General features: G+C 37.7%; 97 protein-coding genes, 29 pseudogenes and 1 other annotated feature (2 of these 127 running past the window's edge). Of the genes and pseudogenes, 115 read left to right on the forward strand and 11 right to left on the reverse strand.

Translation table 11 applies throughout. The features are described from left to right. Positions 1-94, forward strand: partial view of a YlbF family regulator gene (locus JCM19034_RS07340; RefSeq protein ID WP_062048520.1) — the 3' portion only. The gene continues 344 nt to the left of window position 1, outside the view; only the last 94 of its 438 coding nucleotides appear in the window; the start codon falls outside the window, past its left edge; it ends in the stop codon at positions 92-94. 81 nt (positions 95-175) lie between these two features. After that, positions 176-454 (forward strand): YlbG family protein, encoded by a 279-nt coding sequence (locus tag JCM19034_RS07345; RefSeq protein WP_062048522.1) that lies wholly within the window; start codon positions 176-178, stop codon positions 452-454. A gap of 297 nt (positions 455-751) precedes the next feature. Here the strand turns inward: JCM19034_RS07345 and JCM19034_RS07350 are convergent, their stop codons facing one another. Continuing rightward, on the reverse strand, positions 752-1141 hold the full coding sequence (locus JCM19034_RS07350) for a hypothetical protein (RefSeq protein WP_062048524.1): 390 nt from the start codon (positions 1139-1141) through the stop codon (positions 752-754). Between the two features lie 366 nt (positions 1142-1507). Between JCM19034_RS07350 and rsmD the strand changes: the two genes are divergently transcribed. Further along, the gene (rsmD, locus tag JCM19034_RS07355) at positions 1508-2065 is read left to right on the forward strand and encodes a 16S rRNA (guanine(966)-N(2))-methyltransferase RsmD (protein WP_062048526.1); all 558 of its coding nucleotides are present in this window, start codon (positions 1508-1510) and stop codon (positions 2063-2065) included. A gap of 20 nt (positions 2066-2085) precedes the next feature. Further along, the gene (gene coaD, locus JCM19034_RS07360) at positions 2086-2571 is read left to right on the forward strand and encodes a pantetheine-phosphate adenylyltransferase (protein WP_062048529.1); all 486 of its coding nucleotides are present in this window, start codon (positions 2086-2088) and stop codon (positions 2569-2571) included. A gap of 69 nt (positions 2572-2640) precedes the next feature. Here coaD and ylbJ read toward each other — a convergent pair whose 3' ends face one another. Further along, complete coding sequence (gene ylbJ / locus JCM19034_RS07365) at positions 2641-3849, reverse strand: sporulation integral membrane protein YlbJ (RefSeq protein ID WP_062048793.1); 1209 nt, start codon at positions 3847-3849, stop codon at positions 2641-2643. Positions 3850-3977: 128 nt separating this feature from the next. Between ylbJ and JCM19034_RS07370 the strand changes: the two genes are divergently transcribed. After that, a complete protein-coding gene (locus tag JCM19034_RS07370; protein ID WP_062048531.1) occupies positions 3978-4766 on the forward strand; it encodes a patatin-like phospholipase family protein in 789 nt (262 codons plus the stop codon). 6 nt (positions 4767-4772) lie between these two features. Beyond that, positions 4773-5813 carry a SepM family pheromone-processing serine protease gene (locus JCM19034_RS07375; protein WP_062048533.1) on the forward strand — a complete coding sequence of 347 codons (1041 nt, stop codon included), beginning with the start codon at positions 4773-4775 and terminating at the stop codon, positions 5811-5813. 69 nt (positions 5814-5882) lie between these two features. Here the strand turns inward: JCM19034_RS07375 and JCM19034_RS07380 are convergent, their stop codons facing one another. Then, positions 5883-7094, reverse strand: a complete 1212-nt coding sequence (locus JCM19034_RS07380) for a nucleotidyltransferase (protein WP_062048535.1) — start codon at positions 7092-7094, stop codon at positions 5883-5885. Between the two features lie 162 nt (positions 7095-7256). On the opposite strand from JCM19034_RS07380, the gene JCM19034_RS23000 reads away from it, so the two are divergent. The 51 genes and pseudogenes from JCM19034_RS23000 (at position 7257) to pyrE (ending at position 55766) form a co-directional block, all read left to right on the forward strand. Then, complete coding sequence (locus JCM19034_RS23000) at positions 7257-7586, forward strand: DUF177 domain-containing protein (RefSeq protein ID WP_231686863.1); 330 nt, start codon at positions 7257-7259, stop codon at positions 7584-7586. Between the two features lie 5 nt (positions 7587-7591). Next, positions 7592-7774: a YceD family protein gene (locus JCM19034_RS23005; protein ID WP_231686864.1), complete on the forward strand. Its 183-nt coding sequence runs from the start codon at positions 7592-7594 to the stop codon at positions 7772-7774. Positions 7775-7848: 74 nt separating this feature from the next. Next, on the forward strand, positions 7849-8022 hold the full coding sequence (gene rpmF / locus JCM19034_RS07390; RefSeq protein WP_062048537.1) for a 50S ribosomal protein L32: 174 nt from the start codon (positions 7849-7851) through the stop codon (positions 8020-8022). A 386-nt stretch (positions 8023-8408) separates the two neighbouring features. Continuing rightward, positions 8409-8969: an RsfA family transcriptional regulator gene (locus tag JCM19034_RS07395; protein WP_062048538.1), complete on the forward strand. Its 561-nt coding sequence runs from the start codon at positions 8409-8411 to the stop codon at positions 8967-8969. A 232-nt stretch (positions 8970-9201) separates the two neighbouring features. Then, complete coding sequence (locus tag JCM19034_RS07400) at positions 9202-10116, forward strand: 2-dehydropantoate 2-reductase (RefSeq protein ID WP_062048540.1); 915 nt, start codon at positions 9202-9204, stop codon at positions 10114-10116. Then, on the forward strand, positions 10116-10481 hold the full coding sequence (locus JCM19034_RS07405) for a DUF3397 domain-containing protein (RefSeq protein ID WP_062048542.1): 366 nt from the start codon (positions 10116-10118) through the stop codon (positions 10479-10481). Before JCM19034_RS07400 ends, JCM19034_RS07405 begins: the two co-directional genes overlap by 1 nt. 95 nt (positions 10482-10576) lie before the next feature. After that, positions 10577-12192 (forward strand): annotated as a pseudogene (bshC, locus tag JCM19034_RS23010) (bacillithiol biosynthesis cysteine-adding enzyme BshC). 156 nt (positions 12193-12348) lie between these two features. After that, positions 12349-12773 (forward strand): annotated as a pseudogene (gene mraZ, locus JCM19034_RS07420) (division/cell wall cluster transcriptional repressor MraZ). A gap of 16 nt (positions 12774-12789) precedes the next feature. Next, entirely contained in the window at positions 12790-12993 is a 204-nt protein-coding gene (mraW, locus tag JCM19034_RS24005) for a 16S rRNA (cytosine(1402)-N(4))-methyltransferase (protein WP_269431673.1), read from the forward strand. 49 nt (positions 12994-13042) lie between these two features. Continuing rightward, positions 13043-13722, forward strand: a pseudogene (gene rsmH / locus JCM19034_RS07425) (16S rRNA (cytosine(1402)-N(4))-methyltransferase RsmH). Between the two features lie 18 nt (positions 13723-13740). Continuing rightward, positions 13741-14091 carry a cell division protein FtsL gene (gene ftsL / locus JCM19034_RS07430; RefSeq protein ID WP_062048548.1) on the forward strand — a complete coding sequence of 117 codons (351 nt, stop codon included), beginning with the start codon at positions 13741-13743 and terminating at the stop codon, positions 14089-14091. Between the two features lie 82 nt (positions 14092-14173). Next, positions 14174-16384, forward strand: a complete 2211-nt coding sequence (locus JCM19034_RS07435) for a penicillin-binding transpeptidase domain-containing protein (protein WP_062048550.1) — start codon at positions 14174-14176, stop codon at positions 16382-16384. 62 nt (positions 16385-16446) lie between these two features. Then, positions 16447-18355: pseudogene (locus JCM19034_RS07440) on the forward strand (stage V sporulation protein D). A gap of 57 nt (positions 18356-18412) precedes the next feature. After that, positions 18413-19873: a UDP-N-acetylmuramoyl-L-alanyl-D-glutamate--2,6-diaminopimelate ligase gene (locus JCM19034_RS07445; RefSeq protein ID WP_062048552.1), complete on the forward strand. Its 1461-nt coding sequence runs from the start codon at positions 18413-18415 to the stop codon at positions 19871-19873. Between the two features lie 93 nt (positions 19874-19966). Beyond that, positions 19967-20944, forward strand: coding sequence for a phospho-N-acetylmuramoyl-pentapeptide-transferase (mraY, locus tag JCM19034_RS07450; RefSeq protein WP_062048795.1), 978 nt, complete (start codon positions 19967-19969; stop codon positions 20942-20944). Continuing rightward, complete coding sequence (gene murD / locus JCM19034_RS07455; RefSeq protein WP_062048554.1) at positions 20944-22302, forward strand: UDP-N-acetylmuramoyl-L-alanine--D-glutamate ligase; 1359 nt, start codon at positions 20944-20946, stop codon at positions 22300-22302. The genes mraY and murD overlap by 1 nt, the downstream gene beginning before the upstream one ends. A 206-nt stretch (positions 22303-22508) precedes the next feature. Further along, positions 22509-23603 (forward strand): annotated as a pseudogene (gene spoVE / locus JCM19034_RS07460) (stage V sporulation protein E). Between the two features lie 212 nt (positions 23604-23815). Beyond that, positions 23816-24913, forward strand: coding sequence for an undecaprenyldiphospho-muramoylpentapeptide beta-N-acetylglucosaminyltransferase (gene murG / locus JCM19034_RS07465; RefSeq protein ID WP_062048556.1), 1098 nt, complete (start codon positions 23816-23818; stop codon positions 24911-24913). 16 nt (positions 24914-24929) lie between these two features. Further along, positions 24930-25841, forward strand: coding sequence for a UDP-N-acetylmuramate dehydrogenase (gene murB, locus JCM19034_RS07470; protein WP_062048557.1), 912 nt, complete (start codon positions 24930-24932; stop codon positions 25839-25841). Between the two features lie 173 nt (positions 25842-26014). After that, entirely contained in the window at positions 26015-26704 is a 690-nt protein-coding gene (locus tag JCM19034_RS07475; RefSeq protein WP_231686865.1) for a cell division protein FtsQ/DivIB, read from the forward strand. Positions 26705-26775: 71 nt separating this feature from the next. After that, on the forward strand, positions 26776-26940 hold the full coding sequence (locus tag JCM19034_RS24720; protein ID WP_370621845.1) for a hypothetical protein: 165 nt from the start codon (positions 26776-26778) through the stop codon (positions 26938-26940). A gap of 107 nt (positions 26941-27047) precedes the next feature. Next, positions 27048-27491 carry a DUF881 domain-containing protein gene (locus JCM19034_RS24725; RefSeq protein WP_370621846.1) on the forward strand — a complete coding sequence of 148 codons (444 nt, stop codon included), beginning with the start codon at positions 27048-27050 and terminating at the stop codon, positions 27489-27491. 5 nt (positions 27492-27496) lie between these two features. Next, positions 27497-28117, forward strand: a complete 621-nt coding sequence (locus JCM19034_RS07485) for a DUF881 domain-containing protein (RefSeq protein ID WP_231686866.1) — start codon at positions 27497-27499, stop codon at positions 28115-28117. Between the two features lie 93 nt (positions 28118-28210). Further along, positions 28211-28570 (forward strand): small basic family protein, encoded by a 360-nt coding sequence (locus tag JCM19034_RS07490; protein ID WP_062048559.1) that lies wholly within the window; start codon positions 28211-28213, stop codon positions 28568-28570. A gap of 125 nt (positions 28571-28695) precedes the next feature. Further along, a pseudogene (ftsA, locus tag JCM19034_RS07495) lies at positions 28696-29986 on the forward strand (cell division protein FtsA). Positions 29987-30025: 39 nt separating this feature from the next. After that, entirely contained in the window at positions 30026-31165 is a 1140-nt protein-coding gene (gene ftsZ, locus JCM19034_RS07500) for a cell division protein FtsZ (protein ID WP_062048561.1), read from the forward strand. A 311-nt stretch (positions 31166-31476) separates the two neighbouring features. Continuing rightward, a pseudogene (spoIIGA, locus tag JCM19034_RS24010) lies at positions 31477-32404 on the forward strand (sigma-E processing peptidase SpoIIGA). A 55-nt stretch (positions 32405-32459) separates the two neighbouring features. Then, positions 32460-33173, forward strand: coding sequence for an RNA polymerase sporulation sigma factor SigE (gene sigE / locus JCM19034_RS07520; RefSeq protein ID WP_062048569.1), 714 nt, complete (start codon positions 32460-32462; stop codon positions 33171-33173). Positions 33174-33409: 236 nt separating this feature from the next. Next, positions 33410-34194 (forward strand): annotated as a pseudogene (sigG, locus tag JCM19034_RS07525) (RNA polymerase sporulation sigma factor SigG). Positions 34195-34376: 182 nt separating this feature from the next. Continuing rightward, complete coding sequence (locus tag JCM19034_RS07530; RefSeq protein ID WP_062048571.1) at positions 34377-34640, forward strand: YlmC/YmxH family sporulation protein; 264 nt, start codon at positions 34377-34379, stop codon at positions 34638-34640. A 90-nt stretch (positions 34641-34730) separates the two neighbouring features. Continuing rightward, a complete protein-coding gene (locus tag JCM19034_RS07535) occupies positions 34731-35387 on the forward strand; it encodes a polyphenol oxidase family protein (RefSeq protein ID WP_062048573.1) in 657 nt (218 codons plus the stop codon). Then, positions 35363-35548 carry a laccase domain-containing protein gene (locus JCM19034_RS24015; RefSeq protein WP_062048575.1) on the forward strand — a complete coding sequence of 62 codons (186 nt, stop codon included), beginning with the start codon at positions 35363-35365 and terminating at the stop codon, positions 35546-35548. Before JCM19034_RS07535 ends, JCM19034_RS24015 begins: the two co-directional genes overlap by 25 nt. A 19-nt stretch (positions 35549-35567) precedes the next feature. Next, positions 35568-36248, forward strand: a complete 681-nt coding sequence (locus tag JCM19034_RS07545) for a YggS family pyridoxal phosphate-dependent enzyme (RefSeq protein ID WP_062048798.1) — start codon at positions 35568-35570, stop codon at positions 36246-36248. Between the two features lie 17 nt (positions 36249-36265). Then, positions 36266-36718, forward strand: coding sequence for a cell division protein SepF (locus tag JCM19034_RS07550; RefSeq protein ID WP_062048576.1), 453 nt, complete (start codon positions 36266-36268; stop codon positions 36716-36718). Positions 36719-36738: 20 nt separating this feature from the next. Then, positions 36739-36990, forward strand: a complete 252-nt coding sequence (locus JCM19034_RS07555; protein ID WP_062048579.1) for a YggT family protein — start codon at positions 36739-36741, stop codon at positions 36988-36990. A 101-nt stretch (positions 36991-37091) separates the two neighbouring features. Next, positions 37092-37864: pseudogene (locus JCM19034_RS07560) on the forward strand (RNA-binding protein). A gap of 75 nt (positions 37865-37939) precedes the next feature. Next, positions 37940-38437, forward strand: coding sequence for a DivIVA domain-containing protein (locus JCM19034_RS07565; RefSeq protein ID WP_062048581.1), 498 nt, complete (start codon positions 37940-37942; stop codon positions 38435-38437). Positions 38438-38498: 61 nt separating this feature from the next. Next, positions 38499-38717 (forward strand) — a binding site (T-box leader). A 119-nt stretch (positions 38718-38836) separates the two neighbouring features. After that, the gene (gene ileS / locus JCM19034_RS07570) at positions 38837-41602 is read left to right on the forward strand and encodes an isoleucine--tRNA ligase (RefSeq protein WP_062048583.1); all 2766 of its coding nucleotides are present in this window, start codon (positions 38837-38839) and stop codon (positions 41600-41602) included. A 157-nt stretch (positions 41603-41759) separates the two neighbouring features. Then, positions 41760-42413: a TraR/DksA C4-type zinc finger protein gene (locus tag JCM19034_RS07575; protein ID WP_062048585.1), complete on the forward strand. Its 654-nt coding sequence runs from the start codon at positions 41760-41762 to the stop codon at positions 42411-42413. Positions 42414-42548: 135 nt separating this feature from the next. After that, positions 42549-43044 (forward strand): annotated as a pseudogene (gene lspA, locus JCM19034_RS07580) (signal peptidase II). Continuing rightward, on the forward strand, positions 43041-43958 hold the full coding sequence (locus JCM19034_RS07585; protein ID WP_370621853.1) for an RluA family pseudouridine synthase: 918 nt from the start codon (positions 43041-43043) through the stop codon (positions 43956-43958). Before lspA ends, JCM19034_RS07585 begins: the two are co-directional and overlap by 4 nt. 233 nt (positions 43959-44191) lie before the next feature. Then, positions 44192-44731: a bifunctional pyr operon transcriptional regulator/uracil phosphoribosyltransferase PyrR gene (pyrR, locus tag JCM19034_RS07590; protein ID WP_062048588.1), complete on the forward strand. Its 540-nt coding sequence runs from the start codon at positions 44192-44194 to the stop codon at positions 44729-44731. A gap of 36 nt (positions 44732-44767) precedes the next feature. Then, a pseudogene (locus JCM19034_RS07595) lies at positions 44768-46065 on the forward strand (solute carrier family 23 protein). A 154-nt stretch (positions 46066-46219) separates the two neighbouring features. After that, complete coding sequence (locus tag JCM19034_RS07600; RefSeq protein ID WP_082393850.1) at positions 46220-47137, forward strand: aspartate carbamoyltransferase catalytic subunit; 918 nt, start codon at positions 46220-46222, stop codon at positions 47135-47137. 11 nt (positions 47138-47148) lie between these two features. Then, positions 47149-48425, forward strand: a pseudogene (locus tag JCM19034_RS07605) (dihydroorotase). Then, positions 48422-49509, forward strand: a pseudogene (locus JCM19034_RS07610) (carbamoyl phosphate synthase small subunit). The pseudogenes JCM19034_RS07605 and JCM19034_RS07610 overlap by 4 nt, the downstream one beginning before the upstream one ends. Before the next feature lie 15 nt (positions 49510-49524). Beyond that, positions 49525-52716: a carbamoyl-phosphate synthase large subunit gene (carB, locus tag JCM19034_RS07615; protein ID WP_062048590.1), complete on the forward strand. Its 3192-nt coding sequence runs from the start codon at positions 49525-49527 to the stop codon at positions 52714-52716. A gap of 20 nt (positions 52717-52736) precedes the next feature. Continuing rightward, positions 52737-53516 (forward strand): annotated as a pseudogene (locus JCM19034_RS07620) (dihydroorotate dehydrogenase electron transfer subunit). Continuing rightward, complete coding sequence (locus tag JCM19034_RS07625) at positions 53513-54427, forward strand: dihydroorotate dehydrogenase (RefSeq protein ID WP_062048593.1); 915 nt, start codon at positions 53513-53515, stop codon at positions 54425-54427. Before JCM19034_RS07620 ends, JCM19034_RS07625 begins: the two are co-directional and overlap by 4 nt. Then, positions 54424-55137, forward strand: coding sequence for an orotidine-5'-phosphate decarboxylase (gene pyrF / locus JCM19034_RS07630; RefSeq protein ID WP_062048595.1), 714 nt, complete (start codon positions 54424-54426; stop codon positions 55135-55137). The genes JCM19034_RS07625 and pyrF overlap by 4 nt, the downstream gene beginning before the upstream one ends. Beyond that, a complete protein-coding gene (gene pyrE, locus JCM19034_RS07635) occupies positions 55134-55766 on the forward strand; it encodes an orotate phosphoribosyltransferase (RefSeq protein WP_156323912.1) in 633 nt (210 codons plus the stop codon). Before pyrF ends, pyrE begins: the two co-directional genes overlap by 4 nt. Before the next feature lie 156 nt (positions 55767-55922). On the opposite strand, the pseudogene JCM19034_RS07640 reads toward pyrE, so the two are convergent. Then, positions 55923-57630, reverse strand: a pseudogene (locus tag JCM19034_RS07640) (NFACT family protein). Positions 57631-58222: 592 nt separating this feature from the next. On the opposite strand from JCM19034_RS07640, the pseudogene JCM19034_RS07645 reads away from it, so the two are divergent. The 13 genes and pseudogenes from JCM19034_RS07645 to spoVM all read left to right on the forward strand — a co-directional run. Continuing rightward, positions 58223-59068, forward strand: a pseudogene (locus JCM19034_RS07645) (YicC/YloC family endoribonuclease); the annotation flags it as partial. An 89-nt stretch (positions 59069-59157) separates the two neighbouring features. Beyond that, positions 59158-59421, forward strand: coding sequence for an extracellular matrix/biofilm regulator RemA (remA, locus tag JCM19034_RS07650; protein ID WP_062048602.1), 264 nt, complete (start codon positions 59158-59160; stop codon positions 59419-59421). 42 nt (positions 59422-59463) lie between these two features. Continuing rightward, a complete protein-coding gene (gene gmk / locus JCM19034_RS07655) occupies positions 59464-60078 on the forward strand; it encodes a guanylate kinase (protein ID WP_062048604.1) in 615 nt (204 codons plus the stop codon). Beyond that, positions 60078-60311, forward strand: a complete 234-nt coding sequence (gene rpoZ, locus JCM19034_RS07660; RefSeq protein ID WP_062048606.1) for a DNA-directed RNA polymerase subunit omega — start codon at positions 60078-60080, stop codon at positions 60309-60311. Before gmk ends, rpoZ begins: the two co-directional genes overlap by 1 nt. 132 nt (positions 60312-60443) lie before the next feature. Further along, positions 60444-61645: pseudogene (gene coaBC, locus JCM19034_RS07665) on the forward strand (bifunctional phosphopantothenoylcysteine decarboxylase/phosphopantothenate--cysteine ligase CoaBC). A gap of 2 nt (positions 61646-61647) precedes the next feature. After that, a pseudogene (gene priA, locus JCM19034_RS07670) lies at positions 61648-64048 on the forward strand (primosomal protein N'). Between the two features lie 36 nt (positions 64049-64084). Further along, on the forward strand, positions 64085-65029 hold the full coding sequence (gene fmt / locus JCM19034_RS07675; RefSeq protein WP_062048608.1) for a methionyl-tRNA formyltransferase: 945 nt from the start codon (positions 64085-64087) through the stop codon (positions 65027-65029). Continuing rightward, the gene (gene rsmB, locus JCM19034_RS07680; RefSeq protein WP_062048610.1) at positions 65022-66371 is read left to right on the forward strand and encodes a 16S rRNA (cytosine(967)-C(5))-methyltransferase RsmB; all 1350 of its coding nucleotides are present in this window, start codon (positions 65022-65024) and stop codon (positions 66369-66371) included. The genes fmt and rsmB overlap by 8 nt, the downstream gene beginning before the upstream one ends. A 46-nt stretch (positions 66372-66417) precedes the next feature. Then, the gene (locus JCM19034_RS07685; protein WP_062048612.1) at positions 66418-67173 is read left to right on the forward strand and encodes a Stp1/IreP family PP2C-type Ser/Thr phosphatase; all 756 of its coding nucleotides are present in this window, start codon (positions 66418-66420) and stop codon (positions 67171-67173) included. Further along, positions 67173-69161, forward strand: a complete 1989-nt coding sequence (pknB, locus tag JCM19034_RS07690; protein ID WP_062048614.1) for a Stk1 family PASTA domain-containing Ser/Thr kinase — start codon at positions 67173-67175, stop codon at positions 69159-69161. Before JCM19034_RS07685 ends, pknB begins: the two co-directional genes overlap by 1 nt. A 106-nt stretch (positions 69162-69267) precedes the next feature. After that, positions 69268-70152, forward strand: coding sequence for a ribosome small subunit-dependent GTPase A (gene rsgA, locus JCM19034_RS07695; protein WP_062048616.1), 885 nt, complete (start codon positions 69268-69270; stop codon positions 70150-70152). Between the two features lie 5 nt (positions 70153-70157). Beyond that, entirely contained in the window at positions 70158-70802 is a 645-nt protein-coding gene (gene rpe, locus JCM19034_RS07700; RefSeq protein WP_062048618.1) for a ribulose-phosphate 3-epimerase, read from the forward strand. Positions 70803-71302: 500 nt separating this feature from the next. Next, complete coding sequence (spoVM, locus tag JCM19034_RS07705; RefSeq protein WP_062048621.1) at positions 71303-71383, forward strand: stage V sporulation protein SpoVM; 81 nt, start codon at positions 71303-71305, stop codon at positions 71381-71383. A 60-nt stretch (positions 71384-71443) separates the two neighbouring features. Here the strand turns inward: spoVM and rpmB are convergent, their stop codons facing one another. Then, a complete protein-coding gene (gene rpmB, locus JCM19034_RS07710; protein ID WP_062048623.1) occupies positions 71444-71632 on the reverse strand; it encodes a 50S ribosomal protein L28 in 189 nt (62 codons plus the stop codon). A 208-nt stretch (positions 71633-71840) separates the two neighbouring features. Between rpmB and JCM19034_RS07715 the strand changes: the two genes are divergently transcribed. From JCM19034_RS07715 to rnc, 10 genes and pseudogenes are all read left to right on the forward strand, one after another. Beyond that, the gene (locus JCM19034_RS07715; protein ID WP_062048625.1) at positions 71841-72203 is read left to right on the forward strand and encodes an Asp23/Gls24 family envelope stress response protein; all 363 of its coding nucleotides are present in this window, start codon (positions 71841-71843) and stop codon (positions 72201-72203) included. A 20-nt stretch (positions 72204-72223) separates the two neighbouring features. Beyond that, positions 72224-73905: pseudogene (locus JCM19034_RS07720) on the forward strand (DAK2 domain-containing protein). 25 nt (positions 73906-73930) lie between these two features. After that, positions 73931-74782: a DegV family protein gene (locus JCM19034_RS07725; RefSeq protein ID WP_062048627.1), complete on the forward strand. Its 852-nt coding sequence runs from the start codon at positions 73931-73933 to the stop codon at positions 74780-74782. Between the two features lie 126 nt (positions 74783-74908). Then, a pseudogene (recG, locus tag JCM19034_RS07730) lies at positions 74909-76945 on the forward strand (ATP-dependent DNA helicase RecG). An 80-nt stretch (positions 76946-77025) separates the two neighbouring features. Continuing rightward, entirely contained in the window at positions 77026-77619 is a 594-nt protein-coding gene (fapR, locus tag JCM19034_RS07735; RefSeq protein WP_062048802.1) for a transcription factor FapR, read from the forward strand. After that, the gene (gene plsX / locus JCM19034_RS07740; RefSeq protein WP_062048628.1) at positions 77603-78610 is read left to right on the forward strand and encodes a phosphate acyltransferase PlsX; all 1008 of its coding nucleotides are present in this window, start codon (positions 77603-77605) and stop codon (positions 78608-78610) included. Before fapR ends, plsX begins: the two co-directional genes overlap by 17 nt. A gap of 1 nt (position 78611) precedes the next feature. Then, positions 78612-79538, forward strand: a complete 927-nt coding sequence (fabD, locus tag JCM19034_RS07745) for an ACP S-malonyltransferase (RefSeq protein ID WP_062048631.1) — start codon at positions 78612-78614, stop codon at positions 79536-79538. Beyond that, on the forward strand, positions 79538-80281 hold the full coding sequence (gene fabG / locus JCM19034_RS07750; RefSeq protein WP_062048633.1) for a 3-oxoacyl-[acyl-carrier-protein] reductase: 744 nt from the start codon (positions 79538-79540) through the stop codon (positions 80279-80281). The genes fabD and fabG overlap by 1 nt, the downstream gene beginning before the upstream one ends. Before the next feature lie 35 nt (positions 80282-80316). Beyond that, positions 80317-80550, forward strand: a complete 234-nt coding sequence (gene acpP, locus JCM19034_RS07755; protein WP_062048635.1) for an acyl carrier protein — start codon at positions 80317-80319, stop codon at positions 80548-80550. A 114-nt stretch (positions 80551-80664) separates the two neighbouring features. Beyond that, positions 80665-81455: pseudogene (gene rnc, locus JCM19034_RS07760) on the forward strand (ribonuclease III). Positions 81456-81510: 55 nt separating this feature from the next. On the opposite strand, the gene JCM19034_RS07765 reads toward rnc, so the two are convergent. After that, positions 81511-81732 (reverse strand): DUF1128 domain-containing protein, encoded by a 222-nt coding sequence (locus tag JCM19034_RS07765; protein ID WP_062048638.1) that lies wholly within the window; start codon positions 81730-81732, stop codon positions 81511-81513. 223 nt (positions 81733-81955) lie between these two features. Between JCM19034_RS07765 and smc the strand changes: the two are divergent. The 13 genes and pseudogenes from smc to JCM19034_RS07830 all read left to right on the forward strand — a co-directional run bounded on the left by smc (position 81956) and on the right by JCM19034_RS07830 (position 92762). Beyond that, positions 81956-85522 (forward strand): annotated as a pseudogene (gene smc, locus JCM19034_RS07770) (chromosome segregation protein SMC). 10 nt (positions 85523-85532) lie between these two features. Continuing rightward, positions 85533-86525, forward strand: coding sequence for a signal recognition particle-docking protein FtsY (gene ftsY / locus JCM19034_RS07775; RefSeq protein WP_062048639.1), 993 nt, complete (start codon positions 85533-85535; stop codon positions 86523-86525). A gap of 110 nt (positions 86526-86635) precedes the next feature. Continuing rightward, positions 86636-86944, forward strand: coding sequence for a putative DNA-binding protein (locus JCM19034_RS07780; RefSeq protein ID WP_370621854.1), 309 nt, complete (start codon positions 86636-86638; stop codon positions 86942-86944). 11 nt (positions 86945-86955) lie between these two features. Further along, positions 86956-88308 (forward strand): annotated as a pseudogene (gene ffh / locus JCM19034_RS07785) (signal recognition particle protein). 85 nt (positions 88309-88393) lie between these two features. Beyond that, a pseudogene (rpsP, locus tag JCM19034_RS07790) lies at positions 88394-88665 on the forward strand (30S ribosomal protein S16). Positions 88666-88686: 21 nt separating this feature from the next. After that, entirely contained in the window at positions 88687-88914 is a 228-nt protein-coding gene (locus JCM19034_RS07795; RefSeq protein ID WP_062048643.1) for a KH domain-containing protein, read from the forward strand. Between the two features lie 265 nt (positions 88915-89179). After that, positions 89180-89701, forward strand: a complete 522-nt coding sequence (gene rimM, locus JCM19034_RS07800; protein WP_062048644.1) for a ribosome maturation factor RimM — start codon at positions 89180-89182, stop codon at positions 89699-89701. After that, positions 89698-90437: pseudogene (trmD, locus tag JCM19034_RS07805) on the forward strand (tRNA (guanosine(37)-N1)-methyltransferase TrmD). Before rimM ends, trmD begins: the two are co-directional and overlap by 4 nt. Positions 90438-90552: 115 nt before the next feature. Continuing rightward, entirely contained in the window at positions 90553-90897 is a 345-nt protein-coding gene (rplS, locus tag JCM19034_RS07810) for a 50S ribosomal protein L19 (protein WP_062048646.1), read from the forward strand. A 120-nt stretch (positions 90898-91017) separates the two neighbouring features. After that, the gene (locus JCM19034_RS07815; protein ID WP_062048649.1) at positions 91018-91221 is read left to right on the forward strand and encodes a hypothetical protein; all 204 of its coding nucleotides are present in this window, start codon (positions 91018-91020) and stop codon (positions 91219-91221) included. Between the two features lie 131 nt (positions 91222-91352). Then, the gene (locus JCM19034_RS07820) at positions 91353-91577 is read left to right on the forward strand and encodes a hypothetical protein (protein WP_156323913.1); all 225 of its coding nucleotides are present in this window, start codon (positions 91353-91355) and stop codon (positions 91575-91577) included. Positions 91578-91602: 25 nt separating this feature from the next. Then, on the forward strand, positions 91603-92457 hold the full coding sequence (locus JCM19034_RS07825; RefSeq protein ID WP_062048653.1) for a LysM peptidoglycan-binding domain-containing protein: 855 nt from the start codon (positions 91603-91605) through the stop codon (positions 92455-92457). A 17-nt stretch (positions 92458-92474) separates the two neighbouring features. Further along, positions 92475-92762, forward strand: a complete 288-nt coding sequence (locus tag JCM19034_RS07830; protein WP_062048655.1) for a peptidoglycan-binding protein — start codon at positions 92475-92477, stop codon at positions 92760-92762. A gap of 322 nt (positions 92763-93084) precedes the next feature. Here the strand turns inward: JCM19034_RS07830 and JCM19034_RS07840 are convergent, their stop codons facing one another. The 4 genes from JCM19034_RS07840 to JCM19034_RS07855 form a co-directional block, all read right to left on the reverse strand. Beyond that, positions 93085-94563, reverse strand: a complete 1479-nt coding sequence (locus JCM19034_RS07840) for a ribonuclease YeeF family protein (RefSeq protein ID WP_062048659.1) — start codon at positions 94561-94563, stop codon at positions 93085-93087. A 21-nt stretch (positions 94564-94584) separates the two neighbouring features. Next, the gene (locus tag JCM19034_RS07845; protein ID WP_062048661.1) at positions 94585-94845 is read right to left on the reverse strand and encodes a DUF5344 family protein; all 261 of its coding nucleotides are present in this window, start codon (positions 94843-94845) and stop codon (positions 94585-94587) included. Between the two features lie 5 nt (positions 94846-94850). Further along, positions 94851-95255, reverse strand: coding sequence for a DUF5082 family protein (locus JCM19034_RS07850; protein ID WP_062048663.1), 405 nt, complete (start codon positions 95253-95255; stop codon positions 94851-94853). 259 nt (positions 95256-95514) lie between these two features. Beyond that, positions 95515-95847, reverse strand: coding sequence for a YolD-like family protein (locus tag JCM19034_RS07855; RefSeq protein ID WP_062048665.1), 333 nt, complete (start codon positions 95845-95847; stop codon positions 95515-95517). Positions 95848-96210: 363 nt separating this feature from the next. Between JCM19034_RS07855 and JCM19034_RS07860 the strand changes: the two genes are divergently transcribed. Next, positions 96211-96426, forward strand: coding sequence for a hypothetical protein (locus JCM19034_RS07860; protein WP_062048668.1), 216 nt, complete (start codon positions 96211-96213; stop codon positions 96424-96426). Between the two features lie 62 nt (positions 96427-96488). On the opposite strand, the gene JCM19034_RS07865 is transcribed toward JCM19034_RS07860, so the two are convergent. After that, positions 96489-96698 carry a helix-turn-helix transcriptional regulator gene (locus tag JCM19034_RS07865; protein WP_062048670.1) on the reverse strand — a complete coding sequence of 70 codons (210 nt, stop codon included), beginning with the start codon at positions 96696-96698 and terminating at the stop codon, positions 96489-96491. Between the two features lie 162 nt (positions 96699-96860). Here JCM19034_RS07865 and JCM19034_RS07870 point away from each other — a divergent pair, with 162 nt between their 5' ends. The 21 genes and pseudogenes from JCM19034_RS07870 to fliF all read left to right on the forward strand — a co-directional run. After that, positions 96861-97142, forward strand: coding sequence for a hypothetical protein (locus tag JCM19034_RS07870; protein ID WP_062048672.1), 282 nt, complete (start codon positions 96861-96863; stop codon positions 97140-97142). A gap of 158 nt (positions 97143-97300) precedes the next feature. Continuing rightward, positions 97301-97384: pseudogene (locus JCM19034_RS20910) on the forward strand (50S ribosomal protein L19); the annotation flags it as partial. A gap of 282 nt (positions 97385-97666) precedes the next feature. Further along, positions 97667-98227, forward strand: a complete 561-nt coding sequence (lepB, locus tag JCM19034_RS07875) for a signal peptidase I (RefSeq protein WP_062048674.1) — start codon at positions 97667-97669, stop codon at positions 98225-98227. An 8-nt stretch (positions 98228-98235) separates the two neighbouring features. Further along, positions 98236-99084, forward strand: a complete 849-nt coding sequence (gene ylqF, locus JCM19034_RS07880; protein WP_062048676.1) for a ribosome biogenesis GTPase YlqF — start codon at positions 98236-98238, stop codon at positions 99082-99084. Positions 99085-99242: 158 nt separating this feature from the next. Next, positions 99243-100013, forward strand: a complete 771-nt coding sequence (locus JCM19034_RS07885; protein WP_062048678.1) for a ribonuclease HII — start codon at positions 99243-99245, stop codon at positions 100011-100013. A gap of 22 nt (positions 100014-100035) precedes the next feature. Next, positions 100036-101667 carry a hypothetical protein gene (locus tag JCM19034_RS07890; protein ID WP_062048680.1) on the forward strand — a complete coding sequence of 544 codons (1632 nt, stop codon included), beginning with the start codon at positions 100036-100038 and terminating at the stop codon, positions 101665-101667. Beyond that, a complete protein-coding gene (locus JCM19034_RS07895) occupies positions 101664-101939 on the forward strand; it encodes an EscU/YscU/HrcU family type III secretion system export apparatus switch protein (RefSeq protein WP_062048682.1) in 276 nt (91 codons plus the stop codon). Before JCM19034_RS07890 ends, JCM19034_RS07895 begins: the two co-directional genes overlap by 4 nt. Positions 101940-102010: 71 nt before the next feature. Next, positions 102011-102187, forward strand: a complete 177-nt coding sequence (locus tag JCM19034_RS07900; protein ID WP_156323914.1) for a hypothetical protein — start codon at positions 102011-102013, stop codon at positions 102185-102187. A gap of 220 nt (positions 102188-102407) precedes the next feature. Further along, positions 102408-103568 carry an ADP-forming succinate--CoA ligase subunit beta gene (gene sucC / locus JCM19034_RS07905; RefSeq protein WP_062048686.1) on the forward strand — a complete coding sequence of 387 codons (1161 nt, stop codon included), beginning with the start codon at positions 102408-102410 and terminating at the stop codon, positions 103566-103568. 18 nt (positions 103569-103586) lie between these two features. Next, complete coding sequence (sucD, locus tag JCM19034_RS07910) at positions 103587-104501, forward strand: succinate--CoA ligase subunit alpha (RefSeq protein ID WP_062048687.1); 915 nt, start codon at positions 103587-103589, stop codon at positions 104499-104501. Positions 104502-104626: 125 nt separating this feature from the next. Next, complete coding sequence (gene dprA, locus JCM19034_RS07915) at positions 104627-105517, forward strand: DNA-processing protein DprA (protein WP_062048689.1); 891 nt, start codon at positions 104627-104629, stop codon at positions 105515-105517. Between the two features lie 137 nt (positions 105518-105654). Then, a complete protein-coding gene (gene topA / locus JCM19034_RS07920) occupies positions 105655-107727 on the forward strand; it encodes a type I DNA topoisomerase (protein WP_062048691.1) in 2073 nt (690 codons plus the stop codon). Between the two features lie 173 nt (positions 107728-107900). Beyond that, positions 107901-109207, forward strand: a pseudogene (gene trmFO / locus JCM19034_RS07925) (FADH(2)-oxidizing methylenetetrahydrofolate--tRNA-(uracil(54)-C(5))-methyltransferase TrmFO). Between the two features lie 168 nt (positions 109208-109375). Continuing rightward, entirely contained in the window at positions 109376-110257 is an 882-nt protein-coding gene (gene xerC / locus JCM19034_RS07930) for a tyrosine recombinase XerC (RefSeq protein WP_370621855.1), read from the forward strand. Between the two features lie 25 nt (positions 110258-110282). Then, positions 110283-110828 carry an ATP-dependent protease subunit HslV gene (gene hslV / locus JCM19034_RS07935; RefSeq protein ID WP_062048701.1) on the forward strand — a complete coding sequence of 182 codons (546 nt, stop codon included), beginning with the start codon at positions 110283-110285 and terminating at the stop codon, positions 110826-110828. A 17-nt stretch (positions 110829-110845) separates the two neighbouring features. Beyond that, on the forward strand, positions 110846-112234 hold the full coding sequence (hslU, locus tag JCM19034_RS07940) for an ATP-dependent protease ATPase subunit HslU (RefSeq protein ID WP_062048703.1): 1389 nt from the start codon (positions 110846-110848) through the stop codon (positions 112232-112234). A gap of 32 nt (positions 112235-112266) precedes the next feature. Then, positions 112267-113046, forward strand: a pseudogene (gene codY, locus JCM19034_RS07945) (GTP-sensing pleiotropic transcriptional regulator CodY). Positions 113047-113428: 382 nt separating this feature from the next. Further along, the gene (flgB, locus tag JCM19034_RS07950) at positions 113429-113833 is read left to right on the forward strand and encodes a flagellar basal body rod protein FlgB (protein WP_062048705.1); all 405 of its coding nucleotides are present in this window, start codon (positions 113429-113431) and stop codon (positions 113831-113833) included. Between the two features lie 2 nt (positions 113834-113835). Next, a complete protein-coding gene (flgC, locus tag JCM19034_RS07955) occupies positions 113836-114294 on the forward strand; it encodes a flagellar basal body rod protein FlgC (RefSeq protein ID WP_197276360.1) in 459 nt (152 codons plus the stop codon). Between the two features lie 14 nt (positions 114295-114308). Next, positions 114309-114608, forward strand: coding sequence for a flagellar hook-basal body complex protein FliE (gene fliE / locus JCM19034_RS07960; protein ID WP_062048707.1), 300 nt, complete (start codon positions 114309-114311; stop codon positions 114606-114608). A gap of 33 nt (positions 114609-114641) precedes the next feature. Further along, positions 114642-115343 (forward strand): annotated as a pseudogene (fliF, locus tag JCM19034_RS07965) (flagellar basal-body MS-ring/collar protein FliF); it runs 884 nt beyond the window's last position.

A 115343-nucleotide genomic window follows, 5' to 3' on the forward strand; every position in this document is an offset into this window, starting at 1 on the left:
CTCAAAAACGATAAAGGTTCCAACAGGCAATCCTTTTTTTGATTCAATGTCGTGTAGTGGTGGATGTGCTTCAGGGAGTTGTGGTTGTAAATAATAACTCTATTGTTGCTTAAGAAAAAGCATGCTAAACTAACAATAGAACGATCAACGTAACATTAAAGGAGAGCCTACTTTTATGCTAGAAAGGAAGCGACAAGGTGTTGCAATTTGGCTAACATCATTAAAATTTGTACGACAGCTTCGGCGATTTGGTCATGTATATTATGTTTCGAAAAAAATGAAATACGCCATTATTTACTGCGATCAAGAAAAGGTTGATGAGATTGTGAAAAAACTACAAAACACTCACTTTGTCCGTGATGTCCAACCTTCTATGCGACCTTTTGTCGATACAGATTTCCAAAATGCAAAGCCAGATAAAGCAAAAGAATACGATTACAAAATGGGTATATAGATGAAAAAAGAGCCAAAATGGGTATTTTGGCTCTTTTTTATGATTCTAGCTAAACTTAACCCTGTTTAGTTTCTTCCAGCTAAAATCCCCCGTAGAAAACTACCTAATTCATAACCAACTGTATACAAGCTCTTACACACTTTTACAAATACTTCTATCATAAATGTCGCTCCGTAGATGATTATATAGACCGTTGCTACTGTTAGTATCAATGTTATCAGTTTTTTAAGATCTTGTATGTTATGTTATTACTCATAAATTTACTTCATCCTTATCCGTTTCTATTGCGAAAACAACCTATTGTAAAGGAGGAATATACCTGTTCATTCGTAAGACACCGATTAAATAGTGAAAATACAATTCCTCTTCTGAAAAACTACTTGATGGCCTAACTTCTAAACGATGAATGGTCGTGTTAAGCTCATCTGCTAGTGAAGTAATAAGCTGATAACGTTCCGTTTCTTTATAGGTTGGACTTACAATCCCTTCTAAACATATGAAAAGCGGCATCATTTTCCCTGGAGTTGCTGGCTGTAAGATAAGAACAATAGAAGACATTGGACGATCGGAAATGATTGTATCTAATTGTAAAAGCATATGTAGACGATTTTTATTCGTTCGTGCTAATTCGATTAACTCATAAATATCATTATAACCTTCCCCTAATTTAATAAATCGTTGAATCATTCTCATTCCTTCTTTCTATAAAATTAGTTTCTCCTTAATCCTAGCGAATAAAAAAATCCTCGCAAGAATAATCTTGCGAGGTGCCTTACACATACATCGGTATGTATCTAAGGCTATGGGAGAGGAGAAACCGGAGGAAGAACTTATGGGGAAACGTAAGCCTTCTCCGCGGTTGTAGCAACACATATGTGAATGCTACTAATTGAAGTATGTCCGCTATATTGTTTTTTCATACATACATTTTACTGTAAATTTCCTATCTATAGAGCAAAAAGGTGCGCAGTGAAAAACGTTAGGTCCTTCTTTTCTTAACGGTTAGAATAGGATAAAATATGTTAAGACATAAAATAGAATATAGGTGGTAATGTGAGAATTATATCAGGTAGAAAAAAAGGTCTATCGTTAAGAGCTGTTCCAGGCTCTTCTACAAGGCCAACTACAGATAAAGTAAAAGAGGCAATCTTTAATATAGTAGGTCCTTTCTTTTCTGGGGGTGTGACGTTAGATTTATATGCTGGAACAGGTGGGCTCGGAATCGAAGCTTTAAGTAGAGGAATGGATGAAGCTGTCTTTGTTGATCAAAATAAGAAAGCGATTGAAATTATAAAAGAAAATTTACACCGCTGTTCCTTGAACGAACAAGCTGAAGTGTATCGTAATGATGCTCATCGTGCGCTTAAAGCATTAATTAAACGTAATCGTTCCTTTGATCTGATTTTTTTAGATCCTCCATATGCGAAGCAGAAGCTTGAATCTGAGCTTAGTATCATTGCGGATTTCCATTTGCTAAACGAGAATGGTATGATCGTTTGTGAATGTGGAGCGAATACACTAATTGAAGGTACTGTTTCAACATTAGAATGTGTAAAAAAAGAAGTGTATGGTGATACGAAAATATTAATTTTCCAATATGAGGAACAATAAAGACAAAAAGGAGTCAAACAATGGCAAATATTGCTGTATGCTCAGGTAGCTTTGATCCAATTACATATGGACACCTTGATATTATTACACGTGGCTCGCATGTGTTTGATGAGGTGATTGTGGCTATCTTACATAATCGTAATAAGGAACCTCTGTTTTCTACTGATGAAAGAGTTGAGTTAATTGAAGAAGCAACTTCTCATATTCCAAATGTAATAGTTGAGACTTTTGATGGTCTTTTAATTGAATACATGAAGAAAAGAAAAGCCAAAACCATTATCCGTGGCTTACGTGCCGTTTCCGACTTCGAATATGAGATGCAAGTCGCTTCGATTAATAAAAAGCTTGGGCCTGAAATAGAAACGTTTTTTATGATGACGAATCACCAATTTTCATATTTAAGCTCAAGTATCGTGAAAGAAGTTGCCAAATATAATGGGGATATATCTGGATTAGTACCAGAATGTGTTGAACGTGCTTTACGGAAGAAATTTAATCATCAATAAAAAGAGTGGAAATCTCCACTCTTTTTTAAAGAAAGAATACACTGCCTACAGTGAATGAATATGAACGTATTATGTTAAGCTGTTCCGTGTTTTTCTTAGTAATATAAGCAAATAAATAGTTAGTGCAAGGAAAGTTATCATAAATCCATATTGGACGAGCAGCTCCCATGCACTATAAAACCACGGCACGGAATACTCATACATAAAAACGGCAATAGCATATGTTTGTCCGTTTTCTGTTAAGTGTTGCTGATAAAGAGGATCCCATAATAAATAGGCAAAACTGGCTGCAAATACGCCGTGAAATAGTCGAGCAATAAAAAAAGGTTTGAAGCGAATATCAGTATCTGCTAATATACTTGCTACTTGTGCTTGAACGGAAAAACCACTAAAAGCTAAAAAGAAACTCGTCACAATGACTTGTTGAAAAAGAGTAGATTGAGATTCACTTGCTAGCTTAGCTCCTAACGTAATTTCAAATAACCCTGAAATAAGTGGGTAACTTAAGGAGCTTGGGATGTGGAAAATCGCAAGTATAACAGAAAAAAGTGCTGCGACTGCACTCGTAATTCCAACGAGACTCAATATCGTATTTAGTACCGAAAATAAAATGATAAATCCACCGATCATTAGTAATGTGCGGATCGAGGATTGTGCTGCATCACCTAATAATTTTCCAAGAGGTCTTCCGTCACGAACACGTTCTTCGTGCATAAGGGTAAATGCTTGCTTCCACGTTTTTGTTTGTCTCTTTTCGGTTGAAGCTTTTTCTTGTTTGTTCCCATGGAATCTCATACATATTCCAACAACGATATTACCTAAATAGTGTGATAATGCTAGCAATAGACCTAGAGTAGCGTCATGAAAAAAACCGACTGCAATTGCACCGAATATAAAAAGTGGGTTAGAAGAGTTTGTAAATGAAACGAGCCTTTCAGCTTCCACTTGTGTTAGTTTTTTTTCTTGTCTAAGTCTTGCGGTCAGTTTAGCCCCTGCGGGATAACCTGATGCTAATCCCATAGCCCATACAAATCCGCCAGTACCAGGAACACGAAATAATGGGCGCATGAGCGGTTCGAGTAGGGCACCAATGAACGAAACAACACCAAATCCGATTAGAAGTTCAGAGACAATAAAAAAAGGCAACAAGGAAGGAAAAACGACATTCCACCACATTTGCATCCCACGAACGGAAGCTTCGAGCACCTCTTTAGGAAAAATCATTAAAGAAGCAGCAAGTAATAAGCTAACTAAAGCGAGTACGATAGACTTTGTCATTGATAATGGCACTATATATCCCCCTTGCAATTAGACGAGTTGTCCTACTCTATAACTATACGTATACGGATGAATATTAGACCATATCATTTCTAAGTAAATAAAAATAGAATTGAAAGAGGGGATGTATGGTGGGAAATCGTCCGAAAATAGGGTTAGCACTAGGTTCTGGTGGCTCTAGAGGACTTGCTCATATTGGGGTTTTAAAAGTATTAGAAGAAGAAAACATCCCGATTGATGTGATGTCAGGAAGTAGCATGGGAGCTCTTATAGGTTGTCTTTACGCCGTTGGCCATTCACCAGAACAAATCCATCGTTTTGCAACTATGTTTAGAAGGAAATATTTTGTTGATTTTATCATTCCGAGAATGGGACTAATTGCGGGAAAAAAAGTAAAAAATCTCATTCGCTTGTTAGCAAAAGGAAAGAAATTAGAAGAGCTAACCCCAAAAATGGTAGTCGTAGCGACAGATATTACTAATGGGGAGCGGGTGTTATTTGAAAAAGGAGACATAGCTTCTATCGTCCGTGCAAGTATCGCTATTCCAGGCATATTTGTACCTGAAGTGATTGAAGGAAGAACGTTGGTAGATGGTGGGGTAATCGACCGTGTTCCAGTATTGGCTCTAAAAGAAAAAGGGGCAGACATTACGATTGCCGTAGATGTATCTTATTTAAAACAAACGGCAAAAATGAAATCGATTTATGATATTATGGTCCAAAGTATGGATATTATGACACGAGAACTAGTTCGAGCCCAAGAAATGGAGAGTACATTTATGATTAGACCGATAGCTAGGCAGGTTAACCCGTTAGCTTTTACGGAAATTGATAATCTCATTAAAAGCGGAGAAGAAGCAGCTAGAGAACAAATTGAGGAAATCAAAAAGACAATAGCTACGTGGAGGGAGTGTTAACTATTGATGAAACCTGAAAAAACAAAGCCCTTTTTAAGTAAAAGGTGGGTGATCCTTATTCTGATCCTACTCGTAATCAATTTTTTCCCACTTCCTTACTACTATTCACAGCCAGGTGATGCTAAAGTTTTAAGTGAAGTGATAGAGGTAGAAAATGGATTTGAAGAGGAAGGGTCCTTTATGCTTACGACCGTGCAAATGGGTAAAGCAAATTTGCTTTTTTATGGATGGTCGTTTTTAAGTCCATATCGTTTGTTGTATCATGAAGATCAAATCCGTCTAGAAGGTGAAAGTGATGAAGAATATCATCATCGTCAACTTATGGCTATGAACAGCTCTCAGGAAACGGCTATGATTGTCGCTTATGAATCAGCAAAAAAGAAAATCGAATACGATTATCATGGCGTGATTGTTACACAAATTATCGAGGATATGCCAGCAGATGGAATTCTTAACGTAGGCGATCGAATACTTAAAGTAAACGATGAGGAAGTGCGAGCGGCTGAAGAATTAATACATATGCTAAGTGAAAAAAATGTGGACGAAACCGTTGAGCTGACCATTAAGCGTGATGAAGAAACGCTATTGCTTGAATTAGGATTTGCCGCTTTTCCCGAAATAATGGGGGCACCAGAAGGACGAGTTGGAATTGGAATTTCAGCTCCTGTAACCGATCGTACGCTTGTTGTCGATCCGAATGTGAAGATTGATACGAGTCAAATTGGCGGACCATCAGCAGGACTCATGTTTTCCTTAGAAATGTATAACCAGTTGACAGAAGAGGACATAACAAAAGGATATCATATAGCAGGAACAGGAACAATTTCAGAAAGTGGTGTTGTAGGTCGTATTGGCGGAGCACATCAAAAAGTATTAGCTGCAGACAAGGCAGGAGCAGAGTATTTTTTTGCTCCATATGAAAAAGGAGCGGAAAATTCAAACTATGAAGAAGCATTAGCTGCAGCAGAAGATATCGGTACCGAGATGGAAATTATTCCGGTTGATTCTTTTCAGGAGGCTTTGGACTTTCTCAATTCGTTACCGTAATAAGTAAAAAATGCCTAAACGGAGAAATCCGCTTAGGCATTTTTACGGTTGTATTTGAAAGAATTCATATTAAGATCTTCTTTGAATAGGAGCACCAAATTCTTGGGCTATTGCCTTTTCTCTTGCATGCTTAGAAAGTGGTTGAGTGTAAATTCGCGAGGCTTTTTTTTCTAGGTCAGAAATTGTCCCTTTAGCATTTGCTCTTTTTGTTAATAACGGGACTTCTCTTTCTTTCCTTGTTTGTTTCAAATAAAGTTGTCCTTGTGCACTGAAACCTAATAATTGAATATAGGAAAGCCCTTCTGAATACGCCTGGTGCATTTCTTCTTTCGTTGTATTCGTTAATATATGGCTAGCGAGACGTTGTAACCTCGTTCTAGTATAACGTTTCGTTTTCATTTGATTCATCCAATCATCAAAAGTGTACGTATGCTGGATCGTTTCTTTTAAACGATATTCAAGTCCTTCTTCACATTCGTAAATTTGCTTTAATTGTTCGTGAGTTGAAGAGATGATTTTATATTGTAAAAATGGAAAATAAAGATTCCATGTATGATATGTTTTATTCAAGTGAAAATAGGATTGAAGGATTTGAGCTGTTGATTGTGGTAGTGTATGTGCGATATCTTCAATTTGCATGCCTTTTTTTATTGATTCACGGATGCTTGTTGCACTTGCAATCCTACCTAAACCAATCGTTTTGTCGTGATAATGAGCTTGTACTCGTTTTGTCGTAGATGCTTTTAGGACGCTATTTTGTTCCATAATTGCTTTAATATAATGGTAGCCTAAAATATTATTAGGTTCAGTTAATGACAATGTGGTTTGTTGATTCACTTGCTGTAAAGCATTTGAAAAAGCACGAGGATAGCTAACTCCTTTTTGTATATATTGCTTGACGTATTTGTCAATTGTCGGTTGATCGCGTTTGATTGCTTCGACTAATTCATAAAAAGGAGCAATGTTTCCTGCTTCACTGCCAAAGTGAATGGAATGTGCCGCAATTTCAGATAAAATTTGTATTGCACCATTGGCAAATTGTTCGGCTTTTTGACAAGAGAAAGCATAAGGTAATTCTATAACGATATCAGCACCATTTGCTAGTGCCATTTCAGTTCGAGCCCATTTAGATACGAATGCGGGCTCCCCTCTTTGTAAAAAGGTTGCACTCATAACGACAATGACAATGTCAGCATTGCTATCTTTTTTAGCTTGTCTTAATTGGTAAAGGTGTCCATTATGAAATGGATTGTACTCTACAATAATTCCAACAGCTCGCATTTTGTTACCCCCTTAATGAATTGAGACATCTGCTTTACTTACCCTTTTTGTCATGCTACAATAAACGTCATGTATAAAACAAGTATTTGTGTGTAAAGAAAAAGATTGACATTCAAATAAGGTAGAGATATACTTAATCTTGTTGTTTTAGAGGTGATCAACATGTTGAAATGGTCTCTGCAGCAACTCCAAGTTGCTAAACATAAACCATTTACATTCGATGAAACGATTGAGCTTTCAAATATAATGAATAGTAATAATGAAATTCGTGATGTTTCTCCAATTAGAGTAAAGGGAGAATTGTTGTATAAAGGTTCACTCTTAACCTTTACGATGCACATTTCTGGGACACTCGTTTTGCCATGTTCGAGAACGTTGGCTGATGTTGAATTTCCAATTAACCTTGATGTGATCCGTCAATTTCATCCGAAGAATGATTACGTGACAGCTGATGTTGATCAAGAAGATATTCATTTTTTGAGGGAGAAATAGTTGATTTGAAACCTGTTATCGAAGAAGCTGTGTTATTAGAAATACCGATTCAAGTGTTTGCTGAGAACGTTTCTAAACCAATTGCACCACCAGAAGGAAAGCATTGGGAATTAGTTACAGAAGAGAAAAAGGAAAATCGCATTGATCCTCGTTTAGCGGATCTTGCCAAGTTTTTTGAAAAAGAGTAGGAAATGGAAGTACCGACAATAGGTCGAACCTTCATTTTTATTATAATTTATAGTTCTATAAGGAGGTGGGAATGATGGCGGTACCTTTTAGAAGAACATCTAAAACTCGTAAAAATAAGCGTCGTACTCACATTAAGTTAGCAGTACCTGGAATGGTTAAATGTCCTGAGTGTGGGGAATTAAAGCTCGCTCACCGTATTTGTAAAGAGTGTGGCACATACAAAGGCCGAGATGTTGTAAGTAAATAATTGTTTTGAAGAAAAGACGAAAAGGATCATCCTTTTTCGTCTTTTTTTGTTTTATACTTCTCATTTGATGATTAGTGTAGTGTTTTATTAAATGAGCATTAATACTTTCATAGAAGTGATTAGAGAGAAACACGAAGTAACTCGTGAAAATGTGGAAAGATTCGAAAGAGGGCACGGTCTCAAGCTCGTTACATTTATGAAAGAACCCCCTTTCATAAGTCAATGTACTATTAAAAAATTACGCTCTGTATATTTGTTAATGAATACAACTTTGGAAAAAAGGTCATAATTTATTAATAGAATTATACATTTTTTATTGTCATGCGTCTTTCTATTCTAGTAGATGCATACGTATAGGATAAATGTGATTAAAGGAGGGTGTCGGTGTGACAGCAATTAGACAAGATGCTTGGACGACGGATGAAGATTTAATTTTAGCGGAGGTTGTTTTAAGGCACATTCGAGAGGGGAGCACTCAATTAGCAGCATTTGAAGAAGTAGGGAAACGACTATCTAGAACTGGTGCTGCTTGTGGGTTTCGCTGGAATTCTACGATTCGTAAAAAGTATGAATCAGCTATACTATTAGCAAAGAAACAACGTTCAAAAGGTAAAAAGTATTTACAGCCTGATCATGAACTAGAAACTGCGAAAGAACTACAACCAGAAGTGAACCAACAGGTAGTTGAAGAAGAAAAAACGTTAGAATCAGATTTGACTTTAGAAAAAGCAGTTACTTTCTTGAATGATTATTTGAAGGAACATCAAAATCATGTGACTTCTTCAGATTACGAAGCGTTACAAGACGAAAATAACCGTTTAAAACAAAGATTAGAAAAAGTTGAACGAGAGAAAAAAATGATGGAAGAAGATTATCGGACGTTACTTTCTATTATGGATCGAGCAAGAAAATTAGGTATAAATGATGAAGCAACAAAAGAAGCATAAATCTCTTTTTACACTTTGGTTCTGTTTGTCGTCCAAAGTGTATTTTTTTGAGAGGTGGTCTAATGCTTTTGAACTGTAAAAGGAACTATGATCATTGAATGAAGATAGAGAGTGGTATAATGAATGTTTATAAATATAGCTTAATTAGGTCTAAAGTACTATTCTTTCGAGTTAGAAAGAATGAGAAAATGTGATTATATTCTAGATAGCATGAGAAGGGAGAAGCAAGTTAGTGAAAGTAGCAGTCATTGGCTCTGGTGCAATTGGGATGCTCATTAGCTATTATTTAAAAAAAAATAGTCAGGATGTAACATTAGTAGTTAGAAGAAATGAGCAATTAAAACAATTACAAGATCAATTCCTTCACATGGTATATTCGGACGGTGAAACAGACAAAGTTAAGGTGAAGACATGTCTATTCAATGATTTTATAGAATCCATTGAGACGTTTGATGTTGTCATTATCACGGTGAAAGCATATGATTGGCCGTTAATCAATAAGGAATTAACTAAAAAGAGATTTTCTATGAAGGCCATTTTATTTTTGCAAAACGGAATGCAACATATACAAGATTTATCTCATTACATACATACGGAAGTTGCTGTCGGTGTTGTTGAACACGGGGCAAAGCGAATAAATGACTACTCTGTAGCTCATACAGGGCTAGGATCAATTAAGTGGGGGTACAATCAGTTAGGAGAGCAAAGTCTAATACGTACTAGCGTTTCCAATATACCCTTGTTACAGTTTGAAGAGGTAGATGATTGGTATAAAGTTATACTTGAAAAAATGGTGGTAAATATATGTATTAACCCTCTTACTGCATTATTTCAAGTTAAAAATGGAGAATTACTAAACAATGATTTCATCCATTCTATAATGAAAAAACTATTTAAAGAGGTTATTGATGTGTTTGAATTATCAAATGAAGATGAGTTGTGGAATTATGTTTGTCGTATATGTAAACGAACAAAACAGAATGTTTCGTCGATGCTTGCAGACATTCAAAATGGACGAAAAACAGAAATTGAAGCGATTGTAGGTAACGTTCTAAAGGTAGGTAAAGAAAAGGGAATGAAAATTGAAAACGTTGAGATGATGTTTCAGGCGATTAAAGCGATTGAATGGCAAAAGGGGGTACGCTAATGCAACTTTTTGCATGGTTCATAGCGACACTTGTCACTTTACCTATCGTAAGCTGGTATTTTTTATATTGGATATATATGAAACGAAAAAAAGATCGTAAAAAAGCCATTCGTTTTGCTTCAGATTGGTCGACGATTTTATTTATCGCTTCGGTACATTTTATCTTAAGCGAAATTTTCGGTCACTCGCTTCTTTTATTACTATTAGCTGTCATTGTAATCATTGCAATCAGTTTTACGTGGTTACACTGGTATGTTTCTGGGGATATTCAAATTCGCAAATTAGTTAGAGGGATTTGGCGTTTTAATTTTTATTGTTTTTTTTATTTTTACATATCTCATTATTTTTCATTGGACTTATCGTAAATATTGTTCGTTTAAATAGTTAGGTCATATTACTTTCTTGCATCGTTATTCTTTGATATAGTGAGTAGGAATGCTAAAAGAAGGGACGCATAAGGATGAATGTAAAGGAATTTGACTTATCAATTAACCCATTTATCGATGATTATTTACGATATAATGAAAAAGCTGTTTCTTTTTTTGATTATTCACTAAAGGATGAACAGGTTTTTAATAAAAGGCTTCAAGATATACAGTCGCGTAGCTATAAACGTAAAGAACTTCTTACTTATTTTCAAGATGTCTACAGTGATATAGAAAACAATCATGTAGCGATGAAGCAAATTGAGAAACTACAAAATGAACAATCAGTTGTTATCGTTGGTGGACAACAAGCTGGTTTGCTAACAGGGCCGTTGTACACGGTCTATAAAGCAATGTCCATTGTAGCTTTAGCAAAGAAACAAGAACAGCAATTAGGTATAGCCGTTATTCCAATTTTTTGGATTGCTGGTGAAGACCATGATTTGGATGAAATACGTTTTGTTTATAAACAACACCATTTGAACTGGAAAAAACATTTATATGATGATGTTTCTACCTATACTTCCGCCTCAAACGTTCCACTTAATCAAGAAATAATGCAGCGTTGGCTTGATGAGGTGTTTGCGACATTACCCGAAACAGCCTATACGTGCACTCTATATAAAAAGGTTTCTAATTATTTGCAACAATCTGATAGCTTTGTTGACTTTTTTAGACTTTTGATGCATTGGCTTTTTGCTGATCAAGGTTTACTTTTACTTGATGCACATGATCCTTTTATTCGTCAGCTAGAAAAAGAATATTTCAAAGATTTAATTTTCCATGTGGAAGCTGTTCAAGAAGCTCAACAATTAGGAGAGCGATTGTTTCAACAATCTGGTTACGGGAAACCAATTGGAACGGAATCACTAAATGCTCACTTATTTTAGAAGTTGATGGTACTAGAAGGCGAATTGATTATGATCATCATCAATTTTTGATTCAAGGTACGAATTATACATATACGAAAAGTGAGCTAATAAAGATCGTTGAAGAGCAACCAGAACGTTTCAGTAATAATGTTGTCACTCGTCCGCTTATGCAAGAATGGCTTTTACCTGTATTGGCATTTATTGGTGGTCCAGGTGAGATTGCTTATTGGGCTACATTAAAGCCTGTTTTTGAACAATTTGACCTTAAGGTACCTCCAGTCATATTGCGTTACCATATGACGTTCGTTCCGACAACTGTTAACAAATGGCTAAATGAAATGAATTATGATATTCTACCTTTTTTAAATGGAGAAATGGAAGCGCTTCGTACTCGTTGGCTTGAAAAAGTCAATCCATATCCTATTGAGGAAATTGTGAATCAGGCAAAAGCTCAAATTCGCGATAGTCATCAGCCAATTCGTGAATTGACGTCAAATATGGATCAGACGTTAGAGCGATTAAGTAAAAAAAATATTGAACTAATTGAATATCAATTAGATTTTATTGAAAAAAAGATGCAAAATTTCGTTCGACAAGCACATGAAGACACATTAAAAAAATTTGCTGAGTCAAGTCAATGGCTTTCGCCATTAAACAAACCTCAGGAACGTATTATACATCCGTTTGTGATCATGAATGTACTTGGAGAAGGCGAATTTAAAAAATGGTTGTCACAAGAACTACCTTTGAGTCGAAATCATAAGCTTGTCTATTTATGATTTTTTTGTAAAAAGAAGCTGTCGAAATATAAAAATGAAATCCTGTCTGAATAAGGCAGGATTTTTTTGTGGAGAAATTTTTTAAATTAGGTGGTACAAAGTGGGGGAATGTGGTACTTTATTGTTAGGAAGTGGAGGGAGTTGTTTCTCGATGTTATGGGGGAATATCATCATAACGTTGATGATAAGGCAGAATGATTGTTCCAGCGAAATTTAGAACAGCTTTAGGAGCAACATTTGTAGTGACACGGGGCCTCGACCGATGTCTATTCGTTTATCCCCAGGACGAGTGGGTAAAACTAGAAGAAAAATTAAAATCCCTTCCTTTTACGAAAAAAGATGCGAGAGCTTTTACTCGTTTTTTCTTTTCAGGTGCTACTGAATGTGAATTAGATAAACAAGGTAGAGTAAATATCGCCTCACCATTACGTGAATACGCCAAATTAGAAAAAGAATGTGTTGTTATTGGTGTTTCTAATCGTGTTGAAGTATGGAGTAAAGCGATTTGGGAAGAATATTTCGCAGAGTCGGAAGAGTCATTTAGCGAGATAGCAGAAAATATTATTGATTTTGACCTGTAAAAATGGAGGTGGAGGTTTGTTTCGTCATATTACCGTTTTAAAAGAGGAAGCTGTTGAGGGATTGCATATTAAGCCGGACGGTATTTATGTTGACTGTACGCTCGGTGGAGCAGGCCATTCCACAAAAATAGTTGAAAAATTAAAAAATGGACATTTATTTGCATTTGATCAAGATGAGGTAGCATTAGCTAATGCTAGTGAAAAGTTAGCGAAGCTTTAAAAACAACGTAACATTAATTAAAAGTAATTTTCGTTTTTTAAAGCAAGAATTGCACAAACGTGGTGTCAAAAAAGTAGATGGGGTATTATTTGACCTTGGAGTTTCAAGCCCACAATTAGATGAAGCGGAACGTGGCTTTAGCTATCACCAGGACGCAATCCTTGATATGAGAATGGATCAAACACAACAGCTTTCGGCTACTGATGTTGTGAATAATTGGCCTTTTGCTAAGCTTGTATCAATTATTTCACGTTATGGTGAGGAGAAATTTGCCAAGCAAATTGCTAGAAAAATCGAAGCAAGACGTGAAGAAAAACCAATTGAACGTACGAGTGAGCTAGTAGACATTATTAAAGAAGCGATTCCTGCTCCGGCAAGACGTAAAGGTGGACATCCAGCAAAAAGAACATTCCAAGCTATCCGAATTGCCGTTAACGATGAACTCGGAGCTTTTGAAGAAGCTCTTGAGGATGCGATAAGCATGCTATCAGTAGGTGGGCGCATTTCGGTTATTACCTTTCATTCACTTGAGGATCGATTATGCAAGGGAATTATGAAAGAAAAAAGCAAAGGGCCAGATTTACCACCAGGCTACCAGTGATTCCAGAAGAGTTTATACCAGAATTAAAGATGATTACAAGGAAACCGATTGTTCCTTCAGAAGAGGAGTTAGAGGAAAACAATCGTGCACGATCTGCTAAATTACGTATTGCCGAGAAACAAAAATAGGATAAGGGGGAACTAATCATGAGTATGGTTGCACGGCAAGTTCAGCACCAAGAGCAAACACAAGTAAAAACGCATAAAAGTATAAAGAGAACACGTACATCCGTTACGCTAGGTGAAAAATTAATTATGGCAATTGTTGCTCTTATAATGTTTGTTATTTTAAGTGTCATTGTACATAATTTTGCCACCCTCTATACGGTAAATCGCGATGTTTATCAATTAGAACGTGATATTGTTATGCAACAAGAAATTAATAATGGACTTCATTTACAAGTTTTGGAGTTAAGTGAGCCTGAGCGAATTTTATCTATTGCTAAAGAATTAGGAATGGTATTAGACGACGATAAAATAAAAGTTGTACAAAACTAGTTCAGTTTGGACTAGTTTTTTCTCGCCGAATTTGATTAATATAACAATAATAATAATGAATGAAGTAAAAGAGGTGAGATAAATGGATTTGAAGCGTGTCGTTACGAATAAGCGTGCTGTTTTCCTATTATTTGTCATACTAATCGTTTTTCTTACATTAACAGGAAGAATTATTTATATACAAGCTGCACAAACAATTAATGGAAATGATTTAATTGAAATTGGTGAGCAAAGGTGGACTCAAGAACAAGTTATTGAAGGGAAAAGGGGGACAATCTTTGATCGGGAAGGCAGTGCACTTGCACAAGAAGTTCCATCATTTACGGTATATGCCGTTTTAAACAAAGACCAACGTTATTATGTCAGGAAACCTGAAGAGACAGCAGCTATCTTATCTCCTTATATTAATATGAGTGAAGAAGAATTAACTCGTTTATTAACGAGTGATCGATTTCAAGTAGAATTGGGTTCCGGAGCAAGAAATCTTACATATGAACGAATGAAGGAAATTGAAGCTCTAGAACTTGAAGGGATTTATTTCCGAGAAGAGCCACGCCGTTTTTATCCGAAGCAAACGTATGCTTCCCATGTCATTGGTTATACAGACAGAGATATGGAAGAAGCTCGAATGGGATTAGAGCAAAGTTTAGATGAATACTTGCAAGCTGAAGATGGAAAGGTAACATTTCAAAAGGATATGAAGTGGATCCGTCTACCGAATGCAAACGAACAAATTATCCCACCAAAACATGGACACGAAATATATACTACTCTTGATACAAATATTCAAACTGCACTTGAACAGGTAATGACACAAGTGGAGGAAGACTATGAACCTGAAAGAATGATCGCAATTGTAGTAGATCCGAAAACCGGAGAAGTGTTAGCGATGAGTAATCGCCCTAGTTTTAATCCAAACGAATATGAAAACATTACAAACTACCTGAATTATGCAATTGCCGATCGGTATGAACCGGGTTCTACAATGAAAATGTTTACAGTAGCCGCAGCAATTGAAGAAGGAGTGTATAATGGTAGCGAGCATTACCAATCAGGACAATACCAAATAGGAACATCGACGATTGGCGATCATAATAACCGTGTAGGTTGGGGGATGATTAGTTTTGATGAAGGTTTTCTCCGTTCATCAAATGTAGCGATGTCACGCTTAACATTGGAGAAGCTCGGTCAAAAGAAATTATATGATTATTTAACACGTTTTGGATTTGATCAACCAACAGGGATTGATTTACCGGGTGAGGTGACAAGTGCGATTGATCGTAACGGACCAGTAGAAGCAGCTTCAACGTCTTTTGGACAAGGCTCAGCAGTGACGCCTATTCAGCAAGTGCAAGCAGCAACAGCAATTGCTAACAATGGGCAAATGATGAAACCATTTGTTGTGTCTAAAATTGTTAACTCACAAAATGGTGAAGTTATTTTTGAAAATATGCCAGAAGTGGCTGGAGAACCTATTTCACAAGATACAGCGGAACATGTAAGAGACTTACTAGAACAAGTAGTAACCTCACCTGTAGGGACAGGGAATGCTTACTACCTTGAAGGGTTTGATGTAATTGGAAAAACAGGGACAGCTCAAATTCCTTCCCCAAATGGTGGTTACATAAATGGACATGGAGAGAATATTTTTTCATTTATCGGAATGGCCCCTAAAGACGAGCCAAAAGTACTTGTTTATGTTGCTGTGGAAAGACCTAAAATAGACCTCTTTCAATCAGGTTCAGAGCCGACAGCTCTCATCTTTAACACGATAATGAAGCATAGTTTACAATATTTAAATATTTCGCCAACGGAGATAGAAATCACCGAGACAGTTAATAATGAGTATGTTGTGACTGATTTCACTACATTAACAGGTAGTGAATTAGAACAAGCCATTGACCAAACTAATCTAGATGTGATGATACTAGGAGATGGAAAAGAGGTTATTGCTCAACATCCTATAGGTGGCAAAAGTGCATTACCAGGTGAACGCTTATTCCTGCTAACGGATGATCAAACGTTTAACGTTCCTGATATGACTGGTTGGTCAAGTAGAGATGTGCGTAAATTAGCTGAATTAACAGAGATGGATATCTCTATATTTGGACACGGTTATGTTGTATCCCAAAGTATTGAACCAGGAACAAAAATCACAATTGGTGATTATATGGTCGTTGATTTAGAAAGAAAATCTGAACAAGATGTATCAGTGGAAGCTGATAATGAAGAAACGGATATAGAAGCAGACGCTGACAATGTAGAAATGGCTATAGAGGAAGAGGACGAGTAATGTTCTAACTCTCCTCGTACAAGCATACGTTAATAGCAGTATGTATTGTAGGAGTGATTTCGGTGAGAGTATCTAACGTTACGGTCCGCAAAAGGCTCATTCTCGTATTAATGTTCGGGTTTATTGCGTTTCTAATTATGATTTTAAGGCTTGGATACGTTCAATTTGCTATGGGCGATTGGTTAACGGAACGGGCTGAAGATTCATGGAGTCGAGATGTTCCATTTGAAGCAAAACGTGGTGAAATACGGGACCGCAATGATGTTGTATTAGCAACAAATGTAAGTGCACCATCGATCATTGTTGTTCCAAGACAAATTCAGGATCCGGTTGATACCGCTGAAAAATTAGCAAATGTATTAGATTTAGATCATAAAGATGTTTATAAAGAAATTACAAAAAGTGTGTCAATGATTCATGTTAACCGTAAAGTATCAAAAGAAAAAGCAAGTGAAGTACGTGATTTACGTTTACCAGGGGTTTATATTGCCGAAGATAGTAAAAGACACTACCCGAATGGATCGTATTTATCTCATGTACTTGGATTTGCTGGTATTGATAATCAAGGATTGACAGGGTTAGAGTTGTATTATGACGACGCCTTAAAAGGGCATAAAGGACATGTATCTTTTTTGCAACTGCAAAAGGAAGTAAAATGCCTAACTTAGCCGATGAATACTCGTCTCCAAAAAATGGATATGATTTACGTCTAACGATTGATAGTCAAATTCAAACGATCGTAGAGCGCGAATTGGACATTGCTGAAGCAACGTATCGACAGATGGGGCGATTGCGATTGCAATGAACCCCAATACGGGAGAAATTTTGGCGATGAGTAGTCGCCCTGACTATAATCCGGAAAATTTCCAAGAGGTTCCATCAGAAATTTATAATCAAAATAAGCCGGTCTGGATGCAATATGAGCCAGGTTCGACTTTTAAAATTATTACATTAGCTGCTGCAATTGAAGAAAATGAAGTCGATTTAAGAAAAGATACCTTTTATGATCCTGGATACATTGAGGTTGCAGGTCGTAACATACGGTGCTGGAAAAAGGGAGGACACGGTGAGCAAACGTTTTTAGAAGTTGTGCAAAATTCATGTAACCCTGGGTTTGTTGAATTAGGTCAACGTCTCGGGACAGATCGCCTCTTTGATTATATTGAAGACTTCGGTTTTGGAAAAAAAACCGGTATTGATTTACAAGGCGAAGGAACAGGAATCTTATTTAATCGTGAACGGGTTGGCCCTCTTGAACAAGCTACAACCTCGTTTGGCCAAGGTGTGGCTGTTACACCGCTTCAACAGGTAACAGCTGTTTCAGCTGCTGTAAATGGGGGCTATGTATATCAACCGTTTATTGCAAAGGAATTTGTAGATCCATTAACAGGTGAAGTCGTAGAACAAAGGACACCGACGATGAAGCGTCAAGTCATTTCGGAGGAGACTTCAGAGGAAGTTAGATATGCATTAGAGCATGTTGTTGCACTTGGTTCTGGAAAAGGTGCATATATTGATGGCTATCGTGTTGGTGGAAAAACCGGGACAGCACAAAAAGCGAAGGATGGCCGCTATTTAGAAAATAATCATATCGTTTCTTTTATTGGTTTTGCACCTGCGGATGACCCACAAATTGTCGTCTATGTCGCAATTGATAATCCGAAAGATACGATTCAATTCGGAGGGGTTGTTGCAGCACCGATCGTAGGTAATATCATCGAAGATAGTTTACTTGCCTTAAATGTTGAAAGACGTGAAGATCAAGTTGAAAAAGAACTAACGTGGAGTGATGTACCTCTTGTAGAAGTGCCTGATTTAGTTGGAAGAACACAGCGAGAATTAAATGAATCATATTATGAATTACAATTGGAAGTTGAAGGTGAAGGGAAGTATGTCCTAGCACAATCCCCTTCCCCTGGGATAAAAGTATCATCTGGGTCAACAATAAGACTTTATATGGGTGACAATTGAGAGCAACCCTTATAAAATGGTAGTTGGTATGTCAGTTGAGAAGGAGATAAAAAGGTAATGAACTTGAAAGAGTTATTAAAGCCAATACGTTTTTACAAGTCAACTATGGCTGACAAAAACCCAATTGTCACGTCATTGGCTATGGATTCACGAGAAGTGGAGCAAGGTACAGTATTTATTTGTATTAAAGGTTATACTGTCGACGGGCATGATTTTGCAGAAAAAGCGGTTGAACAAGGTGCTGTCGCCATTATTGCGGAACGTCCCCTTCCTGTTTCAGTACCGGTTATTGTCGTGAAGGATTCAAGAAGGGTAATGGCTAAAGTAGCATGTCACTTCTATCGTTACCCTACGTCCGATCTTCAATTAATCGGTGTTACTGGGACAAATGGAAAAACAACTGTTACACATTTGCTCGAACGAGTGTTACTCGCCAAACGGAAAAAGACCGGTTTGATCGGTACGATGTATACAAAAATTGGTGAAGAGACAAAAGAAACGAAAAATACAACACCAGAATCGCTGCCTCTGCAGCAAATCTTTCATGAAATGGTTCACAAGAAAGTCGATACAGCAATAATGGAGGTTTCTTCACACGCACTGCATCTTGGACGTGTTCATGGTTGTGATTTTGATATAGCAGTATTTACGAATCTTTCACCTGATCATTTAGATTATCACGGTTCAATGGAAAAGTATTTATATGCCAAAGGTTTGTTATTTTCTCAATTAGGAAGTGCACCAACAGAGAAAGTAGCTGTTATTAATCTTGATGATCCGGCAAGTAAAGAATTGATTCGTTTAACCGCTCAAGATGTCATTACATACGGTATAACTTCCGATGCTGATATTAGGGCAACTAATGTGGTGCTCATGCCAAACGGTACATCATTTACATTACATGCTTTTGAAAAGCAAATCCCTTTTCAATTAAAGCTTATTGGGAAATTTAGTGTTTATAATGTTCTCGCAACCATTGCTGTTGGCATTGCAATGAATATTTCCATTAGTGATATGAAGGAAAGCTTAGAAAAAGTTACAGGAATCGCCGGTCGATTTGAAATGATTGAAGCAGATGTAGATTTCTCTGTGATTGTTGATTACGCTCATACACCAGATAGTTTAGAAAATGTGTTAGAAACTTTAAAAGAATTATCAGAGAAGCGAATAATTGCTGTTGTTGGCTGCGGTGGCGATCGAGATAAGACGAAGCGACCAATTATGGCACAAATTGCAACAAAGTATGCTGATAAAGCGATTTTTACTTCTGATAATCCACGTTCTGAAGATCCAAAAGCAATTCTTTCTGATATGGTTGCTGGTGTGAATGAAGGAGATTATGAAGAAGTGATTGACCGTACAGAGGCAATACAGTATGCTATTGATTGTGCGAAGTCAGGCGATATAGTTCTTATTGCTGGAAAAGGGCATGAAACATATCAAATTATTGGTGATAACACGATCCACTTTGATGATCGTGAAGTAGCTAGAAAAGCTTTACACAATAAAGTGTGGTAGGGTCACTCATGCCAGTGGCCCCTTCAATACAACGATGACTAGCATAAAATATGCAACATACGAATAGAGAAAAGAAAGGGGGCGTGATGAATGATGTTTGAGCAACAAATTTTATTAATTTCCTTAATATTATCATTCTTAATCGCAGTCCTATTATCGCCATTATTTATTCCTTTTTTACGTAGGTTAAAATTTGGTCAGAGTATTCGAGAAGAAGGACCAAAATCACATCAAAAGAAAAGTGGTACGCCGACAATGGGAGGAATCGTCATTGTCATCTCGATTATTGTGACCTCACTTTTTGTATCATTGACCTATTTGTCTTTTAGTCAAGAAATTCTATTGCTTCTTCTAGTCACAGTCGGCTTTGGTGTTGTTGGTTTCTTAGATGATTTTATTAAAGTAGTCTTAAAACGTAATTTAGGGTTAACATCGAAACAGAAGCTAGCTGGTCAATTAGTAATTGCTATTCTATTTTATTTCGGTTTGCATCAAATGAATTTATCGACTGAAATTACGATTCCGGCTACAACTCTATCAATTGATTTAGGTTGGCTCTATTTACCTTTTGTAGTTGTTATGCTCGTCGGTGCATCGAATGCAGTTAATTTAACGGATGGATTAGATGGATTGCTAGCTGGTACTGGAGCAGTGGCCTTTGGAGCATTTGCTGTTCTTGCTTGGTATGCGGATCTAATTGACGTCTCGATTTTTAGTGCGGCAATTGTTGGGGCAGTATTAGGATTTTTAGTTTATAATGCACATCCGGCAAAAGTATTTATGGGCGATACGGGATCGCTCGCACTTGGTGGGGCGATTGCGGCAATAGCCATTTTAACGAAAATGGAAATATTATTAGTTATTATTGGTGGAGTATTTGTTATTGAAACACTTTCAGTAATCATTCAAGTTATTTCTTTTAAAACGAGAGGAAAACGGGTATTTAAAATGAGTCCACTACATCATCATTATGAGCTTTCTGGATGGAGTGAATGGCGTGTTGTCGTTACTTTTTGGTTCGTTGGCATGGTCTTTGCTGTGCTAGGAATTTATTTAGAGGTGTGGTTGTAATGAAAGGAATCGAAAAGTTTAAAGGAAAACGAATACTGGTTTTAGGTTTAGCCAAAAGTGGTGAAGCAGCAGCAAAATTATTACATAAGTTAGGTGCCATTGTTACAATCAATGATGCAAAACCATATCATGAAAATCCGCAAGCGCAGCAATTGGATGAGCTAGGGATAAGAGTCGTATGTGGCCATCATCCAGTCGAATTATTGGATGATTCTTTTCAACTAGTTGTTAAAAATCCAGGTATTCCGTACGAGAATAAAATGATAAAAAAAGCAATAGAACTAGGTATCCCCGTTATAACAGAAATTGAATTAACTTCAATACTTAGTGAAGCTGATATTGTTGCGATCACGGGCTCCAACGGGAAAACGACAACAACAACGTTAATCGGTGAAATGCTAGAAAATAGCTCGAAAAAACCAGTTGTAGCTGGTAATATTGGAACTGTTTCATGTGAAGTTGCAGAAAGTGTTACAAAGGATGATTGTATCGTTTTGGAAGTGTCCAGCTTCCAGTTAATGGGTACCGTTACATTTAAGCCAGCGATTAGTGTTCTGTTAAATATCTTTGATGCTCATTTAGACTATCATGGAACAAAAGAAGCATATATTCAGGCGAAAACAAAAATATTTGCTAATCAAAATGAGCAAGACTGGCTTATCTATAATGATGATGATTCAAACCTAGTAAAAGCGGTTCAGCATTCAAATGCCAAAAAAGTACCTTTTTCAACGAAACGTTATTTGTCTAATGGAGCGAGCATAAAAAATGGGTTCGTTTATTTTAAACAGGAGCCAATTATACATACGGAAGATATCCTTCTTCCGGGAAATCATAATCTTGAAAATGTGCTAGCAGCTATAGCGGTTTCCTTGATAATGGGTGCAAAAAAAGAGCATATACAATTTGTTTTAAAAACTTTTACAGGTGTTCGCCATCGATTACAATTTGTTGATGAAGTGGAAGGCAAGCGGTTTTATAATGACTCTAAAGCAACGAATATTTTAGCGACAGAGAAGGCAATAAATGCTTTTTCTGATCCTATTGTTTTACTTGCCGGTGGTTTAGATCGTGGAAATTCGTTTGATTCACTCATACCCTCACTAGAACGAGTGCACACAATCATTACTTTTGGTGAGACAAGCGCTAAAATTAAGGAAGTTGCACATATTGCGGGTGTAGAGAAGGTTATTGATGCAGAGTGGATGGAGGATGCGGTTTTACTAGCATTTCAGCATGCTAATAAGGGAGATGTTATTTTACTTTCACCTGCATGTGCAAGCTGGGATCAATATAAGACGTTTGAAGAACGTGGAGAAAGGTTCGTTCAAGCAGTTGAAAGCCTGTCTGTGAAATAATGGTGAATATAGCGTCTTAAAAAGGAATTGATGTACTGCCTTTTTTAAGACGTTTTTCTTTGCCCCTTTTTACCATTTAGAAGTAGTAAGGGACTGCCTAACTTCTATTCATACATACATTATTGGCGATAACTTGGACATGTTTTTATCATTTATGCATAAGGTTATATTACGATGAACTTTATGAAAAATGATGAGGTGTTTACATGGAAAAGGGCAAAACAGCACCAGATTACTTGCTAATGCTAACGACGTTTCATTATTACTTATCGGCTTAATTATGGTATACAGTGCAAGTGAAGCTTGGGCTAGTTATCGTTTTGATGATTCTTTCTTTTTTTTAAAACGTCAGCTATTTTTTGCTGGGCTTGGTGTTGCCGCCATGTTGTTTATCATGAGGATTGATTATTGGACATGGCGTACTTGGTCAAAGGTGTTACTTATCATTTGTTTCATTTTACTAGTTATTGTTTTAATACCAGGTGTCGGACTTGTAAGGGGAGGAGCACGTAGCTGGTTAGGTGTAGGAGCCTTTTCAATACAACCCTCTGAGTTTATGAAAATGGCGATGATTGCCTTTCTCGCTAGCTATTTATCGAGAAATCAAAAGAAAATAGTTTCATTTAAAAAGGGTTTATTGCCCTCTCTTTCTCTAGTTATGTTAGCATTTGGAATGATTATGCTACAGCCCGATTTAGGGACAGGTGCGGTGATGGTTGGAACGTGTATCGTTATGATTTTTATCTCTGGAGCAAGAGTTAGTCACTTTATGTGGCTCGGGTTAATTGGTGTTGCTGGTTTTGTTGCGTTAATTGCTTCTGCTCCTTATCGGATTAAACGAATTACGTCATTTCTGGATCCATGGTCTGATCCATTAGGAAGCGGTTTTCAAATCATTCAATCGTTATACGCAATTGGCCCTGGGGGCTTTGGGGCCAAGGTTTAGGAGAGAGTAGACAAAAATACTTCTATTTACCCGAACCACAAACCGATTTTATTTTTGCTATACTAGCTGAGGAACTAGGTTTTATTGGTGGTATGATTGTGATATGTTTGTTCGGTCTCTTATTATGGAGAGGGGTTAGAATTGCCTTAGGTGCTCCTGATTTATTCGGTAGTTTTTAGCTGTCGGAATAATTTCAATGATTGCTATACAAGTAATGATCAATATTAGCGTTGTAACAGGACTGATGCCTGTTACAGGAATTACTCTACCGTTATTAAGTTATGGTGGATCTTCTTTAACATTGATGTTACTGTCAGTCGGTGTCTTACTTAATATAAGTCGACACACTCGGTAATCACTAGATTTTTAGAGGGCCAGCTTACATGTGGATAGCTGTCCTATTTATAAGTAACTCTCTGGATTAATTTAATCGATTAGGTATTTCGCTTTTACCCTGCTTCGTTACACGAACCGAAGAGAAAAAAATAAAATCCTGTTTTTTCAAAATGTATATTCCAAGTTTAGTTCGTGCTAAAATGATGTTAAACAAATTAGTGGAGGAAGATTATGCGAATTGTTGTTAGTGGTGGAGGAACTGGTGGACATATATATCCTGCCTTAGCATTAATTAAGGAAATTATGCAAGTTGACCAACAGGCAGATATTCTTTATGTGGGTACAGAGAAGGGTCTAGAATCTGATATTGTAAGACGCGAAGAGATCCCATTTATATCAATTTCTATAACTGGATTTAAACGATCGATTTCATTTGAAAACATTAAGACTGTCTATCGGTTTCTTGCTGGAACAAAAAAAATGAAATCAATTTTAAAAGAATTTAAGCCTGATGTTGTTATTGGAACGGGAGGATACGTTTGTGGCCCTGTTGTTTATGCTGCTGCAAAATTAAAAATACCAACCGTTGTCCATGAACAAAATAGTATACCAGGACTTACAAACAAGTTCTTAAGCAAATACGTTACTAAAATTGCTGTGTGTTTTGAAGAGGCGAAGCAATTTTTTCCACAAGAAAAGGTTGTACTAACAGGTAACCCAAGAGCTTCTGAAGTAATGAATGTTAATGCAGAAGCAGGAAGGACGTCATTGGGGTTACGTGCAGACCGAAAAACAGTCTTAATAGTTGGAGGAAGTCGTGGGGCAAGGCCGATTAATGAGGCTTTTTTAACGATTATGGGTAAATTGAAACGTAAATCATATCAAATCGTATATGTAACAGGAGCCATTCATTATGATCATGTTATCGAGCAAATGAAAAAGCATGACCATCCTGATAATGTCATTATTAAACCATTTATTCATAATATGCCCGATGTACTAGGAGCTGTTGATTTAATAGTGGGACGTGCCGGAGCAACGACGTTGGCGGAGATTACGGTCTTAGGTCTCCCAAGTATATTAATACCTAGTCCTTATGTTACGAACAACCATCAAGAGAAAAATGCCCAATCGTTAGCTGAAAATGGAGCGGCAGTCTTATTAAAAGAATCCGAAATGTCTGGAGAGAAATTATTATCAGTAATGGACGATATTTTAACGAATGAAGAAAAATGGGCGAAGATGCATCAAGCTTCTAAACAATTAGGTTTGCCAGAGGCAGCGAAAGATTTACACCATGTTTTACAGCAGGTCATGAAAAAGGATTAAAAAGGTGGAAGATAGAATGAATTGGATTGAGGCTCTAAAGGATGAGAATGTAGGGAAAGTATTAATAGATGAACCATTGGCTAACCATACTACTTGGAAGATAGGCGGTCCGGCTGATGTACTTATCATTCCTAATGGTTTGGATAGCTTAGTGAAAACTATGGACATAATTGTAAAGGGGCAAATACCATGGCGAGTGATCGGGAGAGGCTCCAACTTACTTGTAAGTGACCAAGGGATAGAAGGAGCTGTTATCAAACTAGATCGCGGTATTGATGACATGGTGTTCGATGAACAATCTAACACGGTCCGTGTTGGTGGAGGGTACCCCGTTATTAAACTGGCAACATTATTGAGTCGCCAAGGGCTTTCTGGATTGGAGTTTGCCGGTGGAATTCCAGGCTCAGTTGGTGGAGCGGTTTTTATGAACGCAGGTGCTCATGGTAAGGAAATAGCCGATATTTTAGTAGAAGCGACTGTTATGAAAGAAGATGGAACGTTTGCAACATGGTCCAATGAGCAATTTGAATTTGCATACCGAACTTCAAAGCTTCAAAAGGAAAAGGCGATTTGTGTTGAGGCTGTTTTAAAATTAATGAAAGGTAATAGGGAGGATATAGTGAAAGAAATGCAGGCAAATAAGGATTATCGCCGTGAATCACAGCCTTGGAATAATCCTACTTGTGGAAGTGTATTTCGGAACCCACTACCATATTACGCGGGGCAGCTAATTGAAGAAGCTGGTTTAAAAGGATATCAAATAGGTGGTGCACAGATTTCGTTAATGCATGCTAATTTTATAGAAAATGTTAATCATGCTAAAGCACAAGATGTTCTTGATCTTATTAATCATGTAAAAACAGTCATTAGAGAAACGAAGCAGATCGACTTACAGACTGAAGTTGAAATGATAGGCAAGCATGCATAAGTTTATTTTGTGAGACTGTTTCACACGTAGAATTGAGAGCACTGAAGATAGATAACTTTTTTCAGTGCTTTTTCTCATAATACGAATAGAACTAACGATTTTAAAGTGATAGTTATGTTATAATAAATAGATGGAAAACGCTGAATTTGGGATGGTTAGTAGGAGTGTTGAGAATGAATGATAAAAAAGTAGTTACAATAAATGAAAAAATCCCGACATTAAAAGAACAACGAAAACAGCGTGCTAATCGGCGCTTGCTGTTTTTTTTATCTTTCTTTTTTTTACTACTTCTTCTTATCATTTATTTTCAGTCTCCAGCAAGCCACGTTCGTGAAGTAGTAATTCAAGGGAATGTTCACTTAACGAAAGAAGAAGTGTTAAAGCAAAGTGAGCTTACTATTGGGACAAGTATTTGGAATGTAAATATAGAAGATACAATGAATAGACTAAATGAACATATTGAAATCGCATCTTCTTCTGTTGAAAGACGCTGGCCTACAACTATTGAAATAACAATTATAGAAAATGAACGAATCGGTTATTTGCTCCATGATGATCGTTTTTATCCAATATTAGAAAATGGTATGAATTTAACTGAGGTAGATCGATCGCATATACCTGCAGATGCACCGATTTTAATTGGGTTTTCAGAAGGTGATAATTTATCTGAACTTTCAGCAGAGCTAAGACAAGTTCCTCCTGCTTTGTTGGAAAGAATCTCTGAAATTATTTTTTCGCCCACCGATCAAGACTCTCAACGTCTTATTATGTATATGACAGATGGGATTGAAGTCCATACAACGATTAATTCATTTCATGAAAAAGTAACGCCATATTTGGCGATTATTGATGAGATCGACTAATAAAAAGGGAATATTACATTTAAGAATGAGTCCATACTTTGAAGATTGGGAAGCAGAGGAGGGTGAACAAGATGATGAAAGTGAAAGGTAAGCATCTCATCTTATCCTTTGTATTAATTGTTACAGGGTTTATATTAGCATTAAATTACGAAATGGCTAATGAACAAATTAGTATAAATCCAGGATACGAACGTCAATGGGAAAGAGAAGATGAATTAAGGAATCAATTAATTTAGAACAGTCGACAAATCAAACGTTACAAGAGGACCTTAAGAGTTATCAAGCACAACTACGTGAACTAGAGGAGCATGTAACGTCACTTGATGCAGAAGAGGAAGTACGCATGAAGAATTTACTTGAGGATCTAGATCGTCTTCGTAAAGTAGTAGGAGATGTAAAAGTACAAGGACCTGGTATTGAAGTATCATTAGAAGATTCTGACTATGTTCCTGATGGTGAAGATCCGAATAATTATATTGTCCATGAGTTTCACATACAGCGAGTCGTTCATGAATTATTTGTTGCTGGCGCCGAAGCGATTGCGATTAATGGTTATCGTTTAACACGACAGTCCTATATTCAGTGTACCGGTCCAGTTATCCGAGTTGATGGTCAGGTTTCATCTGCCCCCTTTGTTGTCACTGCTATTGGCGATGCTGACATTTTAGAGTCAGCCTTGACACTGCCAGGAGGCGTTCATAATCAGCTCGTAAATGATGAAATTACAGTACGAATTCAAAAGAAAAATTCAATTTTACTCGATCCACATTTGATGGAAAGCGGGTGATCAGAATGAAAGTGAAATCTGCATTTACATTAATTACACTTGTTATTGGCTTTATGATTGCTATTCAATTTCAAACGACTAAGGAGCCTAATATAAGAGATACACGGGATATTCGTGAATTAAGAGCTGAGGTATTGGCCGAACAAGAGAAGAGGCAAGACCTTGAGCAGGAACTAGAACAAATACAGTCATTAATAGAACAATATGAACAGTCTGCAGAAAATGTAGGTGGAGAAGTTGTGACTGTTCTTGAAAATCAAATCGAAGAAATGCGCGCAGAAGCCGGTTTAACTGAAATAACTGGTGGAGGAATTGAAATTACGATACGTTCACTTTACAATGATCAATATGTTGGTCATGATCGATTTATGCCTTCTTCAGAAGTTTTCCGATTTTTAATTAATGAATTAAATATTTACGGAGCTAAGGAAATAGCTGTTGGTAATGAAAGAATCATTACAACCTCAGCATTTCGTGATGTCAATCAAATGACATACTTAAACAATCGGCGCTTACCTCCACTTCCATTAAAAGTAAAAGTCCTTGCTCATGATCCTGAACGTTTACATAATCATATGGTTGTATCAGCGTCAGTAGATTTTTTGAGATTGAAGGGTATGAAATAACAATTGAAATAATGGACGAACTAGTAATACCAGCTTATGATCAAACACCTCGAGTGCGTTTTATGGAAGAAGTGAAGGAGGAGTAGGTGAAAAATGTGGTTACCGATTATAGGATTAATTATTGGAATTGTTATAGGACTTATGACAGATTTTCGCGTACCTGATGAATATTCAAACTATTTATCAATCGCTGTATTAGCGGCACTTGATACCCTATTTGGTGGGGTTCGGGCATATCTACAAGAAACGTTCGATACTAATGTTTTTGTCTCAGGTTTCTTTTTTAATATTTTACTTGCAGCAGGTTTAGCTTTTCTAGGGGTTCATCTTGGTGTAGACTTATATTTAGCAGCTATTTTTGCTTTCGGTGTTCGATTGTTCAATAATATTGCTGTTATTCGAAGATTAGTATTAGCAAAATGGAAATCCGATCGTACTACGATGAATGAATGAAAATATTCATAAATATCTTATAGTTCTAAAGGAGAATACTAATTCTTGTTGAATATGTTTAATAACTAGTTTTAAAAGTGAATTCTTAGGAGCGTTTAATAGATCTTTTAAGGAGGTGCCATAGAATGGACAACAATGAAATCTACGTAAGTTTAGACATCGGTACATCCAATGTCAGAGTGATAATTGGGGAAATGTCAAATGGTACAATGAATATAATTGGTGTTGGTAAAGTTGATTCTGAAGGAATTAAAAAAAAGTGCCATCGTTGATATTGATGAAACTGTAAATTCAATAAAACGAGCAATTGATCAAGCTGAACGCATGGTTAGTATGAAAATCAATCAAGTCATTGTTGGTGTGAATGGTAACCATATTCAATTGCAATCTTGTCATGGAGTTGTCGCTGTTTCTAGTCCAGATCGAGAAATTAGCGATGAGGATATTACTAGAGTTATAGATGCGGCACAAGTTGTGTCCATTCCACCGGAACGAGAAATTATTGATGTTATTCCAAAGCAATTTATCGTTGATGGTTTGGATGAAATAAATGACCCACGCGGTATGATTGGCGTTCGGCTTGAAATGGAAGGAACGATTATTTCAGGGGCTAAAACAGCTTTACATAATTTATATCGATGTGTTGAACGAGCGGGCCTGCAGGTTGTAGGTTTTTGCTTGCAGCCGCTAGCGACTGGTTCTGTTGCGATTTCTAAGGATGAGAAAAATTTAGGCGTATGCCTCATTGATATGGGTGGGGGTTCAATAACCGTATCGATTTTTGAACATGGAACGTTAAAAGATACAGCTGTCGTTCCTGTCGGTGGTGATCATATTACGAATGATATTGCCGTTGGGTTACGTACCTCGACTGAGGAAGCTGAGCGTATTAAGGTGAAATTTGGACATTCTTATATCGATGAAGCGGAAACGGAAGAACAATTTGAAGTATCAACGATTGGACAAGCAGAACGTGTTCACTATACTCAACGTGATTTAGCTAATATCATTGAGCCTCGCGTCGAAGAAATGTTTGAATTAACATATCGTGAAATACATCGTATGGGCTACAGTGATTTTCCTGGTGGTTTTGTTTTAACAGGTGGGACAGTTATGATTCCTGGTGTACTGGAGTTAGCGAGTGAATTATTACCTGGGAATGTGAGGGTGGCTATGCCAGATTATTTAGGTGTAAGAGAGCCTCAGTACACAACAGCTGTTGGATTAATACAATTTGCCTATAAAAATGTTAAAATACAAGGAAGAGAAGTAGCTGCTACAGTCTCAATCGATTCAGAGCCAGTGTATACACAACCAGTCAAGAAACAAGAAAAACAAGAAACGAAATACGAAGCCGACCGAAAACCAAAATCAAAAGGGAAGGTTAAGGACTTTTTGAAGGTGTTCTTTCAATAAGTTCGAACGGGCAACTTCGTTTAAATAGGAGGATCGGACATGTTAGAGTTTGAGATGGATATGGATCAGTTAGCACAAATTAAAGTCATCGGTGTTGGTGGTGGCGGTAGTAATGCCGTTAATCGTATGATTGAAAATGGATTAAATGGTGTGGAGTTTATAGCAGTAAATACGGATGCTCAAGCATTACATTTATCAAAAGCAGAAACAAAACTCCAGCTCGGAGGGAAATTAACAAGAGGACTTGGAGCCGGAGCAAATCCGGAAATTGGAAAGAAGGCAGCTGAAGAAAGTAAGGAGCACCTTGAAGAGGTATTAACTGGAGCAGATATGGTTTTTATTACCGCTGGAATGGGTGGTGGAACGGGAACTGGTGCTGCCCCCGTTATTGCTGAAGTTGCCAAGGAGTTAGGGGCATTGACTGTTGGAGTAGTTACAAGACCATTTACGTTTGAAGGTCGTAAACGTTCAACACATGCTTCTTTAGGGATAGAAGCATTAAAGGAGAAAGTAGATACATTAATCGTTATTCCAAATGACCGGATTCTGGAAATTGTCGATAAGAATACACCGATGTTAGAAGCTTTTAGAGAAGCAGATAATGTCTTACGTCAAGGGGTTCAAGGTATTTCCGATTTAATTGCAACACCTGGTCTAATTAATTTAGATTTTGCAGACGTAAAAACGATTATGAGTAATAAAGGTTCTGCATTAATGGGAATTGGAATTGCAACTGGAGAAAATCGAGCAAGTGAAGCTGCGAAAAAGGCTATCTCAAGTCCTTTACTTGAAACGTCTGTTGACGGTGCCCAAGGTGTTTTAATGAATATTACCGGTGGTGCGAATTTATCATTATATGAAGTTCATGAAGCTGCTGAAATAGTCTCGGGTGCATCTGATCCTGAGGTAAATATGATTTTTGGTTCAGTAATTAATGAAAACTTAAAAGATGAAATTGTTGTAACGGTCATTGCTACTGGATTTGAAGAAAACGAACTGGTCAATTCATCTAGAACATTGACACAAAAGCCGGTGAAAAGCAATACATTGAAACAATCAAATGACGAAGTAAAAACGGAAACAAGAGGTGGACAGCAACCAAAACCTTCTACAGCTGAACCAACCGATACGTTAGATATTCCTACATTTTTACGTAATCGACGTAACCGTAATCGTTAAAAGGTTGTCTCATTTTGGACAAACCTCAGTCTGTCGACAAAGTCTCGTAAAAGCGAGACGGTCGACAGACTTTTTTGTATAGAGATTTGTCTAACGTATCGCCATCAGTAAATAGACGAAATCACGTAAAAACACCTTAATGAACGTCTTAAGATTTACCCTCTTATTTCCTATTTTATTTTCCTCCTATTAGAACTGACAAATTGATTGAAAATCTCTTAAAAATAGTATTAGAAGTCTGTCATGAATTGACAGACTTCGTAATAGACTAAATGTATACTAGCTGTAAATCGATGGCTATGAGGGTGCTTATGACGATCTACCTTGATCTTATTTGGTTATTGAACCTTTTTATTGATTATTTGCTAATTGCTTTAACTTATTTGCTTTTAAAGCGACCCTTTCAACATTTACGAATGATACTAGCTGCCGTATTTGCATCATTTATCGTCTTTTTATTATTTACACCATTTAGTTTCATTGTTTATGAGCCTTTGTTTAAAGTAGTTTATTCAATCTTTATAGTTTTAATCGGATTTGGTTATAAGAGGCTCCGCTATTTTTTTCAAGTGCTTTGTATGTTTTATTTTGTTGCGTTTATGACAGGGGGGGATTATTTGCACTTCATTTCTTTTGGCAAACAGATTCGCACCTGTTAGATGGTTTATTAAATGTTAATAAAGGATATGGTAGCGGTTTTAGTTGGCTATTCGTCTGTGTGGGCTTTCCACTAGTATGGTATTTTTCAAAACATCGTTTTCAAGAGATTGAGTACAGACACATTCAAGCTAAACAATTAATTGATATTCAAGTGGAAATTGACGATAAATGTCTCTATTCCAAAGGATTACTTGATACAGGAAATCAATTAGTAGATCCGCTCACTAAGCGGCCAGTTGTTGTCATGGAAGCAAATCTTTTTATGAAGTGTATTCAAAGAAAATAATTGATCAACTTATTCAATTTAATGAAACTTCGACGATCGATGATCCCGATTCTGAACGTTTATCAAGTCGATTGACCATTATTCCATACCGTGCAGTAGGACAGTCATCGCCTTTTTTAGTAGCGATTCGGCCAGATTGCATTAAGCTGTTTATGGAAGAAGGATTGATTGAAACGTCTAAAGTATTAATTGCGATTCAAGATAAAGAGCTATCGTCAGACCAATCATTTACTAGTATAATTCATCCGTCGTTAATACAACAAGAGATTTCAAGGGAAGTAAAAACATCGTAAATGGTAATGATCATTTAGATGTTTCATTAATGTACTTAAATGTAGGGGGCTTAGTATGCTGAAACTAAAGATGAAATTATTATGGTATAAAATTATGTATCGACTCGGAATGAAGCCTGATGAAATTTATTACATAGGAGGAAGTGAAGCACTTCCTCCACCGTTAACGAAGGAAGAAGAGGCAGTACTACTTAAAAAATTACCATCAGGCGATAAAGCCGTTCGATCCATTCTTATTGAGCGGAATTTAAGATTAGTTGTTTATATTGCTAGAAAATTTGAAAATACTGGAATCAACATTGAAGATTTAATTAGTATAGGTACAATTGGATTGATTAAGGCGGTTAACACGTTTAATCCTGAAAAGAAGATTAAACTAGCTACATATGCTTCAAGGTGTATTGAGAATGAAATTTTAATGTATTTAAGACGGAATAATAAAACAAGATCAGAGGTGTCTTTCGATGAACCATTAAATATTGATTGGGATGGTAATGAACTCTTACTTTCTGACGTCTTAGGGACAGAAGAGGATATTATTACAAGAGGAATTGAAGAAAAGGTTGATCGGAAATTACTCGTTAAAGCATTGCACACATTGAATGATAGGGAGAAACAAATTATGGAGTTGAGATTTGGACTAGCAGGGGATGAAGAAAAAACACAAAAGGATGTTGCTGATATGCTAGGTATATCACAATCCTATATTTCTAGGTTAGAAAAAAGGATTATAAAACGCCTACAAAAGGAATTTAATAAAATGGTATAAATAATAAACATTTTAAGAACGATTTCTCAAAAAATCAGCTCATTTTTAGATTGTCATCCACATTTTAAAAAAGCTATGTTAGAAAAACACTTTATAAAAAAATTTTGTAAAAATTCGTGTGCTGACGAGCACGAACCTAATTTTTGCCTTTTGTGCATAGTAGGGCTCGTGCATATTTTTTCCTTCGCCGGAGATACTTTTCTTAGACATCATCTCCCGCGATAGGAGGGAAAGAATTGACACGAAATAAAGTTGAAATATGTGGTGTAGATACGTCTAAGTTACCTGTTCTGAAAAATGCAGAAATGCGTGAATTATTTCAGCGTTTGCAAAATGGTGATCCAGATGCAAGAGAAACGCTAGTTAATGGCAACTTACGGCTTGTATTGAGCGTAATCCAACGCTTTAATAATCGCGGAGAGTATGTGGATGATCTCTTTCAAGTCGGTTGTATTGGCTTAATGAAATCAATTGACAATTTCGATTTAAGTCAAAATGTAAAATTTTCTACATATGCAGTGCCAATGATTATTGGTGAAATTAGGCGCTATTTACGTGACAATAACCCCATACGTGTTTCTCGTTCATTACGAGATATTGCGTATAAGGCGTTGCAAGTACGTGATCAATTAATGGCAGAGAAAAAGAGGGAGAAAGAACCGACTGTTCAAGAAATTGCAAAAGTATTAAATGTACCAAAAGAGGATGTTGTCTTTGCTTTAGATGCGATTCAAGACCCAGTTTCTTTATTTGAACCCATTTACAATGATGGGGGGATCCTATTTTTGTAATGGATCAAATCAGCGATGAAAGAAATCGTGATGTGAATTGGGTTGAAGAAATTGCACTTAAAGAAGCGATGGTGCGATTAAATGAGCGCGAGAAAATGATCTTAAATATGCGGTTTTTCCAAGGGAAAACACAAATGGAAGTTGCAGATGAAATTGGGATATCACAAGCTCAAGTGTCTCGTTTAGAAAAAGCTGCAATACAGCATATGAATAAACATGCTCAAGTTTAATATTGGAATGAGAACCGAAAAGGATACCTTTTCGGGTTTTTAAATGCTCAATAAGTAGACACATTGACTCTTGCTAAAGCAACAATACAGCTTGAATGAAAAGTTGTATTTGTACATAAATTTACTACCTTACAGCATATATAGTGATAAGAACTTAATTTATAAATAGGGAGTCGTGAGGCATGAAAATATCTGAACTTCAAGCAAAAGACATTGTGAATATGGAGAATGGTAAGCGATTAGGACAACTAACAGATATTGAAATTGATTTACAATCAGGCCAAATTAACGCACTTGTGATTAGTGGTACTGGACGGGTCATGAGCATGTTTGGTAAGGAAGTCGAAGAAATCATTATTCCATGGAATAATATCATCCGGATTGGATCAGATGTGATCTTGGTCGAATTACAGTCAAAATTTAATGTGAAACAGCGAGTAAAATAGGAAAAGCTCAGAAAGATGTTTCGTGTTTTTTCATACCTATGATAGAATATAAGTACCGTCTTATTTTTAGTTAAACGAGGAGAGAAAGGAATGGAACCATTTATTCAAGAAAGTGAACGTTATTTTAAACTATCGCAATGGGAACAGAAGTTTTCTTCCTTAGTTGTCGGATTTACGACAAGAAATGGTGGAGTAAGTCGATTTCCGTTCAGAAGTTTAAATATGGGCTTTCATGTCGATGATGACCAAGAATTGGTTCGACAAAATCGTCAATTATTAGCAGGCGATCTTTCCTTTCCACTTTCAAATTGGGTTGGATCGGAGCAAGTTCATGGTGCGAAGATTGTTCGTGTTTCCGCAATGGAAAAAGGGAAGGGTGCGAATGATTTGGAATCAGCTATTCGTAATACCGATGGGTTGTATACAAATGAACCCAACCTACTATTAACGAGCTTATATGCTGATTGCGTACCTATCTTTTATTATGCACCTACAGCGAACCTAATTGGTTTAGCCCATGCTGGATGGCGGGGAAGCGTTTCACGTATAGCGACAAATATGGTGAAGCTGTGGGTTGAAAATGAAGGGGTGCAAAAGAAAGATATTCTCATTACAATTGGTCCTTGTATAAGTGCTGAACGATATGAGGTAAATCGAGTTGTGATTGAGGCCGTTAATAAATGCTTTGCACACTCATTTGATACCTCATTGCTTTATAAAAAATGTCTGAAGATCATTTTCTATTAGATTTACGAATGGTTAATAATTATTTGTTGTTGCAAGAAGGAATTGCTGCATCGCAAATTCTTATTTCTTCTTATTGTACAGCAGGAGATGATCGCTTCTTTTCTCATCGTGCTGAAGGTGGCAAAACTGGTAGGCTTATGAGTTTTATCGGAATGAGATAGTTTGGAAGGTGAAGAAAGAATGACTGTTCAGGAAAATGTCAATAAAATTAAAGAGGATATTCAAGAAATTTGTCAAAGGATTGGTCGAAATCAGTCCGAGATACATATTATTGCAGTAACAAAGTATGTTTCAATTGAAACCACTGCAGAGGCACTAGATGCTGGTATCCAACATTTTGGGGAAAACCGTATCGAAGGGGCATTAGAAAAATGGGAAGCTTTCCAACCTGAAGGAACGTGGCATTTTATTGGGACGTTGCAAACAAGGAAAGTAAAAGAAATTGCTGGAAAGTATGATTATGTTCATTCCTTGGAAAGATTATCACTTGCCAAGGAATTGGACAAGCGCATGCCAGAGGGCAAAGTGATGAAATGTTTTGTCCAAGTAAATGTATCAGGGGAAGAATCTAAATCTGGACTACACTCTAATGAAGTTGAAACATTTATTGAACAGCTAGCTGAAAATAATGGAATTGAAGTAGTTGGTTTAATGACAATGGCACCTAATGTTGAAGATCCTGAGCTCACGCGACCTATTTTCCGCAAATTACGAGAAATTCAACAGCGTGTTCAACAAAAGAAATGGCCGCACGCACCTTGCCATGAGTTATCAATGGGTATGTCTAATGATTATAAGGTGGCACTTGAGGAAGGGGCAACATTTATCCGAATTGGTTCAGCTTTAGTTGGAAAAGGTTAACAAAGGAGGAGGAAATGGTGGGAATGAAATCAAAATTTAAACGTTTTTTTGAGCTTGATGATCATTATGAGGAAGTGGAAGAAGTAGAAGAAGTTTTACATCCAACTGAAGAAGTGGAGCCACAGAAGAGGCGATCTCGTTCAAATCAAACGAAAACACAAACCCAACAAAATGTCGTCAGCTTGCAGAGTATTCAAAAAGGAGCAAAAATGATTTTACTTGAGCCACGAACATATGACGAAGCACAAGACATTGCTGATCATTTAAAAAATCGAAAAGCAGTCATAATTAATTTACAGCGGGTCTCTCATGATCAAGCAAAACGAATTGTTGATTTTTTAAGTGGGACCGTTTATGCGATAGGCGGAGATATTCAAAAAGTGGGTATGAATATATTTTTGTGTACCCCGGATAACGTTGATGTAACAGGTTCCATAACGGAGATGATTCAAGAGCAATTTGATCAGTAGAAAAAGGTGGTGAAAGAAAAATGAGTGGAATTGGTATGATCTTAATATATGCACTACAAATTTATTCATATATGGTGATTGCTTACATTTTAATGTCATGGTTTCCTAATGCACGTGAAACATCGATTGGCCAAATGTTAGGTCAAATCGTCGAACCATTTTTGGAGCCATTTAGAAAAATTATCCCTCCATTAGGAATGATTGATATATCACCAATTGTCGCTATTCTCGCCTTGCATTTTGCTAGAATGGGAGTAGCTGCGATATTTTAGATATATAGAATATAATTTGCAGGAGCGTCTTGTAGGAAATTACGAGAAGTGTAAGCAGGTTCTTGACGCTCTGTGTTTTTCTAAATGAAAGTGGTGTCTTCATGAGTATTTATCAACATTTCCGCCAAAATGAATGGTCATTTGTTGATCAAGTGGTAGAATGGCAACAAGATGTGAAACTAGCTATCGCGAAAGGTTAACCGAATTTCTTGACCCGAGAGAGCAAGAGATTATACAAAGTATAATTGGTAATGACGATGAAGTAACAATTGCTTTTTTTGGAGGCTCACCTTATTCTGAACGGAAACGTGCCCTCATTGCACCGTCATATATTGAAGTGGATGAGGGAGATTTTAAATTATCCTTATACGAAATTCGTTATCCTGTTAAATTTGTTTCACTTGAGCATCGTGATGTTTTGGGTGCACTAATGAATCTAGGACTTAAGCGTGAAAAATTTGGAGATATTATCATGTGTAAAGAACATGTTCAAGTAATCATTGCCGAGGAAATAGAGGAATATGTGCGAGCGAATTTACAAATGATTGGTAAAGCGACAGTGTCGATTGCTCCCTTAGCTTTATCAAAGCTTGAGAAAAAGCAGGACGTATGGATTGAGTCAACGACAACGGTTTCCTCCTTACGATTAGATGCAGTCATGTCACAAATTTTTAATCTTTCACGTACAAAGGTCCGGCCCTATATTGAAAAGGGGCTAGTGAAAGTCAATTTTAAACTCGTTGATCAACCAGCACTACTTCTAGTTGAAGGTGATCAACTTTCTGTTAGAGGTTTTGGAAGAACAAAGCTTATTGAAATTGAAGGTAAAACCAAAAAGGATAAATATCGACTTCGATTTGGCCAGCTTTCCTAATAAATCTTGTTGAAGGAACTCGGTTAATTATGTCGAATAGTCTATAAAGCAAAGTACAAACTAGGAGGTGGCACTATGCCTTTAACACCATTAGATATTCATAACAAAGAATTTACTAGAGGATTTCGCGGATATGATGAAGATGAGGTTAATGAGTTTTTAGACCAAGTCATTAAAGATTACGAAGCTGTTATACGTGAAAAAAAGGAATTATTTGAAGAACTTACGACGCTTAAAGAAAAATTAGATCATTTTAATGATATGGAAGAAACATTAAATAAATCTATTTTAGTTGCCCAAGAAACAGCCGAAGAAGTTAGAAGAAATGCACAAAAGGAAGCACAGTTAATTGTCAAGGAAGCAGAGAAAAATGCTGATCGGATTATTAATGATGCTCTTGCAAAATCACGAAAAGTGATGATGGATATGGAAGAATTGAAGAAGCAAGCATCTGTTTATAAAATGCGTTTTAAAATGTTGATAGAAGCCCAGCTTGAATTGTTGCAAACAGAAGACTGGAAGGAAATGACTAATACTGTTGATGATGAAGAAGAAAGAATTTATGCTGAATAAAGCTTGATCTTCTCGGATCACTATCATATAATAATCTCATTCTTAAATTATGAAATGATAAGTAAAGACGATAATAAGGAAGAGTACAATTTGTTCACTGTAACTAGCGAATCAGGGATGGTGGAAGCCTGAATACATAACATATTGGAAGATCCCCCTTTAGTTTTGCGCTGAACTACTTCAGTAAGCGGCAACGGTTCATTCACGTTACGAATGCTTGAGTGGAAAGACGTTGTCTTTTCATGAGGGTGGTACCACGGGTAAACTTCTCGTCCCTTTTTTAGGGATGGGAAGTTTTTTTGTGAAGGAGTACCTTCACAGAAAGTCTAACTTACATTCCATCTTCATATGAAATAAAAATTTTTGATAGTAGTTGTTTAAAAAAAAGGAGTTGAAACGATGGATTACAAAGAAACATTATTAATGCCGAAAACGGCTTTTCCAATGAGAGGTAATTTACCGAATCGTGAACCAGAGCGTCAAAATGAATGGGAAGAACAAAAAATTTATGAGAAAGTACAAGAACGTACAAAGGACCGACCTTTATTTGTTTTACATGATGGTCCACCATATGCTAATGGTGATATTCATATGGGCCACGCGTTAAATAAAATTTTAAAGGATTTTATCGTCCGGTTTAAATCAATGAGTGGGTATCATGCTCCTTATGTTCCAGGGTGGGACACACATGGTCTACCGATTGAAACGGCTTTAACGAAAAGCGGCAAGGTAAAACGAAAAGAAATGAGTGTAGCTCAGTTTCGCCAACTTTGTGAGGAATATGCTCACAAGCAAATCGCTCGTCAACGGGAACAATTTATGCGTTTAGGGGTTCGTGGTGATTGGTGGAACCCATATATCACTCTTGATAAAGGTTATGAAGCTGGACAAATTAAAGTGTTCGGTGAAATGGCGAAGAAAGGATACATCTACAAAGGGAAAAAGCCTGTATATTGGTCTCCATCTTCAGAATCTGCATTAGCTGAAGCTGAAATTGAGTACCATGACAAACGCTCGCCGTCCATTTATGTTGCATTTAATGTGAAAGATGGGAAGGGAGTTTTAGCTGGTGACGAAAAGATGGTCATTTGGACAACAACTCCTTGGACAATCCCAGCTAACTTAGGTATTGCTGTACACCCTGATTTAACATACGTAGTAGTAAGTGTCCAGAATCAAAAATTTGTCGTTGCTGAAGGTCTACTTGAAACGTTAGTGAAGGAATTAGAATGGGATGCGTATGAAGTTACGAAATCATTTAAAGGAACTTCACTAGAAAATGTTATTGCTGAACATCCGATCTATAAACGTGACTCATTAGTTATGTGTGGTGACCATGTTACATTAGATGCCGGAACAGGTTGTGTTCATACTGCACCAGGTCACGGGGAAGAAGACTATATTGTCGGACAAAAATACGGGTTAGATGTATTATGCCCGGTTGATGATAAAGGATACATGACATCTGAAGCACCTGGCTTTGAAGGATTGTTTTATGATGAAGCAAATAAACCAATTACAGAAAAGCTGGACGAACTTGGTGCACTGCTGAAATTATCGTTTATTACCCATTCATATGCCCATGATTGGCGGACGAAAAAGCCTGTTATTTATCGAGCAACAGCTCAATGGTTTGCTTCAATTGAGCAATTCCGTGAGCAGCTTCTTAAAGCGATTGAAGAAGTTGACTGGCTTCCGAAATGGGGAGAAACTCGTTTGTTTAACATGGTACGTGATCGTGGAGATTGGTGTATTTCCAGACAGCGTGCATGGGGAGTGCCAATTCCTGTATTTTATGGTGAAGATGGTGAACCAATTATTACGGATGAAACAATTGATCATGTGGCAAACTTATTCCGTGAACACGGTTCAAATATTTGGTTTGAGTGGGATACAGAGCAATTATTACCTGAAGGTTTTACATCACCCCATAGTCCGAATGGAACGTTTACGCGTGAAATGGATATTATGGATGTTTGGTTTGATTCTGGTTCTTCTCATCAAGCTGTTCTTGAAGAACGAGAGGAGCTAAGCCGACCAGCTGATTTATATTTAGAAGGTTCTGACCAATATCGTGGTTGGTTTAATTCATCACTTTCAACAGCTGTTGCTGTAACAGGAAAGGCACCTTACAAAGGGGTTTTGAGTCATGGCTTCGCTCTTGATGGTGATGGACGAAAAATGAGTAAGTCAATCGGTAATGTCGTCATACCAAATGACGTGATGAAGCAACTTGGAGCCGATATTTTACGGCTTTGGGTGGCATCTGTTGATTATCAAGCAGATGTACGTGTTTCTGATAAGATTTTGAAGCAAGTATCTGAATCGTATCGTAAAATTCGTAATACGTTCCGCTTTTTGTTAGGAAATTTACATGATTTTGATCCGAATGTTCATCGCCTTGAATACAAACAGCTAAAAGATGTTGATTTATTTATGCTTGTGAAGTTAAACGAAGTAATTGAAAAAGTAACAGAGGCTTATGAACAATATCAGTTCTCAACGGTTTATCATACCATTCATAACTTCTGTACAATTGAATTAAGCTCTTTCTATATGGATATGGCAAAGGATACGTTGTATATCGAACATGCTGATCACCCTGCACGTAGAGCGATACAATCCGTAATGTATGAATTGCTCGTAACGTTGACGAAGCTTATTTCGCCAATTTTACCACATACAGCTGACGAGGTATGGGGCCATATTCCAGGAGTAATAGAAGAAAGTGTGCAATTGACAGATATTCCAAAGGCTCAAACATTTGACGATGTTACAGAGCTTAATGCGAAGTGGAATTTGTTTATGACTGTTCGTGATGATGTTCTTAAAGCACTAGAACAAGCACGTAATGAGAAAAAGATTGGGAAATCGCTAACTGCAGCCATTACTCTATATGCTGACGGTAAGGTGCATGAATTATTAACATCCATTTCAAATTTAGAGAAACTATTTATTGTATCAAATGTAGTAATTGCCAAAAAGGGAAGCGAGGTACCTGAGTCTGCTGCAACATTTGAGGAAATATCAGTAGTTGTTGAAGCAGCTGAAGGTCAAACGTGTGAGCGCTGTTGGGTTGTTTCAAATACAGTTGGACAATCTTTAGCACATCCAACGTTGTGTCTTTCATGTGCAGACACAGTATCAAAGTATTATACGAAGTAATATGAAAAAAGCGACTAGTAAATGCTAGTCGCTTTTTATGATTTCTTAAATTGCCCTCAACAAGGTTAAATCTTACTTGGGTAGCTTTTTTGTCAGTGGTGAAACTATAATTGAGCGTCTTTAAATGGACGTCAAGTATGGACTGGGGGAATGCAAGATGGATTACTCATCCTTGAAACAGCAATTAATGGAAAGAAAAAAAACCGTAGAATCACGGATAAAAAACAGTTTTTCAGATGAAGAAAGAGATACACTTTCATTTACAACAGGAGAATTATCACAATATGATAATCATCCAGCTGATACCGCAACTGATTTGTATGAAAGGGAAAAGGATGCTGCTTTAATGGAACAGCTTGAGCATGAACATGAAGAAATTGAACATGCTTTGGCGAAGTTTGATAATGGCACTTATGGAATATGTGAACGGACAGGAAAAGAAATCCCTTTTGAACGACTTGAAGCTAATCCAACAGCAAGAACAATTATTATGGAGGAATCTTCGAATCATTGGGATACTTCTCATCCAGCGGAAGAAGATGTATTAGAAGGTTTTGACACGTTTGTTTTTGATCATATATCAAAGGAAACGCAATTTGATGCCGAAGACTCTTATCAAGCAGTTGCTTCTTTTAATGAGAATTCGATGATATTTGAAGATTCTTCATTAACAGAACAGGATGAATTAATTGGATATGTGGAAGAGATTGAAGGATTTCTTTCTACAGGAATAGAAGGGTACTCTGGAAGCGATAATGTTGAGTTCCAACGAAATGTTCATTATGATCATTATTTAAATGGAAAAAATTAAATAAAACTGACTTGTAGTTAAAGCGTCGTTGCGAGCCGTTACCATTTAGAAACGTGCAAGCTCGGCGCTCTTATCCAAGAAGAAAAACTGCTCGTATTTTTCAGTTATGATATAATAACAAAAGTTAACAATTTAATGGTAGGTGGAGGGGTAAGATTGAAAGTATTAAAGTATTATGCTATTGCGGTCGTTATCATTTTATTAGATCAACTTTCAAAATGGATCGTAGTTAAGGAAATGGCTATTGGGGAGAGAATAACAGTAATTGAGAATGTTCTCTATCTAACGTCACATCGTAATACAGGAGCAGCTTTCGGTATTTTAGAAGGACAAATGTGGTTTTTTTATGTTGTGACGATTATTGTTGTTGTCGGTATTATTTATTTCATGAAAAAAGAAGCATCGAAAAGTATAATAATGGGGATATCCTTAGGGCTACTTCTTGGAGGAGCACTCGGAAACTTTATTGACCGTATATTTCGTCGAGAAGTAGTTGATTTTATTGATACATATATTTTTGGTTATGACTTTGCGATATTTAACGTAGCTGATTCGGCTCTGTGTCGGGGTAGCACTTATTCTTATAAAAATGATTGCTGATGAGCGGAAACAGAAAAAGGAGAGAGCATAGTGGAGCAACATGAATGGAACATAACAGGTGAACAGCAAGGTGAACGGATTGATAAGATCTTAACAAGTTTTCAAAACGAATGGTCTAGAACACAAGTACAGAATTGGATAAATGATGAGTGTGTTAAAGTAAATAATATGCCTGTAAAAAGAAATTATAAAGTAATGGAAAACGATCATGTACAATTAATAATTCCTGAACCTGAAGAGTTACAAGTTGAAGCTGAAAACATTCCCATTGCTGTCGTTTATGAGGACGAAGATGTTATTGTCGTCAATAAACCGAGGGGCATGGTTGTCCATCCGGCACCTGGTCATTCTTCGGGAACGTTAGTCAATGCCCTAATGTTTCACTGTAACGACTTATCTGGAATTAATGGTGTCATTCGTCCTGGTATTGTACACCGAATAGATAAGGATACATCAGGACTAATAATGGTTGCAAAAAATGACCGTGCTCATGAATCGCTAGTTAATCAACTAAAAGCGAAAACAACGAAACGGATATATAAAGCAATTGTCCATGGAGTCATTCCGCATCAGCACGGAACAATAGACGCACCAATCGGTCGTGACCCTAAGGACCGGCAGAAGATGACGGTTATTGAAGCAAATAGTAAAGAGGCTGTTACCCATTTTACTGTTTTAGAAACCTTTAATAATTTTTCATATGTACAATGCGAATTAGAGACAGGTAGAACTCACCAAATTCGTGTTCATATGAAATATATAGGTTATCCTTTAGCTGGAGATCCAAAGTATGGTCCTAAACGAAAATCATTACAAATAGATGGACAGGCACTGCATGCAGAGGTTTTAGGTTTTAAACATCCAAGAACGGGGAGAGAGCTGCTTTTTGAAGCACCTCTACCAGAAGATATGAAGGAGCAATTGGCTTTACTCCGTTCCCAATAAGTCGAAAAAAGTCGTTGACAATTCGGACGAATTCATTCATACTAGCATTAATCAAATAAGTCCTTTAACGTCAGTCCCGTGAGGCTGAGAAGGAAACGGAAACGAATGGTGGGCTATGTCTACTTTGACTAGCTATACCTATGTTTACACGACCCTCTCATGCCTTAAACGGTATGAGAGGTTTTTTTATAATAAAAGACATGTTCTTATTTCATACATGAAAAGGGAGGATTATGATGTCGCGAGTAATTTTAGATGAACAAGCAATAAGAAGAGCAATTACGAGGATTGCTCATGAAATTATTGAACGAAATAAAGGCGTAGATAATTGCGTATTAATCGGCATCAAAACGAGAGGAATTTACATTGCGAACAGACTAGCTGAACGTATTGAACAAATTGAAGGGGTGGCTGTTCCTGTAGGTGAAGTAGATATTACGTTATATCGTGATGATTTGTCGAAAAAATCGGCTTCAGAAGAACCGGTCATTCAAGGAACGAATATAGAGGTTGATATTACGAATCGAAAGGTTATTTTGATCGATGATGTACTCTATACAGGAAGGACAGTTCGAGCAGCTTTAGATGCTTTGGTAGATCTCGGGCGCCCTTCACAAATTCAATTAGCGGTTTTAATTGATCGTGGTCATCGAGAATTACCAATTCGACCAGATTATGTAGGAAAGAATGTTCCCACTTCTAAAAGCGAGATCATTGCTGCGAAGGTAAAAGAAGTAGATGAAATCGACGAAGTAACAATTGAAAATAAATAGTAAAGTAATATATAGACAACATTAGGGGGAAATACTATGGCAGCAAATCATGAAGTCGGGATCAAGGAGAGACCACGTTTAGATAAGTGGATAATATTAAGTATTCAGCACCTATTTGCGATGTTTGGAGCAACGATTTTAGTTCCTTTTTTAGTTGATTTAAGTCCTTCGGTTGCATTGCTTTCTAGTGGACTTGGAACACTTGCTTACTTACTCATTACAAAAGGTCAAGTGCCAGCGTATTTAGGATCTTCTTTCGCCTTTATCGCTCCACTCATATCAGCGATGGCGATTGGTGGACCGGAAGGAGCAATGATCGGGAGCTTCTTTGCTGGAATAGTTTACGGGATTATAGCACTTGTCATTAAAGCAATCGGAGTAGGTTGGATTATGAAAATATTACCGCCGATTGTTGTTGGACCTGTTATTATGGTCATTGGTTTAGGTTTAGCAGGCACTGCCATTGATATGTCTATGAATGATCAAGTAACGGGTGAGTATAATGGAATGTTTTTGTTTGTCGCCCTAGTATCACTTGGAATTACAGTACTGTCATCGATTTTTCTTTAAAGGTTTTTTTTAGCCTCGTTCCGATCTTGTTTGGAATTATTGGAGGTTATATAACATCACTTATCGTTGGAATTATTGATTTTACACCAGTTAAAGATGCAGACTTCATTTCCGCTCCTGAAGTGATTGTCCCATTTGTTTCGTATACGCCAAGTTTGAATTTGACAGTCTTGCTTATAATGGTACCAATCGCGATTGTCACGATTTCAGAGCATATTGGTGATCAAATGGTTTTAAGTAAAGTAGTGGGCAAGAACTTTATTGATAAACCTGGCTTACATCGATCGATATTAGGGGATGGAGTTGCAACGATTATTGCTTCTCTAATCGGCGGACCACCTAATACAACGTATGGTGAAAACATTGGGGTTTTAGCGATTACGAGAGTTTTTAGCGTATTCGTCATAGCGGGTGCGGCCGTATTTGCCATCATCCTGTCATTTATTGGGACCTTTGCAGCTTTTATTGAATCGATCCCAACTGCAGTAATGGGTGGTGTATCCATTCTCTTATTCGGTGTTATAGCTTCATCCGGATTAAGAATGTTGATTGATAATAAAATCAACCTTGGTGAAAAGCGAAACTTAATCATCTCGTCGATTATATTAGTTATCGGTATTGGTGGAGCTGTTATTCAAGCAGGGGAACATGTTGAAATATCAGGAATGGCACTTGCTGCGATTATTGGGGTAGTCTTACATCAAGTATTACCAAATAAAGAAGTAAGTTATAGCAAAAAGTCAATGTTTGAAATAGAAGAATAATCGATCCTTTTAAAAGAAGTACAGAGAGACTTCAAAAGGTGTGGAAATAAGAGAGGTTTAGATTCCTCTTGACGTTTCGTATACCCTGAGAAGCTCTTTCTCAGGGTATTTTTTGTCACAACTTATCGAAATAGAATATGAGGGGATGAGGAGAATGACAGTTATGGAGCTACAACAGCAAAGAGGAGATCTGTTAACGTTAGATGTTATGTCTACTAATGAAATTTTACAATTGTTAAGTGAATCGGAGCAATTTGCTTCTGGCTACGAGTGGCAAGTGAATAAACCCATCGTTGCGGCTAATTTATTCTTTGAACCTAGTACAAGAACGCGTTATAGCTTTGAAATTGCCGAAAAGTTACTAGGTTTTCATGTCCTTTCATTTAGTGAAGAAACATCAAGTGTGCAAAAAGGCGAAACATTATTAGATACGGTCAAAACTTTCGAATCCATCGGTGCAAACCTATTAGTCGTTCGTCATCCTGAAAATGAATATTATGAGCAGATTAAAGATCACATCTCCATTCCAATCATAAATGGAGGGGATGGCAGTGGTCATCACCCAACACAATCATTATTGGATTTACTAACGATTCAACAGGAGTTTCAAACGTTTAAAGGTTTAAACATTGTCATTGCTGGTGATTTACGCCATAGTCGGGTCGCTCGTTCCAATGCAGCAGCATTAAGCAGGCTCGGAGCAAATGTAAAAATTGCTGGTCCACACGCTTGGATGGAAGGTTATACACATTTATATGAACACGTCGATTTAGACAGTTTCATGCCAGATGCAGATGTTGTTATGCTTCTAAGAATTCAACATGAACGCCATGATCAAACGATGTCGTTTTCTAAAGAGGAGTATCATCAAAATTACGGTATGACAATCGAACGGGTGAGTTTCTTGAAGGCAAATGCAATCATACTTCACCCAGGTCCTGTCAACCGTAACGTTGAACTCGCTGATGAGTTAGTTGAAAGTAAGCATTCAAGAATCTTTAAGCAAATACAAAATGGTGTCGCTGTTCGCAAAGCTGTGCTGAAGCGAGCTATTCTTAACGAAACATTATAGGAGGAGAAAAGATGAATACAAAATTAATAGGTGGATTCATTTTACAAGGAAATGGTGAGCTCATACAACAAGATGTTTATTTCATTGATGGGAAGATTCAATTTGAAACGAACGAACAAGTAACAGAAGTAATAGATGTTTCAGGGAAGCTCATATCTGCTGGTTTAGTTGATGTACATGTCCATTTACGTGAACCCGGTGGCGAACATAAAGAAACAATTGCTACAGGAACACAAGCAGCAGCGGCAGGAGGTTTTACAACGATTTGTCCAATGCCTAACACACGTCCAGTGCCTGATACGAAGGACCAGGTAGAGTGGCTACAAAAGCGGATCGATGAAACAGCTGTTGTCCGAGTACTACCGTATGCAGCAATTACAACTAGACAGCTTGGAAAAGACCTTACTGATTTTTCCGCATTAAAAGAGGCTGGTGCGTTTGCTTTTACAGATGATGGCGTAGGCGTTCAATCTGCTGATATGATGCTACAAGCGATGAAGAAAGCCTCGGAATTAAATATGGCGATTGTTGCTCATTGTGAAGAAAACACATTGATTCATGGTGGTTCTGTACACGAAGGCGAATTTGCTAAAGCAAATGGCTTAAAAGGAATTCCATCTGTTTGTGAGTCTGTACATATTGCAAGAGATGTCCTTTTAGCTGAAGCGGCAGGCGTTCATTACCATGTTTGTCATATTAGTACGAAGGAGTCAGTTCGGGTTGTTCGTGATGCGAAAAAAGCAGGTATTCATGTAACAGCTGAAGTAACACCACATCATCTACTACTATGTGATGAAGATATTGAAGGGGTTGATCCTAACTATAAAATGAATCCACCTCTTCGGTCAAAAGCCGATCGTGAAGCATTATGGGAAGGCTTATTAGACGGGACGATCGATTTTATTGCAACAGATCATGCACCACACTCAGCAGATGAAAAAGCAGCGGGTATGGAGAAAGCACCATTTGGTATTGTCGGCTTAGAAACTGCTTTTCCTTTATTATATACTCACTTTGTAAAAACAGGGAAAATTACGTTGAAACAATTAGTAGATTGGTTAACGGTAAAGCCTGCAGAAACGTTCGATCTACCATATGGCACCCTTAAGCAAGGGGCTATTGCAGATGTAACAATTATAGATTTAGAAAATGAGAAAGAAATTCGTGCTGATCAACTATTATCAAAAGGAAAAACACGCCATTTTTAGGCTGGTCTTGTGTTGGATGGCCTGAATATACATTTGTAGGTGGACAACTTGTATTTGCGAAAGGAAAGGTGACCTCATGAAACGTCAATTAATTTTGGAAGATGGATCTGTGTTTGTTGGAGAAGGATTTGGTTCGGCAAAAGAACTGAGCGGAGAAGTAGTGTTTAATACTGGAATGACAGGGTACCAAGAAATTTTATCTGACCCTTCTTATTGTGCCAAATAATTACGATGACGTATCCATTAATCGGAAATTATGGGATTAATCGCGATGATTTCGAATCTATTACACCAGCAATCAATGGTTTAATTGTTAAAGAATACGAGCCTGAGCCAAGTCATTGTCAAAAAGAGGAGCCCCTTCATGAGCTATTAGCAGCAAAGGATATACCTGGTCTTTCAGGAATTGACACACGTAAATTAACGAGGCTAATCAGAGAGCACGGTACGTTAAAAGGGAGAATTTGTTCGCTTGAAATCGATGTGAACTCAGTTGTAAAAGAATTGCAACAAGCTGATTTTCCACATGATCAAGTTGAAAGAGTTTCAACAAAGGATCCGTATCACGCACCAGGAAGAGGCAATCGAGTTGTGCTAGTGGATTTTGGGATGAAGCATGGTATTTTACAAGAATTGATTGCTCGTCAATGTGATGTTGTCGTCGTACCTTATAACACGCCAGCTGAAGAGATCATTCGTTTAGGGGCAGACGGTGTTATGTTAAGTAATGGTCCGGGGAATCCAGTCGATGTTCCTGAGGCGATCGAAATGATTAAACAATTAATCGGCAAAGTACCGATTTTCGGTATTTGTTTAGGTCATCAGTTGCTAGCTTTAGCTGGCGGAGCAACAACGAGTAAATTACGCTTCGGGCATCGCGGCTCAAACCACCCGGTTCGCGACTTAGAAACTGGAAAAATTGCCATTACAGCACAAAATCATGGTTATACGGTGGATTTAAAGTCATTGGAAGGTACGTCCTTACAGCTCACACATGTAGCAGTGAATGATGGGACGGTTGAAGGTATAAAAGTGAAGGATGCACCTGCATTTAGTGTGCAATATCATCCTGAAGCTTCACCGGGACCTCATGATGCCAATGATTTGTTTGATCAATTTATCGCAATGATGGAAACAGCTAAGAAACGTTCACTACACGTATAGTAGGGGGAGAAAATAATGGGAAAACGTAACGATATACAAAAAGTATTAGTCATCGGGTCTGGGCCGATTGTGATTGGACAAGCTGCAGAGTTCGATTATGCAGGAACACAAGCTTGTCAAGCATTAAAGGAAGAAGGATATGAAGTTATTTTAATTAACTCCAATCCAGCAACGATCATGACGGATACGACAATGGCTGATCGTGTATACATTGAACCGATTACACTTGAATTTGTCAGCAAGATTATTCGGAAAGAACGTCCTGATGGAATTGTTGCAACATTGGGTGGACAAACGGGATTAAATATGGCAATGGAGTTAGAAGAATCAGGTATTCTTGAACGTTATCAAATTGAGCTTCTTGGTACGAACCTTGATGCGATCAAACGAGCAGAGGATCGTGATTTATTTAGAAGTTTAATGCATGAATTAAATCAACCAGTACCAGAAAGTGACATCGTTCATAACCTTGATGAAGCATTTGCGTTCGTTCGGAAAGTTGGCTATCCAGTTATTATTCGTCCCGCTTATACATTAGGTGGAACGGGAGGCGGTATTGCCAATAATGAGCAAGAGTTTAAAGAAATTGTTGCAAGCGGGCTGAAGTATAGTCCTGTCACTCAATGTTTAGTAGAGAAGAGTATAGCCGGCTTTAAAGAAGTCGAATATGAAGTGATGCGTGATGCAAGTGATAACGCTATTGTTGTTTGTAATATGGAGAACATTGATCCGGTGGGTGTTCATACAGGCGATTCAATTGTTGTTGCACCGAGCCAAACATTAACGGACCGAGATTACCAACGTCTCCGTAATGCGTCTTTAACGATTATTAGAGCTCTCGGTATCGAAGGAGGCTGTAACGTTCAGTTTGCTCATGATGCCAATAGTGATCAATATTATATTATTGAAGTAAACCCGCGTGTAAGTCGTTCATCAGCACTAGCATCGAAGGCAACAGGTTATCCGATTGCCAAAATGGCAGCAAAGATTGCTGTAGGTTATAGTTTGGATGAGTTAATGAACCCAATCACAGGGAAAACGTATGCGAGCTTTGAACCAGCCCTTGATTATGTCGTTTCGAAAATCCCACGCTGGCCGTTTGATAAATTTGAATCAGCTAATCGATCACTCGGTACGCAAATGAAGGCGACTGGGGAAGTAATGGCAATCGGGAGAAATTTAGAGGAATCTTTACTAAAGGCTGTTCGTTCATTAGAAGCAGGTTATGATCACTTATATGATTTAAAATTAACAAAAATCGAAACAGAGGTATTACTTGATCGCATTCCAAAGGCGGATGATGAGCGTTTGTTTATTCTTGCTGAGCTCTTAAGACGTGGTGAAACGGTACAAACGCTATGTGAACGTACTAAAATAGACCGATTTTTCATGCAAAAGCTACATCGTATCATTCAGCTTGAAGCACAGTTGAAAGAGGCAAAAGGTGATACAGAACTATTAAAGAAGGCGAAAGAAAGAGGATTTTCCGATTTAGCAATCGCACGTTTATGGGAGCAAAACGAAAGCGAAGTTTATGAATTCCGTAAGCAACACGGATTGATGCCTGTTTATAAAATGGTTGATACATGTGCTGCTGAATTCGAATCAGCTACTCCTTATTTTTACGGAACTTATGAAGAAGAAAATGAATCAAAACGAACACCGCAAAAGAGTATTCTTGTCTTAGGATCTGGTCCAATTCGAATTGGACAAGGGATTGAATTTGATTATGCAACGGTCCATACGGTATGGGCAATTAAAGAAGCTGGGTTTGAAGCAATTATCATGAACAACAATCCAGAAACAGTTTCAACCGATTTTAGTACATCTGATAAGCTTTATTTTGAACCATTGACAGTTGAAGATGTTATGCACGTTTATGAACAAGAAAAGCCAGAGGGCGTTATCGTTCAGTTTGGTGGACAAACAGCGATCAACTTAGCAGCAGATTTACAAGCAAGAGGTGTTCCTATTATCGGGACATCATTAGAAAGTATGGATCGTGCTGAGGATCGTGATAAATTTGAACAAACATTGCTGGAACTCAATATCCCACAACCACTTGGGCGCACGGCAACTTCTGTAGAAGGAGCAGTTGAAATTGCTCGTGAAATTGGCTATCCGGTTCTTGTTCGACCATCCTATGTTCTTGGTGGGCGAGCGATGGAAATCGTTTATAAAGAGGATGAATTATTAAATTATATGACAAATGCAGTTAACGTTAACCCGAAACATCCGGTGTTAGTTGACCGTTATTTAACGGGGAAAGAGCTTGAAGTCGATGCGATTTCCGATGGTGAAAATGTGTTTATTCCAGGGATAATGGAACATATTGAACGTGCAGGGGTGCATTCTGGTGATTCCATTGCCGTCTATCCTCCGCAAACAGTTCCAGAGCATTTAAAGCAAAAGCTGATTGAACGAACAATCTCCATCGCAAGAGGATTGAAAATTATTGGTCTATTGAATATCCAGTTTGTTTGGCACAAAGATGAAGTTTATGTGCTTGAAGTTAACCCGCGTTCAAGTCGAACTGTACCATTTTTAAGTAAAATTACCGGTGTACCGATGGCTAATATTGCAACGAAAGTTATGCTTGGACAATCGTTGCCTGAACTTGGCTATGAAACAGGCTATCAAGAAGAAGCAAAGGAAGTATCTGTGAAAGTACCTGTATTCTCATTTGCGAAATTAAGAAGGGTCGATATTACGTTAGGACCTGAGATGAAGTCGACTGGAGAAGTAATGGGTCGTGACCATACGTTAGAAAAAGCGTTATATAAAGGACTAGTCGCTTCGGGTATGCAAATACCAACTCACGGTTCTGTCTTGTTTACAGTCGCTGATAAAGACAAGGACGAGGCTTTGGCACTTGTTGACCGTTTCCATCGATTAGGCTTCGATATATTAGCAACGACAGGAACAGCAAGCTTCATACAGGAAGCTAACATTCCGGTAACTATTGTCAATAAAATCGGTGAGGAAAAGCCACATTTATTAGATGTGATTCAACAAGGACAAGCACAATTTGTCATTAATACGCTAACAAGAGGAAAACAGCCTGCTCGTGATGGATTCCGTATTCGCCGAGAAGCGGTGGAAAACGGCGTTGTTTGTTTAACATCAATGGATACAGCAGAAGCATTATTACGAGTGCTTGAATCAATAACATTCTCTTCAGAGCATATGCCTGAGTTGAAGCTTTAGAAAAAACGAGTGGGGGGACTATGATGAAAAAAGGGTTAGTAACCGTTCAATCGCAACGACCATTAACATCAAACGTATTTGAATTAACGGTAAGTGGAACGATCGTTCAACAAATGACGGCACCAGGTCAATTTCTTCACGTACGAGTTAGCGATAGCATGATCTGCTATTAAGACGTCCAATTAGTATTTGCGATGTCGACCTAACGAATCAGACCGTTACTATGCTATACCGAGTTGAAGGTAATGGAACGAAACGGTTAGCGGAAAAGAAAGCAGGAGATGCGATTGATCTTTTAGGACCTTTAGGTCAAGGCTTTCCAATAGAGGAAATCAAACAAAAAGAGACAGCGGTTCTTGTTGGAGGTGGAATCGGTGTCCCTCCTCTCTACTATTTATCTAATCAATTAAAGCAAAAGGGAGTACGTGTTATGCACGTACTCGGTTTCCAATCAAAGGAAGATGTTTTTTATGAGGAAGAATTTAGCGAATTAGGAGATACGTATATCGCAACAGCTGATGGTTCTTATGGGACAGCTGGTTTTGTAACCGATGTGTTGAACAAGGAGCATTTGCCGTTTGATTATATGTATTCGTGTGGGCCAACTCCAATGTTAAAAGCTTTATCAGAGCGTTATCCGAATGAAAAAGCTTTATATTTCTCTTGAAGAACGGATGGGCTGTGGAGTAGGTGCTTGTTTTGCCTGTGTATGTCATGTAACCGGTGATGAGTCAGGAACGAGCTATCGTAAGGTTTGTACAGATGGCCCTGTCTTTCGTGTAGGGGAGGTTGTATTATGAGTCGATTAAACGTTGGACTTCCTGGTTTGTCTATGAAAAATCCGATCATGCCTGCTTCAGGTTGTTTCGGTTTTGGGAAAGAATATGCAGCTTTTTATGATTTAAGTGAACTAGGAGCGATTGCTATTAAAGCAACAACAGCCGAGCCACGCTTCGGAAACCCGACACCTCGAGTTGCTGAAACAACAGCCGGAATGTTGAATGCGATAGGCTTGCAAAATCCGGGACTGGAAGGCGTATTGGCAAATGAATTACCGTGGCTAAAACGATATGATGTTCCGATCGTTGCAAATGTTGCTGGAACAGAAATTGATGATTACGTTGCAACAACGGAAAAGCTGTCTAAAGCACCGAATGTTCATGCAATTGAACTAAATATTTCCTGCCCAAATGTTAAGCAAGGAGGAATTGCTTTTGGAACTGTTCCTGAGATCGCTGCAGAGTTAACGAAGGAAGTAAAAGCAGTGTCAAGTGTTCCTGTTTATGTGAAGCTATCGCCAAATGTGGCTGATATTGTTGAAATTGCCCGTGCGGTTCAAAAAGCTGGAGCAGACGGGTTATCGATGATTAATACATTATTAGGGAGTCGAATTGATATCCGTAGACGTAAACCAATTTTAGCGAATCAGTATGGGGGCTTGTCTGGTCCTGCGATTAAGCCGGTAGCGATTCGAATGATTCATCAAGTAAGTCAAGTTGTCGATATCCCGATTATTGGTATGGGTGGTATTCAAACGGCTGAGGATGTCGTTGAGTTTATGTTAGCTGGTGCTAGTGCTGTCGCGATTGGGACAGCCAACTTTACTGATCCTCTTATTTGTCCAACGATTATAGAAGAGCTTCCAGCATTATTAGATCAATTAGAAGTGAATGATATTCATGAATTAATCGGAGGGAGCTGGAATAAATGAATCGACCATTTATCATCGCACTTGACTTAGACGATAGATTAAAGAGGCTAGAGTTGTTACAATCTTTAAAAACAGAATCATTATTTGTGAAAGTTGGAATGGAGCTATTTTATCGTGAAGGGATTCAAGTGATTGAAGAGTTAAGGGAATCTGGCCATCAAATTTTTCTAGATTTAAAGCTCCATGACATCCCCAATACAGTCCAAAGAACAATGAAGGAATTAGCAAAGCTTGAAGTTGATATTGTGAATGTCCATGCAGCAGGTGGTAAAAGAATGATGGAGGCAGCTGTAGAAGGACTTGAGTCAGGCACGTCTCTAGGGAAGAAACGTCCTGTACTTATTGCTGTAACACAACTAACGAGTACAGATGAAGCAACGATGCAGCAGGAGCTGTTAATCGACCAACCACTCGAAAATGTTGTACAGTCTTATGCTCAATTAGCGAAAAATAGTGGGGTTGATGGTGTAGTATGTTCCGCTCAGGAAGTACCACTTATTCATGAAGTATGCGGGTCAAGCTTTTATACAGTTTGTCCAGGTATTAGACGGGCAGAAGATGAAAAAGGTGATCAGAAGCGAGTGGTTACTCCAGAAAAAGCGAGAGAGCTTGGGAGTTGGGGAATTGTTGTTGGTCGGAGTATAACAACAGCCAAAGATCCACTTTCCGTTTATCAAATTATGAAGCAACAATGGGAGGGCTTAAGGTGAGGGAAGTTATAGCAAAGCATTTATTAAATATAGAAGCTGTCCATTTGCAACCAAAAAATCCTTTTACATGGACATCGGGAATAAAGTCTCCAATTTATTGTGATAATCGATTAACGCTTTCATTTCCGAATGTGAGAAAGGATATTATTAAAGGATTTGTTGAGCTTTATAACGAGCATATAAAGCATGCGGATGTGATTGCAGGTACGGCAACTGCAGGTATCCCACATGCAGCTTTATTAGCAGACGCACTAGATTTACCAATGGTTTACGTACGTGGTAGTGCAAAAGGGCATGGAAAGCAAAATCAAATTGAAGGTAAAATCGAGCAAGGTCAGAAGGTCGTACTTGTCGAAGACCTTATTTCAACGGGAGGTAGTGTTGTTAAAGCTGCTGAAGCTCTGAAGGCAGCAGGAGCAGAAGTAGTGGCTGTATTGGCGATATTTACATATGAATTTCCAAAAGCCGAAGAGACGATGCAAAAAGCCGAATTACCAGCATATATTTTAACTAGCTATTCCACATTAGTTGAGGTAGCTAGTAATAATGGCTATATTCAACAAGAGGATGTTGCAAAATTAAATGAATGGAGAAAAGATCCGCAATCTCTTAATTGGATGGATCAGTAACCAAAGTGCGTTCCTAATTAAGTTTGCTCCCATCAAAGTAGACAGATGAAATAAAAATCTGTTTACAGATGGGAGATATTTTTATGATTTATTAGAAGAGAGTACCTTCTAATATCATGTCCATAATATTCAAAAAGGTTTAAAAGCAAATAACACTTACTTTCTTAATGAGCGTACAAGATCTTCATCTGGTGTAACAAATAAAGTTGTTTGCTGTTCATAAATGACAAACCCAGGTTTGGCACCATTAGGCTTATGAACATGGCGAATTTTCGTGTAGTCAACTGGAACGGAACTTGACTGGCGTGCTTTACTAAAAAACGCAGCAACGGTAGCAGCTTCGATCAATGTTTGCTCATCAGGATCAAAACTTCTAATCACAACATGAGACCCTGGAATGTCTTTTGTGTGAAGCCATATTTCATCTTGACGGGCGAAACGCATGGTGACATATTCATTTTGCTTATTATTCTTTCCAACATAAAAGTCGATGCCAGTTGTTGATTGGTACGCTTCAATTTGTGGCTTTACATCTTTCTTTTTCTTTTTTTGTTGCTGTCTACGACGTAAATAGCCCTCTTCTATCAATTCTTCTCGTATTTCCTCAATATCCTTTGGTGACGCACTTTCCATTTGTTGAATGAGCAGTTCGAAGTAACGCATTTCTTCATTACTTTTTTCGATTTGCTCATGAACAACTTTTACTGAATTTTTTGCCTTGTTGTAGCGTTTAAAGTATGCTTGAGCATTTTCGGAACCTGTCTTTAATGGATCCAATTCTATTGTAATTGTCTTTTGGTTTTCATCGTAATAATCAATGGCCTCAACAGACGTATCTCCACGTTTGATCATATGAATATTTGCCGTAATAAGCTCACCGAGTTTCTGATATTCTTGTGCTTGGTCTGCTTGGGTTAACGTTTTTTCTAACTTTTTTGATTTTTTTCTTGTTTTTTTGCCATTCATTTTTCATAAAACGTTCTAAATCATGTGCTTGCTGCTTAACACGGTCACGCTCTGCCTTTCCAAAGAAGAAACGATCGAGTAATTCACTGACGGTTTTAAACGTTTTTCTTTCGCCATTTAGGTGCTTAAGGTGGATGAGTGAAAACGCTTCTTTTTCACTCATAATCATTTCTGGCTCATACGAATGATTTTTAAATTGTGTCATGAGTGAAAGGAATGCTTCACTAATAGACTGTTTATTTACGAATGGTCCAGCCAAATGAATGATTTCTTTTGCAAGCATCGGTGACAGTCCTGCTAAGTGATCAACGAGTTGCTTATCAAGCTTACCAGCATTGAAATCTAAAAGTTGCAGCAAGCGAGTTTCATCAATCATAAGTGGATCTTCTTTGTTCTGTTCAGGAGGCCTTATGTAACGTTGGCCTGGAAGGATCGTTCTAATGCTACTTTGTGTTAAACCAACATGTTTAATGGAATCAAGAATGATCTCCGTGTCGGCATCAACTAGGCTAATATTACTATGTCTGCCCATAATCTCAATGTACAGCTTCTTACGTGTCTCATCGCCAATCTCGTCTTTATGCCGGATCGTAAAGACAATTACTCGCTCCATATCTAGCTGTTCAATTTGTTCTATGATAGCCCCTTCTAAATGCTTACGCAAAAGCATGCAGAACATCGGTGGTTCAGCAGGATTTTCGTATTTTTCGTTTGTAAAATGTATCCGTGCGAAACTTGCATTAACAGACATAAGCAAGTGGAAATTTTGCCGATTAGCACGAATCGTAAATACTAAATCAGTTTTAAAAGGCTGATATATTTTTGAAATGCGACCTGAGGTTATTTGTGAGCTCAATTCATGTGTAATAGCTCGTGTCATAAATCCGTCGAATGACATCTTGTTCATCCTTTCTCATTGCCATGTGAACGATTGTAATCATTATTTCATATGTGCATTACTTTAGTATAGCATGTTTTACCTAACTGCTGAATAAAATGGCATGTATATGATGACAGAAGGGAATGAGGAAGAGGTTGTTGGATAAGGCAAATGAATAATAATTGACATTACACGAAGGACTAAGAATAAAGAAAGTAGAAAATAGAAAATAGGTTTTATGTCTATGATACGTATTTTACTCAGGCATGACTCAATTGAATAACCACTACTGTTGAAATATTTTATTCGATAAAGGCTTAATATACTAGTTCTTAGGATTCCTCAACTTTAGGGTCGTTCAAAGAAAAGAATCGTTAAATAGAGAAGAACGGATATTCCAATGGTGTATACTAGGTGTGGATTATGCTAAGCTAATATTATACGATTAAAGTTTCGTATATTTGGTTCATTTTCTGTAAATTAAGTAGATTATCCATTAAATACAATCTAATTAGAATATTGTCCGGAATCTCTTGTTGAAACATATAGATTTCGTTAGAATAATGATTGGATGTGATGATATGAAAAGTATGACAGGTTTTGGTACAGCCATATGACTAAAGAAGGTTTGGATGTTTTCGCAGAAATAAAGTCAGTCAATCAACGTTTCTTTGATTGTCAAGTACGACTTTTCCAATCAAAGCCTGCACTAGAAGAGGAAATTGTACGAATGGTGAAAAAGGTAATCTCTCGAGGGAAAATTGATATTTTCGTTAAAATAGAAGGGGATTTAGAAGGGAATTTGCTCATTCATGTTGATGAGGATTTAGTTGATCAGTACATTGAAGCTTTTCGAATGATTCGCCATAAAGAGAAGGATGCCCTTCCATTAGATATTAATCAGCTCCTATTAAACGAATCAATTGTGAAAATAGACGAGAAGGATGCAGTCTTAGTTGAAGACGACACTCTCATATTAGAAGCAGTCAATCAGGCGTTACTTTCATTATTGCAAATGAGAGAACAGGAGGGAGAAGAACTATTAACAACAATGGCTGCGGAAATGAACAAACTTACTCATCATCTTCAACGTGTGGAAGAGGCCGTAACTAGCCTACTAGATTCAGCAAAAGATCGAATGAAGGCACACATTGAATCGTTAATAGCTAGTCATGAAATTGATGAGTCTAGGGTACTAACCGAGGTAGCCATCTTAGCAGATAAAATCGATATAACCGAAGAAATAGCTCGTTTAAAGTCGCATATAAAGCAATTTTTCTATTATTGTGATTTGATGGAACCTATTGGTAGAAGGTTAGATTTTTTAGTTCAAGAGATGAATCGAGAGGTTAATACAATTGGTTCGAAAGCAAGTGATTCTTTTATTAGACAAGAAGTGGTTGAAATGAAAGGAAATCTTGAAAAGGTGAAAGAACAAGTACAAAATATTGAATAACCTAGAAAAAACGAGCGAATTCGTATATAGTAAGGATAGTTTGGATAACAATGGAGAGGGAAAGATCCTTTCCAAAATTGGGGGTCTGTATGAATATAAAGTTAATTAACATAGGCTTTGGGAATATTGTTTCAGCCAATCGAATTATTTCGATCGTAAGTCCAGAGTCAGCACCAATTAAACGAATTATTCAAGATGCACGCGACCGAAACATGTTAATTGATGCTACATATGGGCGACGTACACGTGCTGTTATTATAGCAGATAGTGACCATGTTATATTAAGTGCAGTACAGCCAGAAACAGTAGCACAGCGTTTAACAACGAAAGAAGAGGGTGCCGAAGAGTCATAATAAAATAAGGTCGCTAGGTTTACATAGATGTAGGAGGTACTTATGAAAAAAGATAAAGGTCTTTTATTAGTATTATCAGGGCCGGCTGGAGTTGGAAAGGGAACCGTTTGTTCTGCTTTACGTAAACATGATACAGATATAGAATATTCTGTTTCTGCTACAACGAGGGCCCCAAGACTAGGGGAAGTAGACGGCGTAAATTATTTCTTTAAATCTAAGGAAGAATTTGAAGAAATGATTGCAAATAATCGTTTACTAGAATGGGCTGAATACGTTGGTAACTTTTATGGTACTCCAATTGATTATGTCGAGGATACTTTGGCTAAGGGAAAGGATATAATATTGGAGATCGAGGTACAAGGTGCATTAAAAGTGAAGGAACGTTTCCCTGAAGGTGTGTTTATTTTCCTCATTCCGCCAAGCTTAAGTGAGCTGCGTAATCGAATTGTTGGTAGAGGTACCGAGACAGAGGAGATTATTAATGAACGAATGAATGTGGCAAGAGCAGAAATTGATATGATGAAAAATTACGATTATGTCGTCGAAAATGATAAAGTAGAATTAGCTGTCGAGCGTATTAAATCAATTGTAACGGCTGAACATTGTCGGCGTGAGAGAGTTTTTGAAAAATATAAGGAACTAGTGGAGGTAAATTAATGCTATATCCATCAATTGATTCATTATTACAGAAATTAGATTCGAAGTATACGCTTGTAACGGTATCTGCAAAACGAGCAAGAGAAATTCGCGAAAATGCAAAACGTGCCCCAATTGTTGAGAGACCTGTGTCACATAAGCCTGTAGGTGTAGCGCTAGAAGAAATTGTTCATGACCACTTAAATTTCGAGCGTACAGCAGCAATACGAGAAGAATACGGTAAGCACGACTAAACGGGATTAGAAGGTGTCTCATAAGGTTACAAGCCTTTGGGGCACCTCATTTTTATATCAGACGAAGAATAATGTAAGACGCCAAACAGAAAGATGTTAAAGGGTGCTTAGTACAAAGGGGAGTGGTAAAGGATGAAGGGGAAAAATATCGTTCTGGCTGTCACAGGAGGGATTGCTTCTTATAAAGCGGCAGCTCTAACAAGTCAGCTCATCCAACAAGGTGCAAATGTGAAAGTAATGATGACTCAATCTGCCCAGAGGTTTGTAACACCGCTAACGTTTCAAGCCCTTTCGCGTCAACCTGTATATGTTGATACGTTTACGGAGCCTGATCCGGAGAAAATTGCTCACATTGATGTTGCTGATTGGGCTGATATCATCATTATTGCTCCAGCTACAGCAAACATTATTGCGAAGCTCGCCCAAGGAATGGCTGATGATTTTGTCACAACGTGCTTGTTAGCAACGAAAGCCCCTATATTTATTGCTCCAGCGATGAATGTTAATATGTATGAACATAGGGCTGTACAACGTAATATTAGCCAATTAAAGGAAGATGGTTATACATTTATAGAGGGGGAAGAAGGCTACCTTGCATGTGGCTGGACGGGAAAAGGAAGAATGGCAGAGCAGCATTCATATTGAAAATGATAGAAGAGTATTTTCATCGTTCCAAAGCGTTAGCAGGAAAACGGGTAGTTATTACGGCCGGCCCAACACAGGAAAAGATAGATCCTGTACGATATTTTACAAATCATTCTTCTGGTAAAATGGGCTATGCTATTGCAGAAGCAGCTAAACAAATGGGAGCAGAGGTTACTCTCGTATCTGGTCCAACAACGATGAAACCACCAGTGGGTGTCGAGTACGTTCCAGTAACGAGTGCAAGTGATATGTTTGAAGCTGTAAATGAGATTCTTCCAAGTGCTGATATAATAATTAAAGCAGCAGCTGTAGCAGATTATAGACCGAAAGTGACCTATCAGCAAAAACGAAAGAAGCAACCAGGTGAATGGTCGATTGAGATGGAAAGAACGGTTGATATACTGCAAACGTTAGCTAACAAGAAGACACCAGCACAAGTTATCGTTGGATTTGCTGCTGAATCTGAAAATATGCTTGAGTATGCTAAAAGTAAGCTTGAAAAGAAAAACTTGGATTTAATTGTTGCAAATAATATAAGTGAAGCAGGATCAGGATTTAAAGGTGATACGAATCAAATTACGATCATCCATCGAAATGGTGAAGTTAAACCATTTCCAATGCTTACAAAAAAAGAGGCTGCTATCCGTGTGTTAGAAGAGACTTTAATACATGTTAAGAAGGTGAACTAAAGATGTTTGCCAAAGTAATAGTTGATGTGCCTGCTGCACAAACGGACCGCCAATTTGATTATAAAATACCAAAGAATTGGGAAAGTGTTGTTCAACCGGGAATGCGTGTTATCGTTCCTTTTGGTCCACGGAAAATTCAAGGGTTTGTCATATCTGTAACCGAACAGTCGTCATATGAGAAGACAAAGGAAATGATAGAAGTTTTAGATGCCGTTCCAATTTTATCAGAAGAATTACTTCAGTTAGGGAATTGGTTAGCAGAGTCGACATTATCTTTTAAAGTATCAGCATACCAACTGATGGTACCTGCTGCACTTAGAACAAAAAGTTAAAAAGTTAGTTCGTATTAAAAATAAGGAAAAATTGACACCTTCGTTGTTAGAACTTTTTGAGGAAGCGGATTATTGCCTCTGGACAGATATTTTACAAAAAAGTAACACAATGGTAAAAAGTGTTCAAACAGAAATAAAAAAGGGTACTCTAGAGATAGAGTATCAAGTTACAGAAAAAGGGAAAGCAAAAACACAACGTTATGCAAAACTTCTATTAACTAAAGAAGAGGCTAATTCATTACTTACGAAAAGAGCAAGCAAGCAATTAGAAATCGTTAGAATTTTAAGCGAGACGGTTGATAGAGCAATGCCGGTACGTGATTTGTTAGAAATAGCAGAAACAACTCGTTCCGCATTAAAGACGTTACGAGAAAAAGGAATCATAAAGGAATTTGAGCAAGAAATTTACCGTGATCCGTTAGCGGGAAAGAGTTTTGAGCGAACAGAGCCACTATCGTTAACAGATCACCAAAAGCTAGTTGTCCATCGAGTTAAACCTTATATTAATAAAAACGAACACGAAGTTTTCCTTTTACATGGTGTAACAGGAAGTGGCAAGACAGAGGTGTATTTGCAAGTAATTCAGCAAGCACTTGAATTAAATAAAGAGGCGATTATGCTCGTACCGGAGATCGCTTTAACTCCGCAAATGGTTGAACGCTTCAAAGGCCGTTTTGGATCAGATGTTGCTGTTTTGCATTCTGGCTTATCAATGGGAGAAAAATATGATGAATGGCGAAAAATTAGCCGGAAGGAAGTAAAGGTTGTCGTAGGTGCAAGATCAGCTGTTTTTGCACCATTTGATCGCATCGGCATGATTATTATTGACGAAGAACATGAAACAAGTTATAAACAGGAAGAAAGTCCACGTTATCATGCGAGGGACGTAGCGATTGAACGGGCTCGTTATCATCAGTGTCCCGTTATATTAGGGAGTGCAACACCGTTACTTGAATCGTTCGCAAGAGCACAAAAAGGTGTTTATCAATTATTGACATTGGATGAGCGTGTGCAAAACAGACCAATGCCTGATGTACATGTGATCGACATGAGGGAGGAGCTTAGAGCTGGTAATCGCTCGATGTTTTCAACAACGTTATTTGAAAAATTAAAGGAGCGACTCGAGAAGGGTGAGCAAAGTGTGTTATTTTTAAATCGACGTGGTCATTCCACTTTTGTGATGTGCAGAGATTGTGGGTATGTGGCGACATGTCGCTCATGTGATATTTCCCTTACGTATCATCGTAGTCAAAATCGACTAAAATGCCATTATTGTGGACATGAAGAACCGATGCCAAGAACGTGTCAAGAATGTGGAAGTGAACATATTCGCTTTTTTGGATCAGGTACACAAAAAGTTGAAGAAGAGTTAACACGAGTGCTACCCGAAGCAAGGGTTATACGGATGGATGTTGACACAACTCGAAAGAAGGGTTCACATGAGCAATTACTAACGTCTTTTGGGAAAAAAGAGGCAGACATCTTATTAGGGACACAAATGATTGCAAAAGGATTAGATTTTCCTTCTATCACGTTAGTCGGTGTATTAGCAGCCGATTCTATGCTTCATATCCCTGACTTTCGCTCAGCTGAACGTACCTTTCAATTGTTAGAACAGGTGAGTGGACGAGCTGGACGCCATGAGCTTGCTGGTGAGGTCATCATTCAATCCTATACACCAGAGCATTACAGCATTGAGCTTGTTAAGTCTCACGATTATCACGCGTTCTTTCAAACGGAGATGCAACAACGGAAATTTGCTCAATATCCTCCTTATGTTTATATGACACTCATAACTATATCCCATCAAGAATTAATGAAAGTAATCGATGTTGCCGAAACCGTTGTTCACTTTTTAAGAAGAGAGCTGTCACCTGAAACAACTGTGTTAGGTCCTGTCGCATCTCCACTTGCTCGTATTAAGGATAGATATCGCTATCAATGCATGATAAAATACAAAAACGAACCGAAATTAAGACAGGTATTATTGGAAGTAAGGGAGCATTATCAACGTGAATTAAACAAAGGGTTACAGTTGACGATTGATTTACAACCTTATTTATTTACATAAAGAAGCGTGAGTTGAAAGAAAGAAGGCGGTTAGAAAATGAAGATTGTATTTATGGGGACTCCTGATTTTGCTGTTCCTGTGCTACGTTCATTAAAGGAAGCTAATTATGATATCGTTGCTGTCGTTACACAGCCAGATCGTCCAGTAGGAAGAAAAAAAACTCTGACTCCTCCACCTGTAAAAGTGGAAGCAACAGCACATAGTATTGATGTTTTACAACCAGAAAAAATAAAAGAATCGGTAGAAATTGATAAAGTGCTTGCCTATAAGCCTGATCTAATTGTTACGGCAGCATTCGGACAAATTTTGCCGAAAGAAATTTTAGACTTTCCGAAATTTGGGTGTATTAATGTACATGCTTCTTTGTTGCCTAAATATCGTGGTGGTGCTCCAATTCATCAAGCGATCATTGACGGGGAAAAAGAAGCAGGAGTTACGATCATGTACATGGTTGAAAAATTAGACGCTGGTGATATGCTTTCTTATGTGAAAGTGCCTATTGAGGAAAGGGATACTGTTGGGTCATTGCATGATAAGTTAAGTAAAGAAGGAGCACGTCTACTTTTATCAACGATTCCTAATATTATCAATGGAAAAGCAAAAGCCATACCACAAGATGTATCACAAGTTACATTTGCCAGTAATATTACGAGGGAAATGGAGCGGATCAATTGGGAAAAAACAGGCGAAGAGATTTACAATCATATTAGAGGGTTACATCCTTGGCCAGTTGCTTTTACGGAGCTTCTTGGTAAAGTATTTAAAGTTTGGTGGGGAGAGAAGGTTCCATCTGTAGGAAATAATGAACCAGGAGTTATTGAACGAATTGATGAAGATGGTTTTGTCGTATCAACGGGGAATTCCACTTCCATTAAAATTACAGATTTACAACCTGCAGGGAAGAAAAGAATGGATGGTGCCTCGTTTATTCGTGGAGCTGGCTCATCACTAAAAGCTGGAATGAGGATTGGTCATGAGTAAACTTGTACGTGAAGTTGCCTTAGATGCTCTATTACAAGTCGAGAAAGAGCAAGCCTATAGCAATTTGTTATTAAACCAATTAGTGAAAAAAAATGAGTTTTCCAAACGTGATGTGGGCCTATTAACTGAGATCGTCTATGGTACGATACAACGAAAAAATACACTTGATTATTTTTTATCACCTTTTGTAAAAAATGGCTTTGAATCAATCGAGCAATGGGTGCACGTCTTATTACGTTTATCCGTTTACCAAATGCTGTACTTAGATCGAGTCCCTGAACGAGCTATTATACATGAAGCAGTGATGATTGCATCTAGACGCGGACATGAAGGGATAAGTGGAATGGTTAACGGTGTCCTACGATCAGTACAACGTCAAGGACAACCGAGTTTTGAGACAATCAAAAATGAGAAAAAAAGAATGTCGCTTGAATTAAGCTTCCCAAAATGGTTAGTTTCTCGGTGGATCGATCAGTACGGCGAAAAAGATGCGAAGGCTATTTGTCAGGTAAGTAATCAACCACCATCCGTTACGATCCGCGTTAATCGTCTAAAGGCGACGGTTGAGGAAGTAATTGAGCGATTAAGAGATGAAGGAATGGATGTAGAGCGTGGGCATTTATCACCTGATGCAATTATTGTTCATTCTGGGCACGTTCTTTCGTCGAACTTATACAAAGAAGGCTATATGACGATACAAGATGAGAGTTCGATGTTAGTTGCGAGAGCCCTTGATGTTCAAGATAATATGCACATTGTCGACGCTTGTGCTGCTCCAGGTGGGAAATCAACCCATATTGCCGAACGGATGAATAATAACGGTCAATTGTATTCTTTAGATTTGCATAAGCATAAAATGCATTTAATTGAGGAGCAAGCAAACCGTTTAGGTCTAACTTGTATAAAAACAAAGGCACTTGATGCGAGATTATCCGGAGACTATTTACAAGGGGAGCAGTTTGACCGAGTATTAGTCGATGCTCCTTGCTCAGGGTTAGGCGTTATTCGGCGAAAACCAGATATTAAATGGAGTAAAAAGCCTACGGATATAAGTGCGATTCAATCGATTCAGCAGGAGCTTATAACAGTATTAAGTAAGCATGTAAAAAAGGATGGGAAGTTACTTTATAGTACATGTACAATAGATAAAGAGGAAAATGAAGGAACGGTAGAGAACTTTTTAAAAGAGCATCCTCAGTTTGAATTAGATCGTACGTTGTCATCACGGCTACCGAAAAAATTGGTTGAATTTGGCCGATATTCTCCAGGGATGGTAACGATACTTCCACAAGACTTTTTAACGGATGGCTTTTTTATAGCGTGCTTTAATAAAGTTCGATAAATTTTAATAAGCAAGTTCGTGCTTAATGAAAAGAGGTGGCGAGGAGATGGAGTTTGCATTTCAGACAGATCCTGGTATGGTGCGTCCTCATAATGAAGACAGCGGTGGGATTTTTAAAAATGACCATGGTGTTTTAGCTGTCGTAGCCGATGGTATGGGAGGCCACCAAGCTGGTGATATAGCTAGTTCAATGACGAAGGATTATTTTCGTACTCTTTGGGAACAACACGAAGGGAACTTGACGATTAATGAAACAGAACAATGGCTAGTTGAACATGTTATCCATTTGAATGAAAAATTATATCAACATGCAAACGAACATGAAGAATGCAAAGGGATGGGAACGACAGTCGTTGTAGCCTATTGTACAAAAGAGTTTGTATCAATTGCTCATATTGGTGATAGTCGTGCATATGTAAAAAATGAAAATGGCTTTCAATTAAAAACAAATGATCACTCTCTCGTACAGGAATTAGTGAATACAGGGCAAATATCCGAACAGGAAGCGGAACATCACCCGCGGCGTAATGTATTATTGCGAGCTTTAGGAACTGGTCTTGATATTAAAGTAGACGTATCAACGTTTCCAGCTGATGAAAGTGAATATTTGTTATTATGTTCTGATGGATTAACAAATAAGCTTTCTCTTGACGATATTGAGGAGCAATTACAAGCTAATGTTGACATTGAGCAAAAAGCAACTAATTTAATTAAGTTGGCAAATGAACGTGGTGGAGAAGATAACATAACAGTTGCGATTATTTCGATGTCTACAGCGGGATCTGATGGGAGTTCGGGATAATGAAAGGACAACGAATTAACGGACGATATCATGTTCTTGAAATTATAGGTGGCGGCGGGATGGCAAATGTGTATAAAGCACATGATGTCATTCTCGATCGTCAAGTCGCGGTTAAAGTTTTACAGCCTCAATTTTCAAGTGATGAGCAATTTATTCATCGCTTTAGAAGGGAAGCTCAAGCCGCGACAAGCTTAAATCACCCAAATATTGTTAATATTTATGATGTTGGTGAGGAAGATGATACGTATTACATCGTAATGGAATATGTAGAGGGTCAAACGTTAAAGGAGTTAATTAAAGCAAAAGGTTCTCTTGAAGTTGAGGAAGCTGTTGGCTATATGGAACAAATGCTATCGGCCATTTCTCACTCACATGAAAATCATCTTGTTCATCGGGATATTAAACCACATAATATTTTGGTTCGAAATGATGGGCTTGTAAAAGTGACAGATTTCGGTATTGCTAGAGCGATTTCTGCAGCGACTATAACCCATACAAATTCGGTCATGGGTTCGGTTCATTATTTATCACCAGAACAGGCTCGTGGAGGACAAGTTACGTTTAAGTCCGATATTTATTCATTAGGGATAGTTTTGTACGAGATGGTCACGGGGGTTATCCCATTTTCTGGAGATACAGCTGTTTCGATTGCTATTAAACATTTGCAACATGAAATTCCCTCTGTAAAAGGCACAAATCCAGAGTTGCCTCAAAGCATTGACAATGTTATTCAAAAGGCAACAGAAAAAGACCCACTTAAACGCTATGAAACGATTCATGAGATGGAAGAGGATCTTGCCACAGCCCTTACACCGAGTAGAATAAATGAGGAGCCCTATAAACAAGCAGTTGATGATGAAGCTACAAAAGTAATTCCTGTAATAAAGGAACAAGACTTTGCGGAAACGATACAAGCTCCTATTCAAAAAAATGAAGATTCCGTACAGACAGAAGAAAAAAAGGCGGAACAGCCTCAAAAGAAAAAACGAAAAAATAAAAAAATAGCTATTATATTGACGATTATAGTTATTTTACTAGGAGCAGTGATTCTAGCTTTTACGATTATTCCGCGGTTGTTACATGTTGGTGAAGTGGAAGTTCCTGATTTTACAGACGTTCCATATGAAGAAGCAGAAGAAGATTTGATAGAATTAAAATTAACAGCAAAGCGGGAAGATATTAATCATGAAACGATTCCTGTTGATCGTGTGGTTAGACAAAATCCACAGCCCGGGTCGGTCGTAAAAGAACAAGCAGCTGTTACACTATTCGTTTCATTGGGGCAAGAAGCCCTTGAGATGGATGATTATATCGGAAGTTCTATCGACCGTGCAGAAGCATTACTAGAAAGCCAAGGCTTTACCGTTAAACGAGAGAAACGCGAAACAAATGATGAAGATCCTGGTATTGTGTTAGCACAAGATCCAAATGCAGGTGAGTCGGTTATTCCTGAAGAGACAACCGTTACGTTAACATATAGTGTGGAAGCACCGATCCGTTTGCAAAATTTAGTCGGCTTAGCTCAATCGGATGTACGTGACTATTTTGACGAAGTTGGCTTAAGGGGAGAATTTGTGGAAGAATACTCCTCATCTATAGATAAGGACAATGTCATTAGACAGGAGCCTGCTGCATTTACGATGTTAGAAAAAGGTGATCAAGTAAAAGTATTCATCTCACAAGGTCCAGAACCAGAACCAGAGCCTGAGCCTGAGCCGGAACCTGAAGATGAGCCAACAAAGCTCTTTTCACAAAATTATCGTATTGTCATAGAAGAAGAGGATTCTGAGAAATCTTACCGAATCAAAATCATTTTTCGTGATGCTTCAACAAACGGTGAAGATCAAGTATTTGTTGAGGATGTCATAAGTGAAACAGTAACGTATCGAGTTCAGTTGCAAGTCAGTCCATCACAGCCAGGTTCATACGATGTATATGTAGATGAAGAATTAGTTGAACAATCTGATGTATTTCATTATGATGACTAATAAATACTAATTGAAATATGTAGGGGGATACTTTTAAATTCTCCCTCTTACTTAATTAAAGAAACGATGAATTTGAATAGCTGTATAAAATAAATGGAGGTTATGAATGGCAAAGGGTAAGATTACAAAAGCATTAAGTGGATTTTACTACGTAAAAAATGAAGATGGTTTGTTTCAATGTCGAGCTCGTGGGAATTTTCGGAAGCGGAAAATAAAACCTTTAGTTGGAGATCAAGTGCTATTTGAAGCTGAAAATAAAACCGATGGCTATATTTTAGAAATAGAAGAACGAAAAAATGAACTAATTCGGCCACCAATTGCGAATATAGACCAAGCGATTCTCGTTTTTTCAGCATTAGAGCCTGATTTTAGTTTATTATTATTGGATCGTTTTCTCGTTCATATTGAAGCACATGCGATACAACCACTGATTGTAATTAGCAAGGTAGATTTAGTTCATGATGAAGCTACCTTTAAACAATTAAAAGCTTACAAATCATTATACGAATCGATTGGTTATACCGTATTATTTGCATCAATTAATGAGAATAGTGACATTGATGAGATAAAGCATTATTTGAAAGGGCAGATGAGCGTTGTAGCAGGTCAGTCAGGTGTGGGGAAATCCTCCTTATTAAATATGCTTGATCCAAATCTCGAAATTGAAACGAACGAAATTTCTTCACATCTAGGCAGAGGAAAGCATACGACACGACATGTTGAATTGTTGCCAATCTTTGGTGGGTTAGTAGCAGATACGCCAGGTTTTAGCTCTTTAGATTTTGTAGATATTTCACCTGAGGAATTATCCTTATATTTTTTGGAAATGAAGGAGTTATCTTCGAAATGTAAGTTTCGAGGTTGTACACATAGCTCAGAACCGAGTTGTGCCGTAAAAGAGGTTTATGAGCGCGGGGGAATTGCCAAGTCGCGATTTGAGCATTACCAGTTATTTTTAGAAGAGATAAAAAACCAGAAAAAGAGGTATTGAAAAACATGATCAAGATTGCACCTTCTATATTATCAGCTAATTTTGCAAAACTTGGAGAGGAAATAAAGGATGTTGAAACAAGTGGAGCCGACTATATCCATGTCGATGTTATGGATGGACACTTTGTTCCAAATATAACGATCGGGCCATTAGTTGTAGAGGCGATAAGACCTGTTACACGCCTGCCACTTGATGTTCATTTAATGATTGAAAATCCAGATAAATATATTCCTTCGTTTGCTAAAGCGGGAGCAGATATAATCTCTGTCCACGTTGAAGCGTGTCCTCACCTTCATAGAACGATTCATCATATAAAAGAATTAGGGGTTAAAGCCGGCGTTGTATTAAATCCAGCGACTCCTGTTTCAATGATTGAACCAATTATTAATGATGTTGATCTTGTGTTGTTAATGACCGTTAATCCAGGCTTTGGGGGTCAAGCATTTATTCCAGCTGTATTACCAAAGATTCAAGAAGTCAATAGATTAGTGAAAGATCGTCATTTACAAATTGATATCGAAGTAGATGGTGGTGTAAATGAAGAAACAGCAAAGCAATGTGTAAAAGCTGGTGCGAACGTATTAGTGGCAGGATCCGCTATTTATAATAAAACCGATCGTAAAAAGGCAATAGAATCATTAAGAAGCTAAACAGTCACTTTGGTGGCTGTTTCTTTTTTAAACTTAATGTGTTTGATCTTCTAATATAAAGGCGAGTTTTTGGTGTAGGCACCATTGCAAGTATACTCAATGCTTTGTAACGTTTTATATTACTAGGGGAGAAGACTTTGGAAAATTAGTAAATGTAAGAAGTGAAATAAGATGGAATTAGCTGAGTTCTCAAGTTGATTAAAAAGGCCGGGCTGACAATTTGTTCCTTGTTATTTACCAAATCACTTTTCTAAATGAATCGTCATATATTTGGGATTAGGGCATATGTTTAAAGGTGAGGAGTTTCATACGAGCGTTTATGAAATTGATTCGAAAAAATGAGGAATAGAATAATGTTCATGCATATAATTTAAAAAAGAATAAGTATTTTGCCATTATTCCAATTTTCTAATAGCCCCGTAGTGTATTAGAAAAAGTCACCTTTAATTGTTTCGTTACAACCTAATTCATTTGGTTACTTATGGTGAGGAGGAGGAGCTATGAAATTTTACACAATAAAGCTACCAAAATTTTTAGGCGGCATTGTAAGGGCAGTATTAAATTCATTTAAAAAAGGATAATGAAAAGAGGGTGTTTCTCACTAAGAAGAAACACCCTCTGTATAGGCTTTAAATAACCTATTACACACGCTGTACTTTACCAGATTTAAGTGCGCGAGCAGATACGTAAACACGCTTTGGTTTACCATCTACTAGGATACGAACCTTTTGCACATTTACACCCCAACGACGCTTTGTTTTATTCAGAGCGTGCGAACGCTTATTACCACTACGTGCTTGCTTACCAGTAATATAACATTTACGTGCCATCATATGCACCTCCTTATTTCCGATGCGAAACGCTCAATTTCATACTTACATATAGTAGCACAGCAAATGTGGGATTGCAATAACTTCATTGAAACTTTATCAAGTAATCTTGCTTGACAGCTGAAAACGGAGATTTGCTTTTAAAATGAATGATTGTATAGTAAAATAACATTACTATACTATTGCAAGGAATGAGGGGGTTTGGTCGATGTCAATTGAAATGAAAACACAATATGGAATTGTAGACGTATCAAAGGATGTAGTGGCGACAATAGCTGGTGGAGCAGCTGTTGATTGTTATGGAATTGTCGGCATGGCTTCGCAAAAACAACTAAAAGATGGCTTATCCGATTTGCTTGGTAAAGAAAATTTCCGACGTGGTGTAGTAATACGTGAAGATTTGGAGCAAATTCATATTGACATGTATATTATCGTAAGTTACGGAACGAAAATATCTGAAGTAGCTTATAATGTTCAAACGAAAGTTAAGTATCAATTAGATCAAATGTTAGGGCTAGATGTAGATTCTGTGAACATTTTTGTTCAAGGGGTCCGCGTCACGAACCCATAAGATGTTAGGAGGAACTGTTCGTGGCAATGAAGCAAATTGAAGGAAATAAGCTTGCTCAAATGTTTATTGAAGGTGCAGCAAATTTAGGTAATCATGTAAAGGTTGTTGATTCATTAAATGTATTCCCTGTTCCTGACGGTGATACAGGGACGAATATGAATTTATCGATTACATCAGGAATTAAGGAAGTAAAGCAGACTATTCAAGCTGATGCTAGCAAGGTAGCAGCTGCATTTGCCAAAGGTTTGCTTATGGGGGCTAGAGGGAATTCGGGAGTTATTTTATCACAGTTATTTCGTGGTTTCTCAAAAGCACTTGAAGGAAAGCAAACGATTAATTCTGTAGAGTTTGCCGATGCTCTACAAAACGGTGTAGAAACAGCTTATAAGGCTGTTATGAAGCTGTAGAGGGGACGATATTAACAGTCGCAAAAGACGCTGCGAAGGTAGCAGAAAAAACGGCTGTGAAAAGTAATGATTTGCTTCACGTAATGGAAGCGACTTTAAATGAGGCGAATGAATCTTTAAAAAGAACCCCTGATTTGCTTCCTGTTTTAAAAGAGGTTGGTGTTGTAGATTCCGGTGGACAAGGTCTAGTATATATTTATGAAGGATTTATGGCTGTTTTAAAAGGGGAAGCAATCACGAGGTCAGAAGAAGCTCCGTCAATGGATGACCTTGTACGTGTCGAGCATCACAATGCACAAAGCCATATGGCAACTGAAGATATCGAATTCGGTTTTTGTACGGAAGTGATGGTTCAATTTTCAGAGGATAAGCTTGCCCAAAATCCGTTTAGTGAGCATGATTTTCGTTTAGAGTTAAATGAGCTAGGAGATTCATTACTAGTTGTGTCAGATGAGGACCTATTGAAAGTACATATTCATGCTGAGCACCCAGGAGAGGTATTGAATAAGGCACAACGCTTCGGTGAATTAATTAATATAAAAATCGAAAATATGCGAATGCAGCATACGAATTTATTGGAAGAGTCTAAGCAACATCACGAACAAGAACATTTAAAAAGTAAACAAATAGAAGAAAAAAGTGAGTTTGGTATTGTAACCGTTTCGATGGGCCAAGGAATTGAAAAATTATTTAAAGGACTTGGAGCTGGAGTAGTCATACAAGGTGGCCAGACGATGAATCCGAGTACCGAGGATATCGTAAAAGCAATTAAAGAAGTAAATGCAAAAAACATTATAGTTTTACCAAATAACGGAAATATCGTGATGGCAGCTGAACAGGCTGCTGAGGTTGCAGATGAACAAGTTGTTGTCGTACCGACAAAAACAGTCCCTCAAGGTTTAGCGGCTTTGTTAGCATTTAATCCTTCTCTATCACTTATCGAGAACAAAGAAGGAATGGAAGCTGCTATTACTACTGTTAAATCTGGACAAGTTACGTATGCAGTTCGCGATACTAGTATTGATGGTGTAAAGATTCAAAAAGACGATTTTATGGGAATAGCTGAGAAGAAAATAGTTAGCTCTGGTAAAGATCTAGTTGAAGTGACGAAATGTTTATTAGACGAAATGATTGATGAAGATTCAGAAATTATTACCCTACTACAAGGTGAAGATGTAACGGATGATCAAACCGAGGAACTTCTTCAATATATTGAAGAAACATATGCAGATGTTGAAGTAGATCAACATTACGGTGGTCAACCGCTTTATTCCTATTTACTTTCAGTAGAATAAAATGAGCAAAAGGGAGTTGTCGGAAATGTCAATAAAAGTAGTGACAGATAGTACCGCAGATATCCCCAAAGAATTAGCAGAAGAACTGGGAATTACAGTTGTCCCATTAAATGTTATTTTTTCTGATGATGAAACGTACGAAGATGGCGTTACATTATCGGCTGACCAATTTTATAAATTTGTTAAAGCACGTAATGTGATTCCTTCTACTTCACAGCCAACCCCTTATCAGTTTGAAGAATTATATCGTTCTTTATTAGAGGATGATACGACAATCATCTCTATACATTTATCATCTAAGTTAAGTGGCACATATCAAGCAGCAACGATTGCGAAACAGGCGTTAGGTAATGAGTCGATCCACGTTATTGATTCAAAACGAGCATCCTATGCAATTGGAATTATAGTTGTTGAAATTGCCAAATATGCAAAATCAGGAAAAAGCATTGAAGAATGTTTAAAACGATTAGAAGAGATGTTAGATGATACAACGGTTTATTTTATGGTAGATACGCTAGACTTTCTACAGAAGAATGGCCGTATCGGAAAAGCGTCTGCTCTTTTAGGATCAATGTTAAAGATTAAGCCAATTCTTTCATTGAATGAGCAAGGGGAAGTATACTCCTTCGAAAAAGCGAGAGGACAAAAAAAGGCTACAAATCGAATTCTTGAGCTGTTTGAAGAGCAGTTTGGGAAAGAACCGATTCATATTGGTATTTCGCATGCTATTAATCAAGCATTTGCCGAAGAAGTGTTGTCTTTATGTCGCGAACGCTTTACTATTCAAAGTGAGGTAATTACATCGATAGGAGCTGTGATCGGTGCTCATGTTGGCCCTGGTACAATAGCAATATCGATAACGCGTGCTACGTCCTAATTATACATTTATCTACTTATATACTCGGAGTGACCCCTTTTTTAAAGGGGATCACTCCTTCTTTCGTTTTTGAGTGATGAATTGTGGTAAAATAAGCTTTACTATGGGGGAAATGAGGTGTCTTAAGTGTTAAATTTGCCTGTAACGGACGTAAAGGGAATAGGAGAAGAAACAGCACTGCAACTTGCTGACCTTCGAATTCGTACAGTTCGTGACTTAATAGAACATTTCCCTTATCGTTATGAGGACTATCAATTAAAAGATTTACATCATGTCAAACATGAGGAAAGAGTGACGGTTGTCGGAACAATTCAAAGTGAGCCTTCGATTAGATATTACGGAAAAAAGAAAAACCGTCTTTCGTTCCGGATGTTAGTGGATGGTGTGTTAATAACGGTTACTTTTTTTAATCGTGCCTTTTTAAAAAACCAGATGGTTGTAGGTGCTCAAGCGACTGTAACCGGGAAGTGGGATCAGCATCGTTTAACGATTACAGCGACGGAATTTATGCAAGGGAAACAAGAACGAGAACAAACCTTAATGCCTATTTATTCAACAAGTGGCTCACTTACGATAAAAAACTACGTAAATACATTCAACAAGCTTTAATTCAATATCAAAGTATGATAGAAGATCCATTACCAGTTTTTTTGCGTACGAAGTATAAACTGCCAGATAAAGTGCTAACGATGAAACAATTACATTTTCCAACTACACATGAAGCATTAAAGCACGCAAGAAGGAGAATGGTTTATGAGGAGTTTTTATTTTTTCAACTAAAAATGCAATCATTCCGAAAAATTTCTCGGGAACTTTCTACAGGACAAAGCATACATATTAGTGATGAAGATGTACAAGCTTTTATGGCGAACTTACCGTTTCCCCTGACTAAAGCTCAAAGTCGGGTGAAAGATGAAATTATCGCCGATTTACGATCCCCTTACCAAATGAATCGGTTATTGCAAGGTGATGTTGGTTCAGGGAAAACAGTTGTAGCAGCTATTACGATGTATGCAGCCGTTACAGCAGGCTTTCAAACAGCACTAATGGTTCCTACTGAAATATTGGCAGAGCAGCATGTTCAATCTTTACAGGAGCTTTTTCAACCATTTGATATTGAAGTAGTACTGTTAACGGGATCTGTAAAAGGGAAAAAAAGAAAAGAATTGCTTCAGAAGATTGAAACAGGAACGGCAAGAATTATCGTCGGAACACATGCATTAATTCAAGAAGAAGTACAGTATTCAAACTTAGGTTATGTGATAACAGATGAGCAGCATCGTTTTGGCGTCTCACAAAGACGGATTCTACGTGATAAAGGCCAGCATCCTGATGTCCTCTTTATGACAGCTACACCGATTCCACGAACATTGGCAATCTCTGTTTTTGGCGATATGGATGTATCAATCATTGATGAGATGCCTGCAGGGCGCAAAGACATTGAAACATATTGGGCTAAGCCGGATATGCTTACTAGAGTGCTAGAATTTGCCGAAAAAGAATTACAAAAAGGTAGACAAGTATATGTTATTTGTCCGCTTATCGAAGAGTCGGATAAACTGGATGTACAAAATGCGATTGATGTCCACGTTCTACTACAGCAGTATTATAAAGGGAAATGGAAGGTAGGATTAATGCATGGGAGGTTGCATCCGACTGAAAAAGATGAGGTAATGAAGGCGTTTAGTCAAAATGACACGCAAATACTTGTGTCAACAACGGTCGTCGAAGTAGGAGTAAACGTACCAAATGCAACAGTGATGATCATTTATGATGCGGAACGCTTTGGACTAGCACAATTGCACCAACTCCGTGGGAGAGTTGGGAGGGAGATGCCCAATCTTATTGCATTTTATTAGCTGACCCTAAATCAGAGATTGGGAAAGAGCGAATGAAAATTATGACGGAAACAAATGACGGCTTTGTTCTGTCGGAAAAAGATTTGGAACTACGTGGACCAGGTGATTTTTCGGTTCAAAACAAAGTGGTTTACCTGATTTTAAAGTAGCTGATGTTGTTCATGATTATCGAGCATTAGAAGTGGCACGCCAAGATGCCCATCTGCTCATTTTCTCAGATTCCTTTTGGGAAGAGGGGCAATATGCTTTACTAAGACGTTATTTAGAGGAGGAAGGCGTTTTAAATGGGCAAAAAATTGATTAACTATTGAAATCAACGTGTACGAATTATATACTACTCTTAGTACCTAGTAATAAAAGTGAATAGTGTGGATGGTGAAACCGATGAAAATAAAAAAGAAGGAACGCCAAACACGTTTACAAGAGATGCTAGAGCAGAATCCATTTTTAACGGATGAGGATCTTTCAGAAGCATTTTCTGTTAGTATACAAACGATCCGGCTTGACCGCTTAGAATTATCAATTCCCGAACTACGGGAACGGATTAAAGGTGTTGCCCAACAACAGCTTGATGAATTAAAAGCATTGGCACCCGATGAAGTAATTGGTGAAATTGTTGATCTAAATTTAGACCAAACGGCTATATCCATTTTAGATGTTGGAACGGAGCATGTTTTTGCACGAACCGGAATTGCTCGCGGGCATCATTTATTCGCTCAAGCCAATTCTTTAGCTGTTGCAATTATTAATGATGAGATGGCTTTAACGGCAAAAGCAAATATTCGTTTTACTCGCCAAGTTCAAGCTGGAGAGCGAGTGGTAGCAAAAGCACATGTTTTAGCAAAACAACGAGAACGTACAACTGTAAACGTTGAAAGCTATGTTGGGGATGAAATCGTATTTTCAGGGGAATTTGTCATGTTTCGATCGGCTGGGAAGGATTCAAAAAGGAGAGACGAGAATGAAAATATCAATTGATGCAATGGGAGGCGACAATGCACCTAAAGCTCCTGTTGAAGCAGCTCAAAAAGCAATTCAAGCATATCCCGATTTAGAAATTACGTTGGTTGGAAATGAAGAAAAAATAAGAAAACATATAACAAATGATAATCGTCTTTCAGTATTACATACGACAGAGAAAATTGAAGATACTGACCAACCAACGACAGCGGTTCGAAGAAAAAAAGATGCTTCAATGGTATTAGCTGTAAAAGAAGTGAAAGAAGGCAGAGCCGATGCTACGATATCCGCAGGAAATACCGGAGCTCTTATGACGGCGGGATTGCTCCATGTCGGGCGTATAAAAGGCATTGATCGTCCAGCCTTATCCCCGATGTTGCCAACTTTAAACGGGAAAGGTTTTTTACTGCTTGATGTTGGGGCAAACATGGATGCAAAGCCTGAACATCTATTACAATATGCAATTATTGGTCATACGTATATGGAAATGGTACGGAATGTCAGAAAACCACGCGTTGGATTATTGAATGTCGGTACTGAAAATGGCAAAGGGAATGAATTAACGAAAGCTGCCTTCTCGTTATTGGAAAACGCCAATATTCACTTCATTGGCAACGTAGAAGCACGTGATTTGCTTACTGGTGTTGCCGATGTTGTTGTATGTGATGGATTTAATGGTAATTTAGTTTTAAAAACGACGGAAGGCACAGCTGGCGCACTTTTTTCACTATTAAAAAAGGAGTTAACTAGCTCTTTCTTATCGAAAATTGCAGCTGCCACATTAAAACCACGCTTCAGTAAAATAAAAAATCAGTTGAGTTACTCACAATATGGTGGGGCAGGGCTATATGGATTAAAAGCTCCCGTTATTAAAGCACATGGTTCATCGGATGAGGTTGCTGTTTTTCACGCAATACGTCAAGCTTATGAAATGGTTGATCAACAAGTCGTTACGATTATAAAAAACGAAATAGCTAAGGTAGTATTAAATAACGGACAGGAGGGGTAACATGGGGAAAGTCGCATTTTTGTTCCCAGGACAAGGTTCACAATCAGTTGGAATGGGAAAAGAGTTAGACTCTAATATTTTTAAACGAGCAGATGAAGTACTTGGCTATTCATTATCGACAGTCATGTTTAATGGACCTGAAGAAGAGCTAAGAAAAACAGAGCATACTCAGCCTGCTCTTGTGACGATGAGTGTAGCAATTCTACAATTAGTAAGAGAAGTGGGAATCACTTGCGATTATGTTGCAGGGCATAGTCTTGGTGAATATAGTGCGTTAGTAGCAGCTGGAGCGATGACGTTCGAAGATGCTGTTTATGCTGTTCGTCAAAGAGGTTTATTTATGGAAGAAGCGGTACCGAATGGTAAAGGAGCGATGGCTGCTGTTTTAGGTGTCGATCGTGCACTGCTCGAAGAAATTTGTAGTGAAGCAAGTAAAGAAGGAGTCGTAGAACTAGCTAATTTAAATTGCCCTGGGCAAATTGTCATTTCCGGATCAGCTACTGGAGTGAAAGAAGCAAGCCGTCTCGCCAAAGAAAAAGGTGCTCGTCGTGTGATTCCTTTACTTGTTAGTGGACCTTTTCATTCTACTTTAATGAAACCTGCTTCAAAAAAGCTTGCATCAGTACTTGAGAAGGTTGAAATCAAGCATGCTAACATTCCTGTTATTGCGAATGTTACAGCATCAGAAGTAACAAATAGTGATACGATCCGTGATAATCTAATCCAACAAGTATATTCCCCTGTCCTGTGGGAAGATACGATTCATACATTATTAAATAATGGTGTTGATACATTTGTAGAAATAGGCAGTGGAAATGTGCTTACAGGACTAGTTCGCAAAATAAATCGTAAAGTCAAAGCCATTTCTGTTCAATCGGTGTCAGATGTTAGTAACCTGAAAACTCAATTAGAAGAGGTGAGCCATTAATGTTACAAGGCCAAACGGCAATTGTTACTGGAGCTTCGCGAGGAATTGGTCGGGCTACAGCCATTGAGCTAGCACGTAATGGGGCAAATGTAGTCGTAAATTATGCAGGAAGTCAAGCGAAGGCTGAAGAAGTCGTAACAGCGATAAAAGAATTAGGTGCTGATGCTATTGCTGTTCAAGCAAACGTTGCTGATCAAGATGAGGTAAAGGCTTTAATGAAGCAAACCGTTGATACGTTTGGACGTATTGATATTTTAGTAAATAACGCTGGGATTACGCGTGATAATTTATTAATACGTATGAAAGATGACGAATGGGATGATGTTATTAATACGAACTTAAAAGGTGTGTTTCATTGTGCAAAGGCTGTTAGTAGACAAATGATGAAACAACGCTATGGACGTATTATTAATGTTGCTTCTGTCGTTGCAGTATTAGGAAATGCTGGCCAAGCTAATTATGTTGCGGCAAAAGCGGGTGTTATTGGTTTAACAAAAACATTAGCTCGTGAATTAGCCAATCGCAATATTCACGTTAATGCAGTTGCCCCAGGTTTCATCGAGACGGATATGACTGATGAGTTAGGTGATGATATGAAAGCACAGCTTTTAAATCAAATTCCACTTGCATCATTAGGAAAACCTGAGGATATTGCCAATACGATTCGCTTCCTAGCGAGTTCTGATGCGAATTATATAACAGGTCAAACAATCCATGTTGATGGTGGAATGGTTATGCCATAAGATAAGAATGGAACCTTTGAGAGGAGGTGAAAGAAATGGCAGATACATTATCTCGTATTACAAAAATTGTTGTTGATCGACTTGGCGTAGATGAGGCAGAGGTGAAGCCTGAAGCGTCATTTAAAGATGACCTTGGAGCAGATTCATTAGATGTTGTAGAGCTTGTCATGGAGCTTGAAGATGAATTTGATCTAGAAATTTCCGATGAAGAAGCGGAGAAAATTTCAACGGTTGCTGATGTCGTTGATTACATAGACGGCCGTAGCTAAGTGGAAATTGGGTATCTCCCTTTATTATGTAATAAAGGGAGGACCCTATTATTTTTAAGTAAGGATAGTTTAGAGCATATGAAGAATGTGTAAAAATATGGAGGTGGTTTATGAATGCCACAATCTTCAAGATCGTCCAAGCGCACACGATCACACCATGATCGTAGACGTGCTCCACGTAAAATGGTGCTAACGAAAGATCAGCGACAAAAAATTTGATCAGCTGATGCAGCAATTGGATATTCAATTTACTAACCGGAAATTATTAATTCAAGCTTTTACCCATTCATCCTATGTGAATGAGCATCGTATTTATTCTTGTCAAGATAATGAACGCTTAGAATTTCTAGGTGATGCCGTACTTGAGCTATCTGTCTCACAATTCCTTTTTAAACAGTTCAAAACGATGAGTGAGGGTGATATGACAAAACTTCGAGCATCGATTGTATGTGAACCGTCATTAGCAGCATTTGCCGAAGAGCTGCAATTTGGGGAGTTAGTTTTGCTAGGAAAGGGAGAAGAGATGACAGGTGGTAGAGCACGTCCGGCTTTATTAGCAGATGTATTTGAAGCTTTTATCGGTGCTCTTTACTTAGATCAAGGATTAGATACGGTATTGGATTTTCTAAATAAAACGATTTATCCGAAGATAAACGATGGTGCTTTTCTCATATGATGGATTTTAAAGTCAGCTACAAGAATATATTCAGCGAGATAACCTTGGTAGTATTCAATATTTAATTGTCCAGGAGCGTGGACCTGCTCACAACCGGGAGTTTGTCTCAGAAGTTCAATTAAATGGAGAGACACTTGGAGTGGGAACAGGACGCTCAAAGAAGGAGGCTGAGCAACACGCAGCCCAACAAGCACTAATGAACGTAACCGAGAAAGAAAAGCTGAAATAATAAAAAGGAGTCGCTATTTTAAAATAGGGACTCCTTTTATGAATGATCGAACGATTTATTTGCGTAGTTGTCCGAGTTCAGTGACGATTGCGTCTAATTCACTGACAGAAAAATTAGATTTTTTTTGGACATGCAGGTAAATGTCACGTAAATCTTCATAATGCTCAGTGTCAAAGTTCTTGGAATTTAGTGCACTTGCATTTACAATTTGTAGTTTGTCTTTTATTGATTCAAGCATATATTCAATATTTTCTTTTGATTGAGTATCTAAATTCATGATCTCACTCCCTATATCTAATATAGTAATCGTACCATAGAGAGAACGGTTTGTCCTTTTTTCTTTAAAAATGTTATTTCATAAGATTACATAGCTTCATTCTTACGACTACGAATGAAGCACGCCGCTTTTCTCCTTAAATAGCTTTTAAACTCTATATGTCAATTCATTAGTTAATATGATAAAATTATTTAGTTGTAATACATAGTTAGGAGGAGAGACGATGTTCCTCAAACGGCTAGAAGTTGTTGGCTTTAAGTCATTTGCTGAAAAGATAAACATTGATTTTGTACCAGGTGTCACTGCTGTTGTTGGCCCAAATGGAAGTGGAAAGAGTAATATTTCTGATAGTATACGTTGGGTGTTAGGTGAACAATCAGCTAAATCATTAAGAGGGGCGAAAATGGAAGATATTATTTTTGCTGGGAGTGATTCACGCAAACCTCTGAACTATGCTGAAGTAAGTTTAGTTTTGGATAATGAGGATCAGTATATAGCGATTGATTATAGTGAAGTGAGTGTGACAAGACGTGTTTATCGTTCAGGAGAAAGTGAATATTACATAAATAAACAGCTTTGTCGCTTGAAGGATATCATCGATTTATTTCTTGACTCAGGTTTAGGGAAAGAAGCGTACTCAATCATTGGACAAGGAAAGGTTGAGGAGATTCTTAGTAGTAAGCCAGAAGACCGACGTGTTATTTTTGAAGAAGCGGCAGGAGTACTGAAATATAAAACTAGAAAAGTTAAAGCGGAAAAACGTTTGAATGAAACGCAAGATAACTTATTACGGGTTGAGGATATTCTCCATGAGCTTGAAGCACAAGTGGAACCATTAAAGGAACAAGCTTCAATCGCAACAGAATATGTAGCGATGAAAGAGGAATTGAAAGAAGTAGATATAGCTTTAACGGTCTACGAAATTGAAAAATTGCATGAAAATTGGTCAGAAACGAAAGAACAATTAAAGAATCATACAGAGCAAGTTCAACAATTAGAGCAGCAATTAAATGAACTTGATGAACAACGGCTGTCTATTAGAGAGTATGTTAGTGAACTAGGTCAACGGTTGTCCAATATGCAAGATGAGCTCTTGCACTCTAGTGAGCAGTTGGAAAAAAATGAAGGACGTAAGGAAGTTTTAAAGGAACGACGTAAAAATGCGTCACAACATAAAGAACAGTTGGAGAAGGCAATTGAAGAAAAGAAAGAACAGCTAAATAGAGCAAAAGAACAGCTTGAGAAAGAGCTTGAAAAGGAACGTGAAAATTCTAAACAATTGGAAGAGATGAAACGCTCTGTTTCGGAGAAGGAACAAATTGTCAATCGTTCTGCAACTGATCTAGAAGATGAAATGGACCAGTTGAAATCCGATTATATTGAAGTGTTAAACGAGCAAGCAAGTATTCGGAATGAAAAGCGTTACTTAGAAGAGCAAATCGAACAACAAAATAAGAAGAAACAACGATTAGTTTCTGAAAATGAAGACATTGTTCATGTTCACCAAAAGTGGCTTACGCAATTAGAAGAGATGAAGCAAAAGGAATCGGATAAACAACGACAGTTAGATGCAATTGCCGGTCAATTTCAAGAAATATCTCGTCAAGTCGAATCATGTGAAAGCTCTTATCAAAAGAAAGAAACGAAGCTATATGAAACGTATCAACTACAGCAAAAGCTTCAGTCGCGTGCAGACGTACTTGAAGAAATGCAATCTGATTTCTCAGGTTTTTTTCATGGAGTTAAGGAAATCCTAAAGGAAAGAGATGGTAGGCTTACGGGAATTTTAGGAGCCGTTGCAGAATTAATTGATGTGCCAAAAGTATATGAAACAGCTGCTGAAATTGCACTAGGTGGAGCTACGCAGCATATCGTTGTCGATTCTGAGCAAAATGCTCGTAAAGCAATTCAGTATTTAAAAATGAATCGCATCGGCAGAGCAACGTTTTTGCCTTTACCCGTATTAAAGCCAAGAATAATTCCAGCTGTACAATTACAGTCATTAAAAGACCATTCAGGCTTTATTGGTATTGCCGCAAACCTTATAAATAGTCATGACCGGTTTCGTTCTGTATTAGAGCATTTGTTAGGAAACGTTATAATCGCAAAAGATTTGCCAGCTGCTAATGAGTTAGCTAAACGAATAGGGTATCGTTATCGAGTTGTAACTATTGATGGTGATGTCGTTAATGCCGGTGGGTCAATGACAGGTGGAGCTGTAAAGCAAAAACAAACACCGCTAATTGGACGTAGACGCGAATTAGAAGAGTTAAAGGAAAAACTAGCAAGCCTTGAAACAGTGTCAACAAAGTTAGAGCAAGAAGTAAAACGATTGAAGGATCAAATGCAACATTTAACAAATGAACGAGAACAATTACGTGAACGTGGTGAAAAGGCACGGCAAGAATGGCAAGAAATGAAGACGCATGTCGCCACAATTGAACGTGAAGTTGAATTAACGAAAGATCAATTTACCCGTTTTGACCGAGAGAAAGTAAGCTATGACCATGAAATTTCAGAGATGAAAAAACGGATTGAAACGTTAAATACAACATATGATGAGATGGTTAAGCAAGGTGAATTACTTGAGTCGACCGTTAAAAATTTAGAGAAAAAGCATAAAGAACAAAGAGAATCGAAAGAAACGCTACAGGAACAATTAACTGTGGAGAAAATCGAACTAGCACGTATTAAAGAACAATATCAGTCGATTTCGTCACAGGCTAAATATTGGAGCACGATGACTGCTGATCTTGAGAAGGATTATGAAGAACTAACAATCCAGTATCGTGATTTACTTGATGAGATGTCAGACGGAACAAACGGTGAAGTGCACTTAAATGAAATGATTAGCGAAAGTAAGCAGCGAAAGCAAGAGTTGACGAGTAAAATCGCGACATTAAAGGAAGAACGTGAGGCTCAGGAGAAGCTGCTAATAGAAGTTGAGCAAAAATCAAAAACAAAAACAGCAGATGCATACGTCTTTAACTAATCAATGTACATCACTTGAAGTAAAAGTGAATCGCATGGATGTCGACCTTGATAACCGTTTAACCTCTTTACAAGAGGAATATGAACTTTCATTTGAAGCGGCGAAACAAACGTACGAGCTGACGATCGATGTAAAAGAAGCGAAAACAAAAGTAAGACTAATGAAACGCTCGATCGATGAGTTAGGTACTGTCAATCTTGGTGCGATTGATGAATATGAACGTGTAAAAGAACGTTACGAATTTTTAACAACTCAACAAAAAGATTTACAGGAAGCGAAGGAGACATTGCATAAGGTCATTAACGAAATGGATGAAGAAATGACAAAACGATTCTATGATACGTACGTTCATATACGTTCTCATTTTCAAGTTGTGTTTAAAAAGCTCTTTGGCGGTGGAGAAGCTGACCTTGTATTAACTGAGCCTGACAATCTCCTCCATACAGGGGTCGAAATCATGCAAGGCCACTTGGAAAGAAAATGCAAAATTTAGGATTATTATCAGGAGGAGAACGATCATTAACCGCGATTGCCCTTCTTTTTGCAATATTACGAGTTCGACCTGTCCCATTTTGTGTTCTTGACGAAGTAGAAGCTGCATTAGATGAAGCGAATGTAACTAGATTTGCTCAGTTTTTAAAAGAGTTTAGCCAAGCGACTCAATTTATTGTTATCACACATCGCAATGGGACAATGGAGGAAGCTGATGTTCTGTACGGTGTGACGATGGAAGAGTCAGGGGTATCAAAGCTTGTTTCAGTTCGATTAGAAGAAACGAAAGAATTAATTGAAAGCTAGGTGATGAGCAGTGAACTTTTTTAAGAAGCTAAAGGAAAAAATTACGAATCAAACATCTGAGGTAACAGACAAGTTTAAAGAAGGTTTAGAGAAAACACGTGAATCAGTAGTTGGAAAAATGAATGAACTCGTTTCAAGGTACCGTAAAGTAGATGAAGATTTTTTTGAAGAGCTCGAAGAAATCTTGATTGAAGCTGATGTTGGTGTGACAACGGTTATGGACCTCATTGATGAAATTAAAGATGAAGTTCGCCTGCAAAACATTAAAGATTCGAAGGATATTCAACCGATTATTTCTGAAAAATTAGCAGGTCTATTGGAAAAGGAAGATGAAACAGAACTTCAATTAAATGAAAATGGCATGAGTGTCATTCTATTTGTTGGGGTAAATGGAGTCGGTAAGACAACAACGATCGGAAAACTAGCTAATCGTCTTAAAAATGAGGGAAAGTCAGTTTTACTTGCTGCAGGTGACACATTTCGTGCAGGTGCTATAGAACAGCTAGAAGTATGGGGAGAACGTGTAGGAGTGGATGTCATTAAGCAGCAGGCGGGTTCTGACCCAGCTGCAGTAATGTTCGATGCTGTACAAGCAGCTAAAGCTCGTAAAGTGGATGTTTTATTGTGTGATACGGCTGGTCGATTACAAAATAAAGTAAATCTAATGAATGAGCTAGCCAAAGTAAAGCGCGTCATTGAACGGGAAGTCCCAGGTGCCCCGCACGAGGTTTTACTCGTATTAGATGCGACAACAGGGCAAAATGCCCTTTCACAAGCGAAATCGTTTAGCTCCGCTACCGATGTTTCAGGGATTGTTTTAACAAAACTCGATGGTACCGCAAAAGGGGGAATCGTCCTTGCGATTCGACACGAGCTTGATATTCCAGTGAAATTTGTTGGTTTAGGAGAAAAGGTAGACGATTTACAAACGTTTGATGCTGAACAGTTCGTTTATGGACTATTTAAAGAAGTGATTGAGGCACAGGATGAAGCAGGACAATAATGTTTGTTAAGAAAAAAACTTGACACACTCTTTTCGTTCGTGTAAGATAATGTTTCGTAAAGGGAAATCACTTAACAAGGGTTGATGATGTGTTAGATAAGACGCTCCGAATGAATTTTTTGTTTGACTTCTATCAGTCCTTACTAACACAGAAACAACGTAAATATATGTCACTGTATTACCTAGATGATTTCTCTTTAGGTGAAATTGCTGAAGAATTTCATGTTAGTCGTCAGGCTGTTTACGATAATATTAAAAGAACTGAAGCGATGCTTGAAGAATATGAAAATAAACTTAAGCTATTGATCAAGTTTGAGCAGCGTAAAACGATTATGACGAAATTACGAGAAGCAATTCATCAAGACGCGACTCCTGAAGAGGTATTGTCACTGCTTGACTCTCTCGAGAAATTAGACTAGGAGGCGACAACATGGCATTTGAAGGTTTAGCGGAGCGATTGCAAGGAACGTTAACAAAGATTCGCGGAAAAGGTAAAGTAAGCGAGCAAGATGTTAAAGAAATGATGCGTGAAGTTCGCTTAGCTTTGTTAGAAGCGGATGTTAACTTTAAAGTAGTAAAGCAATTCATAGCAAATGTCCGTGAAAAAGCACTTGGACAAGAAGTTATGAAGAGCTTAACACCTGGTCAGCAAGTCATTAAAGTTGTCAATGAAGAATTAACGGCTTTAATGGGAGGAGAGCAAAGTAAGATTGCTGTAGCTTCTAAGTCACCGACCGTTGTCATGATGGTTGGTTTGCAAGGTGCAGGTAAGACAACAACAACTGCAAAGTTAGCGAATCATCTACGAAAAAATCATAATCGTAAGCCATTATTAGTCGCAGCTGACATTTATCGGCCAGCGGCGATTAAGCAGCTTGAAACATTAGGAAAACAGCTTAATATGCCTGTGTTCTCACTTGGTGATCAAGTAAGCCCAGTCGAAATTGCAAGGCAAGCGATTGAAAAGGCAAAAGAGGATCATCACGATTATGTGATTATCGATACAGCTGGTCGACTGCATGTAGATGAGGAGTTAATGGAGGAATTACAAAAGGTTAAAGAACTAGTGAGTCCTGACGAAATTTTACTTGTTGTTGATGCAATGACAGGTCAAGATGCAGTTAATGTAGCGGAAAGCTTTAATGAGCAGCTTGATGTAACAGGGGTTGTTTTAACAAAGCTTGATGGTGACACTCGTGGTGGTGCTGCCATTTCTGTCAAAGCTGTAACGAATACACCGATTAAATTTGCCGGTATGGGTGAAAAAATTGATCAGCTTGAACCGTTCCATCCAGAACGCATGGCTTCACGCATTCTTGGGATGGGGGATGTTTTATCTCTAATTGAAAAGGCTCAGACGAATATTGACGAAGAAAAGGCAAAGCAGCTTGAAAAGAAAATGAGAACGATGGATTTTACGTTTGAGGATTTTCTAGAGCAGCTTGAACAAGTTCGTAATATGGGACCACTAGATGAGCTTCTTGGTATGATGCCTGGTATGAATAAAAAGGATGAAGGATTTACAGGTTGATGAAAAGCAAATCGGGAAAGTAGAAGCGATTGTTCGCTCTATGACCACAAAGGAAAAGCAGGAGCTTCTATTATTAATGCAAGTAGAAGGAGACGGATTGCCAAAGGAAGTGGAACATCTATTCAAGATGTGAACCGACTTTTAAAGCAATTTGAAGATATGAAAAAGATGATGAAGCAAATGACCAATATGACTTCCGGTAAAGGGAAGAAAAAAGGTAAAGGTCTTGGCGGATTTAAATTACCCTTTTAGTTGAAATCCTTTTTTGTCATATACGGCAGTATGTGATGGAAATTGATGATATACATTTTAAAAAAATTACGGAGGTGTCTTACGAATGGCAGTAAAAATTCGTTTAAAGCGTATGGGTTCAAAGAAAGCCCCATTTATCGTGTAGTAGTAGCAGATTCACGTTCTCCACGTGATGGACGTTTCATTGAGGAGATCGGAACGTATAATCCATTAACACAACCAGCTAAGGTTGACCTTAAAGAGGATAAAGCACTTGAATGGATGTTAAAAGGAGCTAAGCCATCTGATACAGTGCGTAACCTTTTCTCAAATGCTGGTCTAATGGAAAAGCTTCACAATGCAAAAAACCAAAAGTAATTCTTCGAAAAGGAGAATCTTATGAGAGCGTTACTTGAACATATGGTGAAAGCAATTGTAGATCATCCAGAAGATATTCGGGTTGAAGAAGTCGCACAAGAGCAAACGTTGCGTTTGCAATTGTTTGTTCATAAAGATGATATCGGGAAGGTAATAGGAAAGCAAGGACGTACAGCAAAGGCGATCCGAACAATACTATATGCCGCACCATCATCGTATAAACGTGTTCAATTAGACATCATGGAATAGTAATGTGAACAACGGGTGGGGATAACCTCACCCTTTTTCTGTACATATTAAGAAAGCATAAAATATATAAAAGTGATTATTGAGAATCATAGTAGCTGTAAGCGAATTCGCCGATGGCGTTGTTCGTTACCCACTTAACTAAAAAAGATCACCGCTTTTTTTAGTTAAGTGCAGGATCATTGTAACGACTTCGCACACAACGCTACAAAAAGTGTTAGTAAATGTATCCATGCTTACTTAAAGGTGAAAGAAGGGAGTAATAAACATGTATGAGGATTGGCTACGCGTAGGAAAGATTGTCAATACCCACGGTGTTAGGGGAGAGGTTCGGGTTATATCAACAACGGATTTTTCTGAGGAACGTTATGCAGGCGGTTCCGAGCTAATGGTACGCCTTCATTCGGGTGAAGAAGAGATCGTAAAGGTACGTAGCCATCGGGTCCACAAGCAATTTGATTTATTACAATTTGAAGGCTACACATCGATTAATGAGGTCGAAAAGTTTAAAGGTTGTATCCTATATGGTGATAGTGAGACATTGCCGGATCTTGATGAAGATGAATATTACTACCATGAAATCATCGGTTGTCTTGTTCAAACAGAAGAAGGAGAAGAACTAGGGAAAATTAAAGAAATAATCCAAACAGGTGCCAATGACGTATGGGTCGTGCAAAGAAGTGGTGGCGGGAAAGACATTTTACTGCCCTTTATTGAAGATATAATAAAGGACATTTCTATAGAGGAAAAAAAAGTAACGATTCATGTGATGGAAGGGTTACTTGAATGAGAATAGACATTTTAACATTGTTTCCAGATATGTTTACAGGTGTGTTTAACAGCTCGATCTTAAAGCAAGCACAGCAGCAAGGAGCTGTAACGTTATCTGTTACGAACTTTCGTAACTTTTCTGATCATAAACATCTAAAAGTGGATGATTATCCTTACGGTGGAGGGGCAGGTATGGTCTTAAAAGCACAGCCGATTTTTGATGCAGTTAATCATTTGCAGCAAACGCCAATCACAGACCTCATACTATTTTACTATGTCCTCAAGGACAACAATATTCACAAGCAAAAGCGGAGCAATTAGCTAAAATGGAGCATATAGTACTTGTCTGTGGTCATTATGAAGGATATGATGAGAGAATTCGTGAGTTTCTTGTTGATGAAGAAATTTCGATCGGCGATTATGTGCTTACAGGTGGAGAGTTAGGAGCAATGGTCGTAACCGATAGTGTTGTACGCTTATTACCTGGCGTGTTAGGGAATGAACAATCGGCCGAACATGATTCCTTTTCGACTGGTTTATTAGAACATCCACATTATACGAGACCTGCTGATTTTCGTGGCATGCCTGTTCCTGACGTTTTGCTTTCAGGACATCATGAACGAATTGAAGAGTGGCGCAGGAAAGAATCATTGAAACGAACGTGGGAACGGCGCCCCGATTTGCTAAAAGGGAAACAGCTCGAAGATAAAGAGAAAAAATGGTTACGCGAATTATCGCAAAAAAATGAGAAATAACCTTGTTAACCGTAGAATATTATGGTATTATTGCATTTGTGGCTAATGCCCGTAATTACGATGTTCCGCTGCAGATTAAATCTATAAGAGCATCTGTAAGGAAGGAGTGGAAGTTATGAACAACATTATCCGTGAAATTACGAATGAGCAATTACGTAATGATATCCCAACGTTCCGCGCTGGAGATACGTTAACAGTTCACGTTAAAGTCGTTGAGGGAACTCGCGAACGTATTCAGCTTTTTGAAGGTGTTGTCATTAAGCGTCGTGGTACTGGTATCAGTGAAACATTCACTGTTCGTAAGATTTCTTATGGTGTAGGTGTTGAACGTACATTCCCATTACATTCACCGAAGATTGATAAGATCGAAGTGAAGCGTCGCGGTAAAGTACGTCGTGCTAAGCTTTATTACTTACGTAGCCTACGCGGTAAAGCGGCTCGTATTAAAGAAATTCGATAATAAGCGTTCACGCAACAAATCAATGTTTAAAGAGGACAGTTTCCATTATGGGAGCTGTCTTTTTTGTTTTTTGTAAAAACGTCTAAATAATTAAAAATAGTACGTCATGGAAGGTGTTATATGGCTAAAAAAAACGGAAGGAAACACGCACTTGATGTCAATTTACAGCTAGAAGTACGACGTAATATTACTCAGAAGACTAATAAAATAATATCTTACGATGAAGCTTGTAGCCAATTTCGGAAGGAATGTGAACTAAAAGAGTATTCAATTCATACTTTACGATTTTACGACAAAGAGCTTTATTATGTAAAAACCACTTAATTGACATTAACGCTCCTGTACACGACATAAGCGCCATTACGAGTGATGATATTTACACTGTAATGAATCTACTTAAATCTCGTAAACTCAATCCTATGACAATACATGCTCGTTTAAGGGCTATAAGAGCGGTGTTAAATTGGGCGGTTGAAAGAAATTATTTAGAATCTTCACCGCTTGACGGAGTAAGTCTACCTAAAATAAAACATAAAGTAGGTACAACGTTAAATGAAAAACAATTGAAGAGGTTGTTAGATGCACCAGATTTAACAACTTTCATCGGGCTAAGGGATTATGTACTATTACTTACATTCGCTCATACAGTCAAAAAGCCATTGAGCGTAAGGGAATTTTGAAAGAAATAGAAGGAGAGGATCAATAATGTCATACGCATTTGAAAAACTACCACAACTATCTGATCAACGTAAATCATTGACAAAAAAAGGGAGCTATTCTAAACGCACACGAGCAATTACAACTCGTGTGTGGCATCACTCACTAACAAAAAAGCACTTGTCAGACTCTACTGCTGCTGGATTCGCACGCTATCATGTACAGTCATTAGGATGGCCGGGAGTAGGATACACGTTTGTTATTGAGCCTTGTAATTTAGTAGATACCCAACAAGGTAAACGTGCTCGTATCGTCTATTGTCATGACATCGATCGTCGTACGTATCATGTTGGTAACAGTAATCAATTTTCCCTTGGAATTTGTGTAGCTGGTGATTATCGCACAGATGAATTGGACGAGCCTACACGAGCATCTATCGCAGAGTTACATGCTGCACTAATAGCAGATAAAATCGGTAACGATGATAAGTCACATCAAGAGATGCCAGGTTACAGCTGGAAAGCGTGTTGTGTATTTGATTATAAAAAAGCATTTAACTCTAAAGGAGCATCCACACCTAACGTCAAGCCAAGTGAAGTTCCTTCCACATATACGATCCAAGAGGGGGATACTTTTTGGAGTATCGCACATAAAAATAGTGCAGCTGGTGTAACGGTAGACGATCTTATCAAGGCAAACCCTGATGTTGATCCTACTAAGCTGCAGGTTGGTCAAGTGATTAATTTTGGTAAGTCGTCATCAAACAATAAAAATAAGCCACAACAACAGCCTAAGCCAACGACACAACCTTCAGGTGATTCCTATGTTCGCTCAATTCAACAGTGGGTAGTCAATTATGGCTTCCAAATTGCAGTTGATGGATTACCTGATCAGAAACACTAGGAGGGTTAATTCGAGTATTGCAAAGTGAGCTTAATCGTCAATTTAACGCTCGACTAACTGTAGATGGGATCATGGGACCTAAAACAAGATCTAAGCTTAAGCTAGTCACGGTGCGTAATGGTGCTAGAGGAAACATTACACGAGTGCTGCAAACCATTCTCTTTATCAGAGGGTTTAATCCAGGACCATTCGACGGGGTTTTCGGAGACATGACCACTGGGGCTGTTCGGGCGTTTCAAAGGGATAGGAGCTTGTCCGTCGATGGGATTGCCGGAAGACAGACGTGGTCAGCTTTACTTGCATAAAAAAAACGCCCCGCTGAAGCGGGGCGAGCACCATAGTGATCAATTTCATATAAAAGTAGCTTCTATTAAGAACCCGCTATATAATCAAATGAGTTTTTGCATCGCCTCGACACCTTAAAAGCGTGGGAAAACGTACATATTGAAAATAATGAAACCCACACTCAACAGTGCTATACCAATAATTGTTTGCTTCCACGTCACCTTCTCTTTGTTAAAATACTTAATTAGTAGACCAATAATGACAGCACTTAAAGTATATCCAAGCATAAACCCTAGCGTGTCCCCTAATATACTTCTCAACATGAGTTCTAAACAGCCCCTCTTATTTTTTGTCCGATCCAAATAACTTACGAACAGCATCTACAAACCCATCAGAGAAATCTGTGGACCGTTTCACATCACCGTTGGGTTCTATTGTAAACATCACTTTTCCATCCCAATTTTCACCATCATCACTGATATACACCAATACTTGCTCTGTACCTGCTTTAGGAACAGGAGTGCCAACTATTTCCTTCCAAATGGGGATGCTATTTTGGACTCTCTGTAGTGCAAATGCTCCTCCGTACTGGGATTTTATTGGGTGTTTATCAGCAATTCCTTTTATTCCTGGAATTTTATTTGCTACACTGGATGTAGAATAAGCCCCAACCGCATAACTAGTGAAACTTGCCATTCCAGCAATTTCTGCTTCCAACTTGCCCGTCTTTGCACCTTGCGTATAATATTCAAGATCAGGATTATCACGTAAAAGGATAAATTGTCCGTCTATCAATGCGTAATGCACATCATATCCATTCACTTTTACTGTCTCGACATAATCCTCAATCCCAAGCGCCTTATAATCTATTGGCACTCCTCTTGCTTGTATTTTATCACCTGGACCATCCCATTTGTATGTTATTTTACCCTCACCAATTGCTCCAGTCGATAAATTGTTTGAATGGGCTTCCTTAGTTTGTTGTGAATAAACTTGTAAATACGTGCTCTGAAAAGTAAGTGGAAATGCAGTGGAATACATATCAATTATTGAATGTTGTTGCATAAACATAAAGTTTTTAACTAGTGCTGGATTGTCTGCTAACGTGGGGTTATACAAACTTGTATTTACCTTGCTCGTATCTACTTCTGGCGCTTTGGTATGTAACGTTTTATCGGAGAAATGGTTTCTGATCTCGTTTAAATACACACCGTTTAAAAGAGCACCTCCGCTTACTGTCCATTCGGTCACTTGCTTTAAGATCGCTTTTAGCTCGGCCATTTCCCTTTGGAGCTCTCTCATTAACCTCATGCCTTCATGATCTAGTTCATTTAGCCCTTCACTCGTATCGTTCGCATGTTTTCGGGCATTGTCAACCCGATCTTGGACATAGCGAATGTTCAACCTCCCAAGGTCGATGATGTAGTTGACAGACGCTGCGATGGAATCGATCTCTGATTTGTTTTGATCCATAAATTGTTCAAAACGATCGTAACCTCTAGGAATTTGATTTTCATAAAAATCCTCGGACACCATCCCATTATCTGAGGATTCAAATGACAAGATAAAGGATCGCAGCTTTTCCCCTTTGTCCTTCATGTTGAACATAAACGCACGAATAGCCCGAATCGCAGGCAGTTGCAGCTCTTGATAGTTTCGCAACAAAGCTACGCCACCCTTGCCTTTAAGAAAGTCTTCTAGTTCAATTACACGTAATATGGCTGCTTCCATAAAATCAAAATGATCCATGTAGGATTTGAGGGCCATGTCCGTGCGGTCAATGATCGTTAAGCATTGCGCTACGTCAAGATGTTTTGTCATGTACGTTCCTTCTCCTCCTTGTTACCGCCCCATTTTAGCAGCTAACTCTCGATCTACTTTGTCATACGTTTGGATTTGACTTTGTAATTGTTTCTGCATGTCAGAGGTGGCACGTGTATAAGCCATTAAATATTCATCTAACTCATTCTTTACATCACTAAATGTAGCGATCATATCTAAATCACGTGCCCCTTCAATCGATTGCGTGTTAAAGCTTCCTGAAACCTCTCCAACTGCTTGAAGTAAGGCAGATACCTCTGCCACGTTAACCTTAATTTCCATTATGGTCATCCTTTCTGTTCAAGAATCCGTTGCTTCGCTTTTAGAGTTGTAATTCTGTTTCTTCTCGATGCGATCGATGCACGTTTATGATCAATTTCCCTACTAAGGCGATTTCTTTCTTGATCAATCGCATCAATCATTTCTTGGACTTGTTTATGCGTATCAGCATACGCTCGCTCAATCGAATCACGAGCATCATCATGTTCCGACGAAATGTAGCCACGTGATCGCTCATGTCCGTTCTCTGGATTATGAATCCACCTAGTATCAGATACTAAGTCTCCTTTTTTATTCAACAATTTGTATCGAGCATGGGCAAGCTCTTCTCGATGTCTTGATACTTCACTTATTACGCTATTCAAATGATTGATTTCGCTATTTAGTACACTGATTTTGGATGAATAGTCCATGACTGATTCTCCTATTCTATTGAACTACTATTTTTTCATGATTTTCCATGGAATATTATACCATTTAAATTTCCATTTACCAGTAAAATTTAGAATATATTGAATAAAAAATATCTATAGCTAGAGCTACTCCGCAAAAAGTTCCTTCCGTATGATTAAAAAGAGCCCTTCACTTGTATGAGGGGCTCATTTCTGTTTAACGTGTTGGTAAGTCGAGAGTAGTAGCAGAACGATTTTAGTGTGTTCGGTTTTGGTGGTGTTATACTCTCTCCACACTCATCAAACCATCCACTTTTATCTTTATTATATCATCCTCTGTGCGCACTTTTATATATTTCTGCAGCTGATCCACACGCTCCACTACACCAACGACCTCACAAAAGTCACCATCTTCCCAATGCACAACTTTTACATCTAACTCATGCTTTAAACTGTCCATGACCATATGACCAATCTCCATAAGCTCTTGTTCATCTAACGAAGGTTTAGATATCTTCTCTTGCTCAGCTCTCCATTGTTTCAGAGCAGCAGTGTGTTCTGGAAGCACAAACTTCATTTCCCACAGTTTATTTCCACGTTGTATCTTCTCCATCAATATCACCTCATTACTATTATATAGGAACGTTTGTTCTGATATCGATAAAAAAGAAATCCTCCGAGTGATGAGGACTTGACTTGGATTCTTTATACATAATCTTTTTGTATATAACTAACAAGCATTTGAATGCACACCAGTAACATAAAAGAGCAAATCCGAAAAAACAATTTCATAATAAATAAATTTTACCAAATTATAGAGTGCATTAAATAAATACGATATAATTTATTTGTGACTTTTTTCTCTGGGTTAACTAGTATAAATACTGGTTAGTCTAGAGTTTTGCCTAATAAAATCAAAAAATTAACCATTTGTATGACTTCATTTTTAGTTATTGCTTAATTAAGAGGTGCTTATATGACAAAAGAAAACATTAATGAAGAAAAACTTTTACTAGGCGTTAGTGATATTCAGAAAATCACAGGTCTTGGGCGTGACAAGTGTTATGAAATTATGCACTGTGGTGATTTCGCAGTTATGAAATTCGGTAAGCAGTTAAAGGTTCATAGGGATGTGTTTTATGACTGGTTGGAAAACAAGTCCAAAAATAGTTATATCTATAAAATTCGCTAAAGCAGTAATAAAGTTTAGACCACTCTGATTATTGAGTGGTCATTATTTATGTATTTGACTAATTACTCTTCATTGTCTATATAAATAAACAAATCCCCAACTTGACAATTAAGGGCTTTACAAAGTTTATCGATGGTACTGTAATCGATACCGTTAGTTTTATTATTTATTATATTTGAAATAATATTGCGATGTAGCCCAGAATCATTAGATAGTTTAGTGATGTTATAACCTTGTTTTTTCATTACTGACTTTAAGTTATTAATAATCATTTAATACCTCCTAATAGTAGTAAGTCCTAAATATATTATACATTATAAAGTGCAAAAAAATCAGAGAGAATTTAAAAAAATATTGACTTTGCACTTTTTAATGTGTATTATTGAGATAAATCAAATGCACATTATAATGTGTATAAATCAGGAGGGGCGAAAATGAAAAAGCCAGAAGAGAAAATGATGAAAGCAATTGTACAAGTTGAAGGAATTACTTCAGTACCATTGTTCAAACAGTTAGTAGTGCAAGCTGGAACTGAAGAGGAAATGAGTCAGCGAGTTGGAGAGATTGTGTATAAAGAGGCTAAGTCTAGCATAGATAAAATGAAACAATTAATAAATGAAGAAACTAGGTTTTTCGGTGAAGATGTAATAGATGCCTTAGATGTTAATATTACAGAAATTTGTTATTTTGAGATGGACGAGCCATTTGTCTTTTGATGAGTTCCTTCTATATAAATGTTGAAAATATAATTGAACATGTGTTATATTTTTACTAGACGTATGACTAATTATTAGAAAAACAAATGGAAACTTACAATTAAACATTGATACTTATGAGTTTATAGAGTTGGTTGTTATTATTGAAATTTCTTTAACGTCGCGGTAAAGTACGTCGTGCTAAGCTTTATTACTTACGTAGCCTACGCGGTAAAGCGGCTCGTATTAAAGAAATTCGATAATAAGCGTTCAGCGTTTTAAAAGGGTGGGTCTCATTCATGAGAGCCACCCTTTTATCGTTTTACAAGACGTCTCCTTTCTCATTATCGTACGCGTCACGGTTAAGAATGTCTGATGTAGTGTTGCTCATAGAGACTAATGATTAACAATTTTAAAAAAAAAATATATGAAAGTAACGCTCATAATGAGTGATTAGGTAGTAATAAAAATACATGGATTACTATATGAGTTTTTTTCTAAGATATGGTACACTAAAGCATGTTAGTGAAATGGGGGGGCACTTTATGAGTGAAGAGACCTTGATTGAAGAAGAGAAAAGTAAAAAAAAGGAATCATGGGAATGGATTAAGGCGATTTTATTTGCCTTTGCTCTCGCTTTTATCATTCGTCAGTTTTTATTGGCTCCAGTCATTGTTGATGGAGAGTCAATGCTTCCAACATTGGAGAATTCTGACCGAATGATTGTTAATAAAATGGCCTATACATTTAGTGAGCCTAAACGATTTGACATTATTGTTTTTCATGCACCAGCGGGAAAAGATTACATTAAGAGAGTGATTGGTTTACCTGGTGATGAAATTAAATATGAGAACGATCAATTATATGTGAACGGTGAAGCGATAGACGAGCCCTATTTGGAAGAGTTTCAAAGGTTATACGAACCAGAGGTACTAACACACGATTTCTTACCGATAATTGTACCAGAACAACAGCTATTTGTTTTAGGAGATAATCGCCGGCGAAGTAAGGATAGTCGTGATATTGGTACAATTCATGTAGATGAAGTAATAGGAAGAGCAAGGATCGTCTTTTGGCCGATTTCAAATTTTAGAATAGCAGAGTAGGTGATGGTATGACAATTCAATGGTTTCCCGGCCATATGGCTAAAGCACGAAGAGAAGTGACAGAGAAATTATCATTAATTGATGTTGTTATTGAAATAGTAGACGCACGAGTTCCACTCGCCTCGAGAAATCCAATGATTGATGAGTTAGTTTCCCATAAGCCTCGGTTAATCTTATTAAATAAAGCTGACTTGGCAGACCCTGTAGTTACAGAGGAATGGGTACAATATTTTAAAGAAGCTAATATGAAAGTATTAGTTATTAATAGTCAAAATGGAAAAGGAACTGAGAAAATCGCTGATGCATGTCGTGAGCTTGCCTCAGCACTTCTTGAAAAATTAAAATCAAAGGGAATGAAGCCTAGGGCGATCCGTGCGATGATCTTAGGTATTCCTAATGTAGGAAAGTCAACGCTGATTAATCGTCTTGCTTCAAAACGTACAGCTAAAGTAGGAGATCGGCCTGGAGTTACGAAACAGCAGCAATGGATAAAAGTTGGGAAATCACTTGAATTGCTTGATACTCCAGGTATATTATGGCCTAAGTTTGAAGATCAGCAAACTGGTTATTTGCTAGCATCAACAGGAGCAATCAAAGACGAACTTCTTGATTTTCAAGATATTGCGTTATATGTGTTAAAAAATATGAAGGTTCATTACCCTAATCGACTAAAAGAAAGGTATAAGCTTGAAGAAATACCAGATGACCCAGTTGAACTTTTTGAAGAGATTGGAAAGAAACGTGGCTGCTTAATGAGTGGCGGTTATGTTGATTACGATAAGGCTGCTGAAATTATTTTAAGGGAGCTTCGCAATGGCACCCTTGGTCGAGTGACATTAGAACGACTTGGGGAATAAGAGATTTGCACCTACTTCCATATATGGATGAAGGTGCAAATTTTTATGAATTTAGGAAATGTATATACATAGATGGGCGGAAAGTTGTAATCGATTATTTAGAATAGACGAGTAAAAAAATGAGCTCGATATACCGATACATATAAAAAGGAGAAACAATGATGTCTATATCGCTAAAAGAAATGGAAATGAAGCTAAAGGAAAATGACGATGTGGAAAAATGGCTTGCTCTGCTTAGGAAAGATGAACGAAAAGGGGCCCAGAAATTATTGCTTTCATATGAAAGACAACTGAAAAGAGAAGCGTTGCTAGAAGAAATGCATCAAAACATGGTTCGTTACGAATCACAAGCACGAGCGAATGGAGCGAGTGCTATTGCCGGTGTAGACGAGGTAGGAAGAGGACCATTAGCAGGACCGGTTGTTGCTAGTGCCGTCATTCTACCTACAAATTTTAAACTATTAGGATTAACAGATTCAAAAAAGCTATCAAAGGCGAAACGCGAGGAATTTGCCAAACGAATAAAAGAAGAAGCGATTGCGTACTCGGTATCAATGGTGCATGCGGCTGAAATAGATGAAATCAATATCTATGAATCTACGAAAAAGGCAATGTGTCAGGCATTAGCGTTACTTGATAAGCACCCAGATCACGTATTAGTAGATGCAATGACTTTACCGCTTGAAATTAGTCAAACGTCTATCATTAAAGGTGATCAAAAAAGTATATCAATTGCCGCTAGTTCAATTATTGCTAAAGTTGCTCGTGATCAATATATGGAGGAACTAGGAAGAGAATATCCTCATTATGGGTTTGCCAACAATGCTGGTTATGGTACGAAAGAGCACCTTCACGCATTAAAAGTACACGGTGTAACGATAGAACATCGCAAATCTTTCCAACCAGTCGCAGACCTCCTTGTCGAGTAGTTTGTTATAAGGAGTTGATGAAATGATTCAAACGCACTATTCAGCTCAAATAAATAATACAATGCAACAACAAATACGTACAGCTGCCTTCGCAACTGGACAAATTTTTCAAGGGAAAGTGCTAAAGCTTTTTCCGAATAACTTAGCTTCATTACAAATTAATGGAATGAATATGACTGGAATGTTAGAAGCGTCGTTAGTAGCTGGTGAGAGATATTGGTTTCAAGTAATCGAAGCGAAAGGAGTGCCTCGGTTAAAAGTGTTAGAGCTCAAACGGCAAGAAACCGCTTCGAAGCAAACAAGTAAGACACCAGTAGTAGATCTTTTAAAATATATAGGTGTGCCATTTTCAAAGGCTGCAGAATCAGTAGTTGTAGCTTTTCAAAAGCAAGGATTATCCTTTTCGAAAGAAATGATTCTAGATAGTGTTCAATTATTACAGCACACCTCACTTCGACAAGAGCAGGCACTACAATTGATCGTACAGCTAATTCAACGTCAGTTACCATTAACACCAGCGATATTTGATGCGTTTCAAACATATGAACATTCGGAAAATCTATCAACGCAATTGCAATCATTGTTGCAGTTGTTAAATCAATCTAGTGACAGGCGAGCAAATGAGTGGGTACCAAAACTCCAACCAGTTATGCAAAAATTTACTGTTACAATGTCGCAAACTACGCTCATACAGCAGCTCATTTCCTTCATGTTAAGCAATAACGAAACAGATTCAGAAACAGCACGAACCATCCTGCAACGTCTTGGGATGAACTTCAATCAAACAGAATTGTTAAATGAAGTAAGACCGTTACTCGTCCCTAATGATAAAGGAGGAACACCTTTCGGCCGCGTGGAGTTGATGACGTTTATTTCCCAGGTAAAGGAACAGGACTTTCAATTAATTATCCGTCACCTGTTCAATCAATCTCCCTCGGACGTTCAATCGAGATTACATGCTCTTATTGAGCAACCACTTTCCCAAGCAGAACGGCAATTGCTGATTCAAATATTTCGAACTGAAAGGGCACAAATGCAACTGCCACCATTGCAGATGCTTAGTTCTTTGCTAGGATTTGATTTTGAACAAATGATTAGTAGAGTTGATCTAGCTAATGATCAGTCAAGTATAACTCAGCAAAATATGAAATCATTGTTATTAACGATGCAGCAGCAGCCATTACAAAGGGATATTCAGATGGCAGTTTCCAATCTAGTTCAGACGATTACCGCACAACAACTTTTGTCTCAAGAGCAAATAGGTGCACTCCAACAATACTTATTTTCCATTCCACTTCAATTAGGTGATTTTCATACGAATATGACGATGCAATGGGAAGGACAGAAAAACAATGATGGACAATTAAATCCGGAGTATTGTAGAATTTTATTTTATTTAACATTAGAACATTTGCGAGAAACGGTCGTTGATGTAATGATTCAGAATCGAATTGTCTCCATAACGATTCATAATGAACAAGATCAACCTTCTTCATTAATGAATCTCTTAACACCAGCTTTAAAGAGTGCACTTGATAAGAAGGATTATCATCTTTTAACGATATCTTGGAAACAATTAAAGGAAGTTAATGTAAAGACAACAGATTCATCTCATACAAATTCGACCTATCAAGGGGTGGATATCCGGATATGAACGAGCCACATCAAAAACAAAAACAGGCTGTAGCACTACGTTACGACCCATTAAAAGAGGCAGCACCGAAAGTAATTGCTAAGGGGAGGGGCTATGTGGCAGATGAACTCATTGCACGAGCTAAGGAACACTCTATCCCTCTTCAAGAAGATGAATCACTCATTGAATTACTGTCGCAATTAGAAATGAATCAGGTAATACCAGAAGAATTGTATGAAGTTGTCGCGGAGATTTTCGCTTATATTTATCAAGTTGACCAGCATCGTTCATAGATCCTTGAATGAATGAGTAAGTCATGGGAATGATAAAATGGAACAATTTTATTATGGAGGTAGGTAGCCTCATGAAGAAGCAACAAAAACAATCAGCAAGAACAGAATTTAGTCAAGAGCTGTACCCTCATAGTGTCCAAGAATCAGATGCTAAAGTCACACTTTTTGAAAAACTGTTAAAAAAGCAAGATAATCAGAAACCTAAAGGGAATGAGACTACACAGGCAACTAAAAAAAGAGAAAAGTAGTAAACGTATGAAGGTATCTCAGGCAACAGTTTGAGATGCCTTATTTAAGTTGTCATCCAAAGCCTAATTGACAGAATTCATCGATTTTTTAAAATCTTATATTTTGTAAGGGTTTTATCTCCCACAACCATCTAATCCATGATAAAATAATAGAGGATTTCATATTAAATCTAAAATGGTGCTACGGCATACATGTAATTGATAGGAGGCTGGAGAGAGAATGAATATCCACGAGTATCAAGGAAAAGAGCTTCTACGTAAGTACGGTGTTGCTGTACCAAATGGAAAAGTGGCATTTTCTGTCGAAGAAGCAGTAGAGGCTGCGAAAGTACTAGGTTCAAGTGTTTCAGTAGTGAAAGCACAAATCCATGCAGGTGGCCGTGGTAAGGCAGGTGGCGTAAAAGTTGCCAAGAACCTTGAAGAAGTACGTACATATGCTAATGAGATTTTAGGGAAAACACTTGTAACACATCAAACAGGGCCAGAAGGTAAAGAAGTAAAGCGCTTACTCATTGAAGAGGGATGCGACATTCAAAAAGAGTATTATATTGGGCTTGTTCTTGACCGTGCAACATCGCGTGTCGTTTTAATGGCTTCTGAAGAAGGTGGAACGGAGATCGAAGAAGTTGCGGAAGCAACACCTGAGAAGATTTTCAAGGAAGTCATTGATCCAGCTGTCGGTCTTCAAGGCTTTCAAGCACGCCGCTTAGCGTTTAATATTAACATTCCTAAAGAATTAGTCGGTCAAGCTGTTAAGTTTATGATGGGACTTTATAAAGTCTTTATTGAAAAGGATTGTTCGATTGCAGAAATTAATCCACTTGTAACTACAGGTGACGGGAAAGTAATGGCATTAGATGCAAAATTAAACTTTGACTCAAATGCACTCTATCGTCAAAAGGATATTCTTGAATATCGCGATCTTGAAGAAGAAGATGTAAAAGAAATTGAAGCTTCAAAATATGATTTAAGCTACATTTCGTTAGATGGTAATATCGGTTGTATGGTTAACGGAGCGGGATTGGCAATGGCGACGATGGATATTATTAAGCATTACAATGGTGATCCTGCTAACTTCCTTGATGTAGGTGGTGGCGCGACTGCTGAAAAAGTAACAGAAGCGTTTAAAATTATCCTATCTGATGAAAATGTGAAAGGGATTTTTGTAAATATCTTCGGTGGTATTATGAAATGTGACATTATTGCAGAAGGTGTTATCGAAGCTACAAAACAAGTTGGACTTGACATTCCTTTAGTCGTACGTCTTGAAGGAACAAATGTTGACTTAGGTAAGAAGATTTTAAACGAATCTGGTCTTAATATTACGGCAGCAGATTCTATGGCAGACGGTGCACAAAAAATCGTGTCATTAGTACAATAGAAAGGCGGGACGTGGAGAATGAGTATCCTTATTAATAAAGATACAAAAGTGATTGTTCAAGGTATTACAGGTGCAACTGGATTATTCCATACGCAGCAAGCAGTTGAATATGGTACAAATGTTGTAGGTGGAGTTACACCTGGAAAAGGTGGAACAGAAGTAGAAGGAATTCCTGTATTTAATACAGTTGAAGAGGCAGTAAAAGCAACAGGAGCGAATGCTTCGGTCATTTATGTTCCCCCTGCGTTTGCAGCAGATGCGATAATGGAAGCAGCAGATGCTGAATTAGATTTAGCAATTTGTATTACTGAGGGAATACCGGTAATGGATATGATTAGTGTTAAACGTTATCTAGAAGGAAAGAAGACACGTTTAATTGGTCCTAACTGCCCAGGTGTCATTACACCAGAGGAATGTAAAATTGGAATTATGCCAGGCTATATTCATAAAAAGGGTCATGTTGGCGTTGTATCTCGTTCAGGTACTCTTACGTACGAGGCTGTTCATCAATTATCAACAAATGGTATCGGTCAATCGACTGCAGTTGGTATTGGAGGAGATCCTGTAAATGGGACGAATTTCATTGATGTTTTAGAACAGTTTAATGAAGACCCAGATACGTATGCGGTTATTATGATCGGTGAAATTGGTGGGACAGCGGAAGAAGAAGCAGCAGAATGGGTTAAGGCCAATATGAATAAACCTGTCGTTGGGTTTATTGGTGGACAAACAGCCCCTCCAGGAAAGCGTATGGGGCATGCTGGAGCGATTATTTCAGGTGGTAAGGGTACAGCGGCAGAAAAGATTAAAACGCTTGAGAGCTGCGGTATTAAAGTAGCAGAAACACCATCTGTAATGGGTGATACACTTATTTCCGTTTTAAAGGAAAAAGGGTTATTAGAAAAATGTGTGACACACGAAGCAACAAAATAAGACCACTCTAACTGCTCTCGCATAAGCAGATTATAATGGTTTCAAAAAAAGCTTTGGGATTGTTCTTAAGGGAGTAACAAACCTTTAAGGACAATCCCTTCTCTCTATAGGAAAGGAGATTATTGATGGATGATACTGAATGGCGTGCACGGTTTATCCATTTACACAGTTGTCGTGGAATGACGTGGAAATTGTTTTACTCTTATTTGAAAATAGACCCGGGGCTTGAGAACATATACTCACTGACAAAATTTGAACTACAAACGATTTTTCAGTTAAAAAGCGAGCGGGCAGCAATTCTTATTCACGATCTTCATATTTGTTCTTCAAATGAACTTCTACGCATTTATGAAAAACAACAAATCACCCCGATTACATGTTTCGACACTTATTATCCAACCTTATTAAAAGAAATTCATGATCCACCTTTTGTCCTTTACGTTAAAGGAAATCATCATTATCTAAATAATAGTCGATGTATGGCTGTTATTGGAACGAGGAACCCCAGTCACGAAGCAGCCAAAAAAGTAATGCATGTCATTAAACCACTTGCTATAAAAAATTGGACGATTATAAGTGGATTAGCTATCGGCATTGATACATTGGCTCATCAAGCTGCTCTTTTGAGTAAAGGAAAAACGATTGCGGTATTAGGTGCAGGTTTTCATCACATTTATCCTAAAAGAAATGAACAACTTTTCCAAGAAATGTCGAAAAATAATTGCATAATTACTGAGTATCCCCCTCATATTCCTCCACGTAAATGGCACTTCCCAGCTCGAAATCGAATCATTAGTGGATTGTCAAAGGCAATTATAGTTATTGAAGCAAATGAAAAAAGTGGTTCTTTAATAACTGCTGATCAAGCATTAGAGCAAGGTAGAGACGTATTTGCTGTACCTGGTTCCATTTTTTCAAATACTTCTAGAGGTACAAATAAATTAATTCAAGAAGGAGCTAAACTTGTATTACATGCAACCGATATACTCACTGAATTCCCTGAAGATTGTGAATGAATTTGTCAAAATTACGTAGTCCCTAACTAATAATTAAATGAAAAATTCTCTATTTTTCATTAAGAAGTTTGACAAATCAAGAAAACCTGTTCCATAATAGGGAAGATTTTAATTTACAGTTAGAGAGGGAGTCTTATATGGCCGATTATTTAGTAATCGTTGAATCTCCCGCAAAAGCAAAGACCATTGGAAAGTATTTGGGGAAGAAGTATATAGTCAAAGCTTCAATGGGACATGTTAGAGACTTACCAAAAAGTCAAATGGGAGTAAATGTTGAACAGAATTATGAACCGAAATATATTACGATTAGAGGAAAAGGCCCAGTATTAAAAGAGTTAAAAACAGCAGCAAAAAAAGTGAAAAGAATTTATTTAGCAGCTGACCCTGATCGCGAAGGAGAAGCAATTGCTTGGCATCTTGCTCATAGTTTGAATATGGACGAAACTTCAGAATGTCGAGTCGTATTTAATGAAATTACGAAAACTGCAATTAAGGAAGCATTTAAAACTCCTCGAAAAATTAATATGGATTTAGTAGATGCTCAGCAGGCTAGAAGAATTCTCGATCGGTTAGTTGGATATAATATTAGCCCTTTATTATGGAAGAAAGTAAAAAAGGGGTTAAGTGCTGGACGTGTACAATCTGTAGCAGTTAAGATGATTATCGAACGAGAGAAGGAAATCCAAAGCTTTATTCCAGAAGAATATTGGAATATTCAAGCCCGCTTTTTGCTTGGTAAGGAAGTATTTGATGCGAAGTTTTATGGGGTCGATGGTAATAAAGTTGACCTTAAAACGGAAGAAGAAGTTCAGCAAATTTTATCAAAACTTAAAACAAATGATTATAACGTAACAGCTGTAAAACGAAAGGAAAGAAAGCGTAATCCGGTTAATCCATTTACTACTTCTTCATTACAACAAGAAGCGGCCCGAAAGTTGAACTTCCGAGCTAAGAAAACAATGATGATTGCTCAACAATTATATGAGGGTGTAGAAATAGGAAAAGAAGGAACAGTCGGTTTAATTACTTATATGCGTACGGATTCGACACGTATTTCAGAGACAGCCGAACAAGAGGCTCGTGAATACATCTTGAAGGAATTTGGCGAAGAATTTACACGACAAGGGAAACGTGTAGTCAAAACCGATAAAAAAGCTCAAGACGCTCATGAAGCAATACGACCAACAGCAGTTGAAAAGGATCCGAAGACGATAAAAGGGTATTTATCGCGTGATCAATACCGTTTGTATAAACTGATTTGGGAGCGAATGGTTGCTAGTGAAATGGCACCAGCTGTCATGGATACGATGTCAGTAGATATTGAACAGCATGGGGTATTATTTAGAGCGACAGGTTCAAAGATTAAATTTCCTGGTTTTATGAAGGTTTATATTGAAGGTACAGACGATGGTAAAAAAGAAGAAGATCGTTTTTTACCAAACTTGGAAGAAGGTCAAATCGTTAAGAACGAGGAAATTGAACCAACTCAACATTTTACGCAACCACCTCCACGATATACAGAAGCACGATTAGTAAAAACAATGGAGGAATTAGGTATCGGTCGCCCTTCGACGTATGCTCCAACTTTAGATACTATTCAACGGAGAGGATATGTTGCATTAGAAGATAAGCGGTTTGTACCGACGGAACTTGGAGAGATTGTTCTTGAATTAATCGTTGAATTCTTCCCAGAAATATTAGATGTGGAATTTACGGCGAAAATGGAAAATGACCTTGACTCGATAGAAGAAGGAGCTAAAGAATGGGTCAACATTATTGATAATTTCTATAGTTCATTTGAGAAACGGTTAGAAATTGCCGAAGATGAAATGAAGGAAGTTGAACTTCGCGATGAACCTGCAGGCGAAGATTGTGAAAAATGTGGTCATGAAATGGTATATAAAATGGGGCGGTACGGTAAATTTATGGCCTGCTCTAACTTCCCGGAATGTCGAAATACAAAGGCTATTGTGAAAGACATTGGCGTGAAGTGCCCGAGTTGTAAAGAAGGCAATATAGTAGAGCGAAGAAGTAAAAAGCGCCGTATTTTTTATGGATGTGATCGATACCCAGAGTGTGAATTTATTTCATGGGATAAGCCGATTGCTAGACCTTGTCCTAAATGTAATAGTATGCTAGTTGAAAAGAAATCAAAAAAAGGTGTCCATGTAGAATGTTCTTCATGTGATTATCGAGAAGAAACAAATTAAGCTGGTCGTTTATTTTTTATTACAAATCATACTTTTTTCTTTTTTCATCAAACTTTATAAATGTTTTTAGAAGATCGTCTACATTCCCCGTTACGCGGCAAGGATGATAGAATACACCTACGTAGTAATTGCACTACACATATTGAGAATGTGGAAAGTATTGGAGGGAAATTATGTCACAACCCTACGTAAATGTCATAGGTGCTGGTTTAGCTGGTAGTGAAGCAGCATGGCAATTAGCGAAGAGAGGGATTCAAGTCCATTTATATGAAATGCGTCCTGTTAAGCAAACCCCTGCTCATCATACAGATAAATTTGCCGAATTAGTATGTAGTAATTCATTGAGAGGTAATTCCTTAACGAACGCCGTTGGGGTTCTTAAAGAAGAGATGAGGGTATTAGATTCTGTTATTATTGATTCAGCAGATCATGCTTCTGTTCCAGCAGGTGGTGCATTGGCAGTTGATCGCCATGAGTTTGCTGCATTGGTAACAGACAAGGTAAAGAACCATCCCCTCGTTACCGTTTATAATGAAGAAATATCAGAAATTCCTGAAGGACCAACAATTATTGCGACTGGCCACTTACTTCTGAATCTCTATCTAAGAAATTACGGGAGTTAACTGGTGAAGAATATTTGTATTTTTATGATGCTGCTGCCCCTATTATTGAAACTGAATCGATTAATATGGATAAGGTATACTTGAAATCAAGGTATGATAAAGGTGAGGCGGCTTACTTAAACTGTCCAATGACTGAAGAAGAATTTAATCGTTTCTATGATGCACTAGTTTCTGCAGAAACAGTACCTCTTAAAGAATTTGAAAAGGAAATCTTCTTTGAAGGGTGCATGCCGATTGAAGTGATGGCCAAGCGCGGAAAAAAAACGATGCTATTTGGACCAATGAAGCCTGTTGGACTAGAAGATCCGCGAACTGGCAAACGGCCGTTTGCAGTTGTCCAGCTAAGACAGGATAACACTTCAGGAACATTATATAATATTGTGGGTTTTCAAACACATTTAAAATGGGGACCACAAAAAGAAGTGATTAGACTTATACCCGGCTTAGAGGAAGCTGAAATTGTTCGTTACGGAGTCATGCATCGAAACACATTTATTAATTCACCAAATTTGCTAAAGCCAACGTATCAATATAAAGATCATGAACAACTCTTTTTTGCGGGGCAAATAACGGGTGTTGAAGGCTATGTTGAATCTGCAGCTGCTGGTATCATTGCTGGAATAAATGCCGCCAAATTAATAAAAGGTGAAGAGCTTGTCGTTTTCCCGGAGTGGACTGTAATTGGTAGTATGGCACAATATATAACAAATGCTAACCCTAAAAATTTCCAACCGATCAATGCTAACTTTGGTTTATTACCACCTCTCGACGAACGAATAAAAAATAAGAAAGAACGCTATGAACAGTTTGCTAAACGTGCGTTGGATACAATTCAGAATTTTGTGAAAAAAGTGTAAATAAGATTGTCAGAGCTACTAAATCATGTTAAAATTTAGTAGCTTTTCATTTGAGATGACTTTACACGTTCGAACCTGTTATGTATGGTTAGCTCATTCAATTGAGAACGTATCCAACTGTCAATAAACGAATGAAAGGAGTGTTTTTGACTGAGTACTTCTAATTGGATTCAATCGTTTATTCAATATCTTCAAATGGAAAAGAATTATTCAATCCATACGATTCGAAACTATGAAAGAGATTTAATTGCTTTTACTGAGTTTATGAAATCGATTCATGTCGATTGCTTTACAAAATTGAGCTCAAATCATGTTAGACAATATTTAACATTCCTATTTAAGATGGAATATTCTCGCAAATCTGTTTCAAGAAAATTATCTGCATTAAGAAGTTTCTATTCTTTTCATCAGCGGGAGGAAAGGGTGAAGGACAATGTATTCTCATTTATCCATTTACCGAAGGCGGAGCAAAAGTTACCAAACTTCTTATATGAAGAGGAAATGATGCAACTTTTTGAAACAGTATCAGGTGATAAGCCGCTAGACCAGCGTGATCGTGCATTACTTGAATTATTATATGCTACGGGAATACGAGTAAGTGAATGTAGTCAACTACTAGTTGAACATATCGACTTTACAATAGGTACGGTGTATATATTAGGGAAAGGTAGAAAGGAACGTTATACGCCGGTAGGTTCCTTTGCTTTAGATGCCCTTTATACATATATTCAAGATGGAAGAACAAAATTAGCCAATAAATCGACAGTGGCAAATCCTTTTTTATTTTTAAATTTTCGTGGTGGCAAGCTTTCTGACCGGAGTATTCGAACAATTATTCAAAAAAGAATGGATCAAACAGCTACACAAAAAAAGCTACGACCTCACGATATACGACATTCATTTGCTACTCATTTATTGAATAACGGTGCCGATTTGCGTGTCGTACAAGAATTGTTAGGCCATGAACATTTATCGACAACGCAAATTTATACGCACGTAACGAAAGAGCGATTACGTGATGTGTATAAACAACACCATCCAAGGGCATAAAACGAATAAAGAAGGAGGAAAGAATATGAACGATTTTCATGCAACGACGATCTTTGCTATAGCACATAAAGGTCAGTGTGCTATGGCAGGTGATGGTCAAGTAACGTTTGGGAATGCAGTAGTTATGAAGCATACAGCAAAAAAGGTTAGAAAATTATTTCAAGGCAAAGTAATAGCCGGGTTTGCTGGATCGGTTGCTGATGCCTTTACATTATTTGAGAAGTTTGAAGGGAAACTTGAAGAATACCACGGTAATCTCCAAAGAGCAGCTGTTGAATTAGCCAAGGAATGGCGCAACGACAAAGTGTTACGCAGGCTTGAAGCAATGCTCATTGTTATGAATAAAGAAAGTCTTTTATTAGTTTCTGGAACAGGGGAAGTGATTGAACCAGACGATGGTATGATTGCGATTGGTTCCGGCGGTAATTATGCTTTGTCTGCAGGACGTGCTCTTAAAAAACATGCTGCTAATTTATCGGCTACTGATATTGCTCAAGCAGCATTGGAGACTGCTGGAGAAATATGTGTTTATACGAATTTACATATTACGGTAGAAACTTTAGATCAATAAGATAGGAGTGAAATAAAGTGGAAACGAACTTAACTCCAAGACAAATTGTCGATCGTTTAAATCAATTTATTGTAGGTCAAGAGGAAGCGAAAAAGTCAGTAGCGATCGCGTTACGTAATCGATATCGTCGAAGCTTGCTTGATGACAAATTAAAGGATGAAGTAACGCCTAAAAATATTTTAATGATTGGACCGACGGGTGTTGGGAAAACGGAAATTGCTCGTAGATTAGCTAAGCTAGTTGGGGCACCGTTTGTTAAAGTAGAGGCTACAAAGTTTACAGAAGTAGGATATGTGGGCCGTGATGTTGAATCAATGGTAAGAGATTTGGTTGAAACGAGCGTTCGTATTGTAAAAAAAGAGAAGATTGAAAAGGTTCGTCCACAAGCAGAGAAAATGGCAAATGAACGAATTGTTGATCTACTAGTACCAAGTGGTAAGAAAACATCTTCCTATAAAAACCCACTCGAAATGCTCTTTGGCCAGCAAAATGAAGATAATGAGACACAGACAACGGAAACGGATTCTCTGCAAGAAACGAAAAGAAAAATGGCTCATAAACTTGCATTAGGTGAATTAGAAGACCATATGGTAACGATTGAAGTTGATGAACAATCGCAAAACTTTATGGATATGTTTCAAGGTGCCGGCATGGAGCAAATGGGGATGAATATGCAGGAAATGCTTGGGGGCCTATTACCTAAAAAACGAAAAAAACGTCGTTTACCGATTTCGGATGCACGAAAAGTGTTGATTGATGAAGAAGCACAAAAGTTAATTGATTTTGATGAAGTTAATCAAGAAGCTATCTTCAAAGCCGAACAATTAGGTATTATCTTCATAGATGAAATTGATAAGGTAGCTAGCAAAGGGCAGCAATCAGCAGATGTATCGAGAGAAGGGGTACAAAGGGATATCTTACCGATAGTAGAAGGTTCAACAGTAGTGACGAAATATGGTGCTATTAAAACCGACCATATTTTGTTCATAGGTGCAGGTGCTTTCCATATCGCTAAACCTTCAGATTTAATCCCTGAGTTGCAAGGGCGTTTTCCAATTCGAGTAGAATTATCTAATTTAACAGTTGATGATTTTGTGCGCATATTAATTGAACCGAATAATGCCTTGTTAAAGCAGTATAGTGCCCTTTTAGAGACAGAAGGTATAAGAGTCGTCTTTTCCGACGAAGCTGTTCATAAGATTGCCACTATTGCGACAGAAGTGAATCAGGATACAGAAAATATTGGTGCAAGAAGACTACATACTTTATTAGAGCGCCTATTGGAGGATCTTTCCTTCGAAGCACCTGATATTAATTTAGAAGAGATTGTGATTACTCCAGAGTATGTGGAAGAAAAATTGTCAAGCATTGCGAAAAACCGTGATCTAAGTCGATTTATTTTATAATTAAAACTAGGAAAAAGTTAGGAGGGGATAGCATGAATTTGTTATCAAGAACGAGGAAAATTAATGATATGCTACAAAAAACCGTTGGCCAGCATGTTAACTTTAATGATATGGCTGAAACGTTAAGGGATACGATTAGTGCTAATATTTTTGTAGTTAGTAGAAGAGGAAAGCTATTAGGGTTTGCCATCAAACAGGAAATTGAAAATGATCGCATGCAAAAAATGCTCGAGGATAGACGATTTCCCGAAGAGTATACGGAGGGACTATTCAAAATTGAAAGTACATCGGCAAACATCGGAATAGAGAGTGAATTTACTGCCTTTCCTGTCGAAAATAAAGAATTATTTAAAAATGGCTTAACGACAATAGTACCAATTCAAGGTGGAGGACAACGATTAGGAACATTAATCTTGTCTCGGTTAAATGATGCTTTTAATGATGATGATTTACTGTTGGCCGAATATGGTGCAACGGTAGTTGGAATGGAAATACTTCATGAGAAAACTCAGGAAATTGAAGAGGAAGCTCGCAGTAAAGCGGTTGTCCAAATGGCGATTAGTTCTTTATCATACAGTGAGCTTGAAGCAGTAGATCATATTTTCCATGAACTAGATGGTAGAGAAGGATTACTTGTGGCGAGCAAAATTGCCGATCGCGTGGGGATTACACGATCAGTCATTGTTAATGCATTAAGAAAGCTTGAAAGTGCTGGTGTAATCGAATCGCGTTCTTTAGGCATGTAAGGGACGTATATTAAAGTATTAAATGACAAATTTTTAATTGAATTAGAACGGGTGAATAGTAAGTAATTAGTGAAATTGTAATTAAACTTCTTTTTGAGGTTTGTCTTTAAGGTAAAAAATACCCTTAGAGACAAACCTTTTTTCTGTTTTTATTTGTGAAAATTTGTGTGCTCAAATATTCCTAAGTTATTAGACATAATTTTAATATAGGTCATTTGAACGGAGAATCGACATATTCATAGAAAAATGTCGATAAATATAGCTTTATTGTACATAAATGTGACTATGTACCTATTAGTCTTATGATTCTTTTGTAGTGAAAAAGTATTTAATAAAATATAGGTTAGACTTTTTGTTCTATATTTATTACAATTTTCATAGAAGATGTAGAAAGTTGTATAAAAATGATAAAAATGAACAGATAATTTGACAAAAGGGGTGTTCGTACATGGATCTCTTTGGAAGTTCTTCCATTAGAGCGCTAGAAACAGGCTTAAATGGAGCGCAAATTCGACAAAATGCTATTTCGCAAAATATAGCGAACGTTGATACACCTAATTATAAGGCCAAACAAGTTCAATTTAAGCATTTATTACATGATGAGCTAGACAAACAGGGGTTGAAAGCTAACAGAACTCATAAAGACCATTATGAATTTCAGTCTGCAAACAGTCGTTTAGGACCAATCGTAACTGAAAATCGTAATACTTTATATAATCATAATGGTAACAATGTCGATATTGATCATGAAATGTCTGAACTCGCCAAGAATCAAATCTATTATAATGCATTAGTAGATCGATTAAATGGTAGCTTTCAAAGCTTGGAAACAGTGATAAGAGGAGGGCGTTAGTGATGACGATTTTCAATGGATTGAATACGAGTGCATCTGCTCTTACGACAAAGCGATTACGAATGGATGTGATTTCAGCAAATATTGCTAATGCGGATTCGACAAGAACCCGGTTTGTCGATGGACAATGGGAGCCATATCGTCGAAAAATGGTTGTCACATCACCAAATGAAGCTCCTTCATTTGCTAGTCAGTTGCAGCGTGCAATCGGTCGATCGAATTCGACAGTTGGAAATGGTGTTAAGGTTGATCGCATAGTTGAAGATCAGACTCCATTCAAGCAAGTATATAACCCAGATCACCCAGATGCTGACGAGAATGGATTTATTCAACTGCCAAATGTTGACCCATTACGAGAAATGGTTGATTTAATGACCACGACAAGATCTTATGAGGCTAATGTAACAGCTATAAATGGGACAAAAAATATGCTATTGAAAGCACTTGAAATAGGTCGTTAAAGGGAGGTAAATAAATGGATTTAAGGATAACACCTTTTACAAATAGTCAAAATCAAGCTGTCCAGCGTAATACATATACACCTGGTGAGGCACATGGAGCATTTAAAGCAGCTCTTAACGATGCGATGAAAGAAGTGAATGAAATGCAGCATGAGTCTCAACAAAAAACGGTCTTATTGGCAAAAGGTGAAATAAATGATTTACACGATGTTATGATTACAGGTCAAAAGGCTAGCGTAATGCTACAAGCAACTGTAGAAGTGCGAAATAAAGTAGTTGAAGCATATCAAGAAATAATGAGAATGCAAGTATAGTATGATGTTAATTGCTTTGATTCAGGAGGACAAATGAACGAGAAGCTGACGAAATTTAAAGAGAGATTTAATGAATTCTGGAATGGACGTTCCAAAAGACAACAATTGGTTATCTTATCTTCGATTGTTTCAATAATTGTTATTGTTGTATTGTTATCTTTTTTGCCACTAGAACAAATTATGAACCGCTTTACAGTAATTTAACGCTTGCAGAAACAGGACAAATTAAAGAAACATTGGATGCACGAGGTATTCCAGCTACAGTATCTGATAATGGAACATCTATTTTAGTTCCTAACAATCTTGTAGACACGCTGAAAGTCGAACTAGCAGCAGAGGGGTTACCTAATAGCGGGACAATTGATTATTCGTTTATTCAAGATCAAATGGGCTTTGGAATGACAGATAATGAATTCAATGTTATGGAACGTGCTTCTATGCAAACAGAGCTAGCTAGACTGATTCGCAATATGAATGGTGTTCATAATGCAAATGTCATGATAACTCTTCCAGAAGAAAGTGTCTGGTTAAATTCAACTCATGATTCGGCTACAGCAGCGATTGTGCTAGAGTTAGCTCCAGGACACCAGCTTGATTCTAGTCAAGTAAGAGCCCTTTACCATCTTGTATCAAAGAGTGTGCCGAATTTACCTATTGATAATATCGTCATTTCAGATCAAATGTTTAATGATTATTTTTATGAAGATCAAAATAATGAATCTCAATCCACGTTAT

It is taken from the genome of Bacillus sp. JCM 19034 (assembly GCF_001310635.1).
In the GTDB taxonomy this organism is placed as follows: Bacteria; Bacillota; Bacilli; order Bacillales; family Bacillaceae_D; genus Halalkalibacter.

Coding starts and splice junctions, on each gene's coding strand:
- JCM19034_RS07345 (WP_062048522.1), top strand. CDS start 176: ATGCTAGAAAGGAAGCGACAAGGTGTTGCAATTTGGCTAACATCATTA.
- JCM19034_RS07350 (WP_062048524.1), bottom strand. CDS start 1,141: ATGATTCAACGATTTATTAAATTAGGGGAAGGTTATAATGATATTTAT.
- coaD (WP_062048529.1), top strand. CDS start 2,086: ATGGCAAATATTGCTGTATGCTCAGGTAGCTTTGATCCAATTACATAT.
- ylbJ (WP_062048793.1), bottom strand. CDS start 3,849: ATGACAAAGTCTATCGTACTCGCTTTAGTTAGCTTATTACTTGCTGCT.
- JCM19034_RS07370 (WP_062048531.1), top strand. CDS start 3,978: ATGGTGGGAAATCGTCCGAAAATAGGGTTAGCACTAGGTTCTGGTGGC.
- JCM19034_RS07375 (WP_062048533.1), top strand. CDS start 4,773: ATGAAACCTGAAAAAACAAAGCCCTTTTTAAGTAAAAGGTGGGTGATC.
- JCM19034_RS07380 (WP_062048535.1), bottom strand. CDS start 7,094: ATGCGAGCTGTTGGAATTATTGTAGAGTACAATCCATTTCATAATGGA.
- JCM19034_RS23000 (WP_231686863.1), top strand. CDS start 7,257: ATGTTGAAATGGTCTCTGCAGCAACTCCAAGTTGCTAAACATAAACCA.
- rpmF (WP_062048537.1), top strand. CDS start 7,849: ATGGCGGTACCTTTTAGAAGAACATCTAAAACTCGTAAAAATAAGCGT.
- JCM19034_RS07405 (WP_062048542.1), top strand. CDS start 10,116: ATGCAACTTTTTGCATGGTTCATAGCGACACTTGTCACTTTACCTATC.
- ftsL (WP_062048548.1), top strand. CDS start 13,741: ATGAGTATGGTTGCACGGCAAGTTCAGCACCAAGAGCAAACACAAGTA.
- JCM19034_RS07435 (WP_062048550.1), top strand. CDS start 14,174: ATGGATTTGAAGCGTGTCGTTACGAATAAGCGTGCTGTTTTCCTATTA.
- JCM19034_RS07445 (WP_062048552.1), top strand. CDS start 18,413: ATGAACTTGAAAGAGTTATTAAAGCCAATACGTTTTTACAAGTCAACT.
- mraY (WP_062048795.1), top strand. CDS start 19,967: ATGTTTGAGCAACAAATTTTATTAATTTCCTTAATATTATCATTCTTA.
- murD (WP_062048554.1), top strand. CDS start 20,944: ATGAAAGGAATCGAAAAGTTTAAAGGAAAACGAATACTGGTTTTAGGT.
- murG (WP_062048556.1), top strand. CDS start 23,816: ATGCGAATTGTTGTTAGTGGTGGAGGAACTGGTGGACATATATATCCT.
- murB (WP_062048557.1), top strand. CDS start 24,930: ATGAATTGGATTGAGGCTCTAAAGGATGAGAATGTAGGGAAAGTATTA.
- JCM19034_RS07475 (WP_231686865.1), top strand. CDS start 26,015: ATGAATGATAAAAAAGTAGTTACAATAAATGAAAAAATCCCGACATTA.
- JCM19034_RS24720 (WP_370621845.1), top strand. CDS start 26,776: ATGATGAAAGTGAAAGGTAAGCATCTCATCTTATCCTTTGTATTAATT.
- JCM19034_RS24725 (WP_370621846.1), top strand. CDS start 27,048: ATGAAGAATTTACTTGAGGATCTAGATCGTCTTCGTAAAGTAGTAGGA.
- JCM19034_RS07485 (WP_231686866.1), top strand. CDS start 27,497: ATGAAAGTGAAATCTGCATTTACATTAATTACACTTGTTATTGGCTTT.
- JCM19034_RS07490 (WP_062048559.1), top strand. CDS start 28,211: ATGTGGTTACCGATTATAGGATTAATTATTGGAATTGTTATAGGACTT.
- ftsZ (WP_062048561.1), top strand. CDS start 30,026: ATGTTAGAGTTTGAGATGGATATGGATCAGTTAGCACAAATTAAAGTC.
- sigE (WP_062048569.1), top strand. CDS start 32,460: ATGCTGAAACTAAAGATGAAATTATTATGGTATAAAATTATGTATCGA.
- JCM19034_RS07530 (WP_062048571.1), top strand. CDS start 34,377: ATGAAAATATCTGAACTTCAAGCAAAAGACATTGTGAATATGGAGAAT.
- JCM19034_RS07535 (WP_062048573.1), top strand. CDS start 34,731: ATGGAACCATTTATTCAAGAAAGTGAACGTTATTTTAAACTATCGCAA.
- JCM19034_RS24015 (WP_062048575.1), top strand. CDS start 35,363: ATGTCTGAAGATCATTTTCTATTAGATTTACGAATGGTTAATAATTAT.
- JCM19034_RS07545 (WP_062048798.1), top strand. CDS start 35,568: ATGACTGTTCAGGAAAATGTCAATAAAATTAAAGAGGATATTCAAGAA.
- JCM19034_RS07555 (WP_062048579.1), top strand. CDS start 36,739: ATGAGTGGAATTGGTATGATCTTAATATATGCACTACAAATTTATTCA.
- JCM19034_RS07565 (WP_062048581.1), top strand. CDS start 37,940: ATGCCTTTAACACCATTAGATATTCATAACAAAGAATTTACTAGAGGA.
- ileS (WP_062048583.1), top strand. CDS start 38,837: ATGGATTACAAAGAAACATTATTAATGCCGAAAACGGCTTTTCCAATG.
- JCM19034_RS07575 (WP_062048585.1), top strand. CDS start 41,760: ATGGATTACTCATCCTTGAAACAGCAATTAATGGAAAGAAAAAAAACC.
- pyrR (WP_062048588.1), top strand. CDS start 44,192: ATGATGTCGCGAGTAATTTTAGATGAACAAGCAATAAGAAGAGCAATT.
- JCM19034_RS07600 (WP_082393850.1), top strand. CDS start 46,220: ATGACAGTTATGGAGCTACAACAGCAAAGAGGAGATCTGTTAACGTTA.
- carB (WP_062048590.1), top strand. CDS start 49,525: ATGGGAAAACGTAACGATATACAAAAAGTATTAGTCATCGGGTCTGGG.
- JCM19034_RS07625 (WP_062048593.1), top strand. CDS start 53,513: ATGAGTCGATTAAACGTTGGACTTCCTGGTTTGTCTATGAAAAATCCG.
- pyrF (WP_062048595.1), top strand. CDS start 54,424: ATGAATCGACCATTTATCATCGCACTTGACTTAGACGATAGATTAAAG.
- remA (WP_062048602.1), top strand. CDS start 59,158: ATGAATATAAAGTTAATTAACATAGGCTTTGGGAATATTGTTTCAGCC.
- gmk (WP_062048604.1), top strand. CDS start 59,464: ATGAAAAAAGATAAAGGTCTTTTATTAGTATTATCAGGGCCGGCTGGA.
- rpoZ (WP_062048606.1), top strand. CDS start 60,078: ATGCTATATCCATCAATTGATTCATTATTACAGAAATTAGATTCGAAG.
- fmt (WP_062048608.1), top strand. CDS start 64,085: ATGAAGATTGTATTTATGGGGACTCCTGATTTTGCTGTTCCTGTGCTA.
- rsmB (WP_062048610.1), top strand. CDS start 65,022: ATGAGTAAACTTGTACGTGAAGTTGCCTTAGATGCTCTATTACAAGTC.
- JCM19034_RS07685 (WP_062048612.1), top strand. CDS start 66,418: ATGGAGTTTGCATTTCAGACAGATCCTGGTATGGTGCGTCCTCATAAT.
- pknB (WP_062048614.1), top strand. CDS start 67,173: ATGAAAGGACAACGAATTAACGGACGATATCATGTTCTTGAAATTATA.
- rsgA (WP_062048616.1), top strand. CDS start 69,268: ATGGCAAAGGGTAAGATTACAAAAGCATTAAGTGGATTTTACTACGTA.
- rpe (WP_062048618.1), top strand. CDS start 70,158: ATGATCAAGATTGCACCTTCTATATTATCAGCTAATTTTGCAAAACTT.
- spoVM (WP_062048621.1), top strand. CDS start 71,303: ATGAAATTTTACACAATAAAGCTACCAAAATTTTTAGGCGGCATTGTA.
- rpmB (WP_062048623.1), bottom strand. CDS start 71,632: ATGGCACGTAAATGTTATATTACTGGTAAGCAAGCACGTAGTGGTAAT.
- JCM19034_RS07715 (WP_062048625.1), top strand. CDS start 71,841: ATGTCAATTGAAATGAAAACACAATATGGAATTGTAGACGTATCAAAG.
- JCM19034_RS07725 (WP_062048627.1), top strand. CDS start 73,931: ATGTCAATAAAAGTAGTGACAGATAGTACCGCAGATATCCCCAAAGAA.
- fapR (WP_062048802.1), top strand. CDS start 77,026: ATGAAAATAAAAAAGAAGGAACGCCAAACACGTTTACAAGAGATGCTA.
- plsX (WP_062048628.1), top strand. CDS start 77,603: ATGAAAATATCAATTGATGCAATGGGAGGCGACAATGCACCTAAAGCT.
- fabD (WP_062048631.1), top strand. CDS start 78,612: ATGGGGAAAGTCGCATTTTTGTTCCCAGGACAAGGTTCACAATCAGTT.
- fabG (WP_062048633.1), top strand. CDS start 79,538: ATGTTACAAGGCCAAACGGCAATTGTTACTGGAGCTTCGCGAGGAATT.
- acpP (WP_062048635.1), top strand. CDS start 80,317: ATGGCAGATACATTATCTCGTATTACAAAAATTGTTGTTGATCGACTT.
- JCM19034_RS07765 (WP_062048638.1), bottom strand. CDS start 81,732: ATGAATTTAGATACTCAATCAAAAGAAAATATTGAATATATGCTTGAA.
- JCM19034_RS07780 (WP_370621854.1), top strand. CDS start 86,636: ATGAATTTTTTGTTTGACTTCTATCAGTCCTTACTAACACAGAAACAA.
- JCM19034_RS07795 (WP_062048643.1), top strand. CDS start 88,687: ATGAGAGCGTTACTTGAACATATGGTGAAAGCAATTGTAGATCATCCA.
- rimM (WP_062048644.1), top strand. CDS start 89,180: ATGTATGAGGATTGGCTACGCGTAGGAAAGATTGTCAATACCCACGGT.
- rplS (WP_062048646.1), top strand. CDS start 90,553: ATGAACAACATTATCCGTGAAATTACGAATGAGCAATTACGTAATGAT.
- JCM19034_RS07815 (WP_062048649.1), top strand. CDS start 91,018: ATGGCTAAAAAAAACGGAAGGAAACACGCACTTGATGTCAATTTACAG.
- JCM19034_RS07825 (WP_062048653.1), top strand. CDS start 91,603: ATGTCATACGCATTTGAAAAACTACCACAACTATCTGATCAACGTAAA.
- JCM19034_RS07840 (WP_062048659.1), bottom strand. CDS start 94,563: ATGACAAAACATCTTGACGTAGCGCAATGCTTAACGATCATTGACCGC.
- JCM19034_RS07845 (WP_062048661.1), bottom strand. CDS start 94,845: ATGGAAATTAAGGTTAACGTGGCAGAGGTATCTGCCTTACTTCAAGCA.
- JCM19034_RS07850 (WP_062048663.1), bottom strand. CDS start 95,255: ATGGACTATTCATCCAAAATCAGTGTACTAAATAGCGAAATCAATCAT.
- JCM19034_RS07855 (WP_062048665.1), bottom strand. CDS start 95,847: ATGGAGAAGATACAACGTGGAAATAAACTGTGGGAAATGAAGTTTGTG.
- JCM19034_RS07860 (WP_062048668.1), top strand. CDS start 96,211: ATGACAAAAGAAAACATTAATGAAGAAAAACTTTTACTAGGCGTTAGT.
- JCM19034_RS07865 (WP_062048670.1), bottom strand. CDS start 96,698: ATGATTATTAATAACTTAAAGTCAGTAATGAAAAAACAAGGTTATAAC.
- JCM19034_RS07870 (WP_062048672.1), top strand. CDS start 96,861: ATGAAAAAGCCAGAAGAGAAAATGATGAAAGCAATTGTACAAGTTGAA.
- lepB (WP_062048674.1), top strand. CDS start 97,667: ATGAGTGAAGAGACCTTGATTGAAGAAGAGAAAAGTAAAAAAAAGGAA.
- ylqF (WP_062048676.1), top strand. CDS start 98,236: ATGACAATTCAATGGTTTCCCGGCCATATGGCTAAAGCACGAAGAGAA.
- JCM19034_RS07885 (WP_062048678.1), top strand. CDS start 99,243: ATGATGTCTATATCGCTAAAAGAAATGGAAATGAAGCTAAAGGAAAAT.
- JCM19034_RS07890 (WP_062048680.1), top strand. CDS start 100,036: ATGATTCAAACGCACTATTCAGCTCAAATAAATAATACAATGCAACAA.
- JCM19034_RS07895 (WP_062048682.1), top strand. CDS start 101,664: ATGAACGAGCCACATCAAAAACAAAAACAGGCTGTAGCACTACGTTAC.
- JCM19034_RS07900 (WP_156323914.1), top strand. CDS start 102,011: ATGAAGAAGCAACAAAAACAATCAGCAAGAACAGAATTTAGTCAAGAG.
- sucC (WP_062048686.1), top strand. CDS start 102,408: ATGAATATCCACGAGTATCAAGGAAAAGAGCTTCTACGTAAGTACGGT.
- sucD (WP_062048687.1), top strand. CDS start 103,587: ATGAGTATCCTTATTAATAAAGATACAAAAGTGATTGTTCAAGGTATT.
- dprA (WP_062048689.1), top strand. CDS start 104,627: ATGGATGATACTGAATGGCGTGCACGGTTTATCCATTTACACAGTTGT.
- topA (WP_062048691.1), top strand. CDS start 105,655: ATGGCCGATTATTTAGTAATCGTTGAATCTCCCGCAAAAGCAAAGACC.
- hslV (WP_062048701.1), top strand. CDS start 110,283: ATGAACGATTTTCATGCAACGACGATCTTTGCTATAGCACATAAAGGT.
- flgB (WP_062048705.1), top strand. CDS start 113,429: ATGGATCTCTTTGGAAGTTCTTCCATTAGAGCGCTAGAAACAGGCTTA.
- flgC (WP_197276360.1), top strand. CDS start 113,836: ATGACGATTTTCAATGGATTGAATACGAGTGCATCTGCTCTTACGACA.
- fliE (WP_062048707.1), top strand. CDS start 114,309: ATGGATTTAAGGATAACACCTTTTACAAATAGTCAAAATCAAGCTGTC.